The organism is Alteromonas sp. WD8-37 (genome assembly GCF_055326825.1).
Window position 1 is genome coordinate 57,672 of sequence record NZ_JBUZOV010000005.1, and the last position, 115,343, is coordinate 173,014.

Here is a 115,343-nt window from a genome sequence, read left to right on the forward strand (position 1 = left end):
TTGCTGAACAAACTAGTATTGCCGTGCCTGGGCATACAGGCACGGCCGCGTCCTAACGGATGGAATGCAAAAAGTGCAGATGTTTTTGATAATGTTCAACGATGTCGTTGATCACCGCTTCTTCCGGCCAGCCCATGATGTCATAGTCGCGGCCACCTTCGCGCAAGTGCACTTCGGCGCGGTAATACACTTCATCGGTGTCATCGTCCTCATCGTCTAAGCCATAATTTGGGCGGTCGTAGGAAAACCGCCGCACTTCATAGTGAAAATCATAGCTGTCTTCTTTTTGCACGGTGAGCACATAGCGGCCGGCCTTGAGTTTTTCGATATTAGCTTGCACACCGTGGGTGCCCAGTTGCTTGGCCACCCGCTGCATGGCCGGATAGACCACCGAGTCGATATAGCTGATGACATTGGATTTACTGGGAAAATCCAGCATGCTGGCGAGCCGTTGTTCCCAACTGCTATGGTCACCGGCAGCAACAGTCACCGGGCTGGCGTTAAACATCAGACTTTCACGCTTGGCCACATCAACCCGCAAGGCTTTGATCAGGCCATAAGTTGCCACCAGCAAGACCACCGCAAAGGGCAGGGCGCTGGCGATGGTCATGGTTTGTAGCGCTCCCAGACCACCTACCAGCAGCAGCACGGCGGCGACCACCCCTTCGGCACTGGCCCAGAATACACGCTGCCATAACGGTGTATCATCGCTGCCGCTAGAGCACAGCATGTCTACCACCATGGAGCCCGAGTCGGAAGAGGTCACAAAAAACACAATCACCATACAGGTGCCGATAAATGACAGCACGCCGGAAAACGGAAAATTTTCTAAAAAGGCGAACAGGGAAATGGCGACGTCTTCGGAGACTGCATCGGCCAATTCGGTGACGCCCTGATTCATGATGAGATCGATGGCCGAGTTTCCAAACACTGTCATCCACAACAGGGTGAAACCGCTGGGTACAAACAATACACCCATGGCAAATTCACGGATGGTGCGACCACGCGAAACCCGGGCGATAAACAGACCGACAAACGGTGCCCAGGACATCCACCAGCCCCAGTACAGGATGGTCCAGCCGCCCAGCCAGTCGGTTTTTTCGTAGGCAAACAGGTTAAAGGTATACGACACCAGATCCGCGGCATAACTGCCGGTGTTTTGCACAAAGGTTTGTAGCAGGTATACCGTGGGGCCCAGTAGCAAAATCACCAGCAGCAAAATCACTGCCAGTCCCATATTGAGCTCAGATAGACGGCGGATCCCTTTATCCAGACCGGTGGCTACCGAGATAATGGCCAGCAGGGTAACGCTGATAATCAGGATAATCTGCATCATGGTGCCCACGGGTACATCAAACAGGTAATTAAGCCCGGAGTTGACCTGCAATACCCCATAGCCCAATGAGGTAGCTACACCAAACACAGTGCCGATCACTGCAAAAATATCCACCGCATGGCCAATAGGTCCGTAAATTTTGTCGCCAATGAGTGGGTAGAGCGCGGAGCGTAAGGTCAGTGGCAAGCCATGACGGTAGCTAAAAAACGCCAGGATCAAGGCTACAATAGCGTAGATAGCCCAGGCATGCAGGCCCCAATGAAAAAAGGTCAGTTTAAGCGCTTCACGAGCGGCTGCGACGGTTTCGCCTTCACCCAGTGGCGGGTTCATAAAATGCATTACCGGCTCCGCCACGCCAAAAAACATCAGGCCGATGCCCATGCCGGCTGAAAACAACATGGCAAACCAGGTGATATAACTATAGTCCGGGGTTGAGTGGTCCGGTCCCAGCTTTATATCACCAAAGCGTGACAAGCCTAAAAAGGCCACTGATACCAAAATGATGGCCACTGTGAGCACATAAAACCAGCTGGCATTAAACACAATGCTGCTTTGCAATTGGTTAAAAAACTCCTCTGCCCGGCTTGGCATCAGGGAGGTAAACAACACCAGAATGGCGATTAAGGAAGTGGCGGTGTAAAACACCGGTGGATTGAGTTTTCCTTGAGGTTTTCTCTCCGGCATGGGGACCCCGTTATTATCATTAAAAGTGGTGTATGGCCGGCGGATTTGTGCCAGCACGATAGATAAGTGTTTACGCTTAAAACACTGAAAAAGGGTAATTTTTGTTGAATACAACAGCGCGGGGTGATTACCCGCGCCTGATTATACCCACGGCTGAGTAGATGGCCGTTTAGCGTGGCGCTGGCGGTTGAGTGGTGCCGCGCACCATCAGGCTGGGCTCGACAATATGCCGCAACACTGCCTGCTGGTCGCCGTAAGCCTGATTGAGGATCCAGTGGGCGGCCATCTTGCCGATTTCGCGCACCGGATAGTTGACGGTGGTCAGTTTAGGCGTCAGGTAGCTGGCATAGTCAATATTATCAAAGCCCACCACCGAGATATCGGCCGGCACATTAAAGCCGTGTTCACGCAGCGCATTAATCGCGCCGGTAGCCATTTCATCATTGCCGCAAGCGACTGCGGTAAACCGGGCCTGGCGTTCGAACAAAGTGTGAATACAGGCCTCGCCCGAGGCGGCCTGGAAGTTACCTTCTACCATCAGTGCCGGATCAAACGGAATACCGGCTTCTTTAAGTGCCTGCTGGTGGCCCTCCAGTCGGTTTTGGCCATCCGCTTTAAACAGTGCGCCGGCGGCATAGGCAATCTTGGTATGACCCTGGTCAATCAGATGCCGGGTCGCCACATAGCCACCCAAACGATTGTCGAGGCTGATACAGCGCTCGCCAATGGCATCGATGTAGCGGTTCACAATCACCAGCGGTACGTTCTGACTGGTCAGTTCAATCAGATAATCATCACTGACCGCTTCCACATGCAGGATCAGGGCATCACAGCGCCGGCTGAGCAGAGCTTCGATTTCTTTTTGTTCCAATTGATCATCACTGTGGCCTGCCACTACAAACAAGTGTTTGTTGGCTTTGCGCAGCACTTCTTCAGAGCCTGCCATCATAGCCCCAAAAAAAGAACCGTGCAGTTCGGGCACTACATACCCAATGGTGTGAGTTTTATTCGATGCCAGTGAGGCGGCGATAATATTGTGCCGGTAGCCCAGCTCGGCCATGGCCTTGAGCACTTGCTGGCGGGTATTTTCCTTGACCGAGTCGGCATTATTAATCACCCTCGACACGGTTGCCGACGAAACCCCGGCGCGCTCACTGACCTGCTTTATCGTGACCATAGTTGTGTTCCAAAATCCTTGTCTAAAACCGACCGCCAACTAGCCCTGGCGGGACTGTAACTGCTGTTGAATCTGGCGCAAAGTGGCATTGTTTAATTCATAGCGACGCATCACCAGGGCCACCATTAGCGAAGCCAGCGCCGGGCCCAGGCAAAACGATGCATTGATGCCGGCGGCTATGGTGCTACTTGAGGTACCCGGCTGATAGCCGTTTAACGCCAAAAACCAGCCCGCCAGTGCGCCGCCGGTAGCCAGCCCCACCTTGATAAAAAAGACCACCACCGAATAGGTGACCCCGGTCATGCGCAGACCAGTGCGATACTCACCATAATCCACTACATCGGCAATCTTGGCCCATAACAGCGGGGTGGACATCTGAAACACCAGGCCCCAGACAAAATGGACCGCAGTGGCCAGTATGGGCGCATCAAAGGGCACGACAAAATTCACCAGGCACAGCGCTGCGCTTACAACCTGGGTGGTGATATATAAGCGGATCCGGCCGATTTTGCGACTGACATAATTGGCGCTGGCACAGCCTAAGATACTGCCCACCATCCCGGCGGTAATAAACAGGGTCACCCAGTCGGGCCGGCCCAGGGCGTACTGGACGTAATAAATTGCCATGGTATTGCGTAAGGCCACGCCGGTCACCACCAACATAGCCACCAGGCTGAGCACCCGACACTGATCATTTTGCCACAACACGGCCAGCTGTGTTTTGATTTTTGGAAAGTGGCGGCTGGCCGGCTCGGCCCTTTCACGGGTGCCGGCAAAGCAGACTAAAAACAGCAACATGCCGATACTGCCCATTACCAGCATGGTGCGTTGATACCCTAATGCAGTGTTACCCGCCCCCAACCAATGCACCATGGGTAGCATAAAGGCGGTCACCAGCAGGCCACCGAGCATGGCGAACACAAACCGGTAACCCTGGATGGAGACCCGTTCGTCAAGCCGGGTACTGAGCACCCCGCCCAGCGCCGAGTAGGGAATGTTGATGGCGGTATAGATAAGCATCAGCAAGCCGTAGGTGGCATAGGCGTAAATCAGTTTGCCGCTGTCAGACAAGCCGGCCGGTGAGGTGAATGCCAGCACACTGCACAGTGCAAAAGGTAATGCCAGCCACAGTAGATAAGGCCGGTACGACCCCCAGCGGGTGCGGGTGGCATCAGCCAACGAGCCCATCAGAGGGTCGGTAATGGCATCAATCACACGAATAATCAGGAACATGCTGCCGACCGCGGCGGCCGGTAGGCCGACCACATCGGTATAATAAAAGGTCAAAAACAGCATCACCGACTGAAAAATAAAATTACTGGCGGTGTCGCCCAGCCCGTAAGCGATTTTTTCGCGTGCTGTCAGCATGAGGTGATGAGGATCCTGGCCTGAAGAATAGTCGCTATCGTGCCCGTTTTTGCAGCATATGTTCAAGGGCTTTGGCGCTGGATTTGGTGATTCGTTGCTGAGTGGTGTAGTCCACATACACAATACCAAAGCGTTTAGTATAGCCCAGAGACCACTCAAAATTATCCAGCAGGCTCCACACAAAATAGCCGGTAATCTGCACACCCTGCGCGGCGGCTGCTTCCACAGCGTTCATATGGCTTTGCAGATAGGCAATACGTGCCGAGTCCCGCACCTCGCCCTGTTCGAGAGTATCCTCACAGGCCATGCCATTTTCGGTAATCATCACCGGGGGTAACTGATAGTCACGATGCAGCTGCACCAGTAAATCGGTCAGTCCCTGAGGGTATACTTCCCAACCCATGGCGGTGAGGGCTGCCTGGCTGGGAGGGTCGAGCAAGGTAAAATCAGTGCCATCTGCTGCCACTCGCGAGCGGGTATAATAATTAACCCCTAAAAAATCCAGCGGCGCGGCAATGATGTCCATATCACCAGGTTCAATATGGGGCTGTTGGTCGGCCGGTAATCGGGTTAGCAGGTCCGGATAGCAACCGGTGAGCAGAGGCCGGATATACCAGTCGTTATGATGGCTATGGGCCAGTGCGGTGGCTTGCTCATCGGCCGGATCGGCACTGGCAGGATAATAGGGGGTAAAGTTCAGCACAATGCCGTGGCTGGCAGCCGGCGCCAGCGCGCGTAACACCGGCATGGCCAGACCATGGGCCAGTAACAAATGATGCACCGCTTTTTTGCCGTTTTGTTTGCCCTGTTTGCCGGGCGCATGAATGCCGGCCTCATAGCCTAAATAGGCGCTGCAAAATGGTTCGTTTAGGGTGGCGTAGGAATGCACTTTATTGCCCAGGCGTGTGACTACTGCCCGTGCGTATTCCAAAAATGCCTCGGCGGTGGCTCGGTTCAGCCAGCCACCGGCATCTTCTAAATATTGCGGCAGATCCCAATGATACAGAGTGACATAGGTCTTGATATTGTGGGTGGCACAGTAATCCACAATTTGCTCGTAAAAATCCAGCCCGGCCTGGTTGATACTGCCATCGGCGTGCATCACCCGTGGCCAGCTGATGGAAAAGCGGTAGGCATCCATGTGCATGGCGCGCACCAGCTTCAAATCCTGCTGCCAGTGGTGGATATGATCGCAGGCCACATCGCCGTGACTGCCATCGGCGATGGCGCCGGGTGTGCGGCAAAAAGTGTCCCAGATGCAGGGCTCGCGGCTGTCGCGACCGCCCTCAATCTGAAAGCTCGAGGTGGCCACGCCAACAGTAAACTCAGGCGCGCTGAACAGCGGGCCTGGGGTCAGTACAGAGGTCATATCCAATGTCCATGCATGCCAGGGTCTGCCTAACGGCAGAACTGGCTAAGATAATGTTCGTGAGGAGGCAGCTTTTCCACTGTTCGGCGAATATTCAGACGGATTTGCGCCAGCAGATTTTCCAACTCCTGCCGGCTCATGGTATCCACAATCGGGTGATAGCTTTGTGGCATCAAACCCTGACCGATCATGACCTGCTGCCAGGAATCGTCAAACAATTCATTGCCTTCCCGGAACACTCGCCCGGTTTTGAGAAACAAATCAATCCGGTGGCGCAGTGAGTCAGGCACATCCATCTGCCGGCAATGGCGCCAGAACGGTGTGTCGGTACGATTGGTGACATGATAATGCAAAATGATGAAGTCGCGAATGTGCTCGATATCAAAATCAGCCTGGCGGTTAAATTCGCGAACATCCTCTTCGATTACCCCGGCTTCCGGGAACATCCGTAAAAAGCGTACAATGCCCTGCTGAATCAGGTGAATACTGGTGGATTCCAGCGGCTCTAAAAAGCCACTGGCCAGGCCCAGTGCCAGACAGTTGCGGTTCCACTGTTTGCGCCGGCGGCCGGTGCGAAAATGGATCACGCGCGGATCGTTAAGCGGCTTGCCTTCCACATTGCTAAGCAGCTGCTCAATGGTTTGGTCATCAGACTGATAGTTGCTGCAAAACACCATACCATTGCCCACCCGATGCTGCAGTGGAATGCGCCACTGCCAGCCAGCTTCGTGGGCAATGCAGCGGGTGTAGGGGATAGGCGCGCTGGTGGCTTCGGTTTGCACTGCCACCGCGCTGTCGCAGGGCAGCCAGTGGGACCAGTCTTCATAGCCGGTGTGCAGGGCTTTTTCGATGAGCAGACCATTAAAGCCGGTACAATCGATAAAAAAGTCGCCCTCGATTTTTTCGCCATTATCCAACACCAGGTGGTCGATAAAACCATCGGCCGGGCGCACATTGACCTCGCCAATTTTGGCATCAATGCGGCGCAACCCTTCTTTTTCCGCCAGTTCACGTAAAAACAGCGCATAGCGGCTGGCATCAATATGGTAAGCGTAGTTCAGGCCATTATTGGGCATGTGGGCAAATTTATTGGCCTCGGCTGCCTGGCGTTCCAGGCAATAATCACCAAAATCACCGCTGAGGCCTTCTTGCAGGCCGCGCAGCCAAAAATGCTGAAAGCCGGCTGCCCAGCAGTCTTTACCGGTTACCCCAAAGGCGTGCAGATAGCTGTGGTCGCGGTCTTTCCAGTTTTCAAAGTTGATGCCTAGTTTGAAGGTAGCGTTGGTGGCAGCCATAAATTCCTGCTCATTGAGTTTGAGCAACTTATGGAAAAACACCAGCGTCGGAATGGTGGCTTCGCCGACCCCGACCGTGCCAATTTCTGAGCTTTCGATTAGGGTCACATCCACTTTGTGCTTAAGCACCCGGGTCAGCGCGGCGGCGGCCATCCAGCCAGCGGTTCCGCCGCCGGCAATAACCACCCGGGTTTTATGTTGCGACTGCTGCATAATCTGTTGCTACCTTATTGCTTTAAATGATTTGCCAGCCAGGCCGAAAACTGCCGGACCATTTTTTCACTGGACGGGTCCAGCGGCCCGCGCAGATGAGCGGGAATATGGTCAAAGCGTTCGGCATCCTGGCTGAAAACATAATGATTAAACATGGCCTGCCAGGCCTGACGTTCTTTGTCAGGCAGCTGGCTCAGTGCCAGTAACGCGTGATACAGGGCATTTTCAGCCCGGCCCAAATAAGCCGGCGCATCACGCCACCAAAAATTTACCAGCATGTTCAGGCTGTGCTGACCTTCGATATGGTGCCACCACATGGCCGGGATAAATAACGCATCCCCAGGCTCCAGCTCAATGGTATAAGCCGCCTCCAATGCTTGTTTGAAACGTGGAAAGCGCTCAAAATCCGGCGCAGCAAAATCCACCAGGCTGACTGCCTGACCCGCCGGGGTAATATGCAGCGGGCCCACGTATAAATTTTCCACCTGCTCAGGCGGAAACAGGGTAACCCGGCGCTTGCCGGCAGTGACACAAATCAGGTTGTCGGGCACATCGTAATGCGCGGCAATCCGGCTTTTATTGCCAATCCACAGCGTGGCCAGCGGGTTGGCCTGGGTCAGGTCGATGGGGTTAGCCTCGGTAAAACCCGGCAGGCAGCTATCGATGGTGGTGGAGCCCACGTAGAGTGAATCGGCTGCTGGGTCATGCTGACGGGCCAGTAAGCTTTGCACTGCCTGCATAAAAGGCTGCTGCTGACGGCTGAAGTTGAAGCCGTCCATTTGCTTGTTGTAAAACATGCGCCCGTCAAAGCGCGCCGGCAAATGTAGGCTGGTGATGGTTTTACCGGCATCAAACCGAGCCAGATAGTCCACCAGGGCTTCGTTGGAGGTGGTGGCCGCCTGTACCACCGGCCAGTGGCTGACCAGCCCGGGCAGACTGCACGGCTGGGTTTGCGCCCGCAGCCCGGCCAACAGGCTGTCGTAGCTGTTCAGGTCAAGCGGCGCCACCGGCTGGCTCATGCTAGCTTACCGCCTTTTTTCGGCGCACCAGGCTGGCCATCTGGCTCATAGACGCCAGCATCATATACAGGGTATCTAAGTGGCCGCTGGCCAGCAGACCGGCCAGTTGCTCACCGTCTAACTGGTTCAGGCGCTCTTCATTAACCGTATAAAAGCCGCTCAAGCGGTGGGTGCCACTGTCAGGCATGTCGATATCCAGGACAAACGACTCAATCAGATTAAGCGCTTCGCAGGCAGCAATAAAATCACGGTGCGGTTGCTGGCTTTCATGCAGCGTGCTTAGCACGTTGGAAATGGTGTCGGTGTATTCGGTGGTGCCACCATGGGGTAAAAACACCGCTTCACCCTCGCTTTCGTTGACCCGCGGGTCGTCTAAATCAATGTGTACCGATAACTGCTCGGGTTGTTGATCGTTGCGGCCGATTAAAAATGGCCCTTTAGCAATGACCATGGGCTGATAGGCAGCCTGCCACTGACCATCCTGTAAAAACAAATTCTCGCCCTGTTCGAAGCCTAACAACGCCACCATCTGAAACTGGTTGTCATTGTCTTTGGCAAACAACAATGGGTAGTGGGCCTGGGCCAGACGGGCTTCAGCCGGAAATACAGGAACACACATCAGGTTCTCATTATATTGCGGGCCATGGTCCTGACGAATTTTTAAATTTTTATGCTCAACATTATTAAGCAGGGCATGCTGTGCCATGAAAACTCCTGATTAGCCGGCGTGCTGTTGCCGGTGCTGTTTAAGGGCGTTGATATAATCGCGATTGGTGGGCAGCCCGCGCAATTGCTGTTGGGTGCGCCGGGCGGTTTGCTGCAATACGCTATTAATGGGTGCACTGACCCGGTTAAGCGGCTGGTGGCCACCTTGCATACCGTATAGGATATACAGATAGCTGGCCTGCGGAAAGATCTCATCCTGATATAAAAAGTCTTGATGATTGATGCCACGGTGTTGCCATTGCGCCAGCCAGTCCTGTAACTGTTCCGATGCATGACTGCTGTCGTGCATAAATTGCCAGTAAGCGCTATCACGTCGATCGCTCAAGACATAATGCAGTTTTAAAAAATCCAGAATGCGCTGCCAGCGGGTGGCAAATATGCGGTTAAACTGGCGCGCCGCAGCGGCCATGGTGTCAGGCTGGGCCGGCAGCTGGCGGGCCAGGTGCGTGGCAGCCAGCTCAACCATGACCAGCGCTGAGGCCTCTAACGGCTCGACAAAACCGGCAGCGGTGCCGATAGCAACACAATTATGCTGCCAGGGGGCGGCGCGATAGCCCGGTGTGAAGCTGATCTTGCGAATGCTGGTTTCATCCACCGGCGCGGTAGCATCATCCTTTGCCAGATAGTCCAGCAAAGTTTGGCGGGCGGTTTCTTCGGTACAAAATGCCGAGCTGTACACGCAGCCCACGCCTTTGCGGTGGGGCAGGCCGATATCCCATAGCCAGCCATTGGCATGCGCAGTGGATAAGGTGGTCGATGCTATCGGGGTTTGCGAATCGATGTAACTGGCCTGTACAGCCAGCGCACTGTCATTACACAGCTGGTTATCCACCGGGATCAAGGGCTCGTTGTACACCTGGCCAATCAGGCGCGCAGCAAAACCGCTGCAATCCACAAAAAAATCGGCACTTAGGGTGCTGCCGGTATCAGTGGTCAGGCTACTGATGGCGCCGCTGGGTGTTTGGTTGACCTGGCTGATGTGGCCTTGTACATAATGCACGCCCAGCTTATTCAGACAGTGCTGTTTAAGTAAGTCGGCAAACTTGTGGGCATCCAGATGATAGCCATAATTGGCCACCGCAGCATAGGGTGGGGTGTGTAACTGGCGCGGGGCTTTGTGCGCCTGACATAGTGCCGGCTGGGCGGAAAACAGCTCGGCAAACGCAGCGTTGGGCTGCTGCTGATGCCACCAGCTGGCTAAATCGGTCTCAAAAAAACCGCCGGGTAAATCAAACGGATGATAATAGGTATGCTGTTCTGACCAGTCACGAAAGCAGGTGCCCTGCTTGAAGGAAGCGTCGCAGGCTAGTAAAAACTCATCTTCAGCAATACCAATTTTACGCAGGGTATCGCGCATAGTGGGCCAGGTGCCTTCGCCCACGCCTAAAATTTTCACCTGTGGCGACTCGACCACAGTGACCTGTAACGGCCGCTGACTGGTGGCCGCCAAAATAGCCGCGGTTAGCCAGCCGGCAGCACCGCCGCCCATAACCAAGACTGAGTTGACTGATGAATTTGCCTGCTGCAACGTACACTTCTCCGCTCAGGTGCCCGCCTGTGTTGTGGCTGGCCCTCACGTAATAACGCTTGATAAAAAACCGCACTTACGCAGTTGTTTATAAAGCGTTACTTAAAAGGCCCTGCTGAAAAACTCAACAGGGCCATAGTAACATGCTTATGCGTGATTAGAATGCGTAACGCAGACCAATGTTGTAACGCGGCTCCTGGTCAGCAATGTTGACCACCATGTTCGGGTGACGGGCGCGTGCGCGCTGGTATTCACCGGTCACATTGATGCCTTCAACAAATACTTCCAGTTGCTCGTTAACCTGATAACGCACATTCACGTCAATTTGGTCATAGGCTTCTACGTAGGTAGGGTTCTGGTTGCCGTTGCCATCGACGGTGGCCGCCAGGAACTCATCCCGCCAGTTCCATGCAGCACGCACTTCCCAGTTATCCATCTCGTAGAACAACACAGCATTGGCAGTATCTGACAAGCCCAACAGAACAAACTGGGTGTCTGTGCTGTAGTTGTCGTATTCAACATCGCCATCAACCATGGTGTAGTTGATTACCGTACCAAAGCCGCTGTCGCCAAACAGATGCTGTACCGCAAACTCCATGCCGTCTACTGAGCGGCTGGAATCCGAGTTCACCGGCTGCGTAATAGTGATTGGTAACAGCGGATCTTCGCCATCAATACCGACTACTTCGCCAGCGTCATTCACATAGCCCTGGTCAACAAAGTACTGACGGATGTCGCCTAGCTCAGGACCTACTGCAGCCAGTGCTTCTTCATAACGTGGACCGCCGATAGGCGTTGCGATATCAAACAGGGTATCTGTGTAGGTGGTGGTACCGATAAAATTATCTACTTTTTTATCGAAGTAGCCGATGGCCACATAGCTGCCTTCACCATAATAGAACTCGGTAGAGATATCGATGTTAGTCGACTCGAACGGCTCCAGGTTCGGGTTACCGGCCTGGCCAGTACCACCGTTGAAGCGAGCCAGCTGGTTCACCGTCAGACCACCCTGGATGTCGCCATAACCAGGACGGGTAATAGTTTTGCTATAAGACGCTCGTACAAACCAGTCTTCTACCACTTCCAGTTTGAAGTCGACAGAAGGCAGGAAGTGATCATAGCCGCCATCTAAGCTGGTAAATGTAAATTCACCTGGGACCAGACCAAATTCGTTGGCACCATCCCAACGCAGGTACGAGATATCAGGCACCTGAGCAGTAGAGTCAACGGTGGTATCTTCATAGCGTAAGCCCACAGATAACCAGGCTGGCATATTACCGATATCAAACTGCATATTGGCTTGCGCATAAGCAGCCCACTGTTCTTCTGTTACCCGACGGTCAGTCTGGAAGTTAGGATCCATACACAATACCGTACCGCACGGGCTGATGGTCTCGCCATTGGCGGCAGCAATTGAAGAGATAGCATCAATCAGATCGCCCATGTTAGAGGCATAATAGAACGGTTCCATATCGGCGCCGTTGCTACCCAGGGTATCGTCAAAGCGGCCTGGCAGGTCTTGTTGCAGGAAGATATCATCTGGATAATCTTCCGGTGAGCCGTAACCACCCCAGGTATCACGCTGCGCTACAGAGTACGCTGAACGGTTCTGCACTTCGATGGCAGACAAGCCGAAGTCGATGCTGGTGACGATGCCTTCATCCAAGTAGTAGTTACCGCGGAATTGAACCTGGTCGATTTCCGACTTCATGAAGCTGTTACGGAAAGAGGTACCCGAGGTCATCATGCGTGCCGGATCCAAACCACTTACGCCATCGGCGTAAGATATATCCATCACCGGCAGGTCTTGTGAATAATCCACTTCAGTCAACACACGGTCGAACTGAACCGCACTGATCACGTTGTTAGAACCTAAATCGTTCTCAGGACCGGCTTCGGCAGTTGAATGGTGATAATCCAGTTCCAGGGTCAGATTATCGGTGGCGATCCACTCGAGGTTGAAACCTAATGATTTATTTTCGTTGGTAACCGTGTAATCACTGGTGCCTAAGCCTACATCACAGCAGGTAGCGTCAGCATAAATAACAGGGCCCATGATAGAACCTGGCTGGTTAGTGCCTTCAGTGTATTCACCAAATGCTGGTACGCCATTAAACCAGGTCGACAGCTGCTGACGCATGGTGTGCGTTTCCAGCTCTGAATAAGTGTAATCCAGGGTAGCTGTCAGGTCGTCCATCGGGCGGTATTGCAAGGTCAGCTGACCATTAGTCCGGGTCCGGCGAATTTCATCAAAGTTGTACGCCAGGTTACGTGGTACCGCATACAGGTCGTTTTCACCGGGAATATTAGTGAAGCTGCCATCGCGAGGTAATGAACCCCAGTCACCGCCATCTCCGCGGATGGTGTACCAGCCGTTACCGGTTTCAGCCACAGCAGCACCGCTGTCACGCTCCTGGTAAGAACCGATGATTTGCACACCAAAGGTGTCATCGGCAAAGGTTTGGCTGTAGATACCCGACACTTCTGGTGTAATGCTGTCACCGGTTTCGGTAGAGTTATCAATCACGCCTTTAACACCCACGCTGGCTTTAACACCAGGGTTGCTCAGAGGCTTGGCAGTGACCAGGTTAACTGTTGAACCGATACCACCGGTAGGTTGTGAGGCCAGGCTAGTTTTATACACTTCAACCGCCGACACACCTTCAGAAGCCAGGTTGGCAAAATCAAAAGAACGTGAAGAAGAGGCGCTGGTGGCTTCGATATTAGCAGCCGGCATCTGACGACCATTCAGGGTCACCAGGTTATAGTCCGGGCCAAAGCCACGCACAGTAATGCGGCTACCTTCACCGTTTGAACGGTCGATGGCCACACCAGTAATACGTTGTAATGATTCCGCTAAGTTAGTGTCCGGAAATTTACCGATATCTTCAGCGGAGATTGCATCGACCACACCGGAAGCGGCTTTTTTGGTCAGCATCGATTTAGTCAGACTCTCACGGATGCCACTCACTTCGATAACTTCAAAGTTACCGGCCTGCATTTCCTGTTCGTCTGTCTGAGCTTCCTGTGCCAGCACTTGCTGAGACAGAACAGCACTCATCGCCAGCGACAAGCAGGTCGCCAGGCGTGTTTTGTTAAATGTTGTTGGTTTCATGTATTTCCCCAGCCTAATTATCGACATCCGCATGGTGTAAGCGCTTACAAAAGTTGGGCTGATGCAACCGCTTACCGGTTCCGTGTTCTATGTAATCGAGAGTGACAAGACAACATCATCATGCTCGGTACAAATTGTTGCGGATACGGGTAAAAGAAAGCGCTTACAAATAGTCGGAAACTTCCTGTAAGCGCTTTCAGCGTAATGTACGAATATCGAACTTGTAATGCAAGTGTTTTTAACTTGTTAATCAAAAAATCACCAGTTGCATTTTTTAACGTTTGTGTAAATTATCATCAAGAATGCACCACCGAAAACGGCATATAGCCAATCCCGGCGGGCTGCGAAACAGTATAGAAAACAAACAGCAAAAGCCCCAAATAAATACAAAATTATTTATAGATAGGCAGTGCCAAACCCAGTTGCAGGCCGTTGTCAGCCTGTAAAATTTAAAATGTAAGCGCTTGCATTTTGTTGTTGCCGCTCTATACTGCCCAACAAGCTATTAACAAGTAAATCGTATCCTGATTTGGTTAAAACTTTGTAAGTGATTGCCAAGTCAGTTTTTTTTACCCTTTTATAGGTGCCATTCTATGAGTCAACCGGCGCAGGCTGTTAACGCAGAACAGCCCTCAACCTCGCAATTTGCCTTGTGGGCGCTGACCTCACTGTTTTTCATGTGGGGCTTTATCACCGCCATGAATGATATTCTCATTCCGCATCTTAAATCGCTGTTTTCACTAAGCTATACCAAGGCGATGCTGGTCCAGTTCTGTTTTTTTGGGGCTTATTTTCTGGTGTCGTTACCGGCCGGTAGACTGGTTGGCCGAATCGGCTACCAAAAAGGCATCGCAGTTGGGCTGTTAACCGCCGCGGTAGGGTGTGTGATGTTTATTCCTTCTGCCTACATGACCCAATACTGGATGTTTTTAACCTCCTTATTTGTACTGGCCTCAGGGGTGACGATTTTGCAGGTGGCAGCCAACCCGCTGGTAACGGTGATGGGTGACCCGGATACCGCTTCCAGCCGACTGACCATGACTCAGGGTTTTAATTCTTTAGGTACCACGGTGGCGCCAATTGTTGGTGGCATGTTGCTGTTTTCTTCTCATGAAGGTATGGAAAGCCAGGTGCGCGCGGATTCGGTCGTTCTGCCTTATCTTTCCTTAGCCGCAGTCTTGCTGGTGATGGCGGTTGTCATGGTAAAAATTGCCATGCCCAAGCCGCGCGAAGATGATGTAGATCTGGCCACATCCACCGACAGCTCGGTATTAAAACACCGTCATCTGGCCTTAGGGGTCATTGGTCTGTTTACCTATGTGGGTGCAGAAGTCGCCATCGGCAGCTTTTTGGTTAATTATTTAGGCTTAACCAGCGTGATGGGTATGACCGAAGCGCAAGCTTCCAAATACATTGCGTATTACTGGGGCGGCGCCATGGTTGGTCGCTTTATCGGTGCGGTGATCATGCAAAAAGTGGATCCGGGCAAATTGCTGGCGTTCAACAGTTTTGCATCTTGTGCGCTAATAGTTTTGTCGGTGACCAGCAGCGGCCCGGTGGCCATGTGGACCATCCTGGCGGTTGGCCTATGTAACTCAATCATGTTCCCAACCATCTTCAGCCTGGCGCTGAAAGGGTTGGGCAGCCAGGCAGCCCAGGGTTCGGGCATGCTGTGTCTGGCCATTGTTGGTGGTGCCATTGTGCCACTGGTTCAGGGGGCCCTGGCTGATGCATTCGGCCTGCAGCTTTCGTTCTTATTGCCGGTGATTTGTTATTTGTACATTGCCTATTATGGCGTGATTGGCTCGGTGCCGGTACAAAGCAAGGAGAAACATTCATGAAGCCGATGTTAAAACATTCCCTTAGCGTGCTTACCGCAGCGCTGTTGGTGGCCGGGTGTCAGCAAAATGAAGCTGATACTGCGAACACGGAAAGCGCCGAGCAGACGCGCAGCCTGCCGCCGGCCGCCGATGCCAGTGTGCCGGATTTCTGGCCGCGGATTAAGCAGGCCACAGCCAATGATGATGCTGTAGAAAAACGGGTGGATGCGCTGCTGGCCGAGATGACCCTGGAGCAAAAAGTTGCCCAGATCATGCAGCCGGAAATCCGTGATGTGACCGTCGAAGACATGCGCAAATACGGCTTTGGCTCTTACCTTAACGGTGGCGGTTCGTTCCCCAATGGCAACAAGCAGGCCACCATGGAAGACTGGGTAGAGCTGGCTGAGAAAATGTATCAGGCTTCGGTGGATGACTCACTGGATGGCAGTACCATTCCGACCATGTGGGGCACTGATGCCGTGCACGGTCATAACAATGTGATTGGCGCGACCCTGTTCCCGCACAATATCGGCTTAGGCGCCATGCACGATCCTGAAGTGGTGGAACGCATTGCGGCGGCCACCGCCAAAGAAGTGCGGGCCACCGGTATTGACTGGATTTTTGCCCCGACTGTGGCCACCGCCCGCGATGACCGCTGGGGCCGTACCTATGAATCTTATTCTGAAGATCCGGCCATTGTAGGCGATTATGCTCGCGCCATTGTGACCGGCCTGCAAGGCGATATCAGCGATGGCAATATCGATGATAAGCATGTGATCAGCACCGTAAAACATTTTGTTGGCGATGGCGGCACCGACGGCGGTGACGACCAGGGCAATAATCTGGCTGATGAAGAAACCCTGTATCGCATTCATGCCCAGGGCTATGTGCATGGCCTAAATGCCGGTGCCCAGTCAGTGATGGCGTCGTTTAACAGCTGGCACGGCAAAAAAATTCATGGCAGCAAATATCTCCTGACCAATGTGTTAAAAGAAAAAATGGGCTTTGACGGCTTTGTGGTTGGCGACTGGAATGGCCATGGCCAGATTGCCGGCTGTACCAATGAAAGCTGCCCGCAGGCCATCAATGCTGGCCTGGATGTATACATGGTGCCCACCGGTGCCTGGAAGCCATTGTTTGAAAATACCGTGGCTCAGGTTAAAAGCGGTGAGATCCCAATGGAACGCCTGAACGACGCTGTGCGTCGCGTGCTGCGTGTAAAACAGCGGGTAGGCCTGTTTGATTTGCCGTCGCCAGCCAAGCGTGCCTTGTCCGCCAAAGCCGAGCTTATTGGTGCGCCAGAGCATCGTGAGATTGCCCGCGAAGCTGTGCGTAAATCATTGGTAATGCTGAAAAACCAGGACAATCTGTTACCGCTGGCACCTGACAGCAAAGTACTGGTGGCCGGTGATGCTGCGCACAATATTGGCAAGCAATCCGGTGGCTGGACCATTACCTGGCAGGGTACCGGTAACCAAAACAGTGATTTTCCTGGCGCGACCTCTATTTTTGAAGGCATCGAACAGGCGGTAAGTGAGGCCGGCGGCCAGGCTGTGTTATCAGAAGATGGCAGCTTTGAACAAAAACCGGATGTGGCCATTGTCGTGTTTGGTGAAAACCCGTATGCCGAGGGCAACGGTGATTTGTCGAACCTGGAATATCAGCGTGGCGATAAGACCGACCTGGCGCTGCTGAAATCTTTGCAAGAGCAGGGGATCCCGGTGGTTTCGGTATTTATTACTGGCCGTCCGCTGTGGACTAACCCCGAAATCAATGCCAGTGATGCCTTTGTGGTGGCCTGGTTGCCTGGCTCTGAAGGTCAGGGTGTGGCTGATGTGCTGTTTACTGACAGCGACGGTAATGTTGAGTATCCGATGCAGGGTAAGTTGTCCTTCTCATGGCCGGCCACGCCGACCCAGACAGTCAATAAAGGTGATGGCCAGACTGCACAGTTTGCCTATGGCTATGGCCTGGCCTATGGTGACGAAGATCCCATCAGCGAAGACTTGTCAGAAGCTGCCGGCGCCGATGCCAGCCTGGTATTGCCGCACGATATTTTTGTGCGCAATATTCAAAAGCCCTGGCATTTAGAAGTGCAGGATGCCGCCGGTACTACGGTAATGACCAGCAACACGCTGACCACTGACGCGGTAGCGGTACGCACCACAGACCGTAATGTGCAGGAAGACACCCTGGCCATCGAGTTTAATCAGTCAGCCAGCGTGCGCTTTGCTGCGCAGTTCCCTGAAGATCTGCGTGACTATGTGGGCGACGATGCGGCGCTGGTGATGGATGTGCAATTAGCCAGCAGTGCTGCGCCATTAAGTGTAGGCGTGAAGTGCGGTGGCGATTGTCAGGGGCAGGTGGCACTGGCCGATTACGCTTCCGCGACCACCGACTGGCAAACTGTGGTCATTCCTACCAGCTGTCTGACCCAGGCCGGCGCAGCATTTAACGAGGTGTTCTCGGTGTTTGGTTTAACAGCCAGTGAGGCAGTTAGCCTGAAGATCTCAGATGTGCGCTTAGAGCCGCAGGTGGATAACCCGCCGGCTTGCGCCGCCAACTAAGAGTGATAGACAAAGCCCCGCGCCAGCGGGGCTTTTTTTATGCGCGGACCGTGCGTGTGACCACTCGCCAAGATAGCAGATGCAAGTCTGGCTCAGTTCCGTACAATACAGCGCCTGACTTACTGGCCCGTTATCTGTTTATGACTACCCGCGCTTCTGCCGCCACGCGGCATGCTTTTCCGGTATTTTTGTTTTTCGCCATCCTGCTGGTGGCCGCTAATCTGCGCGCGCCATTTACCGGTGTGGCACCACTGCTCACCCAGTTACAGCAAAGTCTGGCGATCAGTGCCAGTGTGTCGGGCTTGCTAATCACCTTGCCGTTGCTGGTGTTTATGGTGGTGTCGCCGTGGATACCCGCGTTGTCGCGCCGCTGGGGCATGGAGCGCTTGTTACTGGCAGCCCTGGTTATAATTGGCGCTGGCATTGCCTTGCGTTCATTAGCCGGGCTGGGCTTACTGTTCACCGGCACGGTGTTTATCGGCGCCGGTATCGCGGCCGGCAATGTGCTGTTACCCGGGGTGGTTAAAGCCCGCTTTCCCAATCATATTGCGCTGTTAACCTCGGCCTATGTACTGGCCATGGGGATCATGGCAGCCGTGTGGTCGGCGCTGGTGATCCCGCTGGCCGAGGGCGATAGCGGTAGTTGGCAGTTCGCACTGGGGGCCATGCTGGTCATGCCGGTGGTCTCGGCGCTGGTGTGGCTCAGCCAGTTGCGGGCCCGGCCGGTGGGTAGTGAACACGCTGCCAGCCACAGCCCGGGCCAAAATATATTTCGCTTTTGGCTGACCTGGCAGGTCTGCGGCTTTTTTGCCTGCAATTCATTTTTGTATTATTCGGTGGTCAGCTGGTTACCGGCCATGGTCAGCCAGGCTGGCTTTAGCGCTGCCGATGCCGGCTCAATTCATGGTGTGTTTCAGTTTTCAGGGGCGCTGCCCGGCCTGGTGATTGTGCCGGCCATGGCCCGCTTGCGCGACCAGCGCGCGCTGTCAGCCAGTATGACCCTGGTTAATCTGCTTGGCTTTGCCGGTATGCTGCTATGGCCGGCCGGCGCCTATGGCTGGGCAGCCCTGCTGGGTTTTGGCATCGGCGCCAATTTTATTTTGGCATTGTCGTTTTTGGGCTTGCGCGCCCACAATGCCGGACAGGCCGCATCATTATCCAGTGCCGCCCAAACCCTGGGCTATTGCGTGGCGGCCAGCGGGCCATTTATCCTAGGGGCCTTGTATGATGCGTTAGGCCAATGGACCCTGGCACTGTGGATTTGTGTTGCTGTCAGCCTGGCCCAGGCCGCCTTAGGAACCCGGGTAGGGCGCAATATCCAGCTACCTGCGCCAGAACCAACAAAGGCACCAGCACAGCCAGACTGACCATTCACCGCACCCGGGTAGATTGAACCAGCCGCAGAGCTGCACTGTATTGGTGTTACAGGGTTAATGTGCGTGGGCGGAAGTACGCCGCGCAGGAAGTCAGCGGCGGCAACATTCGTGAATTTTCGATACGATATCAATGGGCTTCGCGCCATTGCGGTGATTGCAGTGGTGGTATTTCATTTTTTACCCGCCACCTTACCCGGCGGCTTTGCCGGTGTAGATGTGTTTTTTGTTATCTCCGGCTACCTGATGACCAGTATCATTGTTAGCGGCGTCAAAGATAACAAATTTGGCTTGTTGCGTTTTTATATGGCGCGAGCCAACCGCATCGTGCCGGCCCTGGCTGTGTTATGCCTGGCTGTGCTGCTGGCCGGCTGGTTTGGGCTATGGCCGGACGAATTTGCGCAGCTGGGTAAACATGTGGCAGCCAGTATCGGCTTTGTTTCAAACATCGTATATTGGGCCGAAGCCGGCTATTTTGATGCCGCCTCCCACCAAAAAATTCTGCTGCACACCTGGTCGCTGGCGGTGGAATGGCAATTTTATCTGCTCTATCCGCTGCTCATCATGGCGCTGGTGCGCTGGCTGGGCGTTGCCCGCCTGCCGCAGGCATTGCTGCTCCTCACCGTGGCATTGCTCGGCTACAGCCTGATAACCGCAGCCATGTGGCCCAGTGCCAGTTATTTTTTACTGCCCGCCCGGGCCTGGCAATTACTGGCCGGTGGACTGGTCTGGCTATTCCCGCTTAAACTAGGTAATGGCACCGCCCAGGCTGCCAACTGGTTGGGTCTGGCCGCCATCGCCCTGGCCTATGCCGTGGTGGATGAAACCGTGCCCTGGCCAGGGAGCTGGGCCATTCTGCCGGTAGCCGGCACCGCCCTGGTGCTGGTAGCCGCGCGTCAAGATAGCTGGTTGACCAACAATCCGGCCAGCCAGGCGCTGGGCCGCTGGTCTTATTCCATTTATTTGTGGCACTGGCCGTGGGTGGTGGTGGGTTACCGCTATGATCTGCTGCACTGGTGGCCGCTGGGCATGGCCTTATCTTTGCTGTGTGGCTGGGTCAGTTATCGGCTGGTGGAGTCCATCCGCTGGCAGCGAGTCAGCCAGTGGCGCCAGTGCTGGCGGGCCAAACCGGTTTGGGCCGGCGCGCTGGTACTGATAATGGGCTTGGGTATCATGGGCCAGAATGGAGTGCCTGGTCGGTTTGCGCTCAGCACGCTGAATTTGCTGAGCTCGATTGAAGCCAGCCCGCGCCGTGATGAATGTCACATCGACAGTTACCAGCCACCGCAACAAGCCTGTCTTTATCATCAGCGCCCGGCGACCTGGGCGGTGTTAGGCGACAGCCATCTGGTAGAACTGGCTTATGCATTGGCCGAGCGTTTGGCGCCGGCAGGGCAGGGGGTCAGGCATTACAGCTTTTCCGGCTGCCCGCCTTCGTTATTGCAGGCCGATGGCACCAGCCGCTGTACCCGGTGGTACAAAGAAGCGGTTGAACAGATTGTGGCTGACACTACCATTGAGCGGGTATTGATTGGGCACCGCTATTCCTGGACATTATATGGCGATCATGGCCCCAGCTATCCGCAACTGGACCATCAACCTGATGCCGAACGCACCCAACGGATCGTTAGCGCACTGGATGCGGTAATCTGGTTGCTGGCTGCGCATAAAGAGCAGGTGGTGGTCATCAAACCGGTGCCAGAGCTGGCCGCGCCAGCCAGTACGCTGGTGGCGCGTGCTTTTGCCCGAGGCGACTCGCTGGAACAGGTGACCGGCACCACCCGTGACTATTATGCTCGGCGCAATGCCACTATCCTAGCGCATTTTGCCCAAGCCCAGTATCCGGATAATGTGATTTTTATCGATCCTACCGAGGCGTTTTGTAACCGCCTGAATTGCCAGGTGGTCCAGCAGCACCAGGCGCTGTATTTTGATGATAATCATCCGTCGCTGGTGGGCGCACAGCAATTAATCGAACTTATTCCGGCTGCCGCGCTGGGTGAATAACGGCGGCCATTGACCAGCCGGCTTTGCGCGGCCAGCTCTCCGCTGACCGTGCTGCCAGCGCCCACAATACAGCCATCGCCAATGCAGCTGCCTGGTAATATCAACACATTGGCCCCCAGCCATACATCTTCGCCGATGACCACCGGAGCCGGCTGTGCCCAGTGGCTGCTGGTGATAATACAGCCCGGGCCAATCAGGCTGCGTGCACCAATAGTCAGCGGCAATGTGCCCAGTAACACCACATTGTGATTTATAAACACCCCCTGGCCGAGCTGCGCTGCAGCCGGGGTCTGGCAGTAAAAATCGGCTTCGATAAACGCCATGGGCGGTGGCGTGAATAAGCTGTTATAGACGCGCGTGCGCTGGCCGGCCGGAGCTGCGGCCAGCTGTGCTTCAAGTTCGGTATAGCTTGCTGTTTGTTCGGCGCTGGCCAGACGCTGGCGATAATAACCGACCGCACCGTGGCGGCGGGCCAGTTGCGGCGGCAGGCCGGATTGATTATGGTACATCATCGCCTCTGTTATGATTAAAAAATGAATTATAAGGAAATCGTGCTGATCCGCCATGGCCGGCCTGCTTCTGAGCACAACGGCCGTGTCTCCAGCAGTGGATTCGCCCGCTGGGTCCGGGCCTATGACCGCTCTGGCGTGCATCCGGCCAGTCACCCTCTGTGCCAGCGTGACTTGAGCCGGCACTATAGCCTGAGCAGCGCCTTGCCCCGGGCCCGGCACTCGGCTCAACGTTATCTGGGCCAGCCGGCTGATGAAGCGCTGGCGCTACTTAACGAAATGGCTATTCCACGCTATCGCATGCCAGGGCGGCTAAATGCCTGGACCTGGGTGTACGTAAACCGGTTTTACTGGCTATGCGGCCGGCGCGGGCCATTTGAGTCATTTGGTCAGGCGCGGCGGCGCATTCGTGAGGGCGCCCAGGCGGTAATCGCCCGGGCAGAGCAGCATCAGCAGGTAGTAGTGTTTGGTCATGCGCTGACTAATCGCTTTATTGCCCGCTATTTGCGTCAGCAAGGCTGGCAGGCTGTAGAACAGGCCTACACTTATTGGGGCGTGAGTCGTTTTCGATTAAGCTAAACATTTTATCGGTTGCCGCCGATAGCAAACTATACCTGCAATAAATAACTGAATACTCAGGATACTAAGACTGATGAAGGGATTGTCACCCCAGCGCGGCCGCGCCTTGGTCAACGGGCTGATTGTGCTGCTATTTGCCGCCAGCCTGGGCGCTGTGATCGCCTATTTTCACGATGCCGAGCCCAATGTCAGCCGGACCCAGCTGCGCGCACTGGCCGATAAAATGCATAGCAGCGCCACCCATGCCCACTGGCAATGGAAAGCCGAAGAGCAGCCGCCACGTATTATGCTTATCCACTATAATCAGGCTGGCAAAGAGGTTGACCGGCGTCCGGTAGCCATGGCCCGCTATGGTATGCCCAGGGTGCCTGCTCAGCGCGATGGCTGCGATCAGTTGTGGCAGATGTTGCTTAATGTGCCGATGCAGGTGGATGGCTTTCGGGTGCGCGGGCATTTTATCCGCGGGCCGGTGGAAAACGGTGAGGCGCTGGATGCACGCTGCCGGTTTTCCACCAGTACCGGCGATCGCTTTGATTATTTTATCCGTCGCGGCACGGTGGAGCATGGTTGATAAACCGTCTGGACGAATAATAGTCAGCGGTTATGAAGGTAAGTTGTTACTAGCCTGACAATCTGCACAAATGTGGGAAAATGACTAAAATGAGCGGTGTCTTTGACTTGCTCAAAACACACCCCGTTGTTAAAGTGTGCCGACAGTTATCGGCTTCTTCGCTGGCGCGTCGATCCTCACCTCACCCACGCGCTCAGCCCACAGTTACAGGAATGAACTTTTCATGTTTAAAAAGCTTCGAGGCATGTTTTCCAACGATTTGTCCATCGACCTCGGAACAGCAAATACGCTGATCTATGTGAAAGATCAGGGCATCGTGTTAAATGAACCTTCTGTTGTTGCTATTCGTCAGGAACGTGCCGGCGGCCCCAAAAGTGTGGCGGCGGTTGGGGCGGAAGCCAAACGGATGTTGGGGCGAACGCCAGGCAATATCCGCGCAATCCGGCCGATGAAAGACGGTGTGATTGCCGACTTCTTTGTGACCGAAAAAATGCTCCAGCATTTTATCAAACAAGTCCACGATAATAATTTTTTACGCCCCAGCCCCCGTGTGCTGGTGTGTGTGCCATGTGGTTCTACCCAGGTTGAACGCCGCGCCATTCGCGAGTCGGCGCTGGGCGCCGGTGCCCGTGAAGTGTATCTGATTGATGAACCCATGGCGGCGGCGATTGGTGCCGGCCTGCCGGTCTCTGAAGCTACCGGCTCTATGGTGGTGGATATCGGTGGTGGTACCACCGAAGTGGCCATCATCTCGTTAAACGGCGTGGTCTATTCATCATCAGTTCGCATCGGTGGTGACAAATTTGACGAAGCCATTATCAACTATGTACGCCGCAATTTTGGTTCACTGATTGGTGAGGCCACTGCGGAGCGTATCAAGCATGAAATCGGTGCCGCCTACCCGGGTGAAGAAGTGCGCGAGATTGAAGTACGCGGCCGTAACCTGGCTGAAGGGGTACCGCGTGGTTTTACCCTCAATTCCAATGAGATTTTAGAAGCCTTGCAGGAACCGCTGACCGGCATTGTATCGGCAGTCATGGTGGCACTGGAACAATCGCCGCCAGAACTGGCTTCAGATATTTCTGAGCGTGGGATGGTGTTAACCGGTGGTGGCGCGTTGCTTAAAGATCTGGACCGCCTGCTGATGGAAGAAACCGGCATCCCGGTGGTGATTGCAGATGATCCGCTGACCTGTGTGGCGCGTGGCGGTGGTAAGGCATTCGACATGATTGACCTGCACGGCGGCGACCTGTTCACTTACGAATAAGCAGTGTAACAGGCGGCTTCGAGCCGCCTGTATCTTATTATGGATACCATATTTACCCGCGGTCCTTCGCTGAACAACCGACTGGCGCTTGCTTTAGCCCTGTCGGTTTTGTTGATCTTTGCCGACCATAAATTAGATGCCTTTCAATCGACCCGGGTTTATCTGAACTCGTTGATGAGCCCGCTGCAATACCTGGCCAATCTGCCCAAGGTACTGCTGACCGAAAGTGCCCAACGGCTGACCTCGCATCAGGCATTACTCTCCGACAATGCCCGCCTGACCAATCAGAATCTGCGTATGAGCGAACAGCTGCAGCGCTTTGATGTGCTGCAGGCTGAAAATGCGCAGCTGCGCAAACTACTGGATGTGCCCACCGAGCCGCAAATGCACAAAATGGTGGCCGAGCTGATGGCGGTGGACAACAACCCCTTCAGCCAGCAAATTGTGATCAACAAAGGTGCCATCGACGGCGTGTTTTTATCCCAGTCGGTGCTTGATGATCGCGGTATTGTGGGTCAGGTGATGGAAGTAGGCACCACCAATAGCCGGGTGGTGCTGATATCCGATGTCACCCATGCCATTCCGGTGCGCTCACTGCGCAACAATATTCGTTTTATTGCCACCGGCAACGGGGCGCTGGATGAATTGCTGTTGGAACATGTGCCGCACAGTGTGGATGTTAAAGAGGGCGATATGCTGATTTCTTCGGGGCTCGGCGAAGTATTTCCTGAAGGCTACCCGGTGGCCCGGGTATCGTCGGTGGTGCGCGATGAAAGCCGGCCCTTTGCCACCGTCACAGCGCAGCCGCTGGCCCGCCTGGACCGCTTAAAGTACCTGTTGTTGCTGTGGCCGGATGAACAGGCTCCCGCGCCGGTGCCCGACAATACGGCTGCAGAGCCGGTGGCAGGAGAATAATCCGATGCTGTTTCACGCCCGTTTTTATGTAATCGCGGCCACCTTGCTGGTGGCGCTGGTATTGCAAATTATGCCGTTACCGATCCAGGCCGATACTTACCGGCCCGACTGGGTGCTGATTGTGCTGGCCTACTGGACCATGGCGCTACCGCATCGGGTCAATGTAGGGGTGGCCTTTTTAACCGGCCTGGCCATGGATATCCTGCTGGGCACTGCGCTGGGGATCCACAGCTTTGCCCTGAGTGCTTCGGTGTATGTGCTGGCGGCTAACTACCAGCGCCTGCGCAATTATTCGGTGTGGCAGCAAGCCATCATCATTGGTTTGCTTAGCTCGCTGTACCATCTGGTGTTATTCTGGCTGCAGCACCTGTTAACCGATATACCGTTTCAATTCGCCTATCTGTGGCCCGTGCTAAGCTCAATGATATTGTGGCCATGGATTTTTTGGCTGCTGCGTAAAGTTCGCCGGCAGCTGAGTGTCACCTAAAAGGAGGCTGTTGGCTGATGAATTTACTGCTTGCATCTGCATCCCCGCGCCGCACCGCGCTGCTTACCCAGATGGGCTTTGCCCACCGCCAGCAGGCGGTGGATATCGATGAGTCGGCCCTGGCCGATGAAACACCCCAGGATCAGGTATGCCGGCTGGCTTTGCAAAAAGCCCAGGCTGCCTTTGCCCGGCTGTCTGCCGACGAACAGGCCGATACCGTGGTGCTGGCATCCGATACCCTGATTGCCTTTCACGGCCAAAGTTTAGGCAAACCCGCTAACAAAGATGATTGTGTGGCCATGCTACGGGCGTTGTCCAACAATCAGCATGAAGTACTCACCAGCATTTGTGTGCTCAACCAGCACAAGCAGCATACCCGCACCATCACCACCCAGGTACACTTTGCGCCATTAACCGATGACGATATCGAGGCATATTGGGCCAGCGGCGAGCCACAGGACAAAGCCGGCAGTTATGCCATCCAGGGCCGTGGCGGCCAGTTTGTGCGCTCTGTACATGGCAGTGTCAGTGCGGTGATTGGCCTGCCCATGTATGAAACTCGCTGTTTATTGAATGAATTTGGGGTGCATGCATGAGTGCTGAGTTGCTGATCAATGTGACCCCGTCAGAATCGCGGGTGGCGCTGATTGAAAATGGGATTTTGCAGGAAATCCATGTGGAGCGGCACACCAAAAAAGGCCTGGTGGGCAATATGTACCGCGGCAAGGTCAGCCGGGTGCTGCCAGGCATGCAAGCTGCATTTGTGGATATCGGGCTGGAAAAAGCGGCCTTTTTGCATGCCTCTGACATTGTGCTGCACAGCGAAATTGAAGGCGAGGTCAGTGCCAGCCAGATGCAGCAACAAAAAGATATTCGCGAGCTGGTGCGCGATGGCCAGGAAATAGTGGTGCAGGTGGTCAAAGATCCCATCGGCACCAAGGGTGCGCGCCTGACCACCGACATCACCATCCCGTCGCGCTATCTGGTATTTATGCCCAGTGTCACCCATGTGGGGGTGTCGCAGCGTATTGAGGATGACAGCGAACGCGAGCGTCTCAAAACCCTGATGGAAGAATTTTGTGATGGCGATGGCGGCTTTATTTTGCGTACTGCAGCCGAAGGGGTGAGCAAAACCGAATTGTCGCAGGATGCGGCTTTTTTGCGCCGCTTATGGAATAAAATCCAGCAGCGCATGAAAAAGAAAAAATCCAATGTATTGTATGAAGACTTGCCGCTGGCCCGCCGGGTGCTGCGGGATTTTGTGGGCACCGAGCTGGACCGTATTCGCATCGACTCCAAGCTGTCGTATCAGGAGCTGGTGGAATTCACCAAAGAATATGTGCCGGAGCTGAGCACCAAACTGGATTATTATCGCGGTGACCGCCCCATCTTTGATTTGTATGATGTGGAAAACGAGGTGCAGCGTGCGCTGGAGCGCCGCGTAGATCTAAAATCCGGTGGCTATCTGATCATCGACCAGACCGAAGCCATGACCACCATCGACATCAATACCGGGGCCTTTGTTGGCCACCGTAATCTGGAAGAAACCATTTTTAATACCAATATCGAGGCAACTCTGGCCATCGCCCGGCAGCTACGCCTGCGCAATTTGGGTGGTATGATCCTGATTGATTTCATCGATATGACGGAACCCGACCATAAACGACGTGTCTTACATAGTCTGGAAGGGGCTACCAGTAAAGACCGCGCCAAGATCAATATTCACGGATTTACCGCGCTGGGGCTGATTGAAATGACCCGCAAGCGCACCCGTGAAAGTTTAGAGCATGTGCTTTGTGGCGACTGCCCGGTATGCAAAGGGCGCGGCACGGTTAAGACCATCGAAACCATCTGTTTTGAGATCATGCGGGAGATTGTGCGGGTCAACCGCGCCTATGCTGCCGACAAATTTGTGGTGTATGCCTCGCCGTCGGTTACCGATGCCCTGTTGACTGAAGAATCGCACATGCTGGCAGAGCTGGAAGTGTTTGTCTCTAAACAAATTAAGGTGCAAACCGAGCCCCTGTACAACCAGGATAAATACGACGTTGTGATGATGTAAAAGGATCGCGTGGGAAGAGCAATCGAGCTGGCGGGCTGGGCTGTAAAAAAGCTGTGGCTGGTGCTGGCGGTGGTTTTGGTGTTATTTGCAGTAGTGCTCAGTGTCTTGCGCTATGCCTTGCCACATCTGGATGATAACAAAGCGCTGGTCGAAGACTATATCAGCAAGCGTTATGGGGTGGAGCTGACCATTGGTGCGCTGGCCGCCGACTGGCAACGCCAGGGCCCTACCTTAGTACTCGATAATGTCAGCCTGGCCCAGAATGCTTCCTCGCCGGTGGGCCTGGACATCAACAAAATTGATGTGGAACTGGATTTTTGGGCATCTCTGCGCAGCGGCCAGCTGGCGTCTAATCAATTTAACTTGAATGGCCTGACCTTACGCCTGGATACCACCCGCCTGGGCGGCAATGATCAGGCCAGCCGCTTTCCAGTGGTTGATGCTCTGCAAACCCTGTTTTTAGAGCAATTGCAGCGTTTTTCGCTGCGCGATGGCGTGGTTATACTTTCCAGTGAGGAGGGCCATCAGATCATCGAGCTGACAGCGCTGGACTGGCTGAATCAGGGCCGCGACCATCAAGGCGAGGGGCTGGTCCGAGTGCGCGAACTGGCCAGTAACTCCGCCTCGTTCGCCATCAACCTGGTTGGTGACAAAAACAATCTGACCGGGCTGTTGTATGCCCGTGCCGAAGATTTGGATATCTCACCTTATGTTAGTGGCTTGCTGCAGACCCACCGGCCGTTGCAGGAAAGCCGCGCCAATATAGAGTTGTGGGCACAGATTGAAAAAAGTGAATTTAGCGCGTTATTTACCCGCCTGCATGACAGCAAGCTGGTGTGGGGCGGGCAGGACTCGGTCACAGTCAGTACCGCCATCCGTGGCGGCAATATTCAGGCGCTGCCGCATCAGCAAGGCTGGAATTTTCGGGTGGATGGCCTGGAAGTCGTCTCCAATGATCAGCAACTGGTGACTGATGTGGTTGGCCATTATGATGGTCAGCAGCAGTTAATTATCAACACCATCAAACCGGCACCGGTGAACCCGTTTTTGGTACTGTTGCCGCTGTTCACCGACGACACCGCCGATGATGATGTGCGCCAGCTCAATCCTACCGGCGAGCTGGCCACTTTGCAGCTGCAACTGTCTGAGCAGGGCGCCGCCCTGGCAGCCAAGCTGATTAATGTCAGCTGGCAACAAACTGCAACGCTGCCGGGCATTGATGCGCTGGATATGGATGTAGTTTGGTTTCATGATCATGGCAGAGTCAATGTGCGCGCTAATGAGGCACACATTTACAGCGATCAGACTCTGGCCGATGATCTTACCCTCAAGCGGCTGAAAGCCGATGCCTATATTTATCAGCAGGCCGCGCCAGGCCAGGATACACCAGCGCATTGGATGCTAAGTTATCAGGATCTGATAGCCCAGACTGATGCTTTCAGTCTGACCCAAAGCCTGCAGCTGAATCTGACCGATAAAGCCATGCAGCTGGCGATGCAGGTGGACGATATGCCCATCAGCCAGGCTCGCCAATTATTACCCACGCGCCTGATGGGCGAACAAACTTACGCCTATTTGAAACAAGCTCTGGTGGGACCGGGCACGCTGACCAATACCCGGGTGTTATGGTCCGGCCAATTTGCTGATTTTCCGTTTAGCCAAAATCAGGGGGTATTCCAGGCTTTTACCGAGTTGCAGGACGCTGAGTTTTTATTCTCGTCGCAATGGCCAGCGCTGACCGAGCTGGATCTGGCCTTACAGTTTACCAATAACGGTCTGCACATGGTCAGTGAACAGGCCCGGCTGGATGCGGTGACAGTGCACAGTATGCAGGCCAGCCTACCGACCTTATCGCCTGATGCCACTTTAACCATTGACGCGGCCGGCCAGGGTAATGGCGCCCAGTTGGCCAGCCTGATGCAGCAAAGTTCGCTGGCTGACTCGCTGGGCAACCTGTTTACCAACGAAGTGGTGTTAAGCGGGCCGCTCAAAGCCAATTTGAACCTGGCGATACCGTTGAATAGTCCGGCGGTGGTGGCCAGCGGTACTGCCACTCTCAACGAGGCTGCTGTCGAGGTACGACGGCTGGGCATGCAGCTGAAGAATGTCAGCGGTGAAGTCGATTTTCGCAATGCCAATATTGATGGCCAGCTGCAGGCTGACTGGCTAGCCCAGCCGCTAACGGTGGCGCTGACCGGCGGCCAGGGACAGGACGGTTATCAGGTCGATATCGGCGCGCAAGGTGACTGGCAACTGGCGCCACTGCTGGCCCGGGTGAACCCGGAGTTTTCCCGTTATGTGGAGGGGGCCACTCCGTGGCAGGCCAATGTCGCCTTGGCCCTGCCTGAGCAGGGCTTTAACTACACCGCCAGTGTTACTTCGACTTTACAAGGCGTCAGTGCCAGCCTGCCCAGCCCGCTGAGCAAAGACAGTGACAGTGTTAAACGCCTGGCGGTGACCAGCCGTGGCGACCAGCAGGCGTCGGCTATCCAGGCCATGCTGGGGGATGAGGTGACCTTTGAAGGCATTCTGCCCCATCAGGAGATGCAGTTTTCCCGTGCTCACCTGGCGCTGGGCGACAGTGATTTCAGCGGTACTGGCATTGGCTTTAGTGTATCGGCTGCACTGCCCCTGGTGAACATCACCGACTGGTACAAGGTTATTGAATTGCTGGTAGCCGGTACTGGTAAGACCGACACAGGCGATAAACCCGCTAAACCGCTGTTTTCGGTGCCCGAACGGATATTTGTCAATACCGACAACCTGGTGGTGGCTGGACAGTCGCTGACCGATGTGGCCATTACCGCCAAATACCAAAATCGTGACTGGCTGGTGGATTTGGACGCCAAACAAGCTCGCGCCCGCATTAATATTTATGATGCCTTTTTGGCCCGCGGAATAGAGATTGACGCGGACTATATTAATTTTGCTGACTGGCAGGCCACCGAGGCCAGTCCGGACCATCAGTGGGATCCGGCGCGTCTGCCACCCATTTATTTTGAGTGCGATGAGTGCAGTGTCCTGGGCAAACATCTGGGTCAGGTGACCGCTGATATCCGCCGCTCAGAGCAGGGCATGGCCATCCGTCAGCTGCGCGCACAAACGCCGTATAGCCAGATTGATATTCAGGGTGACTGGCTGGCGGAGCAAAGCCAGACCCGGCTCACCGGCACGGTAAAAAGTCAGGATATCGGCCGCCTGCTCGATGATTTTGCGGTCAACTCCGGCATCAAAGATTCTGCGGCCAGTATCGAGTTTGATATTAGCTGGCCCGACTCACCGATGGATTTTGCCGCCGGAGCACTCAACGGCAACATCAACTGGCGCCTGACCGACGGCTATTTAAGTGAACTCAGCGACCAGGGCTCCCGCATTTTCACCCTGTTTAGCCTCAACTCACTGGTGCGCAAGCTCAGCCTGGATTTTCGCGATGTGTTTGCCAAAGGCTTTTTTTACGATGATATGAGCGGCTCGCTGCAGCTTACCCAGGGTGTGGCCAGTACCCGCGATACGGTGATTGACGGCGGCGCTGGTGAGATCACCATCAATGGCTATACTGACCTGGCCGCCCAGGAACTTAATTATGCGGTGTCGTTTACCCCTAATGTGACCGGTAACCTGCCGGTGCTGGTATACTTTTTAGCCTCGCCGCCCACCGCCCTGGCCGCGCTGGCGCTGGATCAGGTCTTGACCTCGGCCAAAGTGATCTCCAATGTAAACTATAAAGTGACCGGTACCTGGAGTGAGCCGCAATTTACCGAGGTTGGGCGCAACTCCAAAGAAGTGACCTTGCCGGCGCGGCAGACTGACGATGACAACCCGCCATTGTCAGAACCCGACTTACAACGCTTACAACTGGAGGTGCAGGATGGTTAATCTGGTAGCCGTGCAAATGACCAGCGAGCCGGATATCAAGGCAAATCTGGCATTTGTAGAAGACCAGCTGGCGCATCTGGATACCCAGGAACCGACCCTGGTGGTATTGCCAGAGTGTTTTGCGCGTTTTGGTACCCGCGATAAAGCCTTATTGGAAGTGGCCGAGCCGCGTTTCGACGGTGAAATCGGCCAGGCGATGCAAACGCTGGCCAAACGCTTTGGTGTGTATCTGGTTACCGGCACGTTTCCATTGACCGGGGACAGCCCGGATAAATTTACCGCGTCCTGCCTGCTGGTGGGGCCCGACGGCCAGGTCATTGATGAATATCAAAAAATTCATCTGTTTGATGTCAGCGTGAATGACAATACCGGCAGTTATCAGGAGTCCACCTATACCCAGCCGGGCAGCCGGGTGGTGGTGTGTGATACGCCGATTGGGCGCATCGGCCTGGCAGTATGTTATGATGTACGCTTTCCCGGCTTATTTGAAGCCATGGGCGACATTGATATTCTGGTGCTGCCGGCGGCCTTTACTCAGGTCACCGGTACAGCCCACTGGCACACTCTGGTACGGGCCCGGGCCATCGAAAAGCAATGCTTTGTGGTGGCGGCCAATCAAACCGGTGAACATGCCAACGGCCGTCAGACCTTTGGTCACAGTGTGATTTACTCACCCTGGGGCGATACGCTGGCCGAATTGTCCACCGAAATCGGTTTGGCACAGGCAAAAATTTCCCTGCACGACCGAGCCGAGCTAAAATTAAAGATGCCGGTAAGCCAACATAACCAATTCAGGAGCGATTTTGTCAAATAACGTTGTAAGCCATTTACTGACCGATTCGGGATTGGATCAGGCCGCGCTGGAAAAAGCGCTGGGTCATATTCACAGCCACGCGACGGATTACGCTGATTTTTATTTTCAGGCCAGCCAGCATGAAAGCTGGGTGCTGGAAGACGGGATCATCAAAGAAGGCAGCTACAACATCGAACGCGGTGTGGGTGTGCGTGCCATCAGCGGTGAAAAAACCGGCTTTGCCTACTCCGACGAAATCAGCCCTGAAGCATTAACCAAAGCTTGCCAGGCAGCACGTACTATTGCGCCAGCTGGTGGCACCACAGAAGTGAAAGGGCTGCAGGCGCAATCTTATCAGCAGCGCTATCAGGCCGATAACCCGCTACAGGGTATGGCTGAAGCCGAAAAAGTAGCACTGCTTAAAGCGGTGGATGCTTATGTTCGCAAACAAGAGCCCAATATCAACCAGGTGGTGGTGAGCCTTACCGGGGTCTATGAAGAAGTGCTGATCGCTGCCAGTGATGGTACCTTTGCCACCGATATCCGTCCGCTGGTGCGGCTGAACTGCTCGGTATTGATGGAGCAGGGTGAGCGCCGTGAACGCGGCAGTGCCGGCGCCGGCGGCCGTCACACCTATCAGTTTTTCCAGTCCGATGACAATGGCCGTCCGGCCTATGAGCAGCTGGCAGATGATGCGCTGCACATGGCGCGGGTCAATATGCAGGCAGTGGCCTCGCCGGCCGGCACCATGCCGGTGGTATTAGGTAACGGCTGGCCGGGCGTGCTGCTGCACGAAGCGGTGGGCCATGGCCTGGAAGGCGACTTTAACCGTAAGGGCGCATCGACCTTCAGTGGCAAGATGGGCCAGCGGGTGGCGGCTAAGGGCGTTACCGTGGTGGACGATGGCACCTTAGAAGGGCGCCGTGGTTCATTGTCGGTGGATGATGAAGGTACCCCCACCCAGCGGAATGTGTTGATCGAAGATGGTATCCTGACTGGCTATATGCAGGATAAGATGAATGCCCGCCTGATGGGCGTCAAACCCACCGGTAACGGCCGTCGCGAGTCTTATGCGCACTTGCCGATGCCACGCATGACCAACACCTACATGCTGGCCGGACAGTATGATCCGCAGGAAATCATCGCCACCATCGATAAAGGCATTTATGCCCCGAATTTTGCCGGTGGCCAGGTGGATATCACCTCCGGCAAGTTTGTGTTCTCCAGTGCCGAAGCCTATCTGATTGAGAATGGCAAAATCACCGCGCCGGTTAAAGGAGCCACCCTGATTGGTAATGGCCCGGAGGTGATGCAAAAAGTTTCCATGATTGGTAACGATGTGGCGCTGGATCGCGGTGTGGGTGTGTGCGGCAAAGATGGCCAGTCAGTGCCGGTCGGGGTAGGACAGCCTACTTTAAAAATTGATGAGCTCACTGTCGGCGGTACCGCCTGATAGACCAGACACAAAAAACCGGCCTGCTGGCCGGTTTTTTTATGCTTCGTGAATATGCTGCTTTAAATATTGAAACAACTCGCGGGCCGCTTTGGGTGGGCCATTTTTTTGTTGTTCTTTATTGGCCTGACGATAAAGCTGGCGCAAACGCTGGCGTTCCAGTTCCGGGTATTTGCTCAGCAACGGTTCGATGGCCTTATCGCCGCTGGCCAAAATAGCATCCCGGGCTTTTTCAACAGCATGAAAGGCTGCATTGGCCTGCTGATGCTGGTGGGTGATACGTGCCATGGCATCATGAATGGGCGCCACATCGCGCTGGCGCAGTAGCTTGCCAATAAACTGAATCTGGCGGCGAAAGCCTTCTTTTTTGCGATTCATGGCCCGGGCCTGATGCACCGCCTCGGCCAAATCGTCGTCCATCGGGATCATATCCACCTGGGCCGGGGTTAAATTCACAATGGTTTCACCCAGTTGCTGCAACTCGGCAGACTGGCGTTTGAGTTCGGATTTACTGGGCGGCTCGGCCTGCTCATCGTAGTAATCATTATCAAACACAGATTCAGGAGTGGAATGCGGCTTATGGTCGCTCATTGGTATCTCTAAGTGTTACACTGATATTATCGATAATTGTGACACACAAACACCGGGATAGCGAAACTGACTATGCAAATTGAACAGCAAATCGCAGAGATTCAAAATGTTGTGGACGATGTTCTGCAACTGGCCAAGCAAAAAGGGGCCACCCAGGCCGAAGCCAGCATGTCGAAAGTACAGGGCATTGCGGTGTCGTCGCGCATGAAAGAAGTGGAAAATGTGGAGTTTACCAACGACGGCGGGCTGGGTGTCAGCGTGTACGTGGGTAAGCACAAAGGCAGCGCCTCCACCGCCGATTTGAGCAAACAGGCTCTGACCCAAGCGGTGGAAAAAGCCATCGACATCGCCCGCTATACCAGCGAAGACCCATGTACCGGGCTGGCCGATGCCGATCTGATGGCCACCGAGTTTCCGGATCTGGAACTTTATCATCCGCAGGAACTGGACCCGCAGCGTGCCATGCAAATTGCCATCGAAGCCGAAACTGCGGCACTGGATTATGACAGCCGGGTGATTAACTCCGATGGTGCTAACTACAACGCCAACCTGGGCATGCGTGTGTATGGTAATACTCATGGTATTAACACCGGCTATCCCAGCAGCCGCTACAGCTTAAGCTGTATGTCGATTGCCGCCGAAGGCGATGATATGCAGCGCGACTATGCCTACACCATGAGCCGCCAGCCTGACCAGCTAAAATCTGCCGCAGAGGTTGGTCGTGAGGCGGCGGAGCACACTGTCTCGCGCTTAGGCTCGCGTAAGATCAACACCGCCAATGTCCCAGTGTTGCTGGACAAAGAAGTGGCCGCGACGCTGTTTGGCCATTATGTGGGCGCCATTAGTGGCGGCAGCCTGTACCGGCGTTCCAGCTTTTTACTGGATAAACTAGGCCACCAGGTGTTTCCGGAGTGGCTGACCATCGCCGAGCGCCCGCATTTAAAAGCCGGCCTGGCCAGTGCTAATTTTGATGCTGAAGGGGTCGCCACCAAAGATTTGGATGTAGTGGAGCAGGGAAAATTGGCTCATTATCTGTTTACTTCCTACTCGGCGCGTAAGATGAATACCCGCTCTACCGGCCATGCTGGTGGCATTCACAACTGGATTGTGGGCGACACCGGTCATTCAGACAGTGAGTTGCTTAAAGAAATGGGCACCGGATTGCTGGTGACGGAGCTGATGGGCCAGGGCGTGAGCATCGTGACCGGCGATTATTCTCGGGGCGCGGCCGGTTTTTGGGTCGAAAATGGCGTGGTCCAGTACCCAGTGCATGAGATCACCATCGCCGGCAATCTAAAAGATATGTTTGCCAATATTCGCGCCATTGGCTGCGAGCGCGACAAGCGCGGCGGTGTGCAAACCGGCTCTGTGCTGATTGATAATATGAAAGTGGCCGGCAGCTAAGCGTTACTGTCAGCCAGCCAATAAAAAGCCCGGGTTCATGCCCGGGTTTTTTGTATCACACGCTTGTCTTAACTGTCGACCGAGCCGCAAAAGCGATAGCCTTCACCGTGAATAGTAACGATCAATTCTTCATCGCTAGGCTCAGACTCAAAATGCTTACGAATACGGCGGATTGTCACATCCACAGTACGGTCATTGGGGCGTAGTTCACGGCCGGTCATTTCCATAATCAGCTGCTCACGGGTCAAAATCTTACCCGGATTGCTCAAGAACAGGTGCAGCGCACGAAATTCACTGCGTGGCAGGCGGAATTCTTTGCCACTGGGGCTGATCAGCGAGCGGCTGTCACCATCTAAGGTCCAGCCATTGAAGCTGACCCGGCTTGGCAGATCATCGTCTTCGGCGGTATTGGTGGTACGCGACAACAAATTGCGCGCACGGATGGTCAGTTCGCGCGGATTAAATGGCTTAGTCAGATAATCATCGGCACCAATTTCCAGGCCCAGAATACGGTCGACATCATTGTCGCGGCCGGTTAGGAAGATCAGGCCGACATTTTTGCGGTCGCGCACTTCGCGGGCCAGAATCAAACCATTCTTACCTGGCAGATTGATGTCCATGATGACCAGATTGATGGAGTGATTCTCGAAAAAGTCATGCATCTGATCGCCATTTTCGGCTTCAAAAACGTTATAGCCTTCAGCTTCAAACAAGCTTTTCAGGGTGGTACGGGTAACCACTTCATCTTCAACAATTAATACATTTGGCGTCTGCATGGTGTTTCACACTCTTTTACAATCGGTTAAAGCAATATTCTGGTTAAAGTTTATTCTTCGTCACTTTGTTTGCAAGTTTATACGAATAAAACCTGACCTTCGGTATAAGGGTTTGTAAAAAAATTACAAGGTCCTGGCGCTGATGTCATCTCCCGGCGCACCGGTCTATGCTGTTTCGACAGGAAAAACAATCATAAATTCCACCCCATTTCCTTCTTCGCTGGAAAGTGTGATAGAACCATTTAGTGCCTGGGTCACCAAGTTATAAACAAGATGCATGCCCAGGCCGGACCCACCCTGACCGCGCCGGGTTGTAACAAACGGATCAAAAATACGCTTGCGTATTTCCTCCGGGATCCCATTACCATTATCGCGATACACCAGTTTCAGGTTACTGGCTGACACCAACTGTGCGGTGATATCGATGGTTCCATGTTCGACACCCTCGAAGCCATGCACTACGGAATTGACAATCAGGTTGATCAAAATTTGATTGATCGGGCCTGCTTGTGTTGTCACATGTAAGGTGGGGTCGCAATGGATATTGATATTATGCTGATGTTTTTTCAGCTGCGGTCTTAGAGACAATAGTATCTCATTAATCAGCTGTGAAACGCAAAAAGTTCGCGGAGTTTCTGTGGTTTGGTCAACCGCCACCTGCTTAAAACTGGAAATCAGCTCGGCGGCGCGGTTCAGATTGCGAAAAATGATGTTCAAATTTTCGCTGCTGTCGGTTAAAAACTTCTCCAGCGCGCTGGCCTTTAACGTACGTTCACGAAAATGTTTCTGCACCACCTCGATATTATCCAGCATCATCGACGATGCGGTAACGCCTAAGCCAATGGGGGTGTTCACTTCATGAGCGACTCCGGCCACCATATCTCCCAGTGAGGCCATCTTTTCGTTTTCCACCAGCTGGCGCTGGTATTGATGCAGCTTTTCTAAGGTTTGGATAAGCTCCAGATTGGCATCTTTGAGCGCCAGAGTGCGCTGATGTACCATTTCTTCTAAGCTGGCATTGAGCTTTTGGTGTTCAGCTTCGGCCTCGGCCTGGCGCTGTAGGGTGTCCTGGATGCGAGCCAGCAGCACATTGATGGCTTCATTGAGATTATTGAGCTCATACACCCCTGAGGGCGGTGTGCGGGCGCCATAGTCGCGGCTACGTGCAGTACCCTGCACAAATTCACTGAGCGCAGTAATAGGGCCAACCAGAAAATGCTGCAGGCGCCAGGCCAGCAAAAAGGTCAGCAGCATCATCACCACTAATACCGCCAGGTTAAGCAATACGGCACGCCACACCAGATTGTGAAAATTGGCTGCCGACGCAGACAGATAAATATAGCCCACATATTTATCTTCAAACATCACCGGGCGGGCCACTTCCATGCGGTTATCGCTTAGCTGTGGCTGACGCAGCGTATTTAGAATACCCGCCTGGCTACCAATGGCCGGTTCTCCCTCGCGGTTATAGCTGGCCAAAAAGGTCAGCTCCTGGTCTGGATCGTACCAGTAGGCATGAACATGAGTAACCAGATCGGCCTGGCTGACGCTGGCCAGCCGTTGGGTGGTAGCGGTGATATCACCGACGGCAATATCAGCCTCGGCATGCTGGCTTAACATATCAGCCAGCATCACCACGGTGGTGTCCAAATCCTCGCGGTAGGTGGTAATTTGCTGGTAAATCGACAGCCCGGCCGCCAGCGCCAGAGTAATGCTGGCGATGGCCATAATCACCCATAAAAACAGGCTGCGAATTGTAAAGCGGGGCGAAACTGCGCTCATGGGCGATAGGGCACGACAAAAACAAAACCGCCTCTATACTGACCCAAGCATCAGTAAAAGAAAAGCCTGAGTAGCGGCGGTGCTATTTGCCATGCCATTTAGACATATCTGTTTACAAACAAAGCGCGCACCGCTGGGTAAATCCATCGACGCGTTGCTGCCCAGCGGCTACTATCAATACCTATCCTTATTCTCACATTGCCCAGGAGTGCCTGTGAAACTATTGAAATCCGTGATCTTTTGTAGTGCTGCCTTGATGCAGCCGGTGATGGCTGCTGAGCTGCCAGCCTCTGCTGTGGCCGGTCAGACGCAGTCTGCCAGCGCGCAAACCGCACACCAGCAATTATTTGCGGTGTTTGCGGCTGCTGATGAGCGATATTTGGCGCTCAATCCAATTTCAGCATTATTTCGCGGGGATATGCGCAATGCCGATCGCCTGGGCGATTTTTTTACCGACAAATATATTCAGACCGCGCGGGCCAATACCCAGAAAAATCTGGCTGAGCTGGAAAAAATAGACCGCAGTGCGCTGTCGGCTACGGATCAGCTGGCCTACGATGTGTTTGCTTACCAGCAAGGTCAGGCTCTGAACAACTATACCGATGAGATGGTGGCGCTGACCGAAACCCGGCCGGTTAACCACTTTAGCGGGTTTCATACCTTTTACCCCACCTTTGCCAGTGGCAAAGGCGCTGCCCCCTTTAACACCCTGACCGATTATGAAAATAACCTGTCGCGTCATCAGGATTATATCGCCATCAGTGACCGGGCCATTGAAAAATTTCGTGAAGGGATGGCCAGTGGTGTTCTGGAAACCAAACTGACCATTGAGCGGGTGATTGTGCAGCTGGATAATCAATTGCAGATCCCGGTTAAAGAATCGCAGTTATGGCAGCCACTGAATCAGTTCCCCGATAGCATCAGTGCCTCCGACCAGGCGCGCCTGACCAAAGAATATGCCACGGTCACCGAGGCGCTGTACCAGGCCAACCGCCGTATGCGCACCTTTTTGGCCGACGAATATTTGCCGGTGGCCCGCGACACCATCGGCTTGAGCCAGATGAAAGGCGGTGCCCAGCTGTATCAGCAGCTGGTAGAACAAACCACTACCTTACCGCTGACCCCAGACTATTTGCATGATCTTGGTCTGGCTGAGGTGAAACGCATCAAGCAGGGCATGCAACAGATTCAGCAGGAAGTGGGCTTTGACGGCACCCTCAATGAATTTTTTAATCATGTTCGGGTAGCGCCACAGTTCAAACCCGAAAGCCGCGAAGCGCTGACCCAGACCTATTATGATATTGGCGAAGAAGTAGATACCAAGATCGGCGAGTATTTTTCGCTGCTGCCCAAATCAGAGCTGGAGATAAAGCCGTACGACCCGGCTATCGAGCAATTTAGTGCCGGCGGTTCTTACCAAAGCGGCACGCCGGATGGTTCACGGCCGGGCACCTTTTATTTTAATGCCTACGACCTGCCCAGCCGCCTGACGACCGGCAATGTCACTCTGTATTTGCACGAAGGGGCGCCGGGCCATCATTTCCAAATCAGCCTGGCCCAGGAAAATGAAGCCCTGCCAGCCTTTATGCGCTTTGGCGGCAGCACCGCCTATGTGGAAGGCTGGGCCTTGTATGCCGAAACCTTAGGCTATGAAATGGGCTTTTTTGCTGACCCGTGGAACCGCTATGGTACTTTGCAGGATGAGCAGTTGCGTGCCATGCGTTTAGTGGTGGATACCGGTCTGCATGCCAAAGGCTGGAGTCGTGAACAGGCCATCGACTTTATGCTGGAAAACTCAGGGATGACCCGTACCGAGGTGGTGGCTGAGGTAGAGCGCTATATTGCCATTCCTTCCCAAGCCCTGGCGTACAAAGTGGGAGCACTGAAAATTCAGGAATTGCGTCAGCAGGCAGAACAAACTCTGGGTGATAAATTCGACATTAAAGCATTTCATGCACAGGTGCTGGGTACCGGCGCTCTGCCGCTGGCGGTGCTGGAACAAAAAATTCAGCGCTGGATTGCCAGTTATCAGACCGCGTAGGCCAACAACACAAGCCGGGCTCTAACAAGCCCGGCTTGGCATCAGCTGTAAGCTTTGCTTACGACTGCTTATCAGCTTGCTCAGGTGCCGGCGGGCCCAGTAAAAAGTCTAACTGGACCAGCAACGCTTGCTGGCGCTGGGCCTGGCCACCTACCACCCGGGGTTTGTACACCCATTGGGCTAACGCAGCTTTGGCACTGTCATCAAACACGCCGGCTGGGTTGGATTTTACCACTTTGATATTTTCTGGGCTGCCAGTCTGGCTAATATCAAACTGCAATACCACCGAACCTTCCACGCCTTTATCAGCAGCAGCTTTAGGATACATAGGATCGACCCGTTGGACCGGGGTCGCCTGATTAATTTTACCAGCCTCCGGCTCGGCGGGCAGCTTGGCCAACGCGGTATTCAGCGTTAGGACCGAGGCGGCGACCGCGGTGGCCAACATAGCCACGCGCGTACTGCGTGCAGGGCGGTTAATCTGATTCAATCTTTTTATCATGGTGCTTTTATCTCCTAGGGTTGGATAAAGCGTAGGGTGGGTAGAGGCATGCTGAGCACACTGCACAAGCGCTTCGGCATACAGAATGTGTTGTTGGCGGGGTTTGCCGGTGAGTACCGCAGCATCACAGGCCAGCTCTTGCTGCAGGCGAAAACTGCGCAGCGCCAGCCATACCAGCGGGTTAAACCAAAATAACGCGGCCAGGCACAATGCCAGCGCGTTCCACCAGTGATCGCGGTGGCGCAAATGAGTATGTTCGTGCTCTAGGATCAGTGCTTGCTGCGCCGGGCTATAGTGTCGGGTAAAGGAAGCCGGCAGCATGATGCGCGGGCTCAGCACACCAACCAGCATCGGACTGCTGATTTGCTTGTCCGCACCAGGCTGCTGCAACTGCCAGTGGTACCACAACGCATAAGCGCACAAGGTCAGTGCGCCGGTCAGCCAAACACCAAACAAGATCCCTGCCGGGCTGGTGGCCATTTGCGGGGCCAGCCCCACGGTATACCGGGTGATGGGCAAGGGTGGCAGGCTGGCCCACACACCTGGCAGATTGTGAATTGCCAAACACAATGGCACGAGGATCCAGGCTTGATAAGCGCGGTGCGCATGAATTCTTCCAGCCAGAAATTTTTCACTGATAAGCAAATACGCCAGGACCAGTGACAGCACCCCCTGCTGCTGGATAAGCCATTCAGTCATCGTTGCGCTCCCACTGCTTAATCAGCGCCTTGAGCTCATCCACATCCTGTTGTGACAAACGATTTTGGTTGGCAAAGCCGGCCACCATGGGCGCGATCTTGCCCTTAAACAGGCGGCTGACAAAGTGCGAGGTTTGTTTTTTGGTGTAGTCTTCACGGGCAATCAGCGGGTAGTACAGATACTGGCGCTGGTCCTTATCAAAGCCCAGCACGCCTTTTTTGACCAGCCGGCCAAGCAAAGTCTTAACGGTTTTTTCATGCCAGTCTTTGCGCTGCTGCAAGCGTTCGACCAACTGCCGGCTAGTGGCAGGATGGTCCTCCCACAGCACATCCAGCACATCAAATTCAGCATCAGAGATATCATTTTTTTCAGCAGACATAACCAGCCCTTGTGTTGATTACAATTGTAGTCTTAAAACTTAGACTACACCTGTAATCGAAAAAGACAAGTTTATTTTTTAATCAAACAGCAGCGGGGTATTAAAAAGCGCTGGCCACCTGATAGGACACCAGATGGCCAGGTTGGATCAGTGATCGCTGATCAGGTGTTGGTACAGCTGAATATAATGATCAGCAGCAGCTTTCCAGGTAAACCGGGTACGCATGCCGCGTTGTTGCATCGCGCGAAAGCGGTCCGGATGCTCATAATAAAACAACAGCGCCCGACGGATACAGGCAAGCAGCGCAGCCGGGGTGGGATCATCAAACACAAAGCCAGTAGCGGAGTCACTGCCATCGAGCGGATCGAACACAGTGTCTTTTAAGCCACCCACCGAACGCACAATCGGCACTGTGCCATAAGCCAGACTGTACATCTGATTAAGTCCGCAGGGTTCAAACTGCGAGGGCATCAGAAAAAAGTCACTACCTGCTTCTACCAGGTGGGCATGCTGGGTACTAAAGCCATTGATAAAGGCAAATTGTTCCGGATGATTTTGTGCATACTCATCCAAATCCATGCACACACTGGGATCGCCGGTACCCACAATCACCAGCTGCAAATTGTGCTCCATCAGGTCATTTAACACCGGTAGCAAGTAGGTAAAGCCTTTTTGCTCGGTTAACCGGCACACCATGCCGATAACCGGCACATGAGGCTGTTCCGGCAGCTTGCTCTCGCGCTGCAGGGCCTGCTTGCAATGCGCCTTGGGATGCAGATTATCTACATCGTAATTTTCTGGCAGATAACGGTCGGTGGCCGGGTTCCACTGGCTATAGTCACAGCCATTTAAAATTCCGTGCAAATCCTGCTGGCGGGTCACCAGACGGTCATGCAGGCCATGGCTGCCAAGGTTAGTTAGCAGCTCCTGCGCATAATTAGGGCTGACCGTAGTAATTTTGTCGGCATATTCAATGCCGGTTTGCAGCATATTGATATAGCCGCCGTGCACCAGTGACATGATAGCCGGATGGTGGCGCAGATACGGAATATCGTCGAGGCGATTGACCCCCTGAAAGGCCGCATTATGAATGGTAAAAACGGTTTTGGTATTGGCAAAATAACCGCTTTTATCATGTTTGAGTAAAAACGGTAGCATGGCGGTATGCCAGTCATGGCAGTGGATGATATCCGGGCTCAGGCCGACCGCCTGAATGGCCATCAAGGTGGCGCCGCAAAAAAAGCTAAAGCGTTCGCCGTTATCGGGAAAAGCTTCATAGGCGTTGCTGTATAAGCCAGAACGGTCAAAATAATCCGGATAATCAATAAACAAAATATTGATGTTATGCCAGCTCAGCTGACGCAGATTAAAATGATATACCTGACTTTCGGCAAACAGGGTTTGCGGCGGGGCCGCGGTGGCCAAATCCAGTTCTTCGGCGATAGCACTGTAATAGGGCATTACAATGGTGACATCATGGCCGGCATCCTGTAATGCCAGCGACAGGGCTTTTCCTACATCAGCCAGACCACCGGTTTTCACCAGTTCTTCCACTTCCGATATCGCAAATACAATATTCACTTGGCAACACTCCATGACTTGCTTGTACCACACAGGCAAGGGCAATGTTCGTTGGCGTACACTGCCAACCAGCCTTAAAAAACAGCTTGTTTTAACCTTATCACAGGGTTTTAGAAACAGCCATCAGGGTAGTGCGTGATACACCGAAAACTGGCTGGTCTGGGCAATGGTGCGCACCTGATTAAAGTGCTCACCCAACAAACCCGGGTAGGGTAAAAAGCGATTGGCCACCATGTGCATCCCGCCACGCCCGGCCAGGCTACGCTTGGCATCACTGATAAAGCGTTTGGTAATGGTGTAATCGGTTTTGATGCCGGTATGAAACGGCGGGTTGGTGACAATCACATCAAATTTGGCATCCACGCCGTGCAAACCGTTGGCGGCCACCAGACTGCCTTGCTGCTCATTTTCTGCCAGGGTATGTGCGGCGCTGTACAGGGCCAGCGCACTGACATCCAACAGGGTCAGATTCAAATGCGGATATTGCTTGAGTAAACTGGCAGCAATCACGCCCGCTCCGCAGGCAAAATCCAGGATATGGCCAGCCAGGCTGGTGGGCAGTTTATCCAGCAGCAGGCGGGTGCCGGTATCCAGTTCGGTGTGGCTGAATACACCGGGCAGGGAAACCACATCCCACTCGTTATTGCCGGTGTGATAGGTACGGGTATCCAGGTATTGATTAATATCGAAGGCTACCGGTTCGGCCACCTGGGTACACAGCAGGCTGCAATGACGGGCCGAGTCCACTTTGTTGGTCAGGCCATATTTTTCGGCCAGCTTGCCGGCACTTTTGATACCGCCTTTATTTTCACCCACCACCATCAGCTGACCACCAGGCTGTAGTACAGAGGCCGCCAGGTTTAGCAACATGGCCAGATGCGCCTTGGCCTTGGGCAGATAGATCACCACATGGGAATAGCTGCGCGAGGCATCGATAAAGGGGGCAAAGATATGCCGGTGACGAGACACCTGTTGTTCCAGCGCAAAGCCGGTGGCATGGCTGACAATATCACGACTGTCGAAGGTGTGGCTTTGAATCACCCTGGCACTTTCAGCAAAAACATCAAAATACTGATGCAAAAAATCCATCTGCCGGTGGCTGACCAGATCAGCAAAATAGGCGTCGGCCGGATTGATGACCAGCCAGTCACCCTGTTCAAACAAATCCAGATTGCGTTCTAATAATTGGCTTTGCGTAGATAACATCAGGCGGTACGCTCGTAAATCAGATCCCACACGCCGTGGCCCAGTTTTTGGCCGCGGGTTTCAAATTTGGTGATAGGGCGATAATCCGGGCGTGGCACATAATCGCCGTCGCTGGCGGTATTTTTATAGCCTTCAGCCTGGTTCATGACTTCCGCCATATGCTCGGCATAATTTTCCCAGTCGGTAGCCATGTGAAAATGGCCGCCAATGGCCAGCCGGCTACGCACTGTCTGGGCAAATTCTGGTTGCACAATGCGGCGCTTGTGGTGGCGTTTTTTGTGCCAGGGATCAGGAAAATACAATTGCAGGCGGGCCAGGCTTTGCTCAGGCAGCATCTTGTTGATCACTTCCACCGCATCGTGCTCCATTACCCGCAGGTTGGTCAGGCCCAACTCGCCGGCTTCCTGCAAACAGGCGCCGACACCGGGGCGGTGTACTTCAATGCCGATAAAATCATGATCAGGCGCATTGGCGGCCATCTCTACCAGTGACTTACCCATGCCAAAACCAATTTCCATGACTACCGGCGCGCGACGGCCAAACACCTCAGCAAGATCCAGTGGCTGGTCAGCAAACTCGATGCCCATAGTGGGCCAGAATTGTTCCAGCGCGCGAGCCTGACCACGGGTCAGCCGCCCTTCACGTTTGACGTAGCTTTTTACCTTGCTGATGTAAACACCGGCGGCTTCCGCTTCTGCCTGATTTTTATATTGACCCATGGGCACACTCAATATCACAAAAAAACTATAGAGCGCGCATTATCCAGCCTGGAAGCGACATTGCAATAAAAACCCGCACCGGGTCGGGCACGCCGCTTATGGCCTTTTTATTCCCAACACTGAGCCAGCGCAGCCGCCACTTCATCAGGTTGTTCCAGCAATAGCATGTGTGCAGCATCTGCAATGGGGTACAGGGTGCACTGATCCAGTTCGGCGGCCACCGCACTTAAGCGGGCAAATGGGGCAATCTGATCATGCTGGGCCGCTACCATATGGGTGCGAAAAGGCGCTTTGCGCAGAGCTGGCACCCAGTCTTCACGCGGTGTGGTGGCCTGGGTTTGCGCCAACAGGGTGGCTTTACCCAAATCTTTGCCCATCTCCACTATGGTTTGCGTCACCTCCGCATGCTGCGGATGGTCCGGCATTACAAAGCGGCTTAGATACTTGGGGTTTTCCGGTTGAAACTGGCCTTGCTGGATCATAGTGACCAACTGCTTGCGACGCTTGATTTCATCCACACCCAGGCCTTGCGGGTTGTAGCCGATTAAGGTCAGCGAGGCCACCTGCCCAGGATGGCGCGCGGCCCAGCAGCTGGCAATATAGCCACCCATGGAATAGCCCACCAGGTGAACCTTTTCATCCGGCAGCACCCGATCATCGGTTAATGCCAGCATCTCATCCAGGCTGGTGGCCCACTGTAGCGGCACATAACGGCGCTGGGCCAGATTGAGTTGGCGCCATACCGGCAGCCATACCCGTTCATCACACAGGGTACCGGGTAAAAAAAGTACTGGGGTAGTGGTCACATTCTCTCCGTAATTCCTGACAGGCCGGCCAGCATGATACCATAGCGTCCTGTATTGACCGACCAATGGCCCTTATGACAGCCAGTTTTTCTGACCGGGTACTTGCCTGGTACGATGCCCACGGCCGTAAACATTTGCCGTGGCAACAAAATATCAGCCCATACCGGGTTTGGATCTCAGAAATTATGTTGCAGCAAACCCAGGTTGCCACTGTGATCCCTTACTATCAGGCTTTTATGCAGCGCTTCGACAGTATTGCGGCGCTGGCTGCCGCCCCGGTGGACGATGTGCTGCATCACTGGACCGGCCTGGGCTACTACGCCCGCGCGCGAAATCTGCATAAAGCAGCGCAACAGATGGTAGAACAGCATAATGGGGTCTTTCCCACTTCCCTGGACGAGGTCATGGCTTTGCCGGGCATTGGCCGCTCTACCGCCGGCGCGGTGTTATCGCTGGCCTGCCAGCAGCGCCACCCGATTTTGGATGGCAATGTTAAACGGGTACTGGCACGTTATTATGCGGTGGAAGGCTGGCCGGGCAAAAAGCCGGTGGAAAACACCTTGTGGGACCTGGCCGAACAGCACACCCCGGCCCAGCGCTGTGATAACTATACCCAGGCCATGATGGATCTGGGGGCGATGGTGTGTACGCGCAGCAAACCCAACTGCGATGGCTGCCCGCTACAAGCCGGCTGCCTGGCGTATGCCCAGGGCCGCCAGGCTGATTTTCCCGGCAAAAAACCAAAACAGACCCTGCCGGTCCGGCACACTAATATGCTGGTATTTATGACCGGCAACAGTGTACTGCTGCAACAACGCCCCGCCAAAGGCTTATGGGGCGGCCTGTACGGATTTATCGAAACCGATCAGCCGGCAGAGGCCGTGACAGCGCAGGCAGGCTTAACGGATGTGCAGATCGACGCGCTCAGCCCGTTTCGGCATACCTTCAGTCATTTTCATCTGGAGATTTCGCCATTTGTGGTTTTTGATGGCAAGATGCAGACACCACAGGTAGGGAAGGCTACGCAGCAGCGCTGGTTTGCCTTGAACCAGCCGATTGAAGTTGGACTGGCCGCACCCACTAAAAAGATTATTGAACAATTACAGCGGTCGCTATAATCGCGACACCGCAATACACCCAAGGGGTATTATTATGAGCAGAACTGTTTTTTGCCAGCATCTTAACCAGGAAGCCGAAGGGCTGGACTTTCAGCTCTACCCGGGCGAGCTGGGTAAACGGATTTACGACAACATCTCCAAACAAGCCTGGGGTGAGTGGCAAAAAAAGCAAACCATGCTGATCAACGAAAACAAACTGAATATGATGCAGCCTGAAGCGCGCAAGTTTTTAGAAGAAAAGATGGTGGCGTTTTTGTTTGAAGGCCAGGAACCTACCATTGAAGGCTATGTTCCGCCTGAAAAGTAGGCAAAAAAGCCGGTTTTGATTAGATAGTGTGCAAACGGTAAGACTTTTTCAAAAAGGTGTTGACTCGAAAGCCGAAAATCCGTTTAATACGCACCACAGCAAGGGAGGCAGTCAACGCCAACCACGCTAACAGTTTTAGCCCAGATAGCTCAGTTGGTAGAGCAGCGGATTGAAAATCCGCGTGTCGGTGGTTCGATCCCGCCTCTGGGCACCATTCTTAGAAGCCTCGCATTTGCGGGGCTTTTTTGATCTTGAAGGTTAATCGTCACACACCGTGGGGGTGCCGCGATCCGGATAACGCGGGCGCGTTACGATCCCGCCTCTGGGCACCATTCTTAGAAGCCTCGCACTTGCGGGTTTTTTTGATCCTGACGGTTGAACACTACCGCCGTGTCGGTGCCTAAACCTAGCTCAAACCGGCGCGTTATAACCCCGTTACTGGACAGCACTCTTAGAAGCCTCGCATTCGCGGGGCTTTTCTGGTTTAGGGGGCTCAGGCTAGCCCCTGATGCAATCTACTCAGCAGTCTGCGGCTTCGTCCAAAAAGCTATTTTCTGGCAGACATACGCTCGTCACATTCTTCAGATAACGTTCCCGCTCCCCGCTGCTTAGTACTCGCAGCGCGTCTATTACCTACAAAGATAATAAGGTCATTTATGTTGCGTTTTCCCTTCAAGAACACAGTTATTGCATGCTCTCTTGGCTTCATCTTGGTGCCCTCGGCGCTTGCCGATGATATCCAGGTTTACTTTAACGCCCAGGTTAACTCGCCGGCGGTCCAGGCAAATCTTGAAACCAGAATCGTTGATTTGATCAATCAGGCCCAACACACCCTGGATGTGGCAGTGTACGACTTGGATCTGCCAGGCATTGCCAATGCTATGGTCGCTGCTAAACAGCGTGGTGTGGCGGTGCGGGTAATAACTGATAACGACAATGTTGGCGCTGAAAATGCTGAAGCCTACAACATTCTATCTAACGGGGGCGTTCCCTTTATTGACGATACTGCCGACAGCTCAGCGGGCTCGGGGCTACAGCACAACAAGCTAATAGTGGTGGACGGCCGCCATGTACTGGCTGGTAGCACTAATTTTACTCAGTCAGGTATTCATGGCGACCTGGATAGTCAGGGCAACCTGGTTTCTGATGGAAATGACAATCATATTCTCATTATTGATAGTATTGAGCTTGCTACTGAAATAAGTGCACAGATGGACCTGATGTGGGGCGATGGTCCGGGAGGGCAAAGTAACTCGCTGTTCGGTCTGAGCAAACCTGACCATGCCCTTACTACGGTATATACCACCAACGATAATATCCGTATCGATGTTCAGTTTACCCCTCAATCATCGAGCAATTATCAGGGCTCGGGAATTGATACCACTGTAAATTTTGTCAGCGCCGGACTGACGGAAATTGATATCGCGCAGTTTGTTATTTCAGCGCAGGATATTGCTGATGCTGCAGAATTGCCCAACAACAATGGTGCGGTAGTGCGAGGAATTGGTGACAGCAGCTTTTTCTATCGCTATTACAGCGAATTCCAGGACATGCTGGGCAATGTTGTGCTCAAAGATGACGGGACTGAAGAAGTGGATAGTTTTACAGGCGCAGCAAACAATCCTTGGGCACAGCCGGCTGAAATGCGTGTGGCTTCGCATCTTGCAGGTGGTGACAAATGGCATCACAAATACATCCGCGTGGATGACAAGGTGCTGACAGGCTCGCACAATGCCTCTGGGGCCGGCTCGTTTACCAACGATGAGACAATCCTGATTATTCACGATGCGCAAACCGCCGCAGAGTTTAAAGGCCATTTTGACCTGGCTTTCTGTCTGTCTGGCAATGAGCCAAATTGTACCGGCACCACTTACCAGGGCGGTACCTGGGAAGGTGTGACCTTTACCGGTGATGAAGTCGCTGTCGTTTTAGATATTGTTAACGATGCGTCATTGGAGCAATTGGATATTGATGCGGCCATGAACAAACGGGCTGCCGAAAATATTATCAGCGCCCGGCCAATCGACTCTATGGATCAGTTAGAAGCGGTGCCCTATGTAGGAAATGCTGCAATGATTGATCTTCAGGACTATATGCCTACCTGGCAAGCCTTGTAATCACCCTGTCAATGATCGAATCTGATCAGACCGCCTCAACGGAATGAGGCTGGTCATCTAAGATGACTCAACAACAAAAACCCTCCACCAGCAACAACCTTCAAATATAACGTGATGCTCAAGTAAACCAGCTTGTTCTTGCGGCAATTAACTGGACATTTTTCTTTTAAGCGCGTAATGCTAGACAGCGTACAGTTATCTTTCAAAAAACTATTCTACAAGGAAGTAAATAGCATGAAAAAATCACTGCTCTTGCCGGTTACCCTGCTTTTTTCGCTGCCATCTGCTGCCACAGAAGTGGACCGTGTTGAACTAAGCGAGCAAATCAAAACAAAATATCAGCGAATTTCTGATATCTCTAAGCAACTTGGTGTTTCTGAAAAAACTTATCTGTATGCAGAAAAACAATATTTAGATTCCTACAGTGGCGAAGTACCAGAAGGTTTCAAATCAATTCGGGAATATCCGGCCTGGACCAATCCAGAAGCGCATGCAGAAATAGACGTTATTAGAGCCTACAACACCAATAAGGCCGACTTTGCGAATTATTTTGGCTTGCCGGTAGATAAGCTCGAGGCGTTTTTGCGTGACATGCCCAATGCGCATGAACTTGACGCGATGCTGGGCGATACCCCGGCTACAGCGGACAAGGTAAAAAGTCAGAATTTCAATGATACAGATATGATCATCGTATCCTGCACAAATGGTTGCGGATACCCTGAGCCAGATTTACAAACCATCGCTCAAATCGACCAGATAATGCGTGATAAGCAAGACATCAAAGTCTTTGACAAGCTAACTGTTCAGTTTATGGATGGCGCTGAACAGATTGGCAGTCAGGTTTGGACATATCGTGCAGCATTTGCTCCAACAAAATCGTAGGGCTGTGGACGCAACCTGACCAAATCCCTACGTCAGTGCAGGCCGCAATCTCCTTAACATCACTGTGCGGCCTGCAACATGTGGCAAAGGGTTTGCTGAATAGTGCAAAAAATTTTTAAAAAGCCAAAAGCAGCCCTAGCAATTGGCGAATCAAAACCACCGCGGACGCACCCACAACACACCCAGCCACAAATGCGCGTTTAACACAGTGGGCTGAACTGCCTGTACTGAGTGTTTTATCTTTTATAAACAAAATACTATTCCTTCAGACCACGCTTTCGATGCTGGCAAATATCATCGTTTTATCCATAAACCCAGCCTAGTCGCTCTTCCTCTCCAATTCACCTGTACCAAGTCACGGTTTTGTAGCTGGCGGGAAAAAGTTGGTTTTTTGCATTTCGCTCAATTACTGCCAATACTTGAATCACCCTTGCCAGAGAACACGAGCGAGTCGAATTATGAGCGATTGTGAACAACATAAAAATCATCCCCACCAGCATGGCCCTGGCTGTGGGCATACCGCGATAAAACATGATGGTCATGTGGATTATGTGCACGATGGCCACCTGCATCATGTACACGGTGATCATGTGGATGAGCATTCGCTGGACGTCGATGCGACCAATCCGGATAAGTGCACCAACGGGCATCAGTGCAACGGACATGCTGACGACCATGTGCATGGCCCTGGTTGCGGGCATGAGGCAGTGCCTCATGGTGATCATACCGACTACATCGTCGATGGCCACCTGCATCATCCCCACAACGGCCATTGCGATAATCACGGGCCGGTAGAGGTGGTGTCCAAAAATTAACGCAAGCCAGCCACGTCAAGGTTTTGCGCAAAGACCCGCTGTCTGACACGCGGGCCTATTTCATATCTGAGCGAACTCAGCCTGGCCCAAAGTAAAATATCCTGATTGGCATTTAGCCAGTATTTATGTCAACAATACATGCATTCGACCAGCCTTCAACAAACAATTGCGCAGGGCTGGTCATGCTATCCACTGCGGGCGCGCAGCAGCAGAATATAAGGACAGGATATTGAAAAACATCAAACTTGCACTGTGTTTAGGCTCGTTTTTGGCCGCCTCACCAATGGCTTCAGCGCACGATTTTTGGCTGGAGCCGGGTAAATTTCAGTATGACCAGCCAGCTTCGGTTGCACTGCAATTCAAGATTGGCCATCACGATGAGGCCGGGCACTGGAATTTACGCTGGGACAAGCTTGTGGCCTTGCGCAATTACACGGCAAATGGGGTACAGGATTTGGCAGCTGGTGTTATTCCGTATTCAGGGATGCTGCCCGGCGCGGCAAAAACCGGCCTGTTGGACAGTGGCAGCTATGTGATTGGGCTAGAAAGTTATCACAGTGTCAGCGAGTTAGAGGCTGAAAAATTTAATCAGTATCTTGCTGAAGAAGGGCTCAAAGCCATCCAGCAGCATCGGCAGGCCAACAACCTGACTAACACAGCCGGTACCGAGTTGTATTCTCGCAAAGCCAAAACCATTGTTCAGGTTGGCCAGAATCACACCGCGCATGTTACCCAGCCCATTGGCCATACCCTGGAAATTGTGCCAACCACCCATCCTGGCGATGCCAACAGCTCAGAAAAACTCGCTGTTAAGGTCTTATTTAAAGGCGAGCCGCTGCCCGCGGCAATGGTGGATGCCATCATGATGGACGCCGATGCCTCGACAACCCAAACCGCTCATACTGGCGAGGACGGCATGGCTACATTTGCTTTATCCGGCAAGGGGGCTGTAAAACTCACTGTTGTCTGGGGTGTGCCGCTGCAGGGGAACCCGCGAGCGGACTATGAAACCTATTTTGCCAGCCTCACCATGCAGCGGCATTAGGAGAGCCATTACGTTGCTTGTACCCAATCCAATCCACATATCACGCTGAAAATAGTCACAGTGGGAGTATGTCTGAAGTGGGCAAGGAGCGGACAAATAAACGTCACCACTAAATGCGAATGAGCTTGCTCCTGCATCACATTGTTTTAAACATTTTTGATGCAGAGCAACTGATTAACAGAAAACCGGTTGCAGACTCGATACCTGCGATCAGCCTCAAATGACTTTCCGGCTCCATTACGCCAATCCCTAAGGTAGTAATAGTTGTTAGTGAAAAATAAAAGACTTCTACTAGCGTTGCAGGCTTACTGAATTCCCCCAAACCCAAATCAATTGCCAGCAGATAGCTTCCACTGAACAGGGCCGCTACCGAAATCTGACTTAATATTGCAATGACTACGATTGTCTGGGTTTTTGCCCACGATTTTTCAATTCTTTTAATCAATGTCTCTGCTAAAACCGCTAGATTGAAAAGATGAACGCACACTCCGAGTACAACTGTAACCAATGCTATAACAATCGAGATTCCCATACACACCCTTTTGGTTGGTACAAAAATTGAACTTTAGACACACTGTTACGATGATTTAACCCTGTGGGTGTTTATTTGAGTGAATCTTTCATAGATTCATGTACCACGAGTAAGGATTACAAATGAAGTATTCTAAATTTGCAGCAATGATCATTGCGTCGACAATTGCTATGTACATCATGATGTACCTGAATACCTATGAAACTTCTCATATATGGTTCAGCGAAACCCGAGGCTACATGGCATTGTATATGGGCGCCGCTATGGCAGTCATTATGCTGACATTTATGCTGGGAATGTATGCCAATAAAAAACTTAACGCAGCGATATTTCTTGGGGGGCTTGCTGTGTTTGCCGGGTGCCTCTATCTGGTTCGCTCACAAGTTACAATCTCTGATACTGCTTATATGAAAGCGATGATACCTCATCATTCTATAGCCATTCTTACCAGTAAGCGGGCAAATATCGAAGATGTAAGGGTAAGAAAGTTAGCCAATGAAATTATCAAGGCTCAGGAGAAAGAAATCAAAGAAATGGAGTGGTTGATAGAAGATATCAACAAAAATGGAAAAGTAACGTCAAAGGACGAAGCGCAACAGCGCCCCATACCTAACCTTAGCGGCAAGCAATTGAATTAGGAGTTCTGATATGAGTAAAAAAGCAGTTCTTTATAGAATGGTGACTGACGAACATATCTGTCCTTACGGCCTTAGATCAAAGGATTTACTGGAGCGCGAGGGCTACGATGTTGAAGATCACCATTTGACCACCCGCGCGGAAACGGACAAGTTCAAAGATAAGCATGGGGTTGAAACTACACCGCAAACTTTTATTAACAATGAACGGATCGGCGGCTATGACGATTTGCGGGCTTATTTTAATAAAGGTGAGGCCGGGCAAACAGGCACTACCTATACGCCGGTTATAGCTATCTTTGCGGTAGCGGCTTTGCTTAGCTGGGCGGTACAGTTTTATGTATCAGGAGACTACCTGTCTATTCGGTCACTGATGCTGTTTATTGCATTCTCAATGACATTGCTTGCAGTACAAAAGCTTAAGGATTTATATAGCTTTACCAACTCTTTTATCACTTATGATTTGCTTGCAATGCGGTGGGTAAGATACGGCTATATCTATCCATTTGTAGAAGCTTATGCCGGGGTCGGCATGGTGGCTCAACTACCGGCGCTGGCAGTTGCGCCGTTTTCCTTATTTATCGGCACGGTTGGAGCTATTTCGGTATTTAAAGCGGTATACATCGACAAGCGTGAACTTAAATGTGCATGTGTAGGCGGTGACAGTAATGTTCCCCTTGGCTTTGTGTCCCTGTCAGAAAACCTGTTTATGATCGCCGGCGCGCTGATCATGTTGTTTATGTAGAGTTGCAGCGACCCCAGTACAGCCGCCAGTTTTATACCCTGATAAGTGGCGAGGGTTCCTGCAGGTACGCTTACAGCCTGTAGGAGCATCGCCATATTTATTAACCTGGAGGACTGACTATACTGGTAAGAGCAGCGGTAATAGCTAACAGCAAACCGGCAATGATAAGTTCAAATATCAGTGAGATTTGCATAGCCTTGTGACCATCACCTTTCTTAAGCTTGGGAACGAGCCACCATTTGTGACGCGCAGCTACCACCAAAAGCAATATAACCGTGGCCATTTTTCCTAATAGAACAAGTCCATAATTTGCCGTAACAAGTTGATGCCAGCTTTCGATCATTAGAGTGGCCATAAACAGCCCTATCCCTAGCATAGCTGGAACCACATAACTGGCTTGTTTTCCAAATGCTGACATATGTTTACCCGCCTGGGGGCTCGCAAGGTCTACGGTTAACGGGATTAATGCACCGAACCACCACGCCATTCCCGCCACATGAAGGCACAATATGATTTTTGCCACCCAACCCTGGGTAGAAAAATGACCGGCAAGGGTAAAACTGTATACAGCAATGCAAAACACCGCAAACAAGCAACCTCTGAAGGCTTGTCGGCTTAATTTACCTTTAGTCCAACCAAGCAAGCAGAGGAGTGCAAGAGCACAGCTGATAATTCTTGTGCGAGAGACCTCACCGACAGGCGAATCCCACATCAGTTGCAGCATAAAAGGGTCAAACGCACCGGCGAGCCCACTTTCTGAAAAGGAGCCTGTCTTAGCAATGAACCAGCCCACTGAAGCCACAAGCGACAGCCACATTATTGCGGCAAAAAAGTTAACAGACCCTGGAAATTTGTCTCGTTGGCTTAAAAATCGAGTGCCCCAGAACGAATACATCGCAATGCCCACAACGCCCAGGTAAAAGAAAAACTTTGTTATGGAAATTGCGATTTTCCAGAAATAAACATCCACCAGTTATGCTCAGTGCACCATAAAAGAAAAAGAGCCTTTGAGTTTGTGGCCATCTTGAGCCATTGCTATCCATTCCACTGAGTACGAATCCGGCCCTAGATTGGGAAGTTGTTGGGAAAATGTTGCTTGTTTATCCATTGAAGGTGTGAAGCCCGTATCAATCTGACCTGACTGTTCGCCAGTTAATATCACTTTGATTAAGCGTAATGGCTGACTGAATTTGAGTTCCAAAGTTTCTGGGGCACTCATCAACATCGCATTTTTTGCCGGAGTACTGCTTTCCAAACCAGTATTTCCATGAGCAAACACTGGAGAAGCAGTAACTATAGCGAGCATAAATGCTATTACCACAATCGATTTCATATTTTTCTTCCTTTTATTATTAACATAAAGCAATGATCTGCGTCCAAGATACAGATAGACGCATCATTTCACATAACCCTGGCAGGAAAGTTTACTATGAATGCTGCAATACAGCAGTGTTTTACAAAAAGTCATACGTTCTGTACGGCAAGTAAACAGGGCAGGGCGAATGTGCAGATACATGGTCAGGCCACTTTAAGCAGTACTACGCCACCTACAATCAACGCCACGCCACAAAAGCGTAAAAAGTTGGCGGGGTCCTGATAAAACAGTACGCCCACTAAAAAAGTCCCGGCAGCGCCGATACCGGTCCACACGGCATAGGCGGTGCCGATGGGGATCTGGCGCTGGGCCAGGTACAACAATACGCCGCTGGCCACCATAAACACCACAGCAATCACGATGCCTGAAATGCGGGTATCCGGGCTTTGCGCCATTTTCAGGCCCACCGGCCAGCCAATTTCTAAAAAACCCGCCATAATCAATAATACCCAGCTCATAAATGCTCCGCTGTTGTAACCATAACCACAGCATACCGTGGATGGCCCGACGGGCAATAGCCTTACGCGCCAGATAGCGGCACATGCACGACAGGTACAAAAGCGCAGACCAGCGGCGAACTTATTCGAGTGGGTGGCGTATCACTGGGTTATCACAAATTAACAGAGTAGGTTTCATGGCAGGCACACGGTTACCCAAGCGTCAGCTGGGGCATTCAGGATTGCAGGTAAGTGAGGTGGGCTTAGGTTGCTGGCAATTGGGCGGCGATTTTGGCGAGCTCAGCGATGACACTGCTGCGGCCATTCTTAACCGTGCTCTGGATGAAGGAATACGTTTTTTTGATACCGCCGATGTGTATGGCAGTGGCCAGAGTGAGCGCTTTTTGGGCCAGTATACCGCGCATCAACATGATGTGGTGATTGCCACCAAATATGGCCGGGCGCAAAGTGTGTATCCGGATGGCTATTCGTTTAACAGTATGCGCGAATCTGTCTTGCGTTCCCAAGACCGGCTGGAACGCGACCGATTGGATTTGCTGCAGCTACATTGTGTGCCCTCCGACATACTGGCGCAGCGGCACATTTTTGACTGGCTGGAAGAGCTGAAACTGGAAGGACTTATCAGTCATTATGGGGCCAGTGTCGAAACCTTGGATGAAGCGCGCTTGTGCCTGCAACACAGTCAGGTGACCTCACTACAGCTTATCTTTAATCTGTTTCGCCAGGATGCGGTGGATGAATTGTTTGACCAGGCGTCAGAAAACGAGGTGGGGATCATTGCCCGGGTGCCGCTGGCCAGCGGGCTGTTATCCGGCAAATTTTCAGCGGACAGCGAATTTGCTAAAGACGACCACCGCCGCTTTAACCGCGATGGTGAACAATTCAATGTGGGCGAAACCTTCAGTGGCTTGCCATTGGCCAAAGGCGCTGAACTGGCTTCTGCATTAGGCAGCCAGTACAAACCTGACGACATGCTGCTGGCGCAGTTGGCCTTGCGCTGGATATTGGACCATCCGGCGGTATCCTCTGTTATTCCCGGTGCCAGTAAAGCCGATCAAGTGTCGCAAAATGTGCAGGTGGCCAGCCTTGAGCCGCTGGACAAATCACTGCATCAACAGCTGGCTGACTTTTATCAGCAGCAGGTCAAGCCACACATTCGTGGTCAGATATAAAAAAGGAGCCTTCAGGCTCCTTTTTTGTTCGGTAACAGCCGGTCTGTTAATTACAGAGTCAGCAGCACCTTCACATCCGGGGTGACAGCCGCGGCATCCACCACACCAATCAGGTCGGCACTGCCGGCCACTTTACTGACTACCTCTGCAGCACTGTGGCTGGCTGGCGGGCGACCACCACCGGTAAAGGCTAGCTTGGCCCAGTAAGCTTTGTACTGGCTGGGTGAGCGAGACAACGCTTTTTCAACAAACTCATCAGCCGCGCCACCATCACTTAACAACGGGGTTAACGCTTTATTTTTACCCAGATAAATTTGGCTGACATCCTGCTGGCTTAAACTGGCAGCATTAGATTTACTCACAATCACTGCTACATCGGCCAGGGCCGGCATAGCGGTCATAAGCATGGCACCCAGGCCAGCCGCTTTACATAACGAACGAAATGTCATTCGGAAACTCCTTAAAAAACGGTGACCAGGGCAACCTGGAACAGGCCGGCACCACTGCCATCGGCTTGTTCAGACTGGGTATATTCGGCTTTAAATGCAGCTGAATCATGAAAATCCCAGCGCGCGCCTACAGTGTAAAACGGTGTGTCGCGGGTGCGCGATTTCAGCACCTGCTCGGTGGTGGCAATCAGCATATCCAGCGGCATGCTGGCACCACGTGGAATACCGGCTAAATCGACCGCGGTTTCTGTTTTGTTGTGGCCAAAGGTGCCGTGCAGCATGACACTGTCAAAACGCTTACCCACAGATACCATCCAAGGCTCCAGGTCGCCCACAATGGTGTTATCCAGGCTGGCAGGAATATATTCGGCTACAAACAACCAGTCCTGGTTGTCAAAGATCACACCAAATTCCAGGCCTTCCAGATCATCATTTTTGATTTCCAGTTCGTCAGCAATATAACCAAACGGGGTTTGCGACCAGGGCTGGGTTAGCGGACCCAGGCCCAAATCGGCGGTCAGCTCGGCACTTAAGTAGGTTGAGCGGAAGGTCCACCAGCCATAGTTGACGCTGGCTACTGCGCTCATCACTTTATCGACATCAAACTCGACACCATCAGCCCGGGTGGTGTTTTCCTGACCATAGTAAAAACGCAAATTAACCATGGCATCGCCGATAGCAAAATCATGGATGGTGCCAATGCCATCAATGCTGTCAAAGGTTGATTGATATACTTCGGTGGGAGGGGCAATCCAGTGATAGGCGTAGGATACATCCAGATAATCTGAGTACAGATAAATAGGAATACGCTGGCGGCCCACCTGAATACGCCAGCTTGGCTGTACTTCATAAGATAGATAGGCCCAGGTAAATTCAGGGTCCCAGTCATCTACGCCACGGGCGCGAACCTGAGCGGTGGCAGACAAACCATCTTGTAAATCAGAATAGGCCTGCAGGGCAAAAAAGGAGCCGGTTTTGAAATCCAGTTCTGAATCGGTGTAATTGCGTACCTCAGTATTGCTGTCGGTGAGTACCCCACCGGCCAAGGTTCCAAAGCCGCTAAACTGAATGTCGGCTACGCTGTTGAATGACAACGCCAGGCCCATCGAAAGACAGGAAAATGAAGACAATTTCATGGCAAATCCAAGCAATTTAAAATCGACCGCCATGGTAGTCGATATGGCTAATAAAGCCATGATCCATAAGTTGAATATTGATGCTGGTAGTTATAGTAAGGTATGGATTTATATACTCGAAAAAACGGTCAGGCGCACAGTGGCCTGACCGGCTTTTGGTTACACCCGAAACTGGCGGGCGATGCCTTCCAGTTTGGTGGCCAATCCGGCCAGGTCGGTGCTGGCACTGGCCAGTTGCTGGGAGTTTTTACTGGTTTGTTCGCTGCGCTGAAAAATTGATTCCACGCTGCCCACAATATTTCTTGATGTGGTTTGTTGCGATTCGGTGGATTGAGCTATCTGCGCATTCATCTGACTGATTTGGCTAATGGTCTGTGAGATAGAATCTAAGCTCTGGCCAGCACTGTTGGCGGCTTCCACACTGGTGCGGGCCTGCTCATTGCCTTTGTTCATCACGGTCACTGCTGATTGCGCGGCACTTTGCAGCCGTTCGATGGTGTGTTGGATCTCTTCGGTGGATTGCTGAGTACGAGATGCCAGCGTGCGCACCTCATCGGCCACTACTGCAAAGCCGCGACCCTGTTCACCAGCCCGGGCAGCTTCGATCGCGGCATTCAGCGCCAGCAAATTGGTTTGCTCGGCGATGCCTTTGATCACATCCAATACCACACCCACCTGGTTAGAATCATTTTCCAGCTTGGCAATCACCTCGGCAGTTTCATCAACATTACGGGCCAGGCTTTGGATACTCACCACAGTCTGCCCGACTACCTGCTTACCCTGGCTGGCCGCGTCGGTGGCCTGGTTGGCTGCGGTGGACGCTTCAGCGGCATGGCTGGCAATCATCGCCACCGAATTATTCATTTCATCCACTGCACTTTTGGCGCTGGTGGCAGAGGCTTGCTGGTCGGCAATGGCGCGGTTGGTATCGCTGGTCAGGGTGTTAAGATTCTGAGCCAGCGCCGACAAAGGCAGGGTGGTCTCGACAATATCTTTCACCACATTTTGCAGGCGCGCCATAAAGCTGTTGAAGTAGTGCACCAGGTCACCCACTTCATCCTTGGCATCGGTTTGAATGCGCACGGTTAAATCGCCATTTTCTTCGGCAATGTTGCGCAGCGACTGCACCACGCGGTTCAGGTTTCCACGGATCTGCGCCACAATCGGCCAGGCAGTGGCAAACAAAATCACCGTGGTGACCAGCGCCATCACAATGCCCAGATACAGTAAAAACTGCTGGCCATTGTTGTAATCTGCAAAGGCGGCATCAAATGCACTGGCACGGGCTTGCTTAAACTGCTGCAAATGATTGGTAACCGCATCATAGCGGGTATTCATCTGTTCTAACTTGTCATTCAGGGTACTAAAGTCAGCGCTGCCATCGAGCATCGAGGTGGTGATTTGACTGGCCAGTGTGTAATAGGCGCTGAACTCTTTGAGCATGGCGCTGATTTCTGTTGCCAGCTTAGGGTCGGTACTTTGAATTTGCTGCAAGCTTTGACGGGTTACATCCGCTGCAGCATCTGCTTGTTGCAATGCTTCGCTGTCACCGGTGGTGACCGCACTGGCCAGCGTATCGCGCACGCTTTCCATGGCTACCAACGCAGTAGCACTTAATTGCAGCGCCGGAAAGTCCACCTGCTTAGCAGTTTGCAGCTGGCTGGCATTTTGCACCGAAATGGCGCTGTTGATGGTGACAAACAGCAAAAAGCTCACTGTGCCGATAATTGGAATTAAAAAGATCTTCTTGGCAATGGAAAGGTTTAGCAGGAACTTCATGTCACAATCCTTACAACAAACAACAACCCAGCGTTGACTGCTGGATTTTGGCTACGCCGGCCAATAAGGTGCGTACGCTTTGCAGAGTATATTAGCGAGGTTATCGCCTCCAACTCTATGAAACTTTAGGCGTATAGCCAAAAAAACTGCCGCCGCCTGATCATCGGCTACTACCTGGCGTACAAGTAGTCTTAGCCTTCGCAATAGGATCGGAAGCCATGCTTGACCGTCGAGATTTTATCCGCCTGGCCGGCTCAGGCCTTCTGTTAGCTGCCAGCCGCCCGGTGTGGTCACAGGCAGCACCCACCAAAAAACTGGGTGTGGCGCTGCTGGGGCTGGGAAATTACAGCCGCGGCCAGCTGGCGCCCGCTTTACAGCATACCCAGTATTGCGAACTGCGCGGCATCATCACCGGGAGCTCGGAAAAAGTACCGCAGTGGCAGCAAGAGTACGGAATCAAAGATGCCAATGTGTATTCCTATGACACCATGGATAAGATTGCCGATAACGATGATATCGATATCATCTATGTGGTCACCCCCACCGGTACCCACAAAAAGTTTGCAGTGCAGGCAGCCAATGCCGGCAAGCATGTGTGGTGTGAAAAACCCATGGCCATGAATGAGGCCGAATGCCAGGCTATCATCGACGCGTGTGACAAAAATAAGGTCAAGCTGGCGATTGGTTATCGTATGCAGCACGAACCCAATACCCGCACGTTTGCTGAATATCAGCACAGCCAGCCATTTGGGGCGATTACCGGCATCGACAGTTTTGCCGGGTATGCCGGTAGCGGCCGGCCGCAGTCAAACTGGCGCATGCAAAAAGAAATGGGCGGTGGAGCGCTGTATGATATGGGCGTATACGCCATCAATGGTGCGCGCTTTATGACGGGTAAAGAGCCCGTTGCGGTAACCGGCCGCCATGCTAATAGCCATCCTGAGGTGTTTAAAGAAGTCGATGCCACCACTTACTTTACCATGGACTTTGGCAATGGCGTGACAGCGGACTGTGGCACCAGTGTGGTCAAAGGCTTTAACCGACTCAAAGTGCAATGCGAAGAAGGCTGGTACCAGCTTAAACCCATGCAACGCTATACCGGCGTCACCGGCACCACCAGTAAAGGAAAAACCCTGGCACCCATTGCGATGATGCAGCAGACCCTGCAAATGGATAACGATGCCCAGGCTATCTTAGGCAGCGGTCCGGCGCTAGTAACCGGTGCTGAAGGGCTGGCTGACATTCGTATCGTCAATGCAATCTTCGCGGCGGCGCGCACCGGTAACAGGATCCAGCTAGGGGAGTAAGGCGTTACCTACAGCTTAGGCGCCCAAAGTGTCGGCCAGCGCGGTCAGGTCAGGCACAGAATAGTCAGGCTGCAGGCCCAGCGGATACATCATCTTACCCGGGCGTTCGATAAACGCGGTGGTGAGCCCGGCGGCTTTGGCGCCGCTCACATCCCAGCCATGGGCTGCCACCATCATGCACTGGTGGGTGTCCTGATTCATGGTTTTTACTGCCCACTGGTACACCTCCGGAAACGGCTTGTATTGCTTCATGGTCGACACACTGAGCACGGTATCAAAATAGCTTTTCAGACCGGCATGACGTAGCTGTTTGTGCAGCGCGGCTTCGGCCGAATTAGAAAACGCCACCAATGTGAAACCAGCCTGCTTTAGCCGTTTAAGCGCCGCTTCAACCTCATCATGAGCCGGCAGCGAGGTCATGGCCGGGCCAATAATATCGGCGGCTTCATCCTGGCTTAGTTGGATCCCCTGGCTATGGGCCACCATCACCAGCGCGGCTGCGCCGATCTGGCCAAAATCATGATACTGCCCGGTGGCGCCATCCACCAGTGAATGGTGCAGCAGCTGAGCAAACCACACCGGCACCAGCTGCTCATTATCATTTAGCGCCGCGGCAATCGCCGGCTTGGCGGCGGACAAATCCAACAGGGTTTCGTTAACATCAAAAAACAATGTGGTCAGCGAGGCAGTGTTGGGCATAGGCGTAATCTCCTGGGTGGCAAGGTGACGTTACAGCTAAACCTAGGTGGTGTCACCCTGATGACAAAATTCACTTTATAAAAGATAAAACTAATGTATACTCGCCGCCCGAACTGCGTATCGTGCGCAAATCTGTACAAGTCCTGTACATTAGTACCTCAAGCACATCCAGACGGAGAATAGCATGTCACTTCATTCGCTTATGTTGCGAACTTTTAGCCCTGCGCGTTTATCAGCTCTCACTGTCGCGGTCTCTGCCGCACTGCTCCCGGCAACCAGCCAGGCTCAAACAACCGAACAGGCCACTCCTGAAGACGTTGAAAAGATCATGGTAACCGCACGTAAGCGTACCGAAAGTATCTATGAAACCCCGACAGCCGTGTCTTCTATCGGTGAAGGCCTGATTGACGACACCAATGTGACCAATCTGGATGATGTGGGCAAGTATGTTCCCAACCTGAATATCACTCGCTATGGTGCAGGTAACAGTGGTCATGCTTCGGTGTTTATTCGTGGTATTGGCTTGCAGGATCACATCATCACCACCGATCCGGGCGTGGGTGTGTACTTAGACGGTGTCTACCTGGGCCGCCAGATGGGCGCCAATATGTCGCTGCCAAACATTCAGCGGGTTGAAGTATTGCGTGGCCCGCAGGGCACCCTGTACGGGCGTAACACCTTAGGCGGTGCGGTCAATATTATCACCAAGGCGCCAGGAGCGCAGGATATTGCCACAGTCAATGCCAAAGCGGGTACCCGTGGTCGTCTGGCTACCGATATCTATGTGAACAAAGATGTCACTGATGCGTTTAGCCTGTCGGGCACCGCGTCTTTTAAACAGCGTGACGGCGTAGGTACCGCCATCAATCTGGAAAATCCAGAGCGCGAAATCGGTGAAGAAAATGAATACAGCGGTCGTCTGGCTGCCAAGTATGAGTTCAGCCGTGACTTTTCTGTTACGGTCGCTGCTGACTTTGTGGAAAACGAAGCCGGTCAGTCGCCTTATACCATCGAATTTATTCCCGGCGGCCCTACTGAATTTTCTATCGGCGACGGTGAATTTTACCTGCTGGAGCCTGGCCTGTTGCCGGAGAACCCGGATGATTTGGCCACCAATGTAGCCGGCATTGAGTCGACCTCTTATTCTGGTTGGGGCGCGGCGATGACCGCACTGTGGGCAGCCAACGCCAATCTTGATGTGAAGTTTATTGCCAGCACCCGCTCGTCTGAGTATACCGGCGGCCTGGATGATGATGCCACTGCGCTGAATCTGTCTGAATTCCCGGAAACCGGTGATGCAGACCAAACCACCCTGGAGCTGCAGGTTAACGGGACCTTCGACAAATTTGATTTTGTTTCCGGCCTGTATTATTTCACCGAAGAAGGCACCACGGCGTCTGGCCCCTGGACCTTCAGCCCGTTTAATGTGCCTAATGGCCGTTTGAACGACGGCACGCCGGTGAGCTCGGTATGTGGATTTTGTGGTGACTATGGTTACTTTGATATTAACCAGGAAACCAAAGCCTATGCCGCCTATGCCAACGTTTCGTACAGCCTGACCGATAAGCTGGATGTGGGTGGTGGTCTGCGTTATTCGCGTGATGAAAAAGACGCAAATGCCATGTTCCCATCATTTGCCGAGCGTGCTTTCCGCACTGCCGACTTTAGTGAAATGACCTGGGACGTTAACGCCGGCTATGCGCTGACCGACGACCTGAACATGTACCTGGCAGTTCAAAAAGGCTATCAGACTGGTGGCTTCCCGCCACGGCCATTTGGCGGCGCGGCGCAGTTTGTGTCGTTTGACGAAACCACTGCGCTTAACTACGAAGTGGGCTTTAAAGGCCGGATCGCCGAACGTGTCACCTTTATGTCAGCGTTCTTTGTTACCGATTACACCGACCTGGCGCTGCCGTTTTCCGACCCGCTGGCCGGTGGTGGCTTTGTTACCATCGTCGAAAACGCCGGTGAATCACGCTCGCAGGGTGTGGAGCTGGAGCTGACTGTGGATGTGACCGACAACTTTGTGGTGCGCTCATCGGTAGGTTATCTGGATGCTGAAATCACCCAACTGGATGACGGTGTGGTTGGCATTGGTGAGGGGGATGCGCCGGCACTGTCACCCGAGTGGACCATTATGGTGGCACCGACTTATTATCACGATCTGAGTGATGGCGGCCTGCTGACAGCCAGCGTGGACTTTTCATACCGCGCCGACATGCAGGGCCAGTCGGTGTTTAATCCTAATGAAACCATTGATTCACGTGAACTGGTTGGCTTTAATGTATCTTACGAGCCGGCAGCCGGTGACTGGTCGGTGAGCCTGTACGGCAAAAATGTGTTCAACGAAATCTATGACCAGGGCCGCCTGGCCCAGAATGGTTATGTAGGGATTGTTCGCAGTAACGACCGCAGCGAATTTGGTGTGCGCTTCAGCAAATCATTTGATTTGTACTAAGCCCGCACGAGTTTGATGTTAACAAAGGCACCTTCGGGTGCCTTTTTTGTTTTGGCTCTTATCGCAGGGATTCTTGGCTTTATCGTGAAACCGCCGGCTGCTCAGTAACTTCTGTCATACTGGTAGCACAAAAATAACAATATTCTCACAACAGGTTTTCGACTATGCGGTTTTTTGTTGCCATGCTACTGATGCTGGCGATGGGGGCCATGGCTGCGCCCCAACCAGCCACAGACACACCCAATAACGACACCCAGCAAAGTGATGAAGTGCCCCAGCAATCGGATGTTACACCGTTTGCGTCGGCGCAAAACAAGCAGATTTTTATTCCGTCTGCCAGCGGGCCGGTCACCATTAATGCCCGGCTGGACGAGCCGCAATGGCAACAGGCCAATACCTTTACCCTGGACTTTGTGACCCAACCGTTTAACAACACTGCTGCACCGGTCACCACCGAAGTTGCGGTGTTTGAAGACGGGGAGACCCTGTATGTCGCGTTTATTGCTTCTGATCCCAACCCCGGGGCCATCAGTGCGTTTTTTCGCGACCGCGACCAAATCTGGAGCAACGATTTGGTAGGGATCAAGCTGGATACCTTCAATAACGAGCGGCTGGCTTACCAGTTTTTTGTCAATCCGTTTGGCGTGCAGGCGGATGCCATCGAAAATGAGATGACTGGTGAGGAAACTGACAGCTGGAATGCTATCTGGGATTCTGCCGGTCAGATTACGGAAACCGGCTATGTGGTGGAAATCGCCATTCCGCTACGCGCCATGAATTTTGATGAGAGCAGCAAAAACAAAGTGTGGGGCGCCGAGTTTGTGCGTTTTTACCCGCGTGAGGATCGCCTGCGTTTGTCCAATCTGCCGTATGATCGCGACAACGCCTGTGTGTTATGCCAGATGGGCGAGGTGGCCGGTTTTGATGATGCCACCCAGGGCAATAACCTGGCGCTGGTGCCTACCCTGGTGCTGGGCCGCAGCGAGCAACGCGCACCGGTGCCCGGGGCGAACTGGCAGCATGATACCACCGCCGAGGCCGGGGTGGATGTGACCTGGGGGATCACCCCGCAGGTATCGCTGCAAGCCACTCTGAACCCGGATTTTTCCCAGGTAGAGGCAGATGTTGCCCAGGTCAGTATCAACAACACCTTTTCGCTGTATTTTGATGAGCGCCGGCCGTTCTTTGTGGAAAATGCCGGCTATTTTTCCACCAACCAGAATCTGGTGTACACCCGTAATATCAATGCACCGGATGTTGGCGCCAAGCTGACCGGTCAGGTCGGCCAGCACACTTTTGGCGTGTTTGCCGCTGACGATAATCTGGCCCGCTTCATTGTACCGGGTAACTTAGGCTCCAGCGTCGCCACGCTGGCCACCGATTCCAATAATGCAGCGCTGCGTTACCGCTATGATTACAACCAGGACTTTTCCATTGGCTGGGTGTCGACCCTGCGTCAGGCCGACAATTATCATAACTATGTGAGCGGGTTCGACATGAAATACCGGCTGACCGGCCAGGATACGCTGCGCGCGCAGTGGGTCTATTCTGATACCGAATATCCGACCGAGTTGTTTGAAGATTTTTGCCGCGATAGCTGCCAGGCCAGCGAGGACTTCAGCGAAACTGCCTTACGCACCAATCAGGATGAGAACTTTGGTGGTAGCGCCTGGCGCGTTAACTATCTGCACGAACAGGAAGACTGGTTTGTACGGGCGGATCATTTTGCCAATGATGCCGATTTTCGCGCGGATTTAGGTTTTGAAACCAAAGTGGATTTTCATAAGTCCATCGTTGGTGGTGGTTATATGTGGTGGAATGATAATAGCTGGTGGAACCGCATACGGGTCAATGGCGACTGGGACATTACCCACAATGATGCCGGTGAGCTGATTGAGCGCGAAGTGGAAATGTTTGCCAGTATCCGCGGTACTTACCAGTCTTTTTTCGAAATTGGCCGTACCCAGCGCGAACGCGTCGGCCTGCGCTTTGATCCGTCGGTGCTGACTATCGCCGGCAACACCGATCGCTTTGATGAGGTCACCCACCGGCTATATATGGAAGCCCGGCCGAATCCGTATGTCTACGTCAGCCAGTTTTTGGAAGTGGGCGACCAGATTGACTTTGCTAATAATCGTTTAGGTGAGCAGCTGTACAGCGAAACCGAGCTGGATATGAATCTGGGCCGCCACGCCCAAATTCGCCTGACCCATACCTTCAGTGATCTGGACGTAGCCGATCAGCCGCTGTTTACCGCGCGCTTAACCGATGTGCGCATGACCTACCAGTTTGATGCCCGCCAGTTTGTACGCCTGATCGTGGCCTATTCCAACGTGACCCGTAATCCGGGTAACTACAGCTTTGCCGTAGAAGCGCAAAACCGCAGTGTCAGCGGGCAGCTGTTGTATTCATATAAACTGAACCCGCTGACCAAGTTTTTTGTGGGCGTAGCCAGCGGTGCGGTCGAGCAGGGCCAGCTTACCGACCTGACCGAAACCAACAAATCCGTCTTCATGAAATTCAGCTACGCCTGGTTGCGCTAGCCGAGCCTTGTTCGGCGGCTGGTTTACCCGCCGCCATGCCCCTCTTTGAGCGCCCGCGCTGCTTTTATCTTTAGAAAAGTTATGGCTTTGTCCGCCGCAGGATGAACTTTTTTTCAGCACTTTGGCGTATGAAAGCACTACATACTTGCCCACCGCCTGCGGCCCCGGCGTGCCCGGAAATGCTGCCAGGTCACAAACTTAAGGATGGTGAACGCGTGAAATATCAATCATTTGCAAACGTAACCGTTAACGACAAAAGCTATAAATCAATCAGCTTTGACAAAATTAGCGAAAAACATGATTTATCCCGCCTGCCGTTTTGTATGAAAATCTTGCTGGAAAACTTAATTCGCCACGAAAATGAAGAGTTTGTCAGCAGCAAAGACATTGAAACCATTGCCAAATGGGATGTGAGCGACAGTAGCCAGCATGAGATTTCGTTTGTACCGGCGCGGGTGATTCTGCAGGATTTTACCGGGGTGCCGGCGATTGTGGATTTGGCGGCCATGCGCGATGCGGTTAATAAACTGGGCGGCGATGCCCAGTCCATTAACCCGTTAAACCCAGTGGAACTGGTCATCGACCACTCGGTAATGGTGGATTATTTTGGCTCAGAGGATTCGTATGAGAAAAATACCGATATTGAAATTGAACGTAATAAAGAGCGCTATCAGTTTTTAAAATGGGGCCAGTCGTCGTTTGATAATTTTAAAGTAGTACCGCCGGGTCGCGGCATTGTGCATCAGGTAAACCTGGAATATCTGGCACGCTGCGCTTTCACCAAAGAAGTGGATGGTGAAACCATGGTCTACCCGGACACCCTGGTAGGCACAGATTCGCATACCACTATGATCAACGGCTTAGGCATCTTAGGCTGGGGCGTAGGCGGCATCGAAGCCGAAGCCGCCATGCTGGGCCAGCCGGTGACCATGCTGGCACCACGCGTTGTGGGCTTTCGCTTGTCTGGCGAGCTCAACCCGGGCGTGACCGCCACCGATATGGTGCTGACCATCACCGAACAGCTGCGTAAACATGGCGTGGTGGGTAAATTTGTCGAATTTTATGGCCCAGGCTTAAAACACCTGACCACCGCAGACCGTGCCACCATTTCCAATATGGCACCTGAATACGGCGCTACCTGCGGAATTTTCCCCATCGATGATGTGGCGCTGCAGTATCTGAAACTCACCGGTCGTGACCAGGCGCAGATCGATCTGGTAGAGCAGTATGCCAAGAGTGCGTCTTTGTGGCACGACGACACCACCAAAGATGCCGAATACCACGAAACGCTCGAGCTGGATTTGAGCGAAGTGGTACCGTCGCTGGCCGGACCCAAACGGCCGCAGGACCGGATCCCGCTGGATCAGGCTGCCAGTGCATTTAAAGAATGGCACAGCAAGCAGATTGACGTCAAAGTGGTGGAAGAAGACGCCAAATTTGTCTCGGAAGGCGGTGATATGTCCGAGGTGGATGAAAACCACGATTCGTATGTAGAATTTCATGGTGAAAAATTCAATCTGCGCGATGGCGCGATTGTAATTGCCGCTATCACCAGCTGTACTAATACCTCCAACCCCTCGGTGCTCATCGGTGCCGGGCTGGTGGCCAAAAAAGCCGTGGAGCTGGGGCTGGTCAGCAAACCCTGGGTAAAAACTTCACTGGCGCCAGGTTCACAGGTAGTGACCCAGTATTTAGAAGATGCCGGCTTGATGGATCCGCTACGCGAGCTGGGCTTTAACCTGGTGGGCTATGGCTGTACTACCTGTATTGGTAACTCCGGGCCGTTGCCGGATGAAATTCAGCGCGCGGTAAATGACGCCAAACTGACGGTGACCTCGGTATTATCCGGTAACCGCAACTTTGAAGGACGGATCCACCCGGATGTGGCAGCCAATTATCTGGCCTCACCGCCGCTAGTGGTGGCCTATGCGCTGGCCGGTAATATGAATATTGATATTACCACCGAGCCTCTGGGCAAAGATAACAACGGCAAGCCGGTGTATTTGAAAGACATTTGGCCGGAAAAAAGTGAGATAGAAGCACTGGTGCAAAAATTTGTAACCGGTGAGCTATTTAAACAAAAATATGCTGATGTGTTTAAAGGCAATGATATCTGGAACTCGCTGGATGTATCGACCACTTCGGTGTACGAATGGCCAGAATCGACTTATATCAAACAGCCGCCGTTTTTCTTTGAAATGGGTGAGGAACCGGCGGCGTTGTCAGCGATTGAAGATGCCCGCTGCCTGGTCAAGGTCGGCGATTCCATCACCACCGACCATATTTCACCGGCTGGGGCGATTGACCCGGACAGCCCGGCAGGCCAGTATCTGCAGGAGCAGGGCGTAGAGCCTAAACACTTTAACTCCTACGGTTCGCGGCGCGGCAACCATGAAGTGATGATGCGCGGAACCTTTGCCAATGTGCGGCTGAAAAACCAGCTGGCTCCGGGGACTACCGGCAGTGCCACCACCCACTACCCCAGCGGTGAAGAGATGTCGATCTTTGCTGCTGCGATGAAATACCGCGACGATAAAGTGCCGGCGATTGTGGTGGGCGGTAAAGAATACGGTACGGGTTCTAGCCGCGACTGGGCTGCCAAAGGTCCGGCTTTACTGGGTATCAAAGCGGTGATTGCCGAAAGCTACGAGCGTATTCACCGTTCTAACCTGATTGGCATGGGCATCTTGCCGCTGCAGTTCAAAGAGGGTGAAAGTGCTGACTCAGTAGGGATCCGCGGTGATGAAACCTTCTCTATCCAGTCAGTATCGCGGGATACCAAAGAGGTGAAGGTAGTGATGATGCGCGATTCGGGCGAAACGACCGAGTTTTTTGCCGATGTGCGTATTGATACTGCCAACGAATTTACCTATTTCGAGCATGGCGGCATCCTGCATTATGTGATCCGCGAATACCTGAAAAAAGGCTAAGCCTGGCTTCAGTTAAAAAAAGCTCCTGCGGGAGCTTTTTTTGTGCCTAGTTTGATCATAAATAACGGCGGCGTTCGGCCAGAATGCCAATCAGTAAAAATGCGCTGACAAAGACCAGCCCTTGCAGATAGCCGGGAAAAAACTTTACCAGGTGCAGCAAAAAAGGCGCTCCGTACAGGGTCAGGGCCCCATAGCCAAAGGCGCACAACAGCACAAATAAACTGACCCGCAGTAAAAAATGGCAGGGCCGCAGCAGTTGTTTGACTGCCTGATTGATAACATCGCCATACACCACCAAAATGGTGGCGACCAGCATCAGACTCATTTGCGAAAAATAGGGTGCCAACCCGCGGGTCAGGGCAGCCAACAGCTCTATCATGGGCAGGACTCCTCTACACGTGCCAGATAGCAAAATCCCGCCAGTGTAATCACCTGGCGGGCCTTCGTCAGCTTTTATTCGCTGCCAGCAACTGGCTTAATGCCTGATACCCTTGCTGGATGGTGGCTAGCTTATCCTGAGTCTGATCGCGCTCCACAAAAGGATAGCGCAAGCCAGCCTGGTGGGCTTTAGTCAGAGTGCGGGCAAAATCGATGGTACCGCTGCCCACATCGGCAAAGGCTCCTTCTTTGTCCATATCTTTAACATGGAATAAGGCGAAACGGCCAGGGTAGCGGTCAAAATAGGCCAGCGGATCCTGACCGGCTTTGGCCATCCAGTACAAATCCATTTCAAAGGTCACAGTGTCGGGGTTGGTGTTGTTTAGCAGCACATCAAACGGTAGCTCGCCGCTGGTGCGTAAAAACTCAAAATCATGATTGTGATAGCCCAGGGTGAGCCCGGCTTGCTGACAGGCCTCACCCCAGTGATTCATCTTGTCGGCCAGGCGTTTGTACACATCAATGTTATCGCCGCGCTGGGCATCGGTTAGATAGGGGATCACCACATACTGATGGCCGATGGTGCCGGCGGTATCAATCACCTGCTGCACACTGTCTTCAAAAGCGGTTAACGGCATGTGCGCGGCAGGGGCGCTTAAGCCATAGTCGTCCAGATAGCGGCGAATCTGTTGTGGTGAATGAGAATAATAGCCGGCAAATTCCACCTGCGTGTAGCCGACGCCCGCCACCAGTTGCAAGGTGCCCGGCACACTCACCGCCATCCAGTCGCGTAAGGTGTATAACTGCAGGCCTGGCTGAAGCGCAGTGGACTGGCTGGCCAGCGCTGGCCATGGCAGGGCACTACAGGCAGCCAGCGTGGCACTGGCTTGTAAAAAACGGCGGCGGTTCAGCGGTAACGACATATCATTCTCCTGAGTCAGCAGTAATCGGGGCCGGGCCGGTACTGGCCCGCACAATAAGCTCGTAAGGCACAGTCACTTTGGGAGCCTGGGTGATCTTGCCCTCCAGCACATCCAGCAACAGTGCCACTGCGGTCTGACCAAATTGTTCCGCCGGCTGGGCAATGGTGGTCAGCGGCGGATCGCAATATGCTGCAAAAGCAATATCGTCAAAACCGGCCACCGAGATATCTTGCGGGATCCGTAACCCAGCCTGTTTGACCGCCTGCAGGGCGCCCATGGCGGTTTCATCATTTTCGCAAAATAGCGCGGTGGGGCGGTTGGCCTGTTGTAGCAAACGCTGGGCCGCCTGATACCCGGCTTTAAGGGTAAAGTCGCCATCCACCAGCAAACTGGCATCAAAGATTACGCCGGCGGTAGCCAGGGCATCCTGATAGCCGGCCAGACGCTGCTGGGTCAATGGGCTGGCGGTAGGGCCCTGAATCACCCCGATACGGGTATGGCCAAGGTGCAATAAATGTTCTGTCATACTGCGCGCTGCGGCCCGGTTATCCAGGCTGACCGTCGGGTAGTGCTCACTGGGCAACACTTCACACGCATTGACCATGGGCAGCAGGCCACTTGTGGGCCTGGCAGGCGTATTGACCTGCGCCTGGGGGGGGGCGAAGGGATTATGCGCGCGCAATTGGATCAGGCCATCAGCCTGGGCAGTCTGAACCATCTTGGCATAATCTTCCTCCAGCCGCGGATTGCCCTGGGTGTTGCCCAGTAACAAGGTATAGCCGCGGGCCTTGGCGGCTTCCTGCAGGCCATCAATCACCCGGGCAAAAAACACATTGGCCACCGTGGGCACCAGCACTACCAGAGTGTGGGTTTTGCCCGAGCGAAACTTCACAGCCATCAGATTGGGTTTATATCCGGTGCTGCTCACCGCTTCCATCACGCGATGGCGGGTTTTGGGCGACACTCGCTGGGGTTGCTGTAGTGCACGCGACACTGTGGCCACCGACACACCGGCCAGCTCGGCAACTTCTCTGATTGTGGCCATGATAATCACACCCTCATAGCGGCCGCAGCGGCCAAATTTTTTTGCTTGATCCTGCAGGTGAACCTGACGGCTACAGGCTGATTTACGTAATCCCCGCAACGGGCAGGAGACGTGTTGAAAAAATGTAACCGTTAACATTTTAGTCAAAACTGGCGTTGGGTCAATCCAAAAAATCGTTGTTATCAGCCAGATAGCAGGCTTTTACGGCTTTATTTGTTATCTAAGCTTTAACAAGGTGTTGCGAATTTGTGCGTTTTTCCGCCTGTTTTTGGTTGACACAAATTTATGTAAACCGTTACATTTCTATCTAGCTTACAATTAAATAACAAATTTGCAGGAGGCGGAATGGCCCGGCAGCCCAAAATACGACTTGGAATGATTGGTGGTGGAGAAGGTGCATTTATCGGCGCGGTACATCGCCATGCCGCCGCTTTAGATGGCCATTATGAGCTGGTATGCGGCGCGTTTTCCCGCGATGCTGACAACAACCAACGCACTGGTGACAGTCTCGATTTACCCGCCCAGCGTGTCTATGCCAGCTGGCAAACCATGTTGGATACCGAAGCAAGCCTGCCGGCGGATGAACGCATGCAGGTAGTAAGTATTGTCACGCCGAATCATCTGCATGTGCCGATTTCTCTAGCCGCTGCCAAGGCGGGGTTTCATGTGTTTTGTGAAAAGCCGGCCGCGGTGTCGTTTGATGAGGTTAAGACCCTCCAGCAAAGCCTGCACCAGGCACCGGTCTTGTACGGTCTGGCGCATACCTACCTGGGGTACCCTATGGTGTGGCAAGCCCGGCATATGGTGCAGCAGGGCTGGTTAGGCACCATCCGAAAAGTGTATGTGGAGTATCCGCAAGGCTGGCTGTCCGATGCCCTGGAAGGTCACAACAAACAAGCATCGTGGCGCACCGATCCGGCATTGTCCGGGGCCAGTGGCTGCATGGGTGATATCGGCACCCACGCCTTCGGGCTGGCCGAGTTTGTGCTTGATGACCGCATCACCCAGATCTGTGGTGAATTAAATACCCATGTGGAAGGACGCCGGTTGGATGATGACGGCGCAGCATTGCTGAAAACCCAGAAAGGTGCCAGCGGTGTGCTGATTGCCAGCCAGGTCTGTGCCGGAGAAGAAAACCCGTTAAAAATTAAGGTCTATGGCGATAAAGGCGGGCTGGAGTGGCAGCAAATGTCACCCAACTCGGTGATTTACCGGCCGGTAGATGCGCCCTACCAGGTGTTGCGAGCTGGTGCCGGACAGCCGGGGCTGTGCCAGGAAACCCTTGACCAGTTACGGATCCCCGCCGGTCATCCGGAAGGCTATTTAGAGGCCATGGCCAATTTATACAGCGCATTTGCGCAGGCGGTACGGGCCGGCGAGCAAGGTACTGCAGCCCGGGTGCCCGGGCTGGATGCCGGCATTCGTGGCATGGCCTTTATCCAGGCGATGTTAGACAGCAATGCCAGCGACACCAAATGGCATGCGATTCCCACCACACAAACCGCATAAGGAGCATTGATCATGGCAGCAATTCAAGGCCCGGCGATATTTGTCGCCCAGTTTGCCGGCGACGACGCCCCGTTTAACTCCCTGGCAGGGCTGGCCGAATGGGCTGGCTCGCTGGGCTACAAAGGCATTCAGGTACCGTGTGAGCCGCATTTGTTTGATTTGGAACAGGCCGCTGACAGCCAGGCGTATTGTGATGACGCCATGGCCACCTGCGCCAAATTTGGCGTCCAGATCACCGAATTGTCCACCCATCTACAGGGTCAGCTGGTGGCGGTACACCCAGCCTATGATGAGCAGTTTGATAATTTTGCTCCGGCTCACTTACATGGTAATCCGGCAGCGCGTACCGAGTGGGCGATCAGCCAGCTAAAACTGGCGGCCAAAGCCAGTCAGCGCTTGGGCTTAACTGCCCATGCCACGTTTTCCGGCGCCTTGATGTGGCATCTGGCCTATCCCTGGCCACAGCGTCCGGCCGGGTTGGTAGAGCAGGGCTTTGCTGAGCTGGCGCGGCGCTGGAAGCCTATCCTGGATGCCTTTGATGAGGCCGGCGTGGATGTGTGTTACGAAATTCATCCGGGTGAAGACCTGCATGATGGTGCCTCCTTTGAGCAGTTTTTAGCCCAGGTGGACAATCATCCGCGCGCCAATATTTTGTACGACCCCAGTCATTTTGTGCTACAGCAGCTGGATTACCTGGATTTTATCGATCGTTATCATGACCGCATCAAGATATTTCATGTCAAAGATGCCGAATTTTTACCTAATGGCCGCTCCGGCGTGTACGGCGGCTATCAGGACTGGGTCGACCGGCCCGGCCGCTTCCGCTCGCTAGGCGATGGCCAGGTGGATTTCAAAGGCATCTTTAGCAAGCTTACTCAGTATGGGTATACCGGCTGGGCGGTGCTGGAATGGGAATGCTGCCTAAAAGATGCTGCGCAGGGCGCTGCAGAAGGCGCGCCTTTTATTGCCCGGCATATTATTGAGCCGGCTACCACGAGCTTTGATGACTTTGCCGGCGGCGATGTTAGCGAAAGCCGCAACCGGCGCATTCTGGGTCTGCAACCCTAAGCATCAATAGCGGCTCTGTACCCTACACCAGGCCGCAGTGAGGACCACATGAATACGATTCCTGCACGCTTAAGCATCATGATGTTTTTGCAGTTTTTTATCTGGGGCGGCTGGTTTGTCACCTTAGGCACTTATTTGGCCAATTCGCTAACCGCCAGTGGCAGCCAAATTGCCATGGCGTTTTCCACCCAAAGCTGGGGCGCCATCATTGCGCCGCTGATTATCGGCCTGATTGCGGATAAATTCTTTAATGCAGAGCGCATTCTAGGCGTACTGCACCTGATTGGCGCGGCGCTGATGTACATGCTCTACCAGGCCGCCGATTTTGCCTCGTTCTATCCGCTGGTGCTGGCCTACATGATTGCCTATATGCCGACGCTGGCGCTGGTTAATTCGGTGTCATTTAATCAGATGCAAAACCCTTCCAAAGAATTTGGCAAGATCCGGGTATGGGGCACCATCGGCTGGATTGTGGCCGGGCTGGTGATCAGCTATGTGTTTTCCTGGGATGCCAAACAAGCCATCGCCGATGGTCTGCTGCGCAATACCTTCTTACTGTGCGCCATTGCCTCAGCGGTGTTAGGGCTGTTCTGCTTTACCTTGCCAGCCACGCCGCCCAAAGGCAAAGGACAGGCGACCGGGCTGGGCCAGGCACTGGGCACCGATGCCCTGGGCATGCTGAAAAACAAAAACTTTTTAGTGTTTTTTGTCGCCTCCATTTTGATTTGCATCCCGCTGGCGTTTTATTACCAAAATGCCAACCCGTTTTTAACCGAAATCGGCGTGGCCAATGCCACCGGTAAGATGACCCTGGGCCAGGTGTCTGAAGTGTTATTTATGCTGGCTCTGCCGGTGTTCTTAAACCGCTTTGGGATTAAGAAAACCTTGATCATCGGCATGCTGGCCTGGGTCGTGCGCTATGTACTGTTTGCCTACGGCAATGCCGGTGAAGGGATGTGGCTACTGTTAATGGGCATTGCCCTGCATGGCCTGTGTTACGACTTCTTTTTTGTCTCTGGCCAGATTTATACCGATACCAAAGCCAGCCCGCAGCATAAAAGTGCCGCGCAGGGTCTTATCACCCTGGCCACCTACGGCGTGGGTATGCTGATCGGATTTTGGGTAGCCGGCCAGATCACGGATACCTATGCCACCACCACTGGCCATGAGTGGCAGCAGGTGTGGCTGGTCCCGGCCGGATTTGCAGCGGTGGTACTGGTGTTGTTTGTGGTGTTTTTCAAACGCGAACACACCGATGCCAGTGCGCCCGATCGCTCTGCAGCACAAGCCTAATCAGGCGGGCTCTCAGCAACAGCCCGTCGACCAAGAACAGGATCAATCCAACGTACCGCGTTGATGAGGATAAAACATGGCAAATAATCACTATGACGCAATTGTGGTCGGCTCGGGCATCAGTGGTGGCTGGGCAGCCAAGGAGCTGACCGAAAAAGGCTTGAAGGTGCTCATGCTCGAACGCGGGCGCAATATTGAACACATCAAAGATTATAAAAATGCCCACAAAGAAGCCTGGGATTATCCCCATCGCGATCTGGCCACCCAGCAGATGAAAGAAGATCATCCGGTGCTGTCACGGGATTATCCGCTTAACGAGTCGACCTACGGCATGTGGGCCAGCCAGCAGGAAGCGCCCTATGTGGAAAAAAAGCCCTTCACCTGGTTTCGTGGCTATCACGTGGGGGGCCGTTCTTTGTTGTGGGGGCGCCAGAGCTATCGGTTGAACCGGGCAGACTTTGAGGCCAATGCTAAAGAAGGGATCGCTGTGGACTGGCCCATCCGCTATGACGATGTGGCGCCCTGGTACGATTATGTGGAAAAGTATGCGGGTATCAGCGGCAGCCGTGATGGCCTGGATGTGCTGCCCGATGGCCAGTACATGCCACCCTTTGAATTAAATGTGGTGGAAAAGGATGTGGCGGCACGCTTACAAAAAGCCTTCAAAGGCACCCGTCATTTAATTCATGGGCGCGCGGCCAATGCCTCTTTGGCTCAGCCCGAGCAGGGCCGGGCTGGCTGTCAGGCGCGCAGTAAATGCTGGCTGGGATGCCCGTTTGGCGGTTACTTCAGTACCCAGTCGTCGACCCTGCCAGCCGCGATGAAAACCGGTAATCTGACCCTTCGACCCTTCTCTGTGGTATCGCGCTTGCTGTACAACAAAGATAAACAGCGGGTTAACGGGGTGGAGGTGATTGATGCGCAAAACAATCAAACCTACGAATACACCGCCAAAATTGTGTTTGTGAATGCCTCGGCGCTCAACAGTGCCTGGTTGTTGATGAATTCTGCCACCGATGTGTGGGAAGGCGGCTTAGGCAGCAGCAGCGGCGAGTTGGGCCACAATGTGATGGACCACCATTTTCGGGTTGGCGCCTACGGCGACGCCGAAGGTTACGATGACAAATATTATTATGGCCGGCGGCCATCCGGCTTTTATGTTCCGCGGTTTCGCAATTGGGGCGGCGATAACCGTGATTATGTGCGTGGCTTTGGTTATCAGGGCTCTGCCTCGCGGGATGGCTGGCGTAAAGATGTGGCTGAGCTGGGCATCGGTGCTCAGCTTAAAGATGTTGTCAGCGAGCCGGGTGGCTGGACCATTGGCATGAATGCCTTTGGCGAAATGCTACCGCATCACAGCAACCGGATTTATCTGAATAAAGACAAGACCGACCCCTGGGGCCTGCCGGTGTTGGAGATGGATGTGGAGCTTAAAGAAAACGAGCTACGCATGCGTAAGGATATGCAACAGGATGCGGTCGACATGTTTGAAGCCGCTGGCATCAAACATGTGCGTGGATTTGAGGCAGACTATCAGCCGGGCATGGGAATTCATGAAATGGGTACTGCCCGCATGGGCCGTGATCCGAAAACTTCGGTGCTCAACCAGCATAACCAGGTTTGGGATGCGCCCAATGTGTTTGTCACCGACGGTGCCTGTATGACCTCCGGCTCATGCGTCAATCCTTCGTTGACCTATATGGCACTGACCGCCCGGGCCGCCGATTTTGCTGTGCAAGAACTCAAAAAAGGGAACCTGTAGCCATGAACCGCCGTGAATTACTCAAACTGATTAGCGCGGCCACCGGGGTCGCATTTATCGGCCCTACTGCGCTGGCCTATGAAGCCCGCCCGCCAGTGACGCTGGAGCAGACCGGCTTTACCCAGCAAGAGGTGGATTTTTTAAACGAAGTGGCCGAAGTGATTATCCCCAAAACGGACACCCCCGGGGCTAAGCAGGCCAATGTGGGCCAGATCATGGCACTGCTGGTGGCCGACTGTTACCCCAGTGTGCTGCAAAAAACGTTTCGCAAGGGCATGGAGGCACTGGATGAGGCCGCCACCCGGCAGTTTTCGCGGCCTTTTTTATTGCTCGAACCTGCTCAGCGCACCGAGCTGTTGACTCAACTGGATGAGGAAGCGCGCCAGCACAATCGCCAGCAGGGTATCTGGGCGGTGGAAAGCCGGTTGCCCAATAGCCGGCGCGAAGATTCCACACAACCGGTGCCGCATTATTTTTCGTTGTTCAAACAGTTGACCCTGTTTGGCTTTTTCACCTCCAAAGAAGGGGGCACCCAGGTATTACGCTATGTGCCGGTGCCGGGAAAATACGATGGCAATATCGAATACAAAAAAGGCCAGAAGGCCTGGGCAACCTAACAATTTGACTGCAGGAGAGCATTTGTAATGACCAAGACACGCAACAATCTTGTGACCCTGGCCCTGGCTGCGGGCGCACTTAGCTGGGCGGGGGCCGCGCTGGCTCAGTCACAGGATGAACAAGCCAAAAAAACGGAAGTGTGGGAGCCGGTACCGCCTAAAGTCAATGCGCCGGCCGACGGTGTACCCTCTGATGCCATCGTGCTGTTTGACGGCCAGGGCTTATCCGCCTGGGAATCGGTCAACGGCGGCCCGGCCAAATGGCAGGTAGAGGACGGGGTATTAACCGTTACTCCCGGTACCGGTGATATCAAAACCAAACAAGCATTTTGTGATGTGCAGCTGCATGTAGAGTGGCGTGCGCCACAGCCAGAAGCTGATATGGAAGGCCAGCAGCGCAATAACAGCGGGGTGTTTTTACAGCAGCGCTATGAAATCCAGGTGCTCGATTCGCATGAGAGTCAAACCTATGCCAATGGCCAGGCTGCCAGCATTTACAAACAAAGTATTCCGCTGGTCAATGCCACCCGCCCGCCAGGTGAATGGCAAAGCTATGACATCATTTTCAGCGCGCCACGCTTTGATGGTCACACCCTGACCCGGCCGGGCTATGTCACTGTGCTGCACAATGGGGTGGTGGTGCAAAATCATGTGAAGATTGAAGGTACCACCGAATATATTGGTGCGCCCTCCTACACCGCACACGGCTGTGCGCCAATTCAGCTGCAAGATCACTCCAACGAGGTCAGCTTTAAAAATATCTGGGTTCGCGAGCTCGATACCCCGTCCTAATACCTGTCTCCCTAAAAGCTTACGGCCAGCGCAGTGATGCCTGGCCGTTTTTTATTGCCACAGGATTTTAATTATCCGATAAGGCAGCCCCGTTAGCGCAAATACACCGGTCAATGCTTCTGGCACTGACCAGGATCTGCTAGGCTGTCGGCCTTTTTTTGCGCAAGGACTAACAACAAGCTATGACAGGTGAAATTGCCGCGTTGAGTGTGGCGTTATGCTGGGCCATTGCGGCTCGGATGTTTCGGCAGTTAGGCAGTGCTTTTTCGCCACTGGCGCTGAATTTGTGGAAAGGGCTGGTGGCCATCGTGCTGTTGCTGCTTATCACGCAACTGATGCTGCCGGCGGTGGCGTTACCGGCCAGTGCTTATGGTTGGCTGCTGCTTAGCGGCGTGGTGGGCATTGGTATTGGTGATACCTGTTTTTTTCAGGCCCTCAATCGCATCGGCGATACCCAGTCGGTCCTCATCACCGAAACCCTGGCGCCCATCTTTACCGCGCTGCTGGCCATGGCCTGGATTGCCGAATGGCTGACCTGGCAGCAATGGCTGGGCATTGCTGTGGTGTTGTTTAGCGTGGATATGGTGGTAAAAGTAAAGCGGCGTACCGAGCTGCATCTGTTCGCGCCCTCCGGCTATTTGTTTGCCGCCGCTGCCGCCGTGTGCCAGGCGGTGGGGGCGGTCATCAGTCGTGATATTCTGACCCGCTATGACATCGATGCCTTTAATGCCAGCCTGATCCGCCTGATTGGCGGGCTGGTGATCATTGTACTGCTGATGTTGATGCTTAAATCGCGCTGGCTACCCCAGACTACCCGGCCCGGGCCCATGTGGCGCATGTTTGCCATGGCCACCTTGCTGGGTACTGCTGCCGCGCTGTATCTGCAGATGGTGGCGTTTGCCAATGCCAAAGCCGCGATTGTGCAAACCCTGATCGCCACCAGTGCGGTGATGTCGCTGGCGGTGGCCTGGGTGCTGGGCGAGCGCACCAACCGGGCGACCCTGGTGTGGTCATGCGCGGCGCTGGTCGGGGTTGCTGTGCTGATGGCGGCCGGTGGCGTCAGTAGCCACGGCTAGGCTGATTATTGCTTGTGCAGGTGGGCGCAAATCTGTATACTTCGCGCCCTTACAGCTAAACCAACCTAGTTCCTTGCCTCTTTCAGCTGGCTGTACTGACGAGGCTACAACCGTAAGGAGCAATAATGCGTCATTACGAAATCGTTTTTATGGTTCACCCTGATCAGAGTGAACAAGTACCAGGTATGATCGAGCGTTATACCACTATCCTGAAGCAAGACGACGGTCAAATTCATCGTCTGGAAGACTGGGGCCGCCGTCAACTGGCTTACCCAATCGAGAAGCTGCACAAAGCACACTATGTTCTGATCAACGCCGAAGCGACTGCTGAAGCTGTTGAAGAGCTGGAAAATGCGTTCCGCTTCAATGATATTGTCCTGCGTAATCTGGTTATGCGCACTAAAAACGCTGTGACCGAGCCTTCTCCTATGATGAAAGAAGAGCCGCGTCGTGAGCGTCGTGACGATTCTGCACCTCGTACAGAGCGTACTGAGCGTACAGAAAAGAAAGCTGAAACCACTGAAGATAAAGCGTAAGGAGTATAATCATGGCTCGTTTTTTCAGACGTCGTAAGTTCTGCCGTTTTTCTGCAGAAGGTGTGACTGAAATCGATTATAAAGATATCGCTACGCTGAAGAACTACATCACCGAAAGCGGTAAAATCGTTCCTAGCCGGATCACAGGTACAAGCGCAAAATATCAGCGTCAGCTGTCTTCTGCGATCAAGCGTGCACGTTTTCTTGCACTGCTTCCGTACACTGATTCACACAAGTAAACTGGCGACATAAGGGGTAGCTAAGATGGAAATCATCCTACTGGATAAAATCGCCAACCTTGGTGGTCTGGGCGACAAAGTAAGCGTTAAGTCTGGTTTTGCACGTAACTTTCTTTTCCCTCAGGGTAAAGCAGTTCCTGCAACTAAAGATAACGTTGAAAAATTTGAAGCACGTCGTGCGGAGCTGGAAGCAAAAATTGCTGAACAGCTGTCTGCTGCACAAGCTCGCGCTGAAAAGCTGGAAGCACTGGAAGAAGTAACTATCGCCGCCCCAGCGGGTGACGAAGGTAAACTGTTCGGTTCTATCGGTACACGTGATATTGCTGACGCCATCACCGCTGCTGGTGTTGAAGTTGCTAAATCAGAAGTACGCCTGCCTACAGGTACACTGCGTGAAACTGGCGAGTACGACATCGACGTACAACTGCACTCTGATGTAGAAGCAACGGTTAAAGTTGTAATCATCAAAGAAGCGTAAGCTTCGCAGTTGCCTAAAAAGCCGCCCCGGGTAACCGGGGCGGCTTTTTTGTTGCCTGTATTTATTGTTTCCGGTATTAAGAGGGAGACTGCCGCGCCGCATTACGTGCGCACTTTTCCCGCCACTCATCATCCAATACCGCCAACTCACTGTACAGCGCGGCGGTAGCACCCAGTTCAGGGCGGGTCACCGCCTGCATCAGCTGCGCCACCGACACGCTTTGGCGCGAGCGCTCCTGTAACGTGACGGCATCACCGGTATATAACGCACCCGGCTTCAGCACCCGGTAGTACCAGCCGGTTTTGCCGTGCTGCCCAACCCAGCGATCCAGATTTTTGATACCAAACCGCTGCGATATTTTGTTGCACGGGGCCCGTGGAGCGGAGACCTGTACCACCACCTGGCCTAGTTGATAAATATCGCCGATATACACATTGTCATCGTGCATGCCAGCCACCAGTAAATTTTCGCCAATCATGCCGGCATGAAAATAGCCTTGCGGAAACGCCGCCTGCAATGCCCGGTAGCCTTCAAAGCTGTACTGATGGAGCACTTTTTCCGGGCCGCCATGCAGTTTTTTATTGCCCTGTTCGTCCTGGCCGGTGCCATCAACGCCCACGCTTAAAGTGGCTACCGGCTGCTTGATGATGCTGCTGGGTGCGCCGCGCGCGCCAAAGGGCTGCGGCCGGGCCGCATACAACGCGTAAATGTTCATAATATATCCTTATGCCAGTCTTGGGCTTATTATGGCTGATAGTCACTAGAAAAAAAATTTTCTGTGCACTAAACCTTTGGCCTTTTGGCAGCGACATACCTGCCAATCACACAGCACATGGACCTGGAGACCCGCTGCCCATGACACCTGCACAGGCGACAACGCCACTGGCTGGCAACCCGGCCCCGCCCGGTTCACATGAGTCCGGCTCCGGCCAGGCACAAACAGACCATGAACAAGCCGGGCAGAACGAGATGGTGCGCCGCGCCCAGACGGGCGATCTGGCGGCCTATCAGGCGCTGTACCAGCAGCATCACCGGCGGGTGTATGCCCTGTGCTTTCGCTTAACTGCGGATCGTGGGCTGGCCGAGGATGCCACCCAGGAAGTGTTTATTCAGTTATGGCAAAAGCTGGCCAACTTTAACGGCCAAAGTTTGTTTAGCACCTGGCTGCACAGTGTCACCGCGAATGTCACCATCAGCCTGATGCGCCGGCAAAAAGGCTGGGTGGCGCGGATGCTGAATTTAGAAGATAGCAGCGCGCAGCATCAGGATGCGCCGGGCTGCCCGTCGCAGGTTGATTTGGAAGGTCTGGTTTTACGCTTGCCGGAGCGCGCCCGACTGGTGTTTGTACTGCATGCCATCGAAGGCTACCGGCATGAAGAGATTGCTCGCATGCTAAACATGGCCGCAGGGTCCAGCAAAGCGCACTTTCACCGCGCCCGACAGCTACTGACACAATGGATGGAGCAACAGCCATGACCACCTCAAAATACAGTTTAGAGCAGCAACTGGCTGAGTTACCTAAAGAAATGAGCCCGGGGCGGGATCTGTGGCCGGGCATTGCCGGTGCGCTGGCTCAGCCCACCGCGAAGCGTCGCTCGCATGCCCCGGTCTGGCTGGCGGCTGCCGCCTGTGCGCTGGTGGCAATCGTTTCCACCAGTTTGTGGCGCGGGCCGGCTAATCCGGCGCTTGCCCCGGAAGCACAGCTTAGTGCGCTTACCGCCATCAGCCGCCAGCATGAACAACAAAAGCAGGCGCTGCTGGTCACCCTGGCGGACAGCCGGGCAGTAACAACCAACTGGCACGGTCAGCTAACCGAATTGGAACAGGCAGCAGAAGCGATTCAGCAAGCCTTACGGCAAGACCCGGACAACCCGGTGCTGCTACGCATGCTTCACGATGTGTACCAGCAACAATTTTTATTGATTGAGCGCGTTCATGCGCCCAAATGGCAGCAAATTTAGGAGAACCTGTATGCGACCATTCACACGTGTTATTACTCGGCTGCTGACCACCAGCCTGGCGCTGGGCGGACTGCTGGTTGCCGGCCTTACGCAGGCGCAGCAACAATATGACCAGACCTTGGAAACCGGTACCGAACCCACTGTGACCATCGAGCACGTCAATGGCCGGGCGGTAGTCAAAACCTGGGACAAAGATGCGGTTCGAATCGTCGGCACCTTGTCTGAAATGACCGAAAAAGTGGAATTTGAAAAGCGTGGCACCGGCGTGATGTTTGAAGTGGATACCCGGCGCTATGAAAAAGACTGGCGCGATTTCAACACCAGCGAAGGCGACGATCTGACCATCTGGGTGCCGGCCGACAGCAAACTGGATTATTCGGCGGTCAATGCTGATTTAGAGGTGCACGACATTACCAACAGCACTGTGGTGGATTTGGTTAATGGCGATATTCAGGCGCGCCAGTTGTCCGGCCGGGTCCGACTCGAAACAGTCAACGGCGACATCACCCTGCATGATGTGCAGGGTGAACTGGTGGCCGAATCGGTCAACGGCGATATCAGTGGTAATCACAGTGCCGGTGATGAAGCGCGCATCATTACCGTAAATGGCGATATTGATGTCACCACCGCCAGCCCGCAAGTGCGTCTGGAGTCCGTGAATGGCAGCATGGCGTTTCGCACCGGGCGGCTGACCGAACTGGACATCGTCACAGTTAACGGCAATGTCAAAGGCCAGGTGGAACTGGCCGACAATGGGGATTTAAATGCCACCTCGGTGGGCGGGACGCTGGATCTGCAGTTTCAGTCAGAGGTGTCGGCCCGCTTTGACTTACAGGCTCATGCTGGCGGCCGCATTGACAATCAGCTGACCGATCAGCAGGCCAGTAAAGCCAAATACGGCCCCAACCAGTGGCTGGAATTTTCTACCGGCCAGGCCAGCGCGCGGGCGGAATTATCCACAGTGCATGGCAAAATTGTGCTACGCCGCGACTAAACCCGTCCTAGCGTATCACCTCCACATCATCAGCGGCCGCAAACCGGCCGCTACACAGGCTGTCCGGGCCCTGATGACAGGCCCGGTACAGCAAACTGTCACACTGGGCCAGTACTGCCGCCACCGGCGCCTTACTGCGCACTTCCAACAGTCCGCAACAAAAGCTAAGCTCACCTTTGGCGCCCACCTCATCCAGGCTGCGATGTCCCAGCAAGGTTTTCAGCTGCAGAATCTTTTGCCGAGCGTCTTCTAACTCAGAGTGGGGTAGCATCAACACAAATTCATCGCCGCCATAGCGGGCAAATAAATCGGAGCGGCGAAACTGGTATTTAGTTTGCCGGGCAAATAACCGGATCAGCGCGTCTCCGGTGCTGCTACCATAATGATTGACCAGCTGGGCAAAATTATCGATCTCCAGCAGCGCCACACACAAGGGTTGGGCATGCGTATTCAACCGATGCAGTTGTTGGTTGATTTGCTCCAGGGCAAACCAGCGATTGGGCAGGCCGGTCAGGCTGTCGAGCTGATTGAGCTGTTCAATTTCCCGCTTACGTCGAATGGCGCGCCATAACAAAATGCCAGCCACTGCGGCCAGCACACTGCTAAACAGCGCCACCAGCGTCATCTTTTCTTCGCGACTTTGATGCAACCGGGCTTTCATCTGCATCACCGCCAGTTGGCGGCTATCCAATTCCTGGGCAAGCTGAGCAAACTGCTCAGGACTGAATAATTCGGTTTGCTCCTGTTGATGCAACTCGTGCAATCGCTCATACCAGCGAGCCGCAGCATCCAAGTCGCCTTCCAGGTGCGCAATGCGGGCTTCGGCCAAGGCATCATCCTTGGCCACTCGGGTGCCCTGGTCGGCTTCCAGCCGGTGTTTGCGTGATGCTTCATAGTGGCTACGGGCCTTGTTCGGGTCGTTTAACTTGATGTGCACCGAGGCCAGCATCAAGTGGGTGAGGGCGCGGGCGCCAGGCGGATAAAACTCATGGGTATGCTGAAAATCCAGCGCATCGGTAGCATAGGCTAAGGCCAGCTCAAACTGGCCGGCTTCGCGGTGAGCAAAGGCGGCCAGATTGAGCGCATGCAACGTAAATTGCTTGAGTTGCGTTCGATTACCCAGCGCCTCAAGTTCACTAAGTAGCGGCCATGTGGCCTCGAAGTCGCCTTTTTTTACTGCTGCTTTAACCATACACGACAGCGACTGAAACTGAACCTGGGGGTCCTCGGGCAAATACGCACGGGCTTTTTCACAATACTCGATGGCGTCGGTATAGTTACCCAGCAGATGCATTGAGACCGCCATGTCATGATAGGCCACCAACAGCGCATAATCATACAGCACTTCCACTTTATCGATGTGAATGGCCTGATCCAGCATCGCCTGGATCTCAATCACTGCGCTTATATGATAGGAATTGTTTTGATACACCGCGATAAGCGCCGACGCAGCCCAACGCATGATCCGCGGCCAGTTTTTTTGTTCGGCCAGTTGCTTGATGTCTTTCAACTGCGCAATTTTTTGCGCTTCGGGCAGGGGGCCCTGCCAGACCTCAAACACCTCGCGCTCATAATATATCGTCGGGTACGCTTGTTGCAGCTGCGCTAGTTGCTGGGCATCTAGCGTGTAGGCTTTACGTTGAGGCTCACTATTAATCAGCACCGTATTGTAAAAATACTGACCCAACACCGTACTGACATCAAATCGATGCGCCTGGAGTGCCTCCAGCCGATGTTCAAAAGGCTGTTGCAACAGACGGCGGCGCTCCTGCTCGTAGTCCTCGACCAGGCCGGCCTGGGCGGTACCGCAGAATAACAATAGGGCGGTAAGGCGGGGGAAAATGTGAAAAAATGCGCTCATCAGGGATTAGTCTGGCCTATCGACGCTGCCGACTATACCGGCCCATAGCGGCAGGATAAAGCCTTGGAAAGGAAATTCTGCGGGCAACCAGCAGTTTGCCCTCGCCGGCACAGACTTAAATTTATTCTGTCGACGAAATAACGCATAATAGGCGCTTTTGGCACCGATTGGTATTATGGCAGTGAAAGTAGTCTCCTCAGGTAAAGATCAAAATATCGAAAAGCTGAAAGTGCCGCCGCACAGCATCGAGGCTGAACAGTCTGTGTTGGGCAGTATGCTGATTGATCCGGATAGCTGGGATAAGGTAGCCGAAGTGGTCACTGAGGGCGATTTTTATAACCGCTCGCACCAGATTATCTTTCGCGCCATTGTCCGGTTGTTGGGCCGCAACGAACCGGTGGATATTATTACTGTGTCCGAAGATCTTGAGCAGCGCGATGAGCTCGAAGATGCCGGTGGCTTTGCCTATCTGGGTGAACTGGCCAAAAACACGCCCAGCTCGGCCAATGTGGTGTCTTATGCCAAAATCATTTCGGAGCGCGCAGTCACCCGCGAGTTGATTGGCGTCGCCCATGATATCGCCGAACTTGGTTATAACCCCGAGGGACGCGAGAGTGCCGATATTCTGGATTTTGCCGAAAGCAAAGTGTTTGAGATTGCCGAAAAGCGCACCGGAGATTCGGAAGGCCCACAAGGGGTTGACGCGGTGCTGGGCAAGACCATCGACCGGCTTGAAGCCCTTATCAAATCCAACAAAGAAGTGACCGGGGTGACCACCGGCTTTACCGATCTGGATAAAAAAACCAGTGGCCTGCAGCCATCAGATCTGATTATTGTGGCAGCGCGTCCGTCAATGGGTAAAACCACATTTGCCATGAACCTGTGCGAAAATGCCATGATTGCCGAGGAAAAGCCGGTGCTGGTGTTCAGCTTAGAGATGCCCTCAGAACAAATCATGATGCGGATGCTGGCCTCATTAAGCCGGGTTGATCAGACCAAAATCCGGACCGCTCAGCTGGATGATGAAGACTGGGCGCGGATCTCCAACACCATGGCCATGCTCAAAGATAAAAATAATCTGTTTGTGGATGACTCGTCTGGCCTGACCCCGATGGATGTGCGCAGCCGTGCGCGAAAACTGGCCCGTGAGCATGGTGGCATTTCGATGATTATGGTGGATTATCTGCAGTTAATGCGGGTGCCGTCACTCAGTGATAACCGAACCCTGGAGATTGCCGAAATCTCGCGCTCACTCAAAGCGCTGGCCAAAGAGTTGGAGGTGCCGGTGGTGGCGCTGTCCCAGCTTAACCGTAGCCTGGAGCAACGGGCTGACAAGCGGCCGGTCAACTCAGACTTGCGGGAATCCGGCTCTATCGAGCAGGATGCTGACTTAATCATGTTTATCTACCGTGATGAGGTGTATCACGAAAACAGTGAAGAAAAAGGGGTGGCTGAAATCATAATCGGTAAGCAGCGGAACGGCCCCATCGGCACCAGCCGCCTGACCTTCCAGGGCCAGTTCTCACGCTTTGACAATTATGTCGGGCCCGCCATCGGGGATGATTACTAGCCCTTTTTTTGTATAAAGTACATGATGGCGTGTGTCCTTTTCAAAGCAGGACACAGCCAATAAAAAAGGCGCCTGATGGCGCCTTTTTTTGTCAGTAACCAGCTAGCGGCTTAGTTACGTTGTTCTGGCTTTTCTACCGTAGCCGTCACACGAATGTGGATTCGACGGTTCATACGATTGGCTTCACGCGAGCTACCTTCCATCAGCAGCTGTGATTCACCAAAGCCTTTGGTGGATAAGCGTGATGCATCGATGTCATAGCGTTCTACCAGCAGATCTTTAAATGCATCCGCGCGGCGCTGTGACAAGGCCATGTTGTAATCTTCTTCACCTGGTGCAGACGCATGACCTTCAATCAGAGCATCGGTTTTGCCGTAACGGTTGAAGAAATCAACAAAGTCCTGAATGTCCTGAGAATCCGGGTCCTGGATCTCGGCACTTTCAGAAGCAAACAGTACCCGCAGGGTATGCTCAACTTCTTCTTTTTCAAACACCGTACAGCCGTCAGCATCGACCTTGTCGTTCATCGGTGTATCCGCGCACTGGTCTCTGTCGTCGTTCACACCATCATTGTCGCTGTCGCCAACAATTTCACAACCGCGTGCATCCACTTCGGCGCCAGCCGGTGTGTTCGGACACTCGTCCATGTTGTTCATCACACCGTCATTGTCAGTGTCGTTATTAACCTGTGGTGCCGGAGTAGGAGCAGCACTGGCTGGTGAGCCGCCAATTGGGAACATTACACCCACTTTGGCGTTATAATCTGCATAGGAATCATCCCAGTCATACAATGCGGCGATTTCGGTAGTGATTTTAACATCTTTACCGATATCCCAATGTTTACCAATACCGGCATTGACCAGGTCATGGTTGGTATCAAAGTCCTGGCGCTTGTAACCACCAAACAGGTACCACAGATCACGTGGTGCAAAATACATGATGTCGGCACCCCAGGACACGCCTGAGACACTGTCATCGGTGCCCAGCAGTTGCGCAGTGTCTAAATCCAGCGCAGTAAATTCAGCACGCACCGCCCAATCACGGTCGAAGCGCCAGCCGTATTCACCACCAAAGCCCATGCCATCTTCTAAAAAGTCGTCAGCCGGTTTTTCTACATCGGCGTTGTAATACATGCCATGCAGTCCAATCCAGTTTTCGAATTCAACGTTGGTGTCTTGAGCAATTGCGTTAGCTGACATAACTGCCAACGAAACAGCAGCGATATTAAAAGTTTTTTTCATAGTCACATCCTGTACAAGTTGAGTGATAATTTTTGTTCACAGCCATGCACTTAGCGTGCCAGATACAATTTTTTTGCATGTGGTGGCCAGGGTCGCGGAGGCTACCGCAACTTACCCTGCAACGTCGCAATAATACGGCGATTGCCGCCATGATTACGATGTTCAGCCAGCATGACCCCCTGCCAGGTACCTAATTGTAATGCGCCTTCCGCTATCGGGAGGGTCACTTCACAACCTAGCAAACTGGACTTGATATGCGCGGGCATATCGTCGCTACCTTCAAATGTATGGGTAAAATAGGGTGTATCTTCTTGTACAGTATGGTTAAACCAGCTTTCCAGATCAGTTCTGACCGAAGGATCCGCGTTTTCATTGATGGTCAGACTGGCACTGGTGTGTTGTAGCCATAGATGTAATAGCCCGGCTTCTAACTGCTTGATTTGGGGCAGGGCCTGTACAATGTGGTCGGTGATAAGATGAAAGCCACGCGGATAGCGTGGCAGAGTAATAGTTTCAGAATGCCAAAAGCTAGCTGTCAAAACAGATTTCCAAATGCGCCAGGCCTTGTTCATTATGAAAAGGCATGATTAATTTGGGCCCGTCAACCTGATGACTGATGGAATGTTGCTTTCCTGAGACAACAATGGGGGTGGCCATACCAAACTCATAACCGCGTTCAGATAATTCGCGTTTGGCATTACCACAAATCATGTTGGTGATTTCACCCACCATATCACCCACTTCAGCATCAATGCTCTCGGGCCGCTCGCCCACCATGCGCTCCATGATGGTCAGGGCCAGCGATTCGTCAAAGGTAATCGACAACGATCCTCTGACCTGCGGCCCGACCATACCAATTAAGCCTGACACATCACCCTTGGCAATATCTGATTGCTTGCGCTTGGGTTTGCCCGGCTTCAACGTGGTTTGCGCCATGGTTTCTAATACATTAAGTAATCCGGTAATAAATGGATTAACAAACTCAGCGTTCATGATCGCCAGCCTCCGTGGGTACTGCTTGTTCCGCCTGTTGGCAGTCGGCGCACAACCCATGCGCCTCAATGGTTTGGGTTGATACAACAAACCCGTGTTCCTGAGCTTGTTTGTCTAATGTGGCCTGCAGGCCTTGTGACTGAATTTCGGCCACATCCCCGCAGCTGTCGCAGATTAGAAACTGTACAGGGTGCGTGCAGCCAAAGTGATAACAGGCCACAAAGGCATTGGTGGATTCCAGCCGGTGAATAAAGCCAAATTCGAGTAAAAAATCCAGCGCCCGATAGACTGTCGCTGGTTTTGCGCTGGATTCGGTTTCTTTGAGCGCGTCCAGCAATTCATAGGCGCCCATGGGCCCGTGTTTACCCAATAAAATCTCATACACTTTTTCGCGCAACGGCGTAAATCGGGCGCCGCGTTGTTCGCAAAAGGCCCGGGCTTTTTGGATCAGGGTCGAATTATTCATAGCGTGATCAATTATTGCTCTTGTTTGTCACACACCTATGAATGGGTGGTATGACGTTGATGTACTTGTTGGATCTGCGCTGCGCCATGTTGGGCAAACATATGGTGAATCAACCGATCTTCCAGTGCAAAGCGCTCTTCTAATACCTCGCCTAAGTCTGCCAGGCGCTGATCAAACCGATCACTGTGCGCAGTCGCGCTTTCAACGGCATAGGTGTCGTTAAACGCCAGCGCTGCGTCGGTGGTGCGGGCCAGATGCGGGTCAAGTGTATGCTTGAGCTTCAGGCCGGCGGCATCGTCGGCCACCAGTAACGCAAATATCTCAAAATGCCCGGCTGACAGATAATCCATCAACGCTGCACAAAATTCACTGATTGTTTCATCATCGGGCAGCTGCTGTCTGTGCGCTTTATCGCCGGCCAGCTGACAATATAAAATCAGCAGCTGGTGGCGCGCCTGCAGCCAGTTATCGATCGCTTCGGAGCGCCCGCCCCATTGGTGTTGCCGTGTTTCCAGGTGATTAAGCATAATGCCTCGCCCACGCAAAACTGCAGCGATGGATAGTGTCCAATAATGCAGTGAGTATAACACTGCCGGCAAGCAGTACAAATCGGCAACAGCGATCCAGACCGGGCAGATTTGTAAATGGCCCCGGCAAGCCGCTATTATCGGCGCTGACACCACAATGGCAACATTACAGGCAGACGCAGTATGATGACAACTTTTTCGGCGGCAGCGCTTAACGCCTATACCGGCCCCTGGCTGGTGTTCTGGCGTGACCGCATCCTGGTAGATGCGCACGGCGAGCTGCCACGCCAGCCGTGGCCGGCTTTGCAGTTCTTACATCATTATGCTGGCCAGGTGCAGTATCTGCCGCCGCTGGAAGAAAACACCGACACTGCGCCGCTGGCGGTGCTGGATTGTGGTGCGGAACATCTGGCTATTGGTGAGTGGCAGTGGGTGTCGCTACGCCAGGTGCTCAGTGAGGCCCGTTCTGACGAATTTCGCGATTATGCCCGGGCCTGGCAATATGTGCATTTTTTGCGTACCCACCGATTTTGTGGTCAATGTGGCGGGCGCACCGAAGCGGTGGCCTGGGAGATGGCGGTACAGTGTCATCGCTGCCAGCATCGCAGTTACCCGCGGATCTCGCCCTGCATCATCGTGGCGATTTATCGGCCTGGGCAGATTTTACTGGCCCGCGGTGTGCGGCATAAACAAGCCAATTTGTACTCGACCCTGGCCGGCTTTGTGGAAAGTGGGGAAACGCTGGAGCAGGCCCTGCACCGCGAGGTGCACGAAGAGGTAGGAGTACAGGTCAAAAATCTGCAGTATTTTGGTAGCCAGCCGTGGCCGTTTCCGCATTCGTTGATGGTCGGCTATCTGGCCGAATACGCGGGCGGCGAAATTGTGGTGGATGACCACGAGATTGTTGACGCGCACTGGTTTGATCTGCACGATCTGCCCACCATTCCGCCCAAGATGTCCATTGCCGGACGTTTGATTGAGGCGGTGGTCCAGCGCGGGTAGAGCACCCAGTGTTTTATTCGACAAAGTGGGCCGCACGCGCTGTCGTAAAAAGGCGCCACAGCCAGACAAAACTTGGTATACTCGCGCGGTAAAAAATTTTCCCCCTGGTTAGAGGATATTATGTCAACACATTCTGATGCATCACCCAGCCCGCTACACAATGATCGCTACCTGCGCGCATTGCAAAAGCAGCCGGTGGATATGACCCCGGTATGGATGATGCGCCAGGCTGGCCGTTATTTACCAGAATACAAGGCCACCCGGGCCGAGGCGGGTGACTTTATGGCATTGTGCCGTAATGCTGAGTTGGCCTGTGAAGTGACCATGCAACCGCTGCGTCGCTTTGAGCTAGATGCGGCGATTTTGTTTTCGGATATTCTGACCATTCCTGATGCCATGGGCTTAGGCTTGTATTTTGAGCCCGGCGAAGGGCCTAAATTTGAGCGCCCGCTGGCCAATTACCGCCAGATCGAACAACTGCCGATTCCCGATCCGGAAGGCGAGCTACAGTATGTAATGAACGCGGTGCGAACCATTCGCCGCGAACTTAACGGCAGTGTGCCCCTGATTGGGTTTTCCGGCAGCCCATGGACACTGGCTACCTATATGATTGAAGGCGGTGCCAGCAAGGCCTTTACCAAAATCAAACGGATGGCCTTTGCCGAGCCGCAAGCGCTGCATCTGCTGTTGGATAAGCTGGCTGATTCAGTGATTTTGTATCTGAATGCGCAGATTGCAGCGGGCGCGCAGTCAGTGATGATTTTTGATACCTGGGGTGGGGTGCTGTCACCGCGCGACTACAATCTTTTTTCGTTGCAGTATATGGCTAAGATTGTGGATGGCCTGACCCGGCATAATGACGGCCGGCGCGTGCCGGTCACCTTGTTTACCAAAAATGGTGGCATGTGGTTAGAAGCCATTGCGGCGACCGGCTGTGATGCAGTGGGCCTGGACTGGACCATCAATATTGATGAAGCGCGCGCCCGTATTGGCGATAAAGTGGCACTGCAGGGCAACATGGACCCATCTATGTTGTATGCGGCGCCAGAACGCATTGAACAGGAAGTGGCGCGGATCCTTCAGCAGTATGGTGCTGGCAGTGGCCACGTATTTAACCTGGGCCACGGGATTCATCTGGATGTGCCGCCCGAGCACGCAGGGGTCTTTGTCGATGCTGTGCATCGACTGAGCCAGCCTTATCATAAATAAAACACGGCAAAAATAATGAAAAAATGGCTGTACGCGAGTCTGGTCGCCTTTATCGCAGTGGCGGCGTACAAATCAGGCTATTATCGTGACAAATTGCATGTCAGTGATCAGCACCAGCAACAGCTGGCTGCAGATTTAGACAAAGCGGCACCGCGCCAGGCGGTGGCCGCACCGCCCAGTGATGCACCCTCGGTGACCCGCCAGCAGGAACAGCAGCTGAAAGCCTTTTTCACGCTGCACCCCAGTGCCGAGCATCTGTTATTGCACTCGGTTCGCTGTAGCCTGCACGGCTGTGAGATGAGCGGCGAGTTTTCCGGTCAGGTGCAGGATTTCAAAGCCATGATGGAACAGCTTCAGGAAGAGTCCTGGTGGCATTTTTCACATCTGACCAATGATAGCTCCAGTACTGATGGCATTACCCATTTTGTAGTGCAGATGTCACCTGACGCCAGCAGCTAGCCGGCGCGGGGTTCTCCTGCGATTATATTTTACCCGTAATTACGCATCCCGCGGCAAGCCTTTTTCCACCACCCGAGTCAGACGAGCGGTCTGCCGGCTGGGCTGGCCCTGGCCAGCCTGCTGGCGGGCCAGCGCCCAGTCGATATGCTCCTGCACCATGGCGTTGGCCTGCGGCCGCGCCGCCTGTAGCGCGGCAATCATCGCCGCGTCGGGTGCTGCATTGCCCATCGCCACCGCGATATTGCGCTGCCATTTGGCATGGCCGATACGCCGGATGGGCGAGCCTTCGGTGTAGCGTAAAAAAGTAGCCTCATCCCAGCCCAACAGCGTGACCAGAGACTGACCGTGTAACTGCTGGCGCGGATAAAAATCCGCCTCTTCGGTGATGTCTGCCTGGCGGTTATACGGGCACACCAGCTGGCAATCATCACAGCCATATATCCGATTACCCATCAGTGACCGCAGCTCAACGGGGATGGCCCCGTCATGCTCGATGGTCAGATAAGAAATGCATTTGCGCGCATCCACCTGGTAGGGAGCCACAATGGCGCCGGTGGGGCACATGGTCATGCAGGCGGTGCAGCTGCCACAGCCTTCTTCTACCGGGCTGTCCACAGGCAACGGCAGATTGATAAACAACTCGCCCAAAAAAAACCAGGAGCCGGCATCGCGGTTTAAGGTAAGGCTATGTTTGCCGGTCCAGCCCAGGCCGGCTTTTTCGGCCAGCGCGTGCTCCAGCACCGGTGCGGAGTCCACAAATGGGCGATACTGGGTCTCGCTCAATGCCTGCTCGATTTTTTGCCCCAGCTGTTTAAGCTTGTTGCGCAGCACTTTGTGGTAATCGCGGCCCAGCGCGTAGCGGCTAACATAGCCCAGCTGGTCGTTTTTGAGATGGCGGGCAAAGGAGGCATCCGGCGGTAGATAATCCATGCGCACACTGATCACCCGCACGGTGCCGGGTACCAGTTCGGCCGGGCGCGCACGCTTCATGCCATGGCGCGCCATGTAATCCATTTCACCGTGATACCCGTTATCTAACCAGTGTTGCAGATAGGCTTCGTGCTGGTGCAAATCAATATCGCTGATCCCCACCTGCTGAAAGCCTAGCGCCCGGCCCCAAGCCCTGATATCGTCAACCAGGCGACCTAAATCCAAAGAATTAATTGCGGACATGAACTCATGCTAGATACCCAACTGACCTCAAGTTTATCATACAAACTGTATCGTGCCGACGACGTGCGTAAGCATGAAGAACAAGCAGCCAGCAACAGTGACTGTAAGCTATACACGCTGATGCAGCGTGCCGGCGAAGCGGTGTTTCGCCAGTGTCAGTATTTATTACCCAACACCGAGGTGTATCTGGTACTAGTGGGTCAGGGTAACAATGCTGGTGATGGCTACATTGCCGCCTGCCATGCGCGCCAGGCGGGCAAGCGGGTAATTGTCTGCGCCGTGGAGCCTGAGCGTGAACTAAGCGGAGATGCTGGACAAGCGCAGGCGCAATGGCTGGAGTTGGGGGGTGAAATCGTTGCCTGGGACCCGGCCTATTTGGACAAAGCCGGGCTGGTGATTGATGCCTTGTTGGGCACGGGTATCAATACCTATGTGCGTAATGAATTTGCCAGCATCATCGACAGTGTGAATGAGGCGGATGTGCCAGTGGTCAGTATCGATGTGCCTTCGGGCCTGGATGCCAATACCGGCCAGGCGCTGGGCCGCTGTGTGTCAGCCACGGTTACGGTGACGTTAGTGGGCATCAAGCCAGGCCTGACCACCGGCGCTGGCAAGCAGGCCTGTGGCAAACTGGTGTTTGAGGATTTAGGTGTGGGCCGGGCTTTTGATCAGTTAGCCAAACCCTTTGCCCGCTGGCTGGATATGAGCCAGTTTCAGGGACTGGGACCGCGTGATGTGCATAGCCACAAAGGTACTTATGGACGGCTATTGTGTGTGGGCGGCAATAAGGGCACTGGCGGTGCCATCCGCTTGAGTGGGGAAGCGGCGCTGCGCGCCGGCGCCGGCATGGTGCGTACTTATGTGCATGAAGGCTCGCTGCTACAGGTAAGCGCCGGGCGCCCGGAACTGATGGTTAGCTGTGATGATTTAGAAGAGGCGCTGGAATGGGCTACCTGTGTGGTAGTAGGGCCGGGTCTGGGTCAGGACAGTTGGGGCCAGCAAGCCTTTGAAACAGTAATGAAACATTGTCAGCACAGCCAAAAGCCCATGGTCATCGATGCCGATGCGCTCAACTTGCTCAGTCGCCAGGCCACTGCCTATACTATCAATGCCTGTATCCTGACCCCGCATGCCGCCGAAGCAGCCCGTTTGCTGGGTGTGTCAGTGGACGATGTGGAAGCCGATCGCTTCAATTATGCCAAACAATGTGCCGAGCGCTACCATGCCACCTGTGTGCTCAAAGGCGCAGGTAGCATCATCGATGATGAGCACAGCGTGGCGGTGTGCCGGCATGGCAATCCGGCCATGGCCACCGCTGGCAGTGGCGATGTATTAAGTGGCATACTAGGTGCTTTACTGGCCCAGGGCTTAAGCCCGAGTCTGGCCAGCCAGTATGGCGTGACATTACATGCCAAGGCCGGCGATAATCTGGCCCGGCGCGATGGCCAGCGTGGCATGCTGGCCAGTGATTTGTTCAGCGCTGTGCGTGAGTTAATCAACCAATAATCGATAAAGCAGTAGTCCATCAATATGAGTGCGCAAAAACAGTTTAATGTTGCCAGCGAGCAACAAACCCGGCAACTGGCCGAACAGCTGGCCACCCAGGTGCGCCAGCACGCTGGCGCCGGCGTGGTGATTTATTTGCAGGGTGACCTGGGCGCCGGCAAAACCACGTTCAGCCGCTATCTTATCCAGGCGCTGGGCCATGTGGGCGCAGTCAAAAGCCCGACCTACACCCTGGTTGAGCCATATGCTTTGGGGTCGCTGACAGTCTACCATTTTGATCTGTACCGCCTGGCCGACCCGGAAGAACTGGAGTTTATGGGGATTCGTGACTATTTTGCCCCTGATACCCTGTGCCTGGTGGAATGGCCGGAGCGCGGGGCCGGGCTCTTGGCATCAGCAGATTTAACCATTACTATTGAATTGGACGACACCGAGCGCTGCTTTACCGTGGCCGCCACAAGCCCGGCCGGGGCTTTGATGTTGCCCGGCAGTTAACCGTGGTGCTTTACGCCTACAACAATGATCATTAACCCAGGGCGAACCATGTTACGCGTATTACTTTTTGTTCTTTTTGCCAGTGGGCTGGCCGGCCCGGTACTGGCGGCACAGTCTCCCATCAGCGCGGTGCGCGTGTCCCCCGGCCCGGACCAAACCCGGGTAGTGTTTGATCTGGCTCAGGCGCCGCAATTTACCTATTTTTCGTTAAATAACCCCGAGCGGCTGGTCATCGATCTGGCCAATACCAGCGATAGCGCCGATTTAACCCCGGCTGAGGACACCGGCAGCTTAATTCGCCGCTTGCGCTATTCCACGCCTAAAAATAGCCAGTCTGCGCGGGTGGTCATTGATTTAAACCAGCGCGCCACACCCAATTTGTTTGCCATTGCGCCGGATGGCGGCTATGGCCACCGGCTGGTGGTGGATTTGGAAGGCCCGGGTGGAGTAGCACCGGCTACCTCCTCGGTGCGCATTGATAGCGCTGACAATACCCGTGACCGCGATATCATTGTGGCCATTGATGCTGGCCATGGTGGCCGCGACCCCGGCTCGGTGGGCCCCTCAGGCACCTATGAAAAGCACATCACCTTAAGCATTGCTAAAAAACTGGCTGCGCTGATTGATAAAGAATATGGTATGCGGGCGGTGTTGACCCGCCAGGATGATCGCTTTGTGCATCTGGCCAAACGCCCGGAAATTGCCCGACAGGAAAAAGCCGATCTGCTGATCTCTATTCACGCTGATGCGTTTAGTCAGCCGGAGCCGCGCGGCGGCTCGGTGTGGGTGCTGTCCATGCGCCGCGCCGATTCTGAACTGGGCCGCTGGCTGGAAAAAACCGAGCGCCACTCTGAATTGCTGGGCGGCGCTGCCGAGGTAATTTCGGATAACGCCAGCGAACGTTATCTGGCCGAAACCATTATTGGACTGTCCATGGATCACTCCATGTCGGCCAGTTACGATTTAAGCGAGCTGGTGATCGGTGAGATGAAAAAAGTCACCCGCTTGCACAAGCGTTCGCCCCAGGCGGCCAGCTTTGCAGTGCTGACCGCGCCAGACATTCCCTCGATTCTGGTGGAGGTGGGCTTTATCTCCAACCCGCAGGAAGAAAAAAATCTGTTATGGGAAGAATATCGCCAGCGCCTGGCCAATTCCCTGTTTGAAGCCACCAAACGCTATTTTCGCCAGGTTCCGCCCGATGGCACCCTGTGGGCCTCCTACAAAGAACGTAATCGCACCCATAAGGTGCGCAGTGGTGAGTCGCTGTCGCTGCTGGCTCAGCGCTATAATGTGAAGGTCAGCAGTATCAAGGAAGCCAATAATTTGCGTAATGATGTGGTTCAGATTGGCCAGGTACTGACCATCCCCAGCACTTAACGCCGCCCAGCCAAAAGAGAGTTATTTTGCCTATACAATTATTGCCCCCGCAACTGGCTAACCAGATCGCTGCTGGTGAAGTGGTGGAAAGACCGGCTTCGGTCGTCAAAGAGCTGATTGAAAATGCGCTGGATGCTGGCGCGCGCAAAATTGAGCTGGATATCGAGCGGGGCGGGCACAAGCGGATCAAAATTCGTGACGACGGTGGCGGCATCAGCAAAGACGAACTGCAACTGGCGTTAAGCCGGCATGCCACCAGCAAAATCGCCTCACTGGATGATCTGGAACAAATTTTATCCCTAGGCTTTCGCGGCGAAGCGCTGGCCAGTATCAGCTCGGTCAGCCGGCTCACTCTGACCTCCAAACCGCCAGCGCAGGAGGCGGCCTGGCAGGCCAGCTGTGAAGGCCGCGAGATGGCGGTAACGGTGACCCCGGCTGCCCACCCCGATGGGACCACCATCGATGTGGCCGACCTGTTCTATAACACCCCGGCCCGGCGCAAATTTTTACGCACCGAAAAAACCGAGTTTCAGCATATCGATGAGGTGGTTAAACGTATCGCGCTAAGCCACCCGCAGGTAAGCTTTGTATTGCGCCACAACCAAAAAACAATCCGTCGCTTTGCCGCAGTACGGCCTGAAAAGCACAGCCAGCGGCTGGCCCAGGTGGTGGGGCAAAAATTTATCGACCACGCAATCCACGTGCAGCTGGATCATCAGGGCATGCAGATCCAGGCCTGGCTGGGTAATCACACCCAGTTACGCAGCAGTACCGATTGCCAGTACAGCTTTGTCAATAATCGCGGCATGCGCGATAAACTGATTTTGCATGCCATTCGCCAGGCCTATACGCAGGCCTATGGGGACACTGAACAACCGGCGTTTGTGTTTTATCTGACAGTGGCCCCCAAAGATGTGGATGTGAATGTGCATCCGGCCAAACATGAGGTGCGCTTTCAGCAAAGCCGACTGGTGCATGATTTTATCTGTAAGGCAGTTAGTGAGGCGCTATTGCACGATGACAGTGATAGCCCTGTGTCGCGCCCGGTGCCGGTGGCGGTCAGCCATGATTACAGCCAGCCGTTGCAAACCCGCAGTTCCGCGCCTGACCGGCCGGTTGCGCCGTCGATGTCTTCGGGTGTGCCCCAGGCTCCGGCCGGCGGCACCAGGACCAGTGGTGCTCCTGGCCGAGGTGCTCCTGGCCAAAGTGCTATGAGCAGCCGGGTTGGTGGCAGTCGGCGCGCTGAGGTCAGCGAACATTACCAGCAACAGTTTTCGCGGCTGATGACGCCAGATGGCGACAGCGAGGCTAACCAAGCCCTGCCGATGCTGGCTTTATCGGCCAGCCATCGCTTGTTCCAACATAACAAGGATGTGGTATTGCTGAATGCCGATGAGCTGTTAGCTGACTGGTGGGCTCAGCTATTGCAGCCGGTGCGTGCCTCGCAGCCACTGTTGATGCCGGTGGCCATCGATCCTTATGAGGTCAGTCAGCAAACTATCGATTGTTGCAATGAACTCGGATTTGTTATTCAGCCCGGCGCTGGCAAACTACGCTTACAACAAGTCCCCGCTGGTTGTCGGCATCTGCCGTGGGTGCGTTTATTTTCCCCCATGATGGAACTGCAGGTACCCGATGCGGCTGCGCTGCCTGCGGCACTGGCAGCACTGCCTATCGCCTGGCCGGATGAAGTCTATCAGCAGGTGTGGCAATGGTTTGATAACAGCGCGCTGGCGCAACAACACAGTCTGCTTGCACAAGCCGGGCAGGCCTGCGATAGTGCCCGGCTGATTCAACATTGGGGCAGATTAGATGGATAATGGTACAAACCCTGCATTACCGGTGGTTGCCATTATGGGCCCAACCGCCTCAGGCAAAACCGGGCTGGCCTTAGAGCTGGCTCAACAAATGGATTGTGAAATTATCAGTGTTGATTCGGCGCTGGTCTATCGCGACATGGACATTGGCACCGCCAAGCCGGATGCAGCCGAACAGGCCATAGCACCGCACTGGCTGATCGACATTATCGATCCGGCCGACAGTTACTCAGTGGCAGAATTTCGGCAGGATGCTATACGTTTAATTGGTGAAATTCATCAGCGCAATAAAGTGCCCGTTTTAGTAGGCGGAACAATGATGTACTTTAATGCCTTGATAAACGGAATTTCGCCCTTACCTAAGAGCGACGAGGCGGTCAGGGACGCCATCACTCAAGAAGCGCATGCACAGGGATGGTCACACATGCATGCGCAGTTACAACGTGTCGATCCGGTCAGCGCGCAGCGAATTCATCCCAATGATCCGCAGCGAATTACCCGGGCTTTGGAAGTGTACCGCAGCTCCGGTCAGACTCTGACTCACTGGCAGCAGCAGGATGCTGAACCGTGTCCGTACCCTATAACACAGTTTGCCATTGCGCCTGCATCGCGGGCAGTGTTGCATGAACGTATTGCCCAGCGGTTTACGCAAATGTTGCAGCAAGGGTTAGTGGCAGAAGTTGAAAATTTGCGTAACAGGGGTGATCTGCATGAAGATTTACCGTCTATACGTTCTGTAGGATACCGTCAGGTGTGGCAGTATTTGAATGGGACGCTGACCTATGTGCAGATGCAGGAACGCGGGGTAATTGCAACCCGGCAGCTTGCCAAACGGCAGTTAACCTGGTTACGCGGCTGGAATGACTTGCAATGGCTCGACACATTTGCTAACGATAATTTGGCTAAAATTTTAGCAAAAGCCGCACGTTAAGTGCATGAGTATGTTATACATTAGGCATGATGGCTGAAATTACTGCAGCCACCTAAATAATAAAAACTAAGGAATTGAGATGGCTAAAGGGCAATCTTTACAAGACCCATTCTTGAACGCGTTACGCAAGGAACGAATCCCTGTGTCCATTTACCTGGTAAATGGGATTAAACTGCAGGGCCAGGTCGAATCATTTGACCAGTTTGTTATCTTGCTAAAAAATACAGTCAGCCAGATGGTATACAAGCACGCAATCTCTACGGTTGTGCCTGCGCGTGCCATCACCATGCCTACCACCCAAGGGGATGCTGAAAATAGTAAACCTGAATAATTTAAAAGGTATATCGCTTGTTTGACCGTTATGAAGCCGGTGAGCAGGCTGTCCTTGTTCATGTTAATTTTACCGACGAAAACTCCAAAGAAGAGCTGGCCGAATTAGAATTGCTGGTATCTTCTGCCGGGGTCAATGCGGCGGATGTGTTGACCACATCGCGCAACGCGCCGCATGCTAAATACTTTGTGGGCTCAGGCAAGGCCGAAGAAATCGCTGCGGCGGTTAAGGCTAACGACGCTAATGTGGTGATTTTCAACCATTCTCTGTCGCCGTCACAGGAGCGTAACTTAGAAAGCATCTGCAAATGTCGGGTGCTGGATCGCACCGGGCTGATTCTGGATATTTTTGCCCAGCGCGCGCGAACTCACGAAGGTAAGTTACAGGTAGAATTGGCCCAGTTGCGGCATATCTCCACCCGTTTGATCCGGGGCTGGACCCACCTTGAGCGTCAAAAAGGCGGTATCGGCCTGCGCGGTCCCGGTGAAACTCAGTTGGAAACCGACCGACGCTTACTGCGCGGCCGTATCAAAAGTATTCAACGCCGTTTGGGCAAAGTACAACGTCAACGCGAACAAGGCCGGCGCTCACGTAAACGTGCCGAAATTCCCACAGTGTCACTGGTGGGTTACACTAACGCTGGAAAATCAACATTATTTAATCAAATTACCGATGCCCATGTATATGCGGCTGACCAGTTGTTTGCTACGTTAGACCCTACTTTGCGAAAAATTGAATTGCAGGATGTGGGGCCGGCTATTTTAGCTGATACCGTAGGCTTTATCCGCCACTTGCCCCATGATTTGGTCGCAGCTTTTAAGGCGACATTGCAAGAAACGCAGGAAGCGGATTTGCTGCTGCATGTAGTGGATGTCTCAGATGCTCGCTATCGCGAAACCATGGATGAGGTCAACGAAGTGCTGGATGAGATTGAAGCCGGCGAGAAACAACAGTTACTGATCTGTAATAAGATTGATAATCTTGAAGAAGTTAAGCCGCGTATAGACAGAAATGATGAGGGGATGCCGATTCGGGTGTGGTTATCAGCCCGTACCGGTGTAGGTCTGGAACTGCTCAGTGAAGCACTTACCGACTGTCTGGGCCGCAATATGGTGGAATACAGCTTACGCATTCCCCCGGCCTATAGCCATTTGCGTGGTGTATTGTACGAACTAAACTGTCTGGCGGCAGAATCTTATGACAGCAATGGCGACTGGCTGGTGGATGTCCGCATGCCGGCTACTGACTGGAATAAGCTGGAAAAACGCCTCGACAAAGGCTTATCGGCATTTATCGATCCGCAGCCGGCGCAATTATAGCCGCCGGAATAACGAACAATAAGATTTAATTTAAACCACTTTATGGAGTACTAGCATGGCTTGGAATGAGCCGGGTGGCAAAAATAACGACCCGTGGAAAAACCGCGGCGGCCGTGACCAGGGGCCCCCTGATTTGGACGATATGTTCAAAAATCTGTTTGGCAAATTCAGTAAAATGGGCGGCGGTGGCAATGGCGGCGGCTCAGGCAAGAGTATGGGCAAGCTGGGCATCAGTTTGCTGGTGGGCTTGCTGGTGGTTATCTGGTTTGTCAGTGGCTTTTATACCATTCGTGAAGCTGAACGCGGTGTAGTGCTGCGGTTTGGTGAGTTTTATACCGAAGTGGAACCCGGTCTGCGCTGGAAACCAACCTTTATCGATACCGTGATCCCGGTGGATGTGCAATCCATCCGTGACAAGGCATCCTCCGGCTCCATGCTGACTGAAGATGAAAACGTGGTGCGAGTGCAAATGGAAATGCAGTATCGCGTTATCAATCCATATCGCTGGCGCTTTGCGGTAGAAAACCCGGAAACCACCCTAAGCCAGGCACTCGACAGTGCTATTCGCTATGTGGTGGGCCATTCAGAAATGGATGAAGTGCTGACCGATGGTCGGGAAATGACCCGCCAACGTGTATGGGAAGAACTGCAATCGATTATCGAACCCTACAATATGGGTGTGACCATTATCGATATGAACTTCCGTGACGCGCGGCCGCCTGAAGAAGTCAAAGATGCTTTTGATGATGCTATTGCTGCTCAGGAAGATGAACAACGCTTCATCCGTGAAGCCGAAGCCTATGCCCGCGAAATTGAGCCGCGTGCACGGGGTACCGCAAACCGGATGAACGAAGAAGCCCAAGCCTACAAAGAGCGGGTGATCTTAGAAGCCCAGGGTGAAGTGGCACGCTTTGAAGAACTGCTGCCGCACTATGAACAAGCCCCTGAGGTAACCCGTGAGCGGATCTATCTGGAAACGATGGAACAGGTGTTTAGCAATACCAGCAAAATTCTGGTGGATAACCAAAACGGCAATAGCATGATGTATCTGCCGCTGGATAAGATCATGCAACAGAGTAACAACAGCTCCCCCAACATGCGTAACTTGCTGCCCAACCTGCAGATAAATGACTCGCAAAACAACGGGCGCAACTCAAACAACAACAATGATGCCGGTCTACGCAGTAGCCGCTTTAACAATGGAGGCGAGTAAGGCATGAAGAATTTGGCCATTATTGTACTGATTCTGTTGGTGGCGCTTACCTCTGGCGCACTGTTTGAAGTGCGCGAAGGCGAGCGGGCCATTGTGATTCAGTTTGGTAAGGTGCAGCGTGATGATCAAACCGGCGAAACCCGCGTCTTTGAGCCAGGCCTGCATTTTAAGATCCCGTTTATTGATTCAGTCAAAAAACTGGATGCGCGAATCAAAACGTTAGATGACCAGCCAGACCGGTTTGTGACCTCTGAGAAAAAGGATTTGATTGTTGATTCGTATGTAAAATGGCGAATTGAGGATTTTGCCCGTTATTATCTGTCAACCGGCGGTAACGAATTGCAAGCCGAAGCGCTGTTAAAGCAAAAGGTCAACAACGGTCTGCGCTCAGAATTTGGTACCCGTACCATTCGCCAGATTGTTTCTGGTGAGCGTTCAGCGCTGATGAACCAGGCCATGGAGCAGGCAGCGACGTCTTCTGACGAGCTGGGAATTGAGATTGTGGATGTACGGGTTAAGCAGATTAACCTGCCTACCGAAGTCAGTAACTCAATCTTCCAGCGGATGCGGGCAGAGCGTGCGGCGGTAGCCCGTGAGCACCGCTCAGAAGGTCAAGAGCAGGCTGAAGTCCTCCGTGCGAACATTGATGCCAAGGTGACTGTTATGCTGGCCGATGCCGAGCGTAACGCCCGGCAGGTGCGCGGTGAAGGGGATGCGTCTGCTGCACAGATATATGCTTCGGCGTATTCTAAGAATGCCGATTTTTATAGTTTTCTGCGCAGTATGGATGCTTACCGCGCAAGCTTCGATGATCCTTCTGACATCATGGTAGTAGCGCCAGACAGTGAGTTCTTCCGCTTTATGAATAGCAGCCAGGGCCGCCGCGACCAGTAAGTCGCCGTGCTCTAAGCTAGAAAAAAAGCCAGCATGTATGCTGGCTTTTTTATGCGCGAAACGCTTGCGGCACCGGCCGCTAAATTGCCGGCAAGCCGCCTTTACGCTGATAACCTTTTTTTCACAATTGATGCGAAACACCGCCAGTTAAGCTACAATCGGCCTTTTTTGATTGCACGCTGCGCTTATCTTTACGGCATCTATGGCCAGGGAGGGCAGGCATTCGATGCGACACAACAAAAGAGGTATCACCGTTGTCTTCTGAACACACCCAATCCCGGTCTGCCTACGAAGAGCAGGCCCAGGGCGGACTCTTCGCCCGTTTTCTCGCCACGGTAGAATGGCTGGGAAATCTGTTGCCCCATCCGGTGACGTTGTTTGCCATGCTGGCGGTGGGCATTGTCTTTGTCAGTGGCGTACTGGGCTATTTTGATGTATCAGTGGCCGACCCGCGCCCGGAAGGCGCCAGCGGCCGCACTGCTGATGGCATCATCTCGGTGGTGTCGTTGTTTAGTGCCGAAGGACTGCAGCGTATTGTGACCAACCTGGTCACCAACTTTACCGGCTTTGCGCCGCTGGGCACGGTACTGGTGGCCCTGTTGGGGGTATCGGTGGCCGAGCATTCGGGTATGTTGTCTGCTGCCATGCGCGGGCTGGTGATGAATGCGCCGCCGCGGGTGGTGACCTTTGCTATTGTGTTTGCCGGGATTGTTTCTAACACCGCCTCTGAACTGGGTTATGTAGTGTTAATTCCGCTGGCAGCCATGATTTTTCATTCACTGGGGCGACATCCGCTGGCCGGGCTGGCCGCGGCCTTTGCCGGGGTCTCGGCGGGCTACAGTGCCAACATTTTACTGGGTACCGTTGACCCGCTATTATCCGGGATCACCGAAGCCGCTGCGCAAATGATTGACCCGGACTATGTGGTGGGCCCGGAGGTCAACTGGTACTTCATGATCATCAGTACCTTTTTGGTGGCCATTATGGGCGCGCTGGTGACTGACAAAATTGTTGAACCGCGCTTAGGCCAGTTCCGCCAGGATGATGCCCCGGCCGGGCTGGAAAAACAGCAGATGGATCCGCCCACCGCGCAGGAGAAAAAAGCGCTGGCCTGGGCCGGTATTTCGTTTTTGGTCACCTGTGGCATTCTGGCGCTGACCGTGGTGCCGGAGTGGGGCATATTACGCCATCCAGAAACCAACGAAGTGCAAAACAGCCCGTTTTTGAAAGGCATCGTGGCCTTTATCTTTATTACCTTTGCCATACCCGGATTTGTGTACGGCCGTATCGCCGGCACCATGAAAAATGATAAAGACATCATTGATGCCATGTCAAAGAGCATGAGTACCATGGGCCTGTATATCACGCTGGTATTTTTTGCCGCGCAGTTTGTGGCCTTTTTCAAGTGGACCAATTTAGGCACGGTGCTGGCGGTTAAAGGCGCCGCCTTACTGCAATCGGCCGGGCTGGACGGCCCGTCGGTATTTATCTTATTCATTTTGATGTGCGGCATGGTGAATTTATCGTTAGGCAGTGCCTCGGCGCAATGGGCGGTGACCGCGCCAATCTTTGTGCCCATGCTGATGCTGCTGGGTTATGCACCGGAAGTGATTCAGGCGGCGTATCGGATTGGTGACTCGGTGACCAACGTCATCTCGCCAATGATGAGCTATTTCGGGCTGATCCTGGCCATGGCCGCGCGCTACAAAAAAGACTTAGGCATGGGTACTCTGATTGCCATGATGTTGCCTTACACCATGGTGTTTATCGTGGGCTGGACCTTACTGTTCTTTATCTGGGTGTTTATGCTGGGCATGCCGGTGGGGCCGGGCGCAGCCACCTATTACGGCTAAACCGCCACATCCTTATACAAAAAAGGCAGCTTCGGCTGCCTTTTTTAATGCCTAGCAGTGAACTCGCTGCTGCACCAATTACGCAATCGTAACGATCAAAACAGCGTAAAAATCGGTATAATAAGGGCTTATTCCTCAACAGGTTGGATAATAATGAAGTATACCGGCAGCCCGCAATTTTCTCATCGTCAGCCCGAAAAACTGGGGGTGCTTATCACCAACCTGGGCACCCCGGACAGTCCGACCGCTTCGGCACTGCGGCCCTATCTCAAGCAATTTTTATCCGATCCGCGGGTGGTCGAAGTGCCGCGCTTTATCTGGTGGTTTATTTTAAACGGCATCATCCTAAATATCCGACCGCGCCGCTCGGCCAAAGCCTATGCCACTGTGTGGACAGATGAGGGCTCACCGCTGCTGGCCATTACCCGCCAGCAGCATGCTGCGCTTAAAGCGCGCTGTCAGCAACAGTATGGCGACGACGTGGAAGTCGCCTTTGCCATGCGTTATGGCAACCCGTCCATTAGCTCGGCGCTGGACGAATTGATCTCCAATGGGGTGCGTAAGCTGGTGGTGCTGCCACTGTACCCGCAATATTGTGCCTCCACCACCGCCTCCACCTTTGATGCAGTGGCGGCCGATTTTACCCAGCGACGCTGGATGCCGGAGCTGCGCTTTGTCACCCAGTATCATGACAACCCGGCCTATATTCAGGCGCTGGCAGACAAAATTCAGGCTCACTGGGATGCCCATGGCCGCGCCGACAAACTGCTAATGTCTTACCATGGCATTCCCAAACGCTATCTGCTCAATGGTGACCCGTATCACTGCCAGTGTTATAAAACCTCGCGCTTGCTGGCTGAAACCCTTGGCCTGAAAGACAACGAATACATGACCTGTTTTCAGTCACGCTTTGGTCGGGAAGAGTGGTTGCAACCGTATACGGATGAAACCATGAAAGCGCTGCCCGGTCAGGGGGTGAAATCGGTCCAGGTGGTCTGTCCGGGGTTTTCGGCTGATTGCCTGGAAACCATCGAAGAAATTGCCGAGGAAAATAAAGAATATTTTTTGCATGCCGGTGGCAAGCGCTATGAATATATCGATGCCTTGAATGCCGATGACCAGCATATGGATATGCTATTTGATCTGGTGCAGGACAACCTGATTGGCTGGCAGGCTGATGCGGATACCGACAAGCGCGCTGAGCGCGCCAAAGCCTTAGGAGCAAGCCAATAATATGAACCAGTCCGTCCCGTCTATTCCCAAACCCTTGCGTCAGGCGCAGTCCCTGGCCAATACCTTGGATTCTGCTATTCGCCTGCCGGTGATAGGTTACCGAATTGGTCTGGACGGTATTCTGGGGCTGGTGCCCGGGGTGGGGGATGTGATCACTGTGGCGCTGGCCGGGCGGATTGTGTGGCTGGGCCACAAACTGGGCCTGCCGCGGCCGCTGGTCAGCAAAATGCTGCGCAATGTGGCAGTGGATTTTGTACTGGGGGCGGTTCCGCTGGTCGGTGATGTGGCCGACTTTTTTTTCAAAGCCAACCAACGCAATGTCAAACTGATGGAGCAGTGGTGGCTGGAGCAACATCGCCAGGAGCTGGACGAGAGCACCCGCCAGGCCCTGCACAACTGGCAACAAACCCCGTAAGGCGCTAACTGCCTGTTGAACTAATCGCTTTTACCTGTCTGCGCGTAGCCACTACAACGCGCTATATGCGTACTCTCTTTGCTGCAGCTGCATCGCAGCCCACTGTTTGCAGTCCATTTTCTGCGCCAATAGAGGAGCCATTTACAGGATGAAAGCTTCAGATCTGTTTGTTAAAGCGCTGGAAGCTGAAGGTGTAGAATACATCTTTGGCATCCCCGGCGAAGAAAATCTCGATCTTCTGGAATCTCTTCGCACATCCTCCATCAAACTGGTACTGACCCGGCACGAACAGGGTGCCGGCTTTATGGCCGCCACCTACGGGCGGCTGACCGGTAAGGTTGGCGTTTGTTTGTCTACCCTGGGCCCGGGAGCCACCAATCTGGTTACACCGGCAGCCTACGCCCAGCTAGGTGCCATGCCTATGCTGATGATCACCGGCCAAAAACCCATTAAAACCTCTAAACAAGGGCGCTTTCAGGTGATTGATGTGGTAGACATGCTACGGCCTATTACCAAATATACCACTCAGGTGGTTAGTGGCGAGCGTATTCCTTCTACCATACGTGAAGCCTTTCGTATCGCGCATGAAGAGCGGCCCGGCGCGGTTCACATCGAGTTGCCCGAAGATATCGCCAAAGAAAATACCACCATGCCGCTGTTAGAGCCCAGCCTGTCACGCCGGCCCATTGCTGAATACAAAGCCATTAACCGGGCGGTGGAAATGATTGAGCAGGCCACCTCGCCATTGCTGCTGATTGGCGCCGGTGCCAACCGCAAGCTCACTGCCAAGATGCTGCGCGAATTTGTGGATAAAACCGGTATTCCGTTTGTGACTACCCAGATGGGTAAAGGGGTGCTCAATGAATCTGACCCGTTGTTTGCCGGCAATACTGCGCTATCCGACGGGGATTTTGTGCACCGGGCCATCGACCGGGCAGACCTGATCCTGAATGTGGGTCACGATGTGGTGGAAAAGCCGCCCTTCTTCATGCACAAGGATGAAGACAAGCAGGTTATCCATTTTAACTTTGATTCGGCGGCGGTCGACCCGGTGTATTTTCCGCAATTAGAAGTGGTGGGGGATATCGCCAATAGCATCTGGCAAATTAAAGAAAAAATCACACCACAAAAAGACTGGAAACTGGATTTTTATAAAGATGTGCATAATGCCTATGTGGAGCACCGCCAGGTAGCCGAAGATGACAACCGCTTCCCGGTGCTGCCCGAGCGCTTTGTGCGCGATGTCAGAAAAGTGATGCCGGAAGATGGCATTGTCACTTTGGACAACGGCATTTATAAAATTTGGTTTGCCCGTAACTACCCGGCATATGCACCCAATACATTGCTGCTGGATAATGCGCTGGCCAGCATGGGCGCAGGTTTACCCTCAGCCATTGGCGCCAAGCTGGTTAAGCCGGATGTGCCAGTGGTCAGTGTGTGTGGCGATGGCGGCTTTATGATGAACAGCCAGGAGCTGGAAACAGCGGTGCGCTTAAAGCTGGATCTGGTGGTAATTGTGCTGCGCGATGATGCCTACGGCATGATCAAATGGAAACAATCGCACATGCATCTGGATGAATTTGGTCTGGATTATGGAAACCCGGATCTGGTCAAGTATGCCGAAAGTTACGGCGCTCAGGGCTGGCGCATCACTCAAACCAGCGAGATTGCTACGACCCTGGCTAAATGCCTGGATACGCCCGGAGTGCACTTGATTGACTGCCCGGTGGATTATTCCATGAATGATGAAACCTTGAACCGCACCATCAAAGAATTAAGCGAACAGTTATAAGGACACTTACCATGCTAAAAGACAGTTACCCCTACTATCTGGCCAATGAAGCGGTATATGCCAATCAGGATCTGGAAGTGACCAACAAGTACACCCATGAGGTAGCAACCCGGGTGGCCAAAGCCGGCGCGGATGTAATTGATAAAGCCATTGCCGCGGCTGAGCAGGCCCAACCGGCCATGACCAAACTCACCCCATTTGAACGCAAAGCCGTGCTGGATCATTGTGTCAAACGCTTTAAAGAGCGTGAGGATGAACTGGCCCATGCGCTGTGCATCGAAGCTGGCAAACCCATCAAGGACGCCAAAGGCGAAGTGACCCGGCTGATTGATACCTTTGTGATCGCGGCCGAAGAAAGTGTGCGTATCAATGGTGAGGTAATCAATTTGGAAATCTCCGAACGGGCGCGTGGCTATCAGGGCATGACCAAAAAAGTGCCGATTGGGCCCTGCTCGTTTATTTCGCCGTTTAACTTTCCGCTGAATCTGACCGCCCACAAAGTGGCCCCGGCCATTGCGGCCGGCTGTACCTTTGTGCTCAAACCCGCGTCAAAAACCCCCATTGGTGCGTTGATCATCGGTGAAATTCTGGCTGAAACCCAGTTACCCAAGGGTGCATTTTCGATATTACCCTGTTCACGCGATGGCGCCGATCTGTTTACCACAGATGAACGGCTCAAATTACTCAGCTTTACCGGTTCGCCGGATGTGGGCTGGGAGCTAAAAGCCAATGCCGGCAAAAAACCGGTGGTGCTGGAATTAGGCGGTAATGCAGCCTGTGTGGTGGATGCCGATGCCGACATAGACGATGCCATCGACCGTATCATTGTAGGCGCGTATTACCAGTCTGGCCAAAGCTGTATCAGTGTGCAGCGCCTGCTGGTGCATGAAGACATTTATGACACCTTTAAAGAAAAATATGTCAAACGGGTGGCCGAGCTGGTGCACGGCGATCCGCTTAACGATGACACTTTTATCGGCCCGATGATTTCCAAAGATGAAGCCGAACGGCTGCACAACTGGATTGAACAGGCCAAATCTGCAGGCGGCAAAGTGCTGTGTGGTGGCGGGCTCGACGGTGCTATGTTGCAGGCCACCGTGATGGAAGATGTGCCCAAAGATTGTGATGCTAGCCAGGAAGAAGCCTTTGGCCCACTGTCGGTGCTGTACAAATTCAGTAGCTACGACGAGGCGCTAAAAGAAGTGAACAACAGCCGTTATGGCTTACAGGCAGGCGTATTTACCCGGGATATTTATAAAATTCAGCAAGCCTGGGATGAGTTGGATGTGGGCGGCGTAATTATTGGTGATGTGCCCAGCTGGCGGGTCGACAATATGCCGTATGGCGGGGTCAAAGATTCCGGCCTGGGCCGTGAAGGGATCCGCTATGCCATCGAGGATATGACTGAAACGCGGCTGTTGGTGATCCGCCGGCCGCAGGGCTAGGCAGATTCCACCGCGTAATTTTCCAGCACTGCCAAGGGCACGATGTCCAGTGCCTTAATATGAGTGGCCGCCAGCACCACTTTGGGGGCCACTCCGGCAGCATAGGCTTCGAACCAGCGCGCCGCACACAAGCACCAGCGATCGCCGGGTTTAAGGCCGGGAAACATCAGATCCGGGCGCGGCGACATCAGATCATTGCCGCGGCGCGCTGAAAATTCTAAAAACGGCTCATCGACGATGGCACACACACTGTGGTTGCCTAAATCAGACGCGGGGACAGAACAAAATCCTTCACGGGTAAAGCCGGAGTTGCCACAACACAGCACCAAAGGCTTACCAAAAACATTTTTCTCATTGGCCATAATGTAATCCCTGTCTAATCACAACTTTGGCTTCGAGAGTATAAAATAGCATCAGCGATAGCAACCACTGCGACAAGTTTATTAGAGGAATCTTATGCTGGATAAAAGCAAAACAGGCGAGCCCCGTGATCCGGATAATTATTCTTCCGAGGAAATTGCCCGCTTTGACGCCCTGGCCGAAGCCTGGTGGGACCCTGAGGGCGATTACAAAACAGCATTAGAATTTAACAAAGCCCGCACCGCCATTATGTTGCAGGAAATCTGTCATCATTTTGGCCGCTCGGCGGGAACCGAAAACCCGTTGCACGAACTGCGTATACTGGATGTGGGCTGTGGTGGCGGCCTGGTTACTGAAGCCATGGCCAAACAGGGCGCCGAGGTGACCGGCATTGATGCCAGCGCCACCAGCATCGAAGTGGCCGAGCGTCACGCCAAAGACCAAGGACTGGATATTACCTACAAGCATTGTGTTGCTGCGCAGGTGAGCGGCGAACACACTTATGATGTGGTGATCAATGCCGAAGTGGTGGAGCATGTGCCGGATCAGCCTGCGCTTATCAACGACTGCACCCGCCTGGTGCGCCCCGGTGGCATGTTGATTCTGGCCACCTTAAATCGCACCATCACCAGCTATTTTGTGGCCATCATTGGTGCTGAGTACATCATGGGGTATCTGCCTAAAGGCACCCATTCTTGGCGTAAATTTGTTAAACCCCGTGAACTCGACAAATGGGTGGGCAGAGACTTTTATAAAACCTTCAAATGCGGCATGACCATGAACCCGTTCAACCACAAATGGCACCGCAGCTCCGGCATGCGGGTCAACTATATGCAGTGTTACCACTATTCAGAAAAGTAATAGTTGGCGGTTGACCAGAATGAGTTGACTAAAATTTATCCTTCGCTACGCTGGCTCTTTCGCCTGAAGGAGCAAGTCCATGAAAATCTACGAAACCCGTACTGCCCCCAACCCGCGCCGCGTGCGCATGTTCTTGGCCGAAAAAAATCTGGGCCCGAATGACGTTGAGGGTGAGATTGAATATGTCCAGCTGGACTTGCAAAAGGGCGAAAATTTAAGCGCCGAAATGCGTGCTAAAAACCCGCTGGGTAAGGTGCCGGTGCTGGAGTTAGACGATGGCACTTGCATTGCCGAAACCGATGCTATCTGCACCTATTTTGAACAACTGTACCCTGAGCCCTGCCTGATGGGCACCGATGCGCTGGATAAAGCCGTAGTGGCCATGTGGCAGCGCCAGGTAGAGCAGGCCCTGTTGCTACAGGTGGGGATGTGCTTTCAGCACACCACCGGCTATTTCAAAGATCGCATGGTACCGGTGGCCGAATTTGGCCAGCAGGCCGGCATCAATGCCGCCAAATACTTATCGATTTTAGAGCACCGGCTGGAGCGCTTTGACTATATCGCCGGTGAACAATTTACCATCGTGGATATCACTGCGCTGTGCGCCATTGATTTTGCCCGGGTGGTGGATATTCGTCTGCAAGACAAGCATACCAACCTGCGTAAGTGGTATGAGCGGGTCAGCAGTCGCCCCAGTGCCCGCGCCTGATGTTTTCGCTCTATACTGCGCCGACGCCCAACGGCTGGAAAGCCTCGGTGGCATTAGAAGAGATGCAGCTGCCGTATCAGGTGCACAATGTGGATCTGCGCGCTGGGGAGCAGCATCAGCCTGACTTTTTGGCCCGAAACCCGAATGGCCGCATTCCGGTGCTGGTGGACCATCAGCATGAAGATTTTTGTGTGTTTGAGTCCGGCGCGATTTTAGTTTATCTGGCCGAACAAACCGGGTTGTTTTTACCCACCGATGCTAAAGGACGCAGCCGGGTGATGCAGTGGCTGATGTTTCAGATGGGTGGGGTGGGCCCCATGATGGGCCAGGCCAATGTGTTTTTTCGCTATCTGGACGAAACTATTCCGCGCGCCATCAACCGCTATCACAATGAATGCCGGCGCTTGTTTGAAGTGCTCGATGGCCATTTGCAGCACCATGAATATCTGGCCGGTGACTATAGCATCGCCGATATGGCCAACTGGTGCTGGGTGCGCACCTACAAGTGGTCAGGGGTGTCGAT

General features: G+C 53.5%; 103 protein-coding genes and 1 tRNA gene (2 of these 104 cut by a window edge). 65 read left to right on the top strand and 39 right to left on the bottom strand.

Annotated elements, in window-relative coordinates; all coding sequences use genetic code 11:
* A protein-coding gene (locus tag ACTUJZ_RS12340) for a hypothetical protein (RefSeq protein WP_463636631.1) crosses the window boundary here: on the top strand, positions 1-7 show its 3' end. Its footprint begins 158 nt before the window's first position; only the last 7 of its 165 coding nucleotides appear in the window; its start codon lies off the left edge, out of view; it ends in the stop codon at positions 5-7.
* Positions 8-52: 45 nt separating this feature from the next.
* On the opposite strand, the gene ACTUJZ_RS12345 is transcribed toward ACTUJZ_RS12340, so the two are convergent.
* The 9 genes from ACTUJZ_RS12345 to ACTUJZ_RS12385 form a co-directional block, all read right to left on the bottom strand.
* Positions 53-2,020, bottom strand: coding sequence for a BCCT family transporter (locus ACTUJZ_RS12345; RefSeq protein WP_463636632.1), 1,968 nt, complete (start codon positions 2,018-2,020; stop codon positions 53-55).
* Positions 2,021-2,189: 169 nt separating this feature from the next.
* On the bottom strand, positions 2,190-3,197 hold the full coding sequence (locus ACTUJZ_RS12350) for a LacI family DNA-binding transcriptional regulator (protein WP_463636633.1): 1,008 nt from the start codon (positions 3,195-3,197) through the stop codon (positions 2,190-2,192).
* A gap of 39 nt (positions 3,198-3,236) precedes the next feature.
* Positions 3,237-4,565, bottom strand: a complete 1,329-nt coding sequence (locus ACTUJZ_RS12355) for a glycoside-pentoside-hexuronide (GPH):cation symporter (protein ID WP_463636634.1) — start codon at positions 4,563-4,565, stop codon at positions 3,237-3,239.
* Between the two features lie 34 nt (positions 4,566-4,599).
* On the bottom strand, positions 4,600-5,934 hold the full coding sequence (locus ACTUJZ_RS12360) for a GH1 family beta-glucosidase (RefSeq protein WP_463636635.1): 1,335 nt from the start codon (positions 5,932-5,934) through the stop codon (positions 4,600-4,602).
* A 29-nt stretch (positions 5,935-5,963) separates the two neighbouring features.
* Entirely contained in the window at positions 5,964-7,442 is a 1,479-nt protein-coding gene (locus tag ACTUJZ_RS12365; RefSeq protein WP_463636636.1) for a tryptophan halogenase family protein, read from the bottom strand.
* 14 nt (positions 7,443-7,456) lie between these two features.
* Positions 7,457-8,461: a cupin-like domain-containing protein gene (locus tag ACTUJZ_RS12370; protein ID WP_463636637.1), complete on the bottom strand. Its 1,005-nt coding sequence runs from the start codon at positions 8,459-8,461 to the stop codon at positions 7,457-7,459.
* Position 8,462: 1 nt separating this feature from the next.
* The gene (locus tag ACTUJZ_RS12375) at positions 8,463-9,167 is read right to left on the bottom strand and encodes a SapC family protein (RefSeq protein WP_463636638.1); all 705 of its coding nucleotides are present in this window, start codon (positions 9,165-9,167) and stop codon (positions 8,463-8,465) included.
* Positions 9,168-9,179: 12 nt separating this feature from the next.
* Positions 9,180-10,715 (bottom strand): tryptophan halogenase family protein, encoded by a 1,536-nt coding sequence (locus ACTUJZ_RS12380; protein WP_463636639.1) that lies wholly within the window; start codon positions 10,713-10,715, stop codon positions 9,180-9,182.
* A gap of 157 nt (positions 10,716-10,872) precedes the next feature.
* Positions 10,873-13,830 carry a TonB-dependent receptor gene (locus tag ACTUJZ_RS12385; RefSeq protein ID WP_463636640.1) on the bottom strand — a complete coding sequence of 986 codons (2,958 nt, stop codon included), beginning with the start codon at positions 13,828-13,830 and terminating at the stop codon, positions 10,873-10,875.
* Positions 13,831-14,423: 593 nt separating this feature from the next.
* Here ACTUJZ_RS12385 and ACTUJZ_RS12390 point away from each other — a divergent pair.
* The 4 genes from ACTUJZ_RS12390 (at position 14,424) to ACTUJZ_RS12405 (ending at position 21,597) form a co-directional block, all read left to right on the top strand.
* Positions 14,424-15,671 carry a sugar MFS transporter gene (locus ACTUJZ_RS12390; RefSeq protein WP_463636641.1) on the top strand — a complete coding sequence of 416 codons (1,248 nt, stop codon included), beginning with the start codon at positions 14,424-14,426 and terminating at the stop codon, positions 15,669-15,671.
* Positions 15,668-18,217: a glycoside hydrolase family 3 protein gene (locus tag ACTUJZ_RS12395; RefSeq protein WP_463636642.1), complete on the top strand. Its 2,550-nt coding sequence runs from the start codon at positions 15,668-15,670 to the stop codon at positions 18,215-18,217. Before ACTUJZ_RS12390 ends, ACTUJZ_RS12395 begins: the two co-directional genes overlap by 4 nt.
* Before the next feature lie 56 nt (positions 18,218-18,273).
* Positions 18,274-19,584, top strand: coding sequence for an MFS transporter (locus ACTUJZ_RS12400; RefSeq protein ID WP_463636643.1), 1,311 nt, complete (start codon positions 18,274-18,276; stop codon positions 19,582-19,584).
* Between the two features lie 117 nt (positions 19,585-19,701).
* On the top strand, positions 19,702-21,597 hold the full coding sequence (locus ACTUJZ_RS12405) for an acyltransferase family protein (RefSeq protein ID WP_463636644.1): 1,896 nt from the start codon (positions 19,702-19,704) through the stop codon (positions 21,595-21,597).
* Here ACTUJZ_RS12405 and ACTUJZ_RS12410 read toward each other — a convergent pair.
* On the bottom strand, positions 21,531-22,109 hold the full coding sequence (locus ACTUJZ_RS12410) for a DapH/DapD/GlmU-related protein (protein WP_463636645.1): 579 nt from the start codon (positions 22,107-22,109) through the stop codon (positions 21,531-21,533). The two genes, ACTUJZ_RS12405 and ACTUJZ_RS12410, sit on opposite strands and share 67 nt — an antisense overlap.
* 21 nt (positions 22,110-22,130) lie before the next feature.
* Between ACTUJZ_RS12410 and ACTUJZ_RS12415 the strand changes: the two genes are divergently transcribed.
* The 10 genes from ACTUJZ_RS12415 (at position 22,131) to tldD (ending at position 34,109) form a co-directional block, all read left to right on the top strand.
* The gene (locus tag ACTUJZ_RS12415; protein ID WP_463636646.1) at positions 22,131-22,685 is read left to right on the top strand and encodes a histidine phosphatase family protein; all 555 of its coding nucleotides are present in this window, start codon (positions 22,131-22,133) and stop codon (positions 22,683-22,685) included.
* A gap of 73 nt (positions 22,686-22,758) precedes the next feature.
* On the top strand, positions 22,759-23,256 hold the full coding sequence (locus tag ACTUJZ_RS12420) for a hypothetical protein (protein WP_463636647.1): 498 nt from the start codon (positions 22,759-22,761) through the stop codon (positions 23,254-23,256).
* A 223-nt stretch (positions 23,257-23,479) separates the two neighbouring features.
* Entirely contained in the window at positions 23,480-24,523 is a 1,044-nt protein-coding gene (locus ACTUJZ_RS12425; protein ID WP_018984381.1) for a rod shape-determining protein, read from the top strand.
* Positions 24,524-24,562: 39 nt separating this feature from the next.
* On the top strand, positions 24,563-25,438 hold the full coding sequence (gene mreC / locus ACTUJZ_RS12430; RefSeq protein ID WP_463636648.1) for a rod shape-determining protein MreC: 876 nt from the start codon (positions 24,563-24,565) through the stop codon (positions 25,436-25,438).
* Positions 25,439-25,442: 4 nt separating this feature from the next.
* A complete protein-coding gene (mreD, locus tag ACTUJZ_RS12435; RefSeq protein ID WP_463636649.1) occupies positions 25,443-25,925 on the top strand; it encodes a rod shape-determining protein MreD in 483 nt (160 codons plus the stop codon).
* Positions 25,926-25,942: 17 nt separating this feature from the next.
* Positions 25,943-26,521, top strand: a complete 579-nt coding sequence (locus tag ACTUJZ_RS12440) for a Maf family protein (protein ID WP_463636650.1) — start codon at positions 25,943-25,945, stop codon at positions 26,519-26,521.
* A complete protein-coding gene (gene rng / locus ACTUJZ_RS12445; RefSeq protein WP_463636651.1) occupies positions 26,518-27,987 on the top strand; it encodes a ribonuclease G in 1,470 nt (489 codons plus the stop codon). Before ACTUJZ_RS12440 ends, rng begins: the two co-directional genes overlap by 4 nt.
* Positions 27,988-27,996: 9 nt before the next feature.
* Positions 27,997-31,863, top strand: a complete 3,867-nt coding sequence (locus ACTUJZ_RS12450) for a YhdP family protein (RefSeq protein WP_463636652.1) — start codon at positions 27,997-27,999, stop codon at positions 31,861-31,863.
* A complete protein-coding gene (locus ACTUJZ_RS12455; protein ID WP_463636653.1) occupies positions 31,856-32,677 on the top strand; it encodes a carbon-nitrogen hydrolase family protein in 822 nt (273 codons plus the stop codon). The genes ACTUJZ_RS12450 and ACTUJZ_RS12455 overlap by 8 nt, the downstream gene beginning before the upstream one ends.
* Positions 32,667-34,109, top strand: a complete 1,443-nt coding sequence (tldD, locus tag ACTUJZ_RS12460; protein ID WP_463636654.1) for a metalloprotease TldD — start codon at positions 32,667-32,669, stop codon at positions 34,107-34,109. Before ACTUJZ_RS12455 ends, tldD begins: the two co-directional genes overlap by 11 nt.
* Positions 34,110-34,148: 39 nt before the next feature.
* On the opposite strand, the gene yjgA is transcribed toward tldD, so the two are convergent.
* Complete coding sequence (yjgA, locus tag ACTUJZ_RS12465) at positions 34,149-34,700, bottom strand: ribosome biogenesis factor YjgA (protein WP_463636655.1); 552 nt, start codon at positions 34,698-34,700, stop codon at positions 34,149-34,151.
* Positions 34,701-34,772: 72 nt separating this feature from the next.
* Between yjgA and pmbA the strand changes: the two genes are divergently transcribed.
* Complete coding sequence (gene pmbA / locus ACTUJZ_RS12470) at positions 34,773-36,104, top strand: metalloprotease PmbA (protein ID WP_463636656.1); 1,332 nt, start codon at positions 34,773-34,775, stop codon at positions 36,102-36,104.
* Between the two features lie 68 nt (positions 36,105-36,172).
* On the opposite strand, the gene arcA is transcribed toward pmbA, so the two are convergent.
* Positions 36,173-36,880, bottom strand: coding sequence for a two-component system response regulator ArcA (arcA, locus tag ACTUJZ_RS12475; RefSeq protein WP_463636657.1), 708 nt, complete (start codon positions 36,878-36,880; stop codon positions 36,173-36,175).
* 165 nt (positions 36,881-37,045) lie between these two features.
* Entirely contained in the window at positions 37,046-38,662 is a 1,617-nt protein-coding gene (locus ACTUJZ_RS12480) for an ATP-binding protein (protein ID WP_463636658.1), read from the bottom strand.
* Between the two features lie 214 nt (positions 38,663-38,876).
* Between ACTUJZ_RS12480 and ACTUJZ_RS12485 the strand changes: the two genes are divergently transcribed.
* A complete protein-coding gene (locus ACTUJZ_RS12485) occupies positions 38,877-40,703 on the top strand; it encodes a DUF885 domain-containing protein (protein WP_463636659.1) in 1,827 nt (608 codons plus the stop codon).
* A gap of 58 nt (positions 40,704-40,761) precedes the next feature.
* On the opposite strand, the gene ACTUJZ_RS12490 is transcribed toward ACTUJZ_RS12485, so the two are convergent.
* The 6 genes from ACTUJZ_RS12490 to ACTUJZ_RS12515 form a co-directional block, all read right to left on the bottom strand.
* A complete protein-coding gene (locus ACTUJZ_RS12490; protein WP_463636660.1) occupies positions 40,762-41,904 on the bottom strand; it encodes a M56 family metallopeptidase in 1,143 nt (380 codons plus the stop codon).
* On the bottom strand, positions 41,897-42,283 hold the full coding sequence (locus tag ACTUJZ_RS12495; protein WP_463636661.1) for a BlaI/MecI/CopY family transcriptional regulator: 387 nt from the start codon (positions 42,281-42,283) through the stop codon (positions 41,897-41,899). The genes ACTUJZ_RS12490 and ACTUJZ_RS12495 overlap by 8 nt, the downstream gene beginning before the upstream one ends.
* 147 nt (positions 42,284-42,430) lie before the next feature.
* Entirely contained in the window at positions 42,431-43,864 is a 1,434-nt protein-coding gene (glgA, locus tag ACTUJZ_RS12500; protein ID WP_463636662.1) for a glycogen synthase GlgA, read from the bottom strand.
* 123 nt (positions 43,865-43,987) lie between these two features.
* A complete protein-coding gene (locus ACTUJZ_RS12505) occupies positions 43,988-45,070 on the bottom strand; it encodes a methyltransferase (RefSeq protein WP_463636663.1) in 1,083 nt (360 codons plus the stop codon).
* Positions 45,070-45,789, bottom strand: coding sequence for a tRNA (guanosine(46)-N7)-methyltransferase TrmB (trmB, locus tag ACTUJZ_RS12510; RefSeq protein ID WP_463636664.1), 720 nt, complete (start codon positions 45,787-45,789; stop codon positions 45,070-45,072). Before trmB ends, ACTUJZ_RS12505 begins: the two co-directional genes overlap by 1 nt.
* 107 nt (positions 45,790-45,896) lie before the next feature.
* On the bottom strand, positions 45,897-46,595 hold the full coding sequence (locus ACTUJZ_RS12515) for an alpha/beta fold hydrolase (protein ID WP_463636665.1): 699 nt from the start codon (positions 46,593-46,595) through the stop codon (positions 45,897-45,899).
* A 74-nt stretch (positions 46,596-46,669) separates the two neighbouring features.
* Between ACTUJZ_RS12515 and mutY the strand changes: the two genes are divergently transcribed.
* The 7 genes from mutY (at position 46,670) to ACTUJZ_RS12550 (ending at position 52,879) form a co-directional block, all read left to right on the top strand.
* A complete protein-coding gene (mutY, locus tag ACTUJZ_RS12520; protein ID WP_463636764.1) occupies positions 46,670-47,713 on the top strand; it encodes an A/G-specific adenine glycosylase in 1,044 nt (347 codons plus the stop codon).
* 34 nt (positions 47,714-47,747) lie between these two features.
* Positions 47,748-48,020: an oxidative damage protection protein gene (locus ACTUJZ_RS12525; protein WP_463636666.1), complete on the top strand. Its 273-nt coding sequence runs from the start codon at positions 47,748-47,750 to the stop codon at positions 48,018-48,020.
* A gap of 138 nt (positions 48,021-48,158) precedes the next feature.
* Positions 48,159-48,234, top strand: a tRNA-Phe gene (locus tag ACTUJZ_RS12530).
* A gap of 499 nt (positions 48,235-48,733) precedes the next feature.
* Positions 48,734-50,137 (top strand): phospholipase D-like domain-containing protein, encoded by a 1,404-nt coding sequence (locus ACTUJZ_RS12535; RefSeq protein ID WP_463636667.1) that lies wholly within the window; start codon positions 48,734-48,736, stop codon positions 50,135-50,137.
* Between the two features lie 234 nt (positions 50,138-50,371).
* Entirely contained in the window at positions 50,372-51,019 is a 648-nt protein-coding gene (locus ACTUJZ_RS12540; RefSeq protein ID WP_463636668.1) for a hypothetical protein, read from the top strand.
* Positions 51,020-51,477: 458 nt separating this feature from the next.
* Positions 51,478-51,834, top strand: a complete 357-nt coding sequence (locus ACTUJZ_RS12545; protein WP_463636669.1) for a hypothetical protein — start codon at positions 51,478-51,480, stop codon at positions 51,832-51,834.
* A 229-nt stretch (positions 51,835-52,063) separates the two neighbouring features.
* Entirely contained in the window at positions 52,064-52,879 is an 816-nt protein-coding gene (locus tag ACTUJZ_RS12550) for a DUF4198 domain-containing protein (RefSeq protein WP_463636670.1), read from the top strand.
* Positions 52,880-53,015: 136 nt separating this feature from the next.
* Here ACTUJZ_RS12550 and ACTUJZ_RS12555 read toward each other — a convergent pair whose 3' ends face one another.
* Positions 53,016-53,411, bottom strand: coding sequence for an ion channel (locus ACTUJZ_RS12555; RefSeq protein ID WP_463636671.1), 396 nt, complete (start codon positions 53,409-53,411; stop codon positions 53,016-53,018).
* Positions 53,412-53,533: 122 nt separating this feature from the next.
* Between ACTUJZ_RS12555 and ACTUJZ_RS12560 the strand changes: the two genes are divergently transcribed.
* Both ACTUJZ_RS12560 and ACTUJZ_RS12565 read left to right on the top strand, forming a co-directional pair.
* Positions 53,534-54,049 carry a DUF305 domain-containing protein gene (locus tag ACTUJZ_RS12560; RefSeq protein WP_463636672.1) on the top strand — a complete coding sequence of 172 codons (516 nt, stop codon included), beginning with the start codon at positions 53,534-53,536 and terminating at the stop codon, positions 54,047-54,049.
* Positions 54,050-54,059: 10 nt separating this feature from the next.
* Complete coding sequence (locus ACTUJZ_RS12565) at positions 54,060-54,791, top strand: MauE/DoxX family redox-associated membrane protein (protein WP_463636673.1); 732 nt, start codon at positions 54,060-54,062, stop codon at positions 54,789-54,791.
* 100 nt (positions 54,792-54,891) lie between these two features.
* Here the strand turns inward: ACTUJZ_RS12565 and ACTUJZ_RS12570 are convergent, their stop codons facing one another.
* The 3 genes from ACTUJZ_RS12570 to ACTUJZ_RS12580 all read right to left on the bottom strand — a co-directional run bounded on the left by ACTUJZ_RS12570 (position 54,892) and on the right by ACTUJZ_RS12580 (position 56,624).
* Positions 54,892-55,761, bottom strand: a complete 870-nt coding sequence (locus ACTUJZ_RS12570) for a copper resistance D family protein (RefSeq protein WP_463636674.1) — start codon at positions 55,759-55,761, stop codon at positions 54,892-54,894.
* A 9-nt stretch (positions 55,762-55,770) separates the two neighbouring features.
* On the bottom strand, positions 55,771-56,124 hold the full coding sequence (locus ACTUJZ_RS12575) for a copper resistance CopC family protein (RefSeq protein ID WP_463636675.1): 354 nt from the start codon (positions 56,122-56,124) through the stop codon (positions 55,771-55,773).
* A 185-nt stretch (positions 56,125-56,309) separates the two neighbouring features.
* Entirely contained in the window at positions 56,310-56,624 is a 315-nt protein-coding gene (locus tag ACTUJZ_RS12580) for a DMT family transporter (RefSeq protein ID WP_463636676.1), read from the bottom strand.
* Positions 56,625-56,800: 176 nt separating this feature from the next.
* Here ACTUJZ_RS12580 and ACTUJZ_RS12585 point away from each other — a divergent pair, with 176 nt between their 5' ends.
* The gene (locus ACTUJZ_RS12585) at positions 56,801-57,796 is read left to right on the top strand and encodes an aldo/keto reductase (RefSeq protein ID WP_463636677.1); all 996 of its coding nucleotides are present in this window, start codon (positions 56,801-56,803) and stop codon (positions 57,794-57,796) included.
* 50 nt (positions 57,797-57,846) lie between these two features.
* On the opposite strand, the gene ACTUJZ_RS12590 is transcribed toward ACTUJZ_RS12585, so the two are convergent.
* From ACTUJZ_RS12590 to ACTUJZ_RS12600, 3 genes are all read right to left on the bottom strand, one after another.
* Positions 57,847-58,245 (bottom strand): phosphate ABC transporter substrate-binding protein, encoded by a 399-nt coding sequence (locus ACTUJZ_RS12590; protein ID WP_463636678.1) that lies wholly within the window; start codon positions 58,243-58,245, stop codon positions 57,847-57,849.
* An 11-nt stretch (positions 58,246-58,256) separates the two neighbouring features.
* Positions 58,257-59,381 (bottom strand): porin, encoded by a 1,125-nt coding sequence (locus ACTUJZ_RS12595; protein ID WP_463636679.1) that lies wholly within the window; start codon positions 59,379-59,381, stop codon positions 58,257-58,259.
* A 159-nt stretch (positions 59,382-59,540) separates the two neighbouring features.
* The gene (locus tag ACTUJZ_RS12600; RefSeq protein ID WP_463636680.1) at positions 59,541-61,160 is read right to left on the bottom strand and encodes a methyl-accepting chemotaxis protein; all 1,620 of its coding nucleotides are present in this window, start codon (positions 61,158-61,160) and stop codon (positions 59,541-59,543) included.
* 218 nt (positions 61,161-61,378) lie between these two features.
* On the opposite strand from ACTUJZ_RS12600, the gene ACTUJZ_RS12605 reads away from it, so the two are divergent.
* A complete protein-coding gene (locus tag ACTUJZ_RS12605; protein ID WP_463636681.1) occupies positions 61,379-62,467 on the top strand; it encodes a Gfo/Idh/MocA family protein in 1,089 nt (362 codons plus the stop codon).
* Between the two features lie 15 nt (positions 62,468-62,482).
* On the opposite strand, the gene ACTUJZ_RS12610 is transcribed toward ACTUJZ_RS12605, so the two are convergent.
* Positions 62,483-63,166 (bottom strand): haloacid dehalogenase type II, encoded by a 684-nt coding sequence (locus tag ACTUJZ_RS12610; RefSeq protein ID WP_463636682.1) that lies wholly within the window; start codon positions 63,164-63,166, stop codon positions 62,483-62,485.
* 184 nt (positions 63,167-63,350) lie between these two features.
* On the opposite strand from ACTUJZ_RS12610, the gene ACTUJZ_RS12615 reads away from it, so the two are divergent.
* The 3 genes from ACTUJZ_RS12615 to acnA all read left to right on the top strand — a co-directional run bounded on the left by ACTUJZ_RS12615 (position 63,351) and on the right by acnA (position 71,097).
* The gene (locus ACTUJZ_RS12615) at positions 63,351-65,624 is read left to right on the top strand and encodes a TonB-dependent receptor (RefSeq protein ID WP_463636683.1); all 2,274 of its coding nucleotides are present in this window, start codon (positions 63,351-63,353) and stop codon (positions 65,622-65,624) included.
* A 164-nt stretch (positions 65,625-65,788) separates the two neighbouring features.
* Positions 65,789-68,167 (top strand): carbohydrate binding family 9 domain-containing protein, encoded by a 2,379-nt coding sequence (locus tag ACTUJZ_RS12620; RefSeq protein ID WP_463636684.1) that lies wholly within the window; start codon positions 65,789-65,791, stop codon positions 68,165-68,167.
* Positions 68,168-68,382: 215 nt separating this feature from the next.
* Positions 68,383-71,097, top strand: coding sequence for an aconitate hydratase AcnA (acnA, locus tag ACTUJZ_RS12625; RefSeq protein WP_463636685.1), 2,715 nt, complete (start codon positions 68,383-68,385; stop codon positions 71,095-71,097).
* 55 nt (positions 71,098-71,152) lie between these two features.
* Here acnA and ACTUJZ_RS12630 read toward each other — a convergent pair whose 3' ends face one another.
* From ACTUJZ_RS12630 to ACTUJZ_RS12640, 3 genes are all read right to left on the bottom strand, one after another.
* The gene (locus ACTUJZ_RS12630; protein WP_463636686.1) at positions 71,153-71,476 is read right to left on the bottom strand and encodes a DUF3392 family protein; all 324 of its coding nucleotides are present in this window, start codon (positions 71,474-71,476) and stop codon (positions 71,153-71,155) included.
* Between the two features lie 67 nt (positions 71,477-71,543).
* Positions 71,544-72,398 (bottom strand): TIM barrel protein, encoded by an 855-nt coding sequence (locus tag ACTUJZ_RS12635; RefSeq protein ID WP_463636687.1) that lies wholly within the window; start codon positions 72,396-72,398, stop codon positions 71,544-71,546.
* A gap of 1 nt (position 72,399) precedes the next feature.
* A complete protein-coding gene (locus ACTUJZ_RS12640) occupies positions 72,400-73,443 on the bottom strand; it encodes a LacI family DNA-binding transcriptional regulator (protein ID WP_463636688.1) in 1,044 nt (347 codons plus the stop codon).
* 345 nt (positions 73,444-73,788) lie between these two features.
* Between ACTUJZ_RS12640 and ACTUJZ_RS12645 the strand changes: the two genes are divergently transcribed.
* From ACTUJZ_RS12645 to rplI, 10 genes are all read left to right on the top strand, one after another.
* Positions 73,789-74,952, top strand: a complete 1,164-nt coding sequence (locus ACTUJZ_RS12645; protein WP_463636689.1) for a Gfo/Idh/MocA family protein — start codon at positions 73,789-73,791, stop codon at positions 74,950-74,952.
* 12 nt (positions 74,953-74,964) lie between these two features.
* Positions 74,965-76,020 (top strand): sugar phosphate isomerase/epimerase family protein, encoded by a 1,056-nt coding sequence (locus ACTUJZ_RS12650; protein WP_463636690.1) that lies wholly within the window; start codon positions 74,965-74,967, stop codon positions 76,018-76,020.
* A gap of 48 nt (positions 76,021-76,068) precedes the next feature.
* Positions 76,069-77,313 (top strand): nucleoside permease, encoded by a 1,245-nt coding sequence (locus tag ACTUJZ_RS12655; RefSeq protein WP_463636691.1) that lies wholly within the window; start codon positions 76,069-76,071, stop codon positions 77,311-77,313.
* 76 nt (positions 77,314-77,389) lie between these two features.
* A complete protein-coding gene (locus tag ACTUJZ_RS12660; RefSeq protein WP_463636692.1) occupies positions 77,390-79,075 on the top strand; it encodes a GMC oxidoreductase in 1,686 nt (561 codons plus the stop codon).
* Between the two features lie 2 nt (positions 79,076-79,077).
* Complete coding sequence (locus ACTUJZ_RS12665) at positions 79,078-79,692, top strand: gluconate 2-dehydrogenase subunit 3 family protein (protein WP_463636693.1); 615 nt, start codon at positions 79,078-79,080, stop codon at positions 79,690-79,692.
* A 27-nt stretch (positions 79,693-79,719) separates the two neighbouring features.
* Positions 79,720-80,484 (top strand): 3-keto-disaccharide hydrolase, encoded by a 765-nt coding sequence (locus tag ACTUJZ_RS12670; protein ID WP_463636694.1) that lies wholly within the window; start codon positions 79,720-79,722, stop codon positions 80,482-80,484.
* Positions 80,485-80,666: 182 nt separating this feature from the next.
* Positions 80,667-81,560, top strand: coding sequence for a solute carrier family 35 transporter (locus ACTUJZ_RS12675; RefSeq protein WP_463636695.1), 894 nt, complete (start codon positions 80,667-80,669; stop codon positions 81,558-81,560).
* A 125-nt stretch (positions 81,561-81,685) separates the two neighbouring features.
* The gene (rpsF, locus tag ACTUJZ_RS12680; RefSeq protein ID WP_463636696.1) at positions 81,686-82,096 is read left to right on the top strand and encodes a 30S ribosomal protein S6; all 411 of its coding nucleotides are present in this window, start codon (positions 81,686-81,688) and stop codon (positions 82,094-82,096) included.
* 11 nt (positions 82,097-82,107) lie between these two features.
* Positions 82,108-82,335 (top strand): 30S ribosomal protein S18, encoded by a 228-nt coding sequence (rpsR, locus tag ACTUJZ_RS12685; RefSeq protein ID WP_073316739.1) that lies wholly within the window; start codon positions 82,108-82,110, stop codon positions 82,333-82,335.
* Between the two features lie 25 nt (positions 82,336-82,360).
* Positions 82,361-82,813: a 50S ribosomal protein L9 gene (rplI, locus tag ACTUJZ_RS12690; RefSeq protein ID WP_463636697.1), complete on the top strand. Its 453-nt coding sequence runs from the start codon at positions 82,361-82,363 to the stop codon at positions 82,811-82,813.
* A 76-nt stretch (positions 82,814-82,889) separates the two neighbouring features.
* Here the strand turns inward: rplI and ACTUJZ_RS12695 are convergent, their stop codons facing one another.
* The gene (locus ACTUJZ_RS12695) at positions 82,890-83,528 is read right to left on the bottom strand and encodes an MOSC domain-containing protein (RefSeq protein WP_463636698.1); all 639 of its coding nucleotides are present in this window, start codon (positions 83,526-83,528) and stop codon (positions 82,890-82,892) included.
* Positions 83,529-83,782: 254 nt separating this feature from the next.
* Between ACTUJZ_RS12695 and ACTUJZ_RS12700 the strand changes: the two genes are divergently transcribed.
* The 3 genes from ACTUJZ_RS12700 to ACTUJZ_RS12710 are packed head-to-tail and all read left to right on the top strand — an operon-like array spanning position 83,783 to position 85,768.
* Positions 83,783-84,289 carry an RNA polymerase sigma factor gene (locus ACTUJZ_RS12700; protein ID WP_463636765.1) on the top strand — a complete coding sequence of 169 codons (507 nt, stop codon included), beginning with the start codon at positions 83,783-83,785 and terminating at the stop codon, positions 84,287-84,289.
* On the top strand, positions 84,286-84,774 hold the full coding sequence (locus ACTUJZ_RS12705; RefSeq protein ID WP_463636699.1) for a tetratricopeptide repeat protein: 489 nt from the start codon (positions 84,286-84,288) through the stop codon (positions 84,772-84,774). The genes ACTUJZ_RS12700 and ACTUJZ_RS12705 overlap by 4 nt, the downstream gene beginning before the upstream one ends.
* A 10-nt stretch (positions 84,775-84,784) precedes the next feature.
* Positions 84,785-85,768 carry a DUF4097 family beta strand repeat-containing protein gene (locus tag ACTUJZ_RS12710; RefSeq protein ID WP_463636700.1) on the top strand — a complete coding sequence of 328 codons (984 nt, stop codon included), beginning with the start codon at positions 84,785-84,787 and terminating at the stop codon, positions 85,766-85,768.
* A gap of 7 nt (positions 85,769-85,775) precedes the next feature.
* On the opposite strand, the gene ACTUJZ_RS12715 is transcribed toward ACTUJZ_RS12710, so the two are convergent.
* Positions 85,776-87,629: a tetratricopeptide repeat-containing diguanylate cyclase gene (locus tag ACTUJZ_RS12715; protein ID WP_463636701.1), complete on the bottom strand. Its 1,854-nt coding sequence runs from the start codon at positions 87,627-87,629 to the stop codon at positions 85,776-85,778.
* A 175-nt stretch (positions 87,630-87,804) separates the two neighbouring features.
* Here ACTUJZ_RS12715 and dnaB point away from each other — a divergent pair, with 175 nt between their 5' ends.
* Entirely contained in the window at positions 87,805-89,199 is a 1,395-nt protein-coding gene (gene dnaB, locus ACTUJZ_RS12720; RefSeq protein WP_463636702.1) for a replicative DNA helicase, read from the top strand.
* Between the two features lie 110 nt (positions 89,200-89,309).
* Here the strand turns inward: dnaB and ACTUJZ_RS12725 are convergent, their stop codons facing one another.
* The 5 genes from ACTUJZ_RS12725 to rsd all read right to left on the bottom strand — a co-directional run bounded on the left by ACTUJZ_RS12725 (position 89,310) and on the right by rsd (position 92,426).
* Positions 89,310-90,440, bottom strand: a complete 1,131-nt coding sequence (locus ACTUJZ_RS12725) for an OmpA family protein (RefSeq protein WP_463636703.1) — start codon at positions 90,438-90,440, stop codon at positions 89,310-89,312.
* A 101-nt stretch (positions 90,441-90,541) separates the two neighbouring features.
* Entirely contained in the window at positions 90,542-90,979 is a 438-nt protein-coding gene (locus ACTUJZ_RS12730) for a secondary thiamine-phosphate synthase enzyme YjbQ (protein ID WP_463636704.1), read from the bottom strand.
* A complete protein-coding gene (locus ACTUJZ_RS12735) occupies positions 90,969-91,433 on the bottom strand; it encodes a chemotaxis protein CheX (protein ID WP_463636705.1) in 465 nt (154 codons plus the stop codon). The genes ACTUJZ_RS12730 and ACTUJZ_RS12735 overlap by 11 nt, the downstream gene beginning before the upstream one ends.
* On the bottom strand, positions 91,423-91,899 hold the full coding sequence (locus ACTUJZ_RS12740; RefSeq protein ID WP_463636706.1) for a transcriptional repressor: 477 nt from the start codon (positions 91,897-91,899) through the stop codon (positions 91,423-91,425). The genes ACTUJZ_RS12735 and ACTUJZ_RS12740 overlap by 11 nt, the downstream gene beginning before the upstream one ends.
* Positions 91,900-91,934: 35 nt before the next feature.
* Positions 91,935-92,426: a sigma D regulator gene (rsd, locus tag ACTUJZ_RS12745; RefSeq protein WP_463636708.1), complete on the bottom strand. Its 492-nt coding sequence runs from the start codon at positions 92,424-92,426 to the stop codon at positions 91,935-91,937.
* Between the two features lie 183 nt (positions 92,427-92,609).
* Between rsd and nudC the strand changes: the two genes are divergently transcribed.
* The 3 genes from nudC (at position 92,610) to ACTUJZ_RS12760 (ending at position 95,096) form a co-directional block, all read left to right on the top strand.
* Complete coding sequence (gene nudC, locus ACTUJZ_RS12750; protein WP_463636709.1) at positions 92,610-93,428, top strand: NAD(+) diphosphatase; 819 nt, start codon at positions 92,610-92,612, stop codon at positions 93,426-93,428.
* 120 nt (positions 93,429-93,548) lie between these two features.
* Positions 93,549-94,637 (top strand): uroporphyrinogen decarboxylase, encoded by a 1,089-nt coding sequence (gene hemE / locus ACTUJZ_RS12755; RefSeq protein ID WP_463636710.1) that lies wholly within the window; start codon positions 93,549-93,551, stop codon positions 94,635-94,637.
* Positions 94,638-94,652: 15 nt separating this feature from the next.
* The gene (locus ACTUJZ_RS12760) at positions 94,653-95,096 is read left to right on the top strand and encodes a hypothetical protein (protein WP_463636712.1); all 444 of its coding nucleotides are present in this window, start codon (positions 94,653-94,655) and stop codon (positions 95,094-95,096) included.
* Positions 95,097-95,135: 39 nt separating this feature from the next.
* On the opposite strand, the gene queG is transcribed toward ACTUJZ_RS12760, so the two are convergent.
* Complete coding sequence (gene queG, locus ACTUJZ_RS12765; RefSeq protein ID WP_463636713.1) at positions 95,136-96,269, bottom strand: tRNA epoxyqueuosine(34) reductase QueG; 1,134 nt, start codon at positions 96,267-96,269, stop codon at positions 95,136-95,138.
* A gap of 6 nt (positions 96,270-96,275) precedes the next feature.
* Here queG and ACTUJZ_RS12770 point away from each other — a divergent pair, with 6 nt between their 5' ends.
* From ACTUJZ_RS12770 to ACTUJZ_RS12835, 14 genes are all read left to right on the top strand, one after another.
* Positions 96,276-97,775 carry an NAD(P)H-hydrate dehydratase gene (locus tag ACTUJZ_RS12770; protein ID WP_463636714.1) on the top strand — a complete coding sequence of 500 codons (1,500 nt, stop codon included), beginning with the start codon at positions 96,276-96,278 and terminating at the stop codon, positions 97,773-97,775.
* 24 nt (positions 97,776-97,799) lie between these two features.
* A complete protein-coding gene (tsaE, locus tag ACTUJZ_RS12775; protein WP_463636715.1) occupies positions 97,800-98,270 on the top strand; it encodes a tRNA (adenosine(37)-N6)-threonylcarbamoyltransferase complex ATPase subunit type 1 TsaE in 471 nt (156 codons plus the stop codon).
* A 48-nt stretch (positions 98,271-98,318) separates the two neighbouring features.
* The gene (locus ACTUJZ_RS12780) at positions 98,319-99,647 is read left to right on the top strand and encodes an N-acetylmuramoyl-L-alanine amidase (protein ID WP_463636716.1); all 1,329 of its coding nucleotides are present in this window, start codon (positions 98,319-98,321) and stop codon (positions 99,645-99,647) included.
* A 26-nt stretch (positions 99,648-99,673) separates the two neighbouring features.
* Positions 99,674-101,467, top strand: coding sequence for a DNA mismatch repair endonuclease MutL (gene mutL, locus ACTUJZ_RS12785; RefSeq protein ID WP_463636717.1), 1,794 nt, complete (start codon positions 99,674-99,676; stop codon positions 101,465-101,467).
* Positions 101,460-102,395: a tRNA (adenosine(37)-N6)-dimethylallyltransferase MiaA gene (gene miaA, locus ACTUJZ_RS12790; RefSeq protein WP_463636718.1), complete on the top strand. Its 936-nt coding sequence runs from the start codon at positions 101,460-101,462 to the stop codon at positions 102,393-102,395. The genes mutL and miaA overlap by 8 nt, the downstream gene beginning before the upstream one ends.
* 79 nt (positions 102,396-102,474) lie before the next feature.
* On the top strand, positions 102,475-102,726 hold the full coding sequence (gene hfq / locus ACTUJZ_RS12795; protein WP_463636719.1) for an RNA chaperone Hfq: 252 nt from the start codon (positions 102,475-102,477) through the stop codon (positions 102,724-102,726).
* A gap of 17 nt (positions 102,727-102,743) precedes the next feature.
* The gene (hflX, locus tag ACTUJZ_RS12800; protein ID WP_463636720.1) at positions 102,744-104,045 is read left to right on the top strand and encodes a ribosome rescue GTPase HflX; all 1,302 of its coding nucleotides are present in this window, start codon (positions 102,744-102,746) and stop codon (positions 104,043-104,045) included.
* A 55-nt stretch (positions 104,046-104,100) separates the two neighbouring features.
* Positions 104,101-105,258, top strand: a complete 1,158-nt coding sequence (hflK, locus tag ACTUJZ_RS12805; protein ID WP_463636721.1) for an FtsH protease activity modulator HflK — start codon at positions 104,101-104,103, stop codon at positions 105,256-105,258.
* Between the two features lie 3 nt (positions 105,259-105,261).
* Positions 105,262-106,152 carry a protease modulator HflC gene (hflC, locus tag ACTUJZ_RS12810; protein WP_463636722.1) on the top strand — a complete coding sequence of 297 codons (891 nt, stop codon included), beginning with the start codon at positions 105,262-105,264 and terminating at the stop codon, positions 106,150-106,152.
* Positions 106,153-106,406: 254 nt separating this feature from the next.
* Positions 106,407-108,005 (top strand): AbgT family transporter, encoded by a 1,599-nt coding sequence (locus ACTUJZ_RS12815; protein ID WP_463636723.1) that lies wholly within the window; start codon positions 106,407-106,409, stop codon positions 108,003-108,005.
* Between the two features lie 153 nt (positions 108,006-108,158).
* Positions 108,159-109,238 (top strand): ferrochelatase, encoded by a 1,080-nt coding sequence (hemH, locus tag ACTUJZ_RS12820; protein WP_463636724.1) that lies wholly within the window; start codon positions 108,159-108,161, stop codon positions 109,236-109,238.
* A 1-nt stretch (position 109,239) separates the two neighbouring features.
* Positions 109,240-109,653: a DUF4112 domain-containing protein gene (locus tag ACTUJZ_RS12825; protein WP_463636725.1), complete on the top strand. Its 414-nt coding sequence runs from the start codon at positions 109,240-109,242 to the stop codon at positions 109,651-109,653.
* Positions 109,654-109,801: 148 nt separating this feature from the next.
* Positions 109,802-111,445, top strand: coding sequence for an acetolactate synthase large subunit (locus ACTUJZ_RS12830; RefSeq protein WP_463636726.1), 1,644 nt, complete (start codon positions 109,802-109,804; stop codon positions 111,443-111,445).
* An 11-nt stretch (positions 111,446-111,456) separates the two neighbouring features.
* A complete protein-coding gene (locus ACTUJZ_RS12835; protein ID WP_463636727.1) occupies positions 111,457-112,890 on the top strand; it encodes an aldehyde dehydrogenase family protein in 1,434 nt (477 codons plus the stop codon).
* Here ACTUJZ_RS12835 and ACTUJZ_RS12840 read toward each other — a convergent pair.
* Entirely contained in the window at positions 112,887-113,252 is a 366-nt protein-coding gene (locus ACTUJZ_RS12840) for a DUF2237 family protein (protein WP_463636728.1), read from the bottom strand. The genes ACTUJZ_RS12835 and ACTUJZ_RS12840 overlap by 4 nt on opposite strands.
* 94 nt (positions 113,253-113,346) lie before the next feature.
* Between ACTUJZ_RS12840 and ubiG the strand changes: the two genes are divergently transcribed.
* From ubiG to ACTUJZ_RS12855, 3 genes are all read left to right on the top strand, one after another.
* On the top strand, positions 113,347-114,111 hold the full coding sequence (gene ubiG / locus ACTUJZ_RS12845; protein ID WP_463636729.1) for a bifunctional 2-polyprenyl-6-hydroxyphenol methylase/3-demethylubiquinol 3-O-methyltransferase UbiG: 765 nt from the start codon (positions 113,347-113,349) through the stop codon (positions 114,109-114,111).
* A 79-nt stretch (positions 114,112-114,190) separates the two neighbouring features.
* Positions 114,191-114,820 (top strand): glutathione S-transferase family protein, encoded by a 630-nt coding sequence (locus tag ACTUJZ_RS12850; protein WP_463636730.1) that lies wholly within the window; start codon positions 114,191-114,193, stop codon positions 114,818-114,820.
* Positions 114,820-115,343: the 5' portion of a glutathione S-transferase family protein gene (locus ACTUJZ_RS12855; protein ID WP_463636731.1), read on the top strand. The gene runs 142 nt beyond the window's last position; 524 of the gene's 666 nt are visible here — the first part of the coding sequence; the start codon lies at positions 114,820-114,822; its stop codon lies off the right edge, out of view. Before ACTUJZ_RS12850 ends, ACTUJZ_RS12855 begins: the two co-directional genes overlap by 1 nt.

What these genes read in the sequence shown, in the direction of transcription:
- ACTUJZ_RS12695 (WP_463636698.1), bottom strand. Translation starts at nt 83,528, where the DNA reads ATGAACATTTACGCGTTGTATGCGGCCCGGCCGCAGCCCTTTGGCGCG.
- miaA (WP_463636718.1), top strand. Translation starts at nt 101,460, where the DNA reads ATGGATAATGGTACAAACCCTGCATTACCGGTGGTTGCCATTATGGGC.
- ACTUJZ_RS12645 (WP_463636689.1), top strand. Translation starts at nt 73,789, where the DNA reads ATGGCCCGGCAGCCCAAAATACGACTTGGAATGATTGGTGGTGGAGAA.
- ACTUJZ_RS12480 (WP_463636658.1), bottom strand. Translation starts at nt 38,662, where the DNA reads ATGAGCGCAGTTTCGCCCCGCTTTACAATTCGCAGCCTGTTTTTATGG.
- ACTUJZ_RS12350 (WP_463636633.1), bottom strand. Translation starts at nt 3,197, where the DNA reads ATGGTCACGATAAAGCAGGTCAGTGAGCGCGCCGGGGTTTCGTCGGCA.
- rplI (WP_463636697.1), top strand. Translation starts at nt 82,361, where the DNA reads ATGGAAATCATCCTACTGGATAAAATCGCCAACCTTGGTGGTCTGGGC.
- hemE (WP_463636710.1), top strand. Translation starts at nt 93,549, where the DNA reads ATGTCAACACATTCTGATGCATCACCCAGCCCGCTACACAATGATCGC.
- ACTUJZ_RS12395 (WP_463636642.1), top strand. Translation starts at nt 15,668, where the DNA reads ATGAAGCCGATGTTAAAACATTCCCTTAGCGTGCTTACCGCAGCGCTG.
- mutY (WP_463636764.1), top strand. Translation starts at nt 46,670, where the DNA reads ATGACAGCCAGTTTTTCTGACCGGGTACTTGCCTGGTACGATGCCCAC.
- ACTUJZ_RS12760 (WP_463636712.1), top strand. Translation starts at nt 94,653, where the DNA reads ATGAAAAAATGGCTGTACGCGAGTCTGGTCGCCTTTATCGCAGTGGCG.
- hflK (WP_463636721.1), top strand. Translation starts at nt 104,101, where the DNA reads ATGGCTTGGAATGAGCCGGGTGGCAAAAATAACGACCCGTGGAAAAAC.
- hfq (WP_463636719.1), top strand. Translation starts at nt 102,475, where the DNA reads ATGGCTAAAGGGCAATCTTTACAAGACCCATTCTTGAACGCGTTACGC.
- ACTUJZ_RS12365 (WP_463636636.1), bottom strand. Translation starts at nt 7,442, where the DNA reads ATGCAGCAGTCGCAACATAAAACCCGGGTGGTTATTGCCGGCGGCGGA.
- ACTUJZ_RS12635 (WP_463636687.1), bottom strand. Translation starts at nt 72,398, where the DNA reads ATGTCGTTACCGCTGAACCGCCGCCGTTTTTTACAAGCCAGTGCCACG.
- ACTUJZ_RS12650 (WP_463636690.1), top strand. Translation starts at nt 74,965, where the DNA reads ATGGCAGCAATTCAAGGCCCGGCGATATTTGTCGCCCAGTTTGCCGGC.
- ACTUJZ_RS12545 (WP_463636669.1), top strand. Translation starts at nt 51,478, where the DNA reads ATGAGCGATTGTGAACAACATAAAAATCATCCCCACCAGCATGGCCCT.
- ACTUJZ_RS12735 (WP_463636705.1), bottom strand. Translation starts at nt 91,433, where the DNA reads ATGAACGCTGAGTTTGTTAATCCATTTATTACCGGATTACTTAATGTA.
- hemH (WP_463636724.1), top strand. Translation starts at nt 108,159, where the DNA reads ATGAAGTATACCGGCAGCCCGCAATTTTCTCATCGTCAGCCCGAAAAA.
- ACTUJZ_RS12615 (WP_463636683.1), top strand. Translation starts at nt 63,351, where the DNA reads ATGTCACTTCATTCGCTTATGTTGCGAACTTTTAGCCCTGCGCGTTTA.
- ACTUJZ_RS12605 (WP_463636681.1), top strand. Translation starts at nt 61,379, where the DNA reads ATGCTTGACCGTCGAGATTTTATCCGCCTGGCCGGCTCAGGCCTTCTG.
- ACTUJZ_RS12540 (WP_463636668.1), top strand. Translation starts at nt 50,372, where the DNA reads ATGAAAAAATCACTGCTCTTGCCGGTTACCCTGCTTTTTTCGCTGCCA.
- ACTUJZ_RS12665 (WP_463636693.1), top strand. Translation starts at nt 79,078, where the DNA reads ATGAACCGCCGTGAATTACTCAAACTGATTAGCGCGGCCACCGGGGTC.
- yjgA (WP_463636655.1), bottom strand. Translation starts at nt 34,700, where the DNA reads ATGAGCGACCATAAGCCGCATTCCACTCCTGAATCTGTGTTTGATAAT.
- ACTUJZ_RS12675 (WP_463636695.1), top strand. Translation starts at nt 80,667, where the DNA reads ATGACAGGTGAAATTGCCGCGTTGAGTGTGGCGTTATGCTGGGCCATT.
- ACTUJZ_RS12840 (WP_463636728.1), bottom strand. Translation starts at nt 113,252, where the DNA reads ATGGCCAATGAGAAAAATGTTTTTGGTAAGCCTTTGGTGCTGTGTTGT.
- ACTUJZ_RS12420 (WP_463636647.1), top strand. Translation starts at nt 22,759, where the DNA reads ATGAAGGGATTGTCACCCCAGCGCGGCCGCGCCTTGGTCAACGGGCTG.
- queG (WP_463636713.1), bottom strand. Translation starts at nt 96,269, where the DNA reads ATGTCCGCAATTAATTCTTTGGATTTAGGTCGCCTGGTTGACGATATC.
- ACTUJZ_RS12360 (WP_463636635.1), bottom strand. Translation starts at nt 5,934, where the DNA reads ATGACCTCTGTACTGACCCCAGGCCCGCTGTTCAGCGCGCCTGAGTTT.
- tsaE (WP_463636715.1), top strand. Translation starts at nt 97,800, where the DNA reads ATGAGTGCGCAAAAACAGTTTAATGTTGCCAGCGAGCAACAAACCCGG.
- ACTUJZ_RS12425 (WP_018984381.1), top strand. Translation starts at nt 23,480, where the DNA reads ATGTTTAAAAAGCTTCGAGGCATGTTTTCCAACGATTTGTCCATCGAC.
- ACTUJZ_RS12830 (WP_463636726.1), top strand. Translation starts at nt 109,802, where the DNA reads ATGAAAGCTTCAGATCTGTTTGTTAAAGCGCTGGAAGCTGAAGGTGTA.
- nudC (WP_463636709.1), top strand. Translation starts at nt 92,610, where the DNA reads ATGATGACAACTTTTTCGGCGGCAGCGCTTAACGCCTATACCGGCCCC.
- ACTUJZ_RS12580 (WP_463636676.1), bottom strand. Translation starts at nt 56,624, where the DNA reads ATGAGCTGGGTATTATTGATTATGGCGGGTTTTTTAGAAATTGGCTGG.
- ACTUJZ_RS12375 (WP_463636638.1), bottom strand. Translation starts at nt 9,167, where the DNA reads ATGGCACAGCATGCCCTGCTTAATAATGTTGAGCATAAAAATTTAAAA.
- ACTUJZ_RS12575 (WP_463636675.1), bottom strand. Translation starts at nt 56,124, where the DNA reads ATGAAATCGATTGTGGTAATAGCATTTATGCTCGCTATAGTTACTGCT.
- ACTUJZ_RS12630 (WP_463636686.1), bottom strand. Translation starts at nt 71,476, where the DNA reads ATGATAGAGCTGTTGGCTGCCCTGACCCGCGGGTTGGCACCCTATTTT.
- rpsR (WP_073316739.1), top strand. Translation starts at nt 82,108, where the DNA reads ATGGCTCGTTTTTTCAGACGTCGTAAGTTCTGCCGTTTTTCTGCAGAA.
- ACTUJZ_RS12440 (WP_463636650.1), top strand. Translation starts at nt 25,943, where the DNA reads ATGAATTTACTGCTTGCATCTGCATCCCCGCGCCGCACCGCGCTGCTT.
- ACTUJZ_RS12595 (WP_463636679.1), bottom strand. Translation starts at nt 59,381, where the DNA reads ATGAAATTGTCTTCATTTTCCTGTCTTTCGATGGGCCTGGCGTTGTCA.
- ACTUJZ_RS12455 (WP_463636653.1), top strand. Translation starts at nt 31,856, where the DNA reads ATGGTTAATCTGGTAGCCGTGCAAATGACCAGCGAGCCGGATATCAAG.
- ACTUJZ_RS12740 (WP_463636706.1), bottom strand. Translation starts at nt 91,899, where the DNA reads ATGAATAATTCGACCCTGATCCAAAAAGCCCGGGCCTTTTGCGAACAA.
- ACTUJZ_RS12770 (WP_463636714.1), top strand. Translation starts at nt 96,276, where the DNA reads ATGCTAGATACCCAACTGACCTCAAGTTTATCATACAAACTGTATCGT.
- ACTUJZ_RS12370 (WP_463636637.1), bottom strand. Translation starts at nt 8,461, where the DNA reads ATGAGCCAGCCGGTGGCGCCGCTTGACCTGAACAGCTACGACAGCCTG.
- ACTUJZ_RS12525 (WP_463636666.1), top strand. Translation starts at nt 47,748, where the DNA reads ATGAGCAGAACTGTTTTTTGCCAGCATCTTAACCAGGAAGCCGAAGGG.
- ACTUJZ_RS12345 (WP_463636632.1), bottom strand. Translation starts at nt 2,020, where the DNA reads ATGCCGGAGAGAAAACCTCAAGGAAAACTCAATCCACCGGTGTTTTAC.
- ACTUJZ_RS12850 (WP_463636730.1), top strand. Translation starts at nt 114,191, where the DNA reads ATGAAAATCTACGAAACCCGTACTGCCCCCAACCCGCGCCGCGTGCGC.
- ACTUJZ_RS12705 (WP_463636699.1), top strand. Translation starts at nt 84,286, where the DNA reads ATGACCACCTCAAAATACAGTTTAGAGCAGCAACTGGCTGAGTTACCT.
- ACTUJZ_RS12780 (WP_463636716.1), top strand. Translation starts at nt 98,319, where the DNA reads ATGTTACGCGTATTACTTTTTGTTCTTTTTGCCAGTGGGCTGGCCGGC.
- mreC (WP_463636648.1), top strand. Translation starts at nt 24,563, where the DNA reads ATGGATACCATATTTACCCGCGGTCCTTCGCTGAACAACCGACTGGCG.
- ACTUJZ_RS12600 (WP_463636680.1), bottom strand. Translation starts at nt 61,160, where the DNA reads ATGAAGTTCCTGCTAAACCTTTCCATTGCCAAGAAGATCTTTTTAATT.
- trmB (WP_463636664.1), bottom strand. Translation starts at nt 45,789, where the DNA reads ATGGGTCAATATAAAAATCAGGCAGAAGCGGAAGCCGCCGGTGTTTAC.
- mreD (WP_463636649.1), top strand. Translation starts at nt 25,443, where the DNA reads ATGCTGTTTCACGCCCGTTTTTATGTAATCGCGGCCACCTTGCTGGTG.
- ACTUJZ_RS12710 (WP_463636700.1), top strand. Translation starts at nt 84,785, where the DNA reads ATGCGACCATTCACACGTGTTATTACTCGGCTGCTGACCACCAGCCTG.
- ACTUJZ_RS12620 (WP_463636684.1), top strand. Translation starts at nt 65,789, where the DNA reads ATGCGGTTTTTTGTTGCCATGCTACTGATGCTGGCGATGGGGGCCATG.
- ACTUJZ_RS12560 (WP_463636672.1), top strand. Translation starts at nt 53,534, where the DNA reads ATGAAGTATTCTAAATTTGCAGCAATGATCATTGCGTCGACAATTGCT.
- ACTUJZ_RS12385 (WP_463636640.1), bottom strand. Translation starts at nt 13,830, where the DNA reads ATGAAACCAACAACATTTAACAAAACACGCCTGGCGACCTGCTTGTCG.
- ACTUJZ_RS12415 (WP_463636646.1), top strand. Translation starts at nt 22,131, where the DNA reads ATGAATTATAAGGAAATCGTGCTGATCCGCCATGGCCGGCCTGCTTCT.
- ACTUJZ_RS12670 (WP_463636694.1), top strand. Translation starts at nt 79,720, where the DNA reads ATGACCAAGACACGCAACAATCTTGTGACCCTGGCCCTGGCTGCGGGC.
- ACTUJZ_RS12410 (WP_463636645.1), bottom strand. Translation starts at nt 22,109, where the DNA reads ATGATGTACCATAATCAATCCGGCCTGCCGCCGCAACTGGCCCGCCGC.
- rpsF (WP_463636696.1), top strand. Translation starts at nt 81,686, where the DNA reads ATGCGTCATTACGAAATCGTTTTTATGGTTCACCCTGATCAGAGTGAA.
- ACTUJZ_RS12715 (WP_463636701.1), bottom strand. Translation starts at nt 87,629, where the DNA reads ATGAGCGCATTTTTTCACATTTTCCCCCGCCTTACCGCCCTATTGTTA.
- ACTUJZ_RS12505 (WP_463636663.1), bottom strand. Translation starts at nt 45,070, where the DNA reads ATGTTATCTACGCAAAGCCAATTATTAGAACGCAATCTGGATTTGTTT.
- ACTUJZ_RS12555 (WP_463636671.1), bottom strand. Translation starts at nt 53,411, where the DNA reads ATGGGAATCTCGATTGTTATAGCATTGGTTACAGTTGTACTCGGAGTG.
- ACTUJZ_RS12585 (WP_463636677.1), top strand. Translation starts at nt 56,801, where the DNA reads ATGGCAGGCACACGGTTACCCAAGCGTCAGCTGGGGCATTCAGGATTG.
- ACTUJZ_RS12610 (WP_463636682.1), bottom strand. Translation starts at nt 63,166, where the DNA reads ATGCCCAACACTGCCTCGCTGACCACATTGTTTTTTGATGTTAACGAA.
- ACTUJZ_RS12655 (WP_463636691.1), top strand. Translation starts at nt 76,069, where the DNA reads ATGAATACGATTCCTGCACGCTTAAGCATCATGATGTTTTTGCAGTTT.
- hflC (WP_463636722.1), top strand. Translation starts at nt 105,262, where the DNA reads ATGAAGAATTTGGCCATTATTGTACTGATTCTGTTGGTGGCGCTTACC.
- ubiG (WP_463636729.1), top strand. Translation starts at nt 113,347, where the DNA reads ATGCTGGATAAAAGCAAAACAGGCGAGCCCCGTGATCCGGATAATTAT.
- ACTUJZ_RS12390 (WP_463636641.1), top strand. Translation starts at nt 14,424, where the DNA reads ATGAGTCAACCGGCGCAGGCTGTTAACGCAGAACAGCCCTCAACCTCG.
- pmbA (WP_463636656.1), top strand. Translation starts at nt 34,773, where the DNA reads ATGCAAATTGAACAGCAAATCGCAGAGATTCAAAATGTTGTGGACGAT.
- ACTUJZ_RS12700 (WP_463636765.1), top strand. Translation starts at nt 83,783, where the DNA reads ATGGTGCGCCGCGCCCAGACGGGCGATCTGGCGGCCTATCAGGCGCTG.
- ACTUJZ_RS12355 (WP_463636634.1), bottom strand. Translation starts at nt 4,565, where the DNA reads ATGCTGACAGCACGCGAAAAAATCGCTTACGGGCTGGGCGACACCGCC.
- ACTUJZ_RS12590 (WP_463636678.1), bottom strand. Translation starts at nt 58,245, where the DNA reads ATGACATTTCGTTCGTTATGTAAAGCGGCTGGCCTGGGTGCCATGCTT.
- ACTUJZ_RS12835 (WP_463636727.1), top strand. Translation starts at nt 111,457, where the DNA reads ATGCTAAAAGACAGTTACCCCTACTATCTGGCCAATGAAGCGGTATAT.
- dnaB (WP_463636702.1), top strand. Translation starts at nt 87,805, where the DNA reads ATGGCAGTGAAAGTAGTCTCCTCAGGTAAAGATCAAAATATCGAAAAG.
- ACTUJZ_RS12565 (WP_463636673.1), top strand. Translation starts at nt 54,060, where the DNA reads ATGAGTAAAAAAGCAGTTCTTTATAGAATGGTGACTGACGAACATATC.
- ACTUJZ_RS12660 (WP_463636692.1), top strand. Translation starts at nt 77,390, where the DNA reads ATGGCAAATAATCACTATGACGCAATTGTGGTCGGCTCGGGCATCAGT.
- rng (WP_463636651.1), top strand. Translation starts at nt 26,518, where the DNA reads ATGAGTGCTGAGTTGCTGATCAATGTGACCCCGTCAGAATCGCGGGTG.
- ACTUJZ_RS12825 (WP_463636725.1), top strand. Translation starts at nt 109,240, where the DNA reads ATGAACCAGTCCGTCCCGTCTATTCCCAAACCCTTGCGTCAGGCGCAG.
- rsd (WP_463636708.1), bottom strand. Translation starts at nt 92,426, where the DNA reads ATGCTTAATCACCTGGAAACACGGCAACACCAATGGGGCGGGCGCTCC.
- ACTUJZ_RS12490 (WP_463636660.1), bottom strand. Translation starts at nt 41,904, where the DNA reads ATGACTGAATGGCTTATCCAGCAGCAGGGGGTGCTGTCACTGGTCCTG.
- ACTUJZ_RS12495 (WP_463636661.1), bottom strand. Translation starts at nt 42,283, where the DNA reads ATGTCTGCTGAAAAAAATGATATCTCTGATGCTGAATTTGATGTGCTG.
- arcA (WP_463636657.1), bottom strand. Translation starts at nt 36,880, where the DNA reads ATGCAGACGCCAAATGTATTAATTGTTGAAGATGAAGTGGTTACCCGT.
- ACTUJZ_RS12640 (WP_463636688.1), bottom strand. Translation starts at nt 73,443, where the DNA reads ATGGCCACAATCAGAGAAGTTGCCGAGCTGGCCGGTGTGTCGGTGGCC.
- ACTUJZ_RS12725 (WP_463636703.1), bottom strand. Translation starts at nt 90,440, where the DNA reads ATGAAAAAAACTTTTAATATCGCTGCTGTTTCGTTGGCAGTTATGTCA.